This is a genomic window from Acinetobacter sp. Q186-3 (assembly GCF_013420655.1).
GTDB lineage: Bacteria > Pseudomonadota > Gammaproteobacteria > Pseudomonadales > Moraxellaceae > Acinetobacter > Acinetobacter indicus.
This window is the reverse complement of sequence record NZ_VOXS01000002.1, coordinates 173,014-288,356: the sequence shown is the minus strand read 5'-3', so window position 1 is coordinate 288,356 and position 115,343 is coordinate 173,014. Positions and strand designations below refer to the sequence as shown.

Sequence of the window (115,343 nt, the reverse complement as noted above, 5' to 3'; positions counted from 1 at the left end):
GTCAGCATTTTTTCAGTTTTTCACGATCAGGCTTCGACCCATTTACCATCCTGATATACCAGACTCCATTTGGTCTGTTTGCCTTCAGGGGTTTCAGAGCCAATATATTGCGCCTGATTTTTACGGCTGAATTTCACCAGAGTCGGGTTGCCTTCTGGGTCTACATCGGGTGCCTGCAAAATGAATTGATATTTTGGATCAAGCTGGTCAGCAACCGTACGCAGTTCCGCCACCTTCGGTGCACGGGTTTCACGCACTTTCGGGAACTTGCTGGCCGCCAGGAATAAACCGGCAGCGCCATCACGCAGGACAAAAAAGTCATCATGCTTGGTCGAGCGTAAATGTTCCATCTTGATTGGGTCGACACGCGGCGGCGCAGGCTGACCGTTTTTCAAGACTTTACGGGTATTGTCACAGCTGGTGCAGGCAAAATACGGACCAAAACGGCCAGTTTTCAGCTGCATTTCGCCATCACATTTATCGCATGGAATGGTCGGGCCATCATAGCCTTTAATCTTGAACTCGCCTTCTTCCAGCTCAAAACCGGCACAGTCCGGGTTATTACCGCAAATATGCAATTTACGGCCCCCATCAATCACGTAGCTATCCATGGCAGTTTCACAGATCGGGCAGCGTTTTTTCGACATCAGGTCGGCGGTTTCAGCACTGTCATCATCTGACAGGGCCGCCAGAGATTCAACTGGCGTTAAATTCAAAGTGCCTTTACAGCGTTCTTTTGGCGGCAGGTTATAACCGGAACAGCCCAGGAATACCCCGGTGGTACCGGTACGAATCTGCATTGGACGTTCGCATTCCGGACAATGCACGGCATCCACTTCCACCGGCAGATTACGGCGCATGCCCTGTTCGCCCTGTGCATTGGTCAAACGGGTTTTAAAATCACCATAGAAGCTGTCGAGCAGATCTTTCCAGTTGCGTTCACCATCGGCCACTTTATCCAGCTGACCTTCTAAGTCCGCGGTAAAGTCGTAGTTCATCAGGTTGTTAAAGCTTTCATCCAGACGGTCGGTGACAATTTCACCCATCTTTTCCGCAAACAGGCGGCGGTTTTCCAGCTTGACATAACCACGGTCCTGAATGGTAGAAATAATCGCCGCATAGGTCGATGGGCGGCCAATGCCACGTTTTTCCAGTTCTTTCACCAGCGAGGCTTCGGTAAAACGTGCAGGCGGCTTGGTAAAGTGTTGTGATGGGTCCAGCTTTTGCAGTTTCAGCACTTCGCCGACTTTCACTGCAGGCAGCAATACATCATCATCAGACTTGTTCTGACCACGTACTTTGGTAAAGCCATCAAAGACCAGGGTACGGCCTTTGGCTTTCAGTTCTACCCCATTGGCATTGACCAGAATGGTCGACGATAAATATTCGGCCGGAGTCATCTGACAGGCCACAAACTGACGCCAGATTAAATCGTATAAACGCTGGGCATCACGCTCGACACCGGCCAGGCTGTCGCCTTTCAGACCAACATTGGATGGACGAATCGCTTCGTGAGCCTCTTGCGCGCCGGCTTTGTTGCCGTAACGGTTTGGCTTGGCCGGTAAATATTTCTGGCCGTACTCGGATTCAATATGCGTACGCACCATATTCACGGCGTCATCACTCAGGAACGTCGAGTCGGTACGCATATAGGTAATAAAACCGGCTTCATACAGACGCTGTGCCAGCATCATGGTTTTCTTGACCGAGAAACCTAGACGGGTACTGGCCGCCTGTTGCAGCGTTGAGGTGATATACGGCGCACTCGGATTCACCTTGGTCGGCTTGTCTTCACGTGCAGCCACCGTATAGTCTGCATCTTTAATCAGGTTCAGCAAGGCATCGGTTTCAGCCTTGTTACGCAGCTTTAGGGTCTTGCCATTTTGCTTGACTGCTTCCAGACGAATATCATCTTGTGCAGATTTGGTATCGGCAAATACCTGCCAGTATTCTTCCGGAATGAAGGCACGAATTTCACGTTCACGCTCTACCACCAGTTTGACGGCTACTGACTGGACACGACCGGCTGACAGACCACGGGCAATTTTTTCCCACAGCAATGGCGAAATCATAAAGCCAACCACACGGTCCAGGAAACGGCGCGCCTGCTGCGCATTGACTTTATTGGTGTCTAGACGTGCCGGATGCTTAAAGGCTTCCTGAATGGCATTTTTGGTAATTTCGTTAAATACCACACGCTGATAACGCGCATCATCACCGCCAATGACTTCTTTTAAATGCCAGGCAATGGCTTCCCCTTCACGGTCCAAATCCGTTGCCAGATAGACTTCGTCGACCTGCGATGCCAGTTTTTTCAATTCAGCAACAACATTTTCCTTGCCCGGTAGCACTTCATACTGGGCTTTCCAGCCATGCTCCGGGTCTACCCCCATGCGGTTGACCAAGGCCTGCTGAGCTTTTTCTGCTTTTTGTGCTTCGGTCAGTTTGGCACGTGTGGTGGTTTTCTTTTCTGTACTTTTACTGGCGCCTGTAGGCAAATCACGCACGTGACCGACCGACGACTTTACAATGTAATTCGAACCGAGGTATTTGTTGATTGTTTTCGCTTTTGCAGGCGACTCCACAATCACCAAGGCACGCTTAGCGCCATCGGCAGATTTTGCTGTAGTGCTTTTCGATGTGGAGCGAGGAGCGTTCGCCATAGTTAACCGTAGTTCCTGTGAAAATGTTTTAAATTAAAGTTCAGCCAAAGAATGTAAATATGCCTTGATGTCATCCAGTTGGGTGGCTTTCAGATCAGCTTCTTCATCCCAATAGAGTCCTACACAGTTTGCCTGCATATCAATAGCATAAATGCCCTTTAATGCAACGGGTGTATGATTAAATTTTTCCTCACCATGCACCAGTTCAAGCTGCTGATCGACCACCCGGGCGCGCATTAAGGGCAAGCGGGCCTCTGGAATCAGTACGCTATAATAGGCCACCATACTGGCACGGCTTTCTGTGGCCATCGGAATTTTGGTCCAGTCCGGCGCAGCCACCAGACGCGGATGCAGGCCCATCTTGCGGGCTTTTTCACGCATCAGGCCGAGGGCTTTTTCTCTTGGACTGACACGCAAACCAAAAATCGAGCCCAGCACAAAAATGATGATGGCCAGTGCCACCCAAATTCCAGTATTTTCCATAGCTCAACCTTTATGTTCTTTTATTAGAGTTGCATAAGCGCCATATAAAACGCAAGTTTGCACGATAAAATTAATTCAGGAACATTTCGTGGCTATAGACCACTTCATGCCCGTTCCAGTAGATATAGCCTTTTTCCAGCAGTTCCTTGAGCAATAACCGCACGTCGGACTGGGGAAACATCTGTTCTAACAGGTCACGCAAGGCATAAATATCTTTGGGTTTATCGGCTTTCAGTTCGCGCAGTTTACGCGCCACTTCCAGCTGTACCGGATCAATCTGGTCAAAGTTTTTAAACAGCGGCTGCTGCGCACTTTGAATCGGCGCGGCGACAGAGTCCTGTTCAATAACAGGAGCAGCTCCGCTTTCTGTCGACTGTAACTGTTTTAAGGCCTGATCCAGACTGCTGGCCACCGGTGTTTTTTCAGCAGAGGCATTTAAATCCAGCTGAATCCACTGTTTCAGCACCTTCTTGCGAAAGGCAATTTGCTCATCATAACGCTTGATAATTTTCAGATTAATTAACAAACCGACCAGACGCTGGGCTTTTTCCGGCACCACCTGCAAAATATTGCTGAGAGAGTTTTTCAGCTTCTCGACCGTATTCGGTTTACCGCTCATTTTTGCCAGAGCATCACAGTATTTTTTGACCAGTTGCAAATACGGTTTTTGCTGGATGGTGGCAATACTCGGCAAGCTGTATTTTGGCGTATGAAGTGGCTGCGCCGCATCTTCTGGCTGAATCAGAATCAGATGGGCACTGATATTCGAGGCCTGTAGCATCTGCACCAGTATATCGCTGCTGTCCTGGGCCGAAATAATTTCGACATGACTATCTGGCTCAAGTAATGCCATTAACTGCCCGACCACCACGGCATATTCAAACTCTTTATGCGGTGCTTCTGGGGTGTCCAGTACCACCACCTGAGCGCTGTTCATCCAGCTGGCCAGTTCAGTCAGGTCATCCAGCGCGTACTCAAAGCGTCCGGCACAGTTAAACAGGTAGAGTGTCGAATAATGCTGCAGAATATCGCGCAGCAGTTGTGCCGTAGGCATATTCTGTTCAAGATCTAAAAGTACAACTTTCTGGGTCATGACAAAAAATAAAGGATCTGAGAGCCGAAAGTGGGCATTAGAGCCGGAAGTGAGATAAAGGTCAAATTTTTTTATTGTGGCGCTGTGATCGCTGCCTCAAAAGCGGCTGGAGCTAAACCGATCTACCAGTATCTTCATATGGATACCTTAAAATAAACCCGCATTCAGGCTGCGGGTGTATTCATAGATTGTGCGGAATGTTCTAGCAATTGACAGATTAATAATGCGGCGGAATATTGGTCAGCGGATCGAAGGGAGCAATGCCTTCAGACAGGTCAGCTGACTCAACCCGTTGATAAAGCAGCTGCATTTGTTTCTTGAGGTCGGCAATTTCCAGATTCTGTTTAGTCACCTGCTCATTCAGCTGTTCAACTAAATCATCTAAAAATGCAATTCGGACTTGCAAATCTTCAATGGGTGCGGAAAATGACGCCTGATCATTTAGATTTTGTTGTTTAGTCATTTTAAATCCTCATTTGAGATTTTTCAGGAAACACTATGGCCTATATTACCCTAAGGGATGTCCAACTCGCGTTTGGTGGACCCGCCCTGCTCGACGGCGCGAACTTTACTCTTGAACGTGGCGAACGAGTGTGTTTGATCGGCCGTAATGGTGAAGGTAAGTCTACCTTACTTAAACTGATTGAAGGAAGCTTACTGCCCGATGCCGGCGAAGTCTCGATTCAAAATGGCTTAACCGTGTCCATGCTCACTCAGGATGTCCCGATGGATTCGGGCAAGGTTGCCGATATTGTCGCTGATGGTGCCGGTGAAGCAGCAGAGGTCCTGCGTGCCTATCATGCCGCCAATGATGCCTGCGTGCTGGGCGATATGGCCGCCTGCGAGCGCATGGGTGAACTGCAACACAAACTGGATCAGCTTGATGGCTGGGCACTGGAAAACAAGGTCAACTCTATTTTAAGCAAAATGGGGCTGGACCCGAATGCCGATCTGGCCGATCTTTCCGGTGGCCGTAAACGCCGCGTGCTGCTGGCCCGTGCCCTGCTGACCCAACCGGACATCCTGTTACTGGATGAGCCGACTAACCATTTAGATGTTGAAAGTATCGAATGGCTGGAAAAATTCCTGCTCGATCAGAACAACCTGACCTTATTGTTTATTTCGCACGACCGGACCTTTGTTGACAGTCTGGCGACCCGTATTGTCGAGCTGGATCGCGGGATTCTGCGCAGTTATGAAGGCAACTATTCGCGCTATCTGGATCTCAAAGCCCAGCAGCTGGAAGCAGAAGAAAAACAGAATGCCCTGTTTGAGAAAAAACTGGCCGAAGAAGAAGCCTGGATCCGTCAGGGCATTAAAGCGCGTCGTACCCGCAACGAAGGTCGTGTTCGTGCCCTGAAAGCCTTACGCGAAGAATCCAAAGCGCGTCGCTTCCAGCAAGGCAAAGTCAACATGGGGGTACAGGAAGCTGCGCGTTCAGGCAAACTGGTCTTTGATATTGAGCATCTGGGCGTCAGCTATGATGGCAAGCCGCTAATCAAAGACTTCTCGGCCATTGTCATGCGTGGCGACCGGATTGGTCTGGTCGGAGATAACGGGGTCGGTAAAACCACCCTGATTAAAGCCATTTTGGATGAAGTGGAACACAGCGGTACCGTTAAAATCGGGACCCAGCTGGAAATTGCCTATTTTGATCAGCTGCGTAACCAGCTGGATTTGGAAAAATCAGTCAAGGACAACGTTTCTGAAGGTTCCGACTTTGTTGATGTCAATGGACAGCGCCGTCATATCTACAGCTATCTGCAAGACTTCCTGTTTAACCCGGAACGTGCGCGTACCCCGGTCAAAGCCTTATCCGGCGGTGAACGTAACCGCGTGCTACTGGCCAAACTCTTGCTGAAACCATCCAATTTAATTGTGATGGATGAGCCGACCAACGATCTGGATATGGTCACGCTGGAACTGCTGGAAGAAATGCTGGCTGAATACAAAGGCACCTTGCTGCTAATTTCGCATGACCGTGCCTTTATGGACAACGTGGTCACCTCGACCTGGGTGTTTGATGGCAAAGGTCATATTGAAGAATATGTCGGCGGCTATCAGGACTATTTACAGCAGCGTCCGGATCAGACCGTGGTTGACCAGAAAATGGCGGTGAAAAAAGCCCAGGCCAAGGCAGAAGCAGCAAAAACAGAAGCTGCTCCGGCGCCCGTGAAGAAGAAACTCAGCTATAAAGATCAGCGTGAGCTGGATCAGCTGCCGGCTGAAATTGAAGCGCTGGAAGCAGAACAGGCTGAACTGTCAGAGAAACTGGCTGATGGTTCCTGGTTTGTATCCGATGCCGAAGCTGCAACCCAGGCTTCGCAGCGTCTGGCAGAAATTGAAGAAATCCTGCTGGAAAAACTGGAACGCTGGGATGAGCTGGAAAATATGAGCAAAGGCGGTTAATTCAACCGTTCCGCAGCATCTGCCGGACAGCGGCAGATGCTTTTTATCGTCAAAATCGTTCATGCTACACTGCATTTAACCTTCATTTTAAAACGTCACTATGCCGCAACCGCAAGATTATCAACCTGGTGAATTTCAATGGTCCTTTCTGCTACCGAAATACTGGAGCATCTGGATCGGTATTATCTTCCTGATGATTTTGGCAATCTTGCCGTGGGCCATTCAGTACCGTTTAGGCCAGTGGCTGGGCCAGCTGGCGTTTCGCTATCTGCATTCACGCCGTAAAACCACTGTCCGCAATCTGGAGCTTTGCTTTCCGGAATGGTCTGCGCAAGAGGTGCAGGACAACGCGCGCCAGGTTTTTGTTGACCAGATGATTGGCGTATTTGAAACCCTAAATGCCTGGTATAGCCCGAAATGGTTCCAGGGCCGGGTCAGTATTGAAGGTCTGGAATATATTCAGCAGGCGCAAGCGGAAGGCAAAGGCGTCTTGTTGCTGGGCACCCACTCGACCCTGCTTGATGCCGGCGGCTATTTATGTGCCCAGTATTTTGAACCCGATGTGGTCTATCGTCCGCAGAACAATCCGCTGTTAGATATGCTGATTTACCGCTGCCGGGCCACCATTTATGCCCATCAGATTGACCATGATGATATGCGTGGTCTGGTACGTAACCTGAAAAATGGCCATGCCATCTGGTACAGTCCGGATCAGGATTTCGGCCTGAAACAAGGCGTAATGGCGCCATTCTTTGGCGTGCCGGCAGCCACCGTGACTGCGCATCGTCGTTTACTGAAAATGACCAAAGCCGCCGCAATTCCGCTGTATTTCTACCGCCATGGTGATCTTAAAAATCCGAAATATCATGTCTTGATTGAGCCACCGGTTGAGCGTTTACCAAGTGAGGATGAAGTCGATGATGCGACGCGTGTTAATTTGATTATTGAACGTCAGCTGCGCATCGCGCCGACTCAATATATGTGGTTTCATCGCCGTTTTAAGACCCGTCCACAAGGCTATGAGCAGCTGTACTAAGCAATACAGCTGTATTAAGCCAATCTTTCTGCGAGTCAAATACCATATGCTGATCAAAATACCAGGACACGACAGCCCATAAAGTTAAACCCGAGTTCTGCATCCTGCAAAACTCGGGCTTATGAGGTTGTGCTTTCAAAACTTTTTTGTTGTTATCTCTGGCTTTCCATTCCTGCATCATCTCCATGATGACAATACACCGGCTTCAACTTCCTTAACGGGACTCTCCTTTCCCAACTCCATCTGCCGATATGCTTAGAATACGCAGCTTGCTCGGTTTCAGCTATTGGCCATCGGCCTAAATCTGTGTAAGCCATTTCTTACACTTTTCCTCAAATTTCATGGCGTCTTGCTGCCCTGCTTATAATCCTGAGCCAAATCATCGGTCACGATTTTTTCTTCCCGCTCGGCTTTTTCAATACCCTCCTGAATCGCCTCCTGCGCTTCTTCTTCATCGGCTTCAGTCTGTTCCAGCTCTTCCTGAATGTGCTCAAACACCCGACCGGTCTGTAACACCACATAGACCGGAAAATGATCTGAGCCCATATGTGGCAAACGCTTCATCTCCACCAAGGCAAAATCGGTACTGTGAAACACATGGTCCAGCGACCAGCGCAATAAGGGATAATCTGCATGGAAAGTATTGACATAATGCCGGCCGACGCGCGGGTCCAGCAGGCCACTGATGCGCTGAAACAGACGTGTGGTGCGGGACCAGGCCACATCATTCAGGTCGCCCATCACAATACAGCTTTCATCCAGATCTTTAATCTGATCGCCGACAATTAATAGCTCGGCATCACGCAGGGTCGAATCTTTGGCTTCAGTCGGACTCGGCGGTTTCGGATGCAGACAATACAGCTGCACCGGCTGGCCTGAACGCAGGATCACTGTGGTATGAATTGACGGAATTTCATCACTAAGGATAAATTTCACTTCGGTTTCTTTTAAGGGCAGGCGGCTATAGAGATGCATGCCATATAAATTGTCCAGCGGCACCGGTACGCGATAAGGATAATCCGGCTCAATCACCGCCAGCTGCTGCTGCCAGACCGTATCGGTTTCCAGCGTCAGCACCAAATCGGGCTGGTATTTCCGGATTTCAGCAATGAGCAGATGATATTTCTGGTTGGTGGTCAATACATTGGAAACCATTAACGAAATTTGCTGATCGGGATTTAACTGCTCCGGCTTAACCTTTTTGACCTGCTTTTTCCAGATAAAGGTATAAGGCAGCACCATTTTCAGCTGGTATGCCAGGGCAGCAATCAGGCCGGTTAAAATCACATAGCGCGGCGTATCCCAGGCTGCATCCCACAGCAGCATCAGCACAAAGGCCACAATCCCCAGCATCAGAACCTGCAATCTGGGAAAATCGGCACCTCGAAACCACCATTCATCGCGCGGAATCAGCGACCAGAAGCTGATCCAGATGACGAAAATGGCCAGCATTTCCACCCAAATCATATGCACCTACTTAGAAAGTTCATTTTTCTCGTTTTTTTTAAATAGAAATCTAACGTTATCAATTTTGTATGTAACACAAACAAGTTATTTCACTCAATAATAATGATGTTTTGATTATGTAGAGCTTGCAGTTGTGTCCCCTTTTGATACACTCATACTCCTTTTTGTTTTTTTACGCACCGAGGCAAAGTGACATGAAAGTAGGTCTGGTCGGTTGGCGCGGGATGGTAGGTTCCGTCCTTATGCAACGTATGGTTGAAGAGAATGATTTTGCTCATTTTGAGCCATTTTATTTCTCTACCAGTAATGCCGGTGGTGAAGCACCAGCGTTTGGCGGTAAAACTGCCCCAGCACTTATGGATGCAACGGACATTAACAGTCTGAAGCAAATGGATGTCATTATTACCTGTCAAGGTGGCGACTATACCTCAGACGTGTTCCCGAAACTGAAAGCCGAAGGCTGGAACGGTTACTGGATTGATGCAGCATCTACCCTGCGTATGGATGATGAAGCGATTATCGTGCTTGATCCGGTGAACATGAACGTGATTAAAGACGGTCTGGTGAAAGGCACCAAAACATTTGTGGGCGGTAACTGTACGGTTTCACTCATGTTGATGGGCTTAGGCGGTCTGTTCCAGAACAATCTGGTGGAATGGGCAACCTCGATGACGTATCAGGCAGCTTCGGGTGCAGGCGCGCAAAACATGCGTGAACTGATCACCGGTATGGGCTACCTGTATAACAACACCAAAGAACTGCTGGATGACCCACGTTCTCCAATTCTGGACATCGACTCTAAAATTGCTGAACTGCAACGTGGCGAAGGTTTCCCGTCAGCCAACTTTGGTGTACCGCTTGCTGGCTCTTTAATTCCATATATCGACAAACAGCTGGAAAATGGCCAGTCGAAAGAAGAATGGAAAGGTCAGTCTGAAACCAACAAGATTTTAGGCAACCAGCAAATCGTACCAATTGATGGTCACTGTGTCCGTATTGGTGCCATGCGTTGTCACTCTCAGGCCCTTACCCTGAAACTGCGTAAAGATGTACCTCTGGATGAAATCGAAGATATCATCGCCAGCGCCAATGACTGGTCGAAAGTGGTACCAAATACCCGTGAAGCCTCTATGACAGATTTAACCCCTGTTGCAGTAACCGGTACCTTAACTGTTCCTGTGGGCCGTTTACGCAAGCTGAACATGGGTAAAGAATACCTGGGCGCGTTCACCGTCGGTGACCAGTTGCTTTGGGGTGCGGCAGAACCATTACGCCGTATGCTACGCATCTTAATTGACTATAAAAACGCGTAAGCCTTTTAAGCAAAAGTAAATTACAAAAAGCCGATCTGAAAAGATCGGCTTTTTATGTAACTAGCCTGTAAATATTTTACAATCGACTTACAACTCGCTAATCTATTCTTTTCGCTATGCGATAAATGACCGAGCTAACGATTAAGATGACCGTATATAACAAATTAAAGATCGCGATTTTAGCTATTCTTGCCTCACAACATATTCATGCGATTAATGTCGATCCTGTTCAGATTCAGTCAGCACCTGGGGAATTGCTGTATGCTGAAATGAACTTCCGTCAGTCCAATGTCAATGCGCCGATTGAAGTCAGTCTGGCCTCGGCAGAAGACTTGATGGCCATTGGTGCCAGCCATCGTCCACCGGGTCATTTAAACTTCTTTACCCGACGTGATGGTGCTGGCAACGGGGTCATTACCATTACCTCTTCTCGGCCACTGACCGATACCGAATTGAATATTGTGGTCAAAATTCGTGAAGGCTCGGCCACGCGTTTACAGCATATTAAAACCTCACTAAAACGTAGTACCCTGGCAGAACAACGCGCGCAGCTGCAACCGAAAGAGCAGCCGCTAACCCCGGTTATGGTCGTGAATGAACGGGACATTGCCTTAAACTTGCCGACCAGTACCGCCTATACCACAGCCACCACTGCATCTACCAGCACCACGCGCAGTGTAGAAGCACCCTTGGCGATTCAAGCCAGCCCGCCACCGGCTTTAAGTCCATCAACTACAGCAACTGTCAGCGCAGCAGCACAGCCGGCTGCAAGCCCTGTGTCAGCGGTTACGCCATCGACTTCGGCGACATCAGCTCAACCGGCCTCTACACATAACGCGGGCAACACAGCTGCCGTAAATACAGCTGCTCCGGTTTCAGCAGACCCACTGGTCAAGAAATATGCCGAGCAGTTAAAAGCGCAGCAACAGCAAGCACCGGCAAAGCCGGCACCAGTTACAGCACCCAAAGCACCTGCTCCATCTGCGCCAGCATCAACCACAGCACGGCATGTGGTGCAATCCAATGAATCGCTATGGGCGATTGCCTCACGTATTGCCACAGAGAACCAGCAGCCGGTCGGCGAAGTGATGCAACAGATTAAAGCCCATAATGAACATGCCTTTATTCAGGGCGATGCCAACCGTTTACGCCGCGGTGCCACCTTGAATTTACAGGCCGTCAGCAGCGGGCAAAAAGCCGCGAAAAAGACCGTGCCAATCCCAGCAACCCAGCCTTCACGCCAGTCTGGTAAGGCCAAATACCGGATCAGTCAGGCCGAAATGAGTCTGGTGGCAGAAAATCAGCAAGATTCTGCCCAAGGTTCTGCCAAAAAGAACACACAAAGCGCGCAAACCTCAGAAGAGTTGTCACTAAAAGTTATGACAGCGCGTGAGAAAACCGTTAAATTACAGAGAAACGTAACACAGTTAGAATTGGCATTAAGTCAGAAGGATCAAAGAATTCAATTACTCAATGCGCGTCTTGCTGAATTGCAACAACAGTTGAAAAAGCAACAAGCCGAAAATAAGCCAAAACTCTAACGTATTACTCAACATGATTTTTTCAGGAGAGATGGTTTATTCCTCTCTGCCTAAGGGGTAGCAACATGCTGATTTATGTGATTCCATTTATTTTGTTACTGGTCATCGCGCTGGTGTTAAAAAAGCGTGAAGCCAATAAAGAATCCGAACCAGCAGCAAAAAAACCGGCTGCAGCCAGTAAAACCAAGGCCAAGAAAAGCACCACTACGAAGAAAACTACGGTCAAAACTGCCGTAGTGGCCGAGCCTGTTGCCGAACCACAAGGAAGCACACCACTTCCGGCAGATTTACGCCAGACCATTGAGACCCAGATTCGTGACCGCAACTTTTTCTCGGCCGAAGCGCAGATTAATCAGGCGCTGAAACGTGACCCGTCGTTGCATGAACTGTATCTGCTGTTACTGGACGTGCATCTGACCCAAAAAGATGAATTTGCCACCCGCCAATTGCTGGATCATCTGAAGAATCTGGGATTGGAAGATATTCTGGCTCAGGCTGAAGCTAAAATCGAAGCACAGAAAGCTTCTCAAACCAAAGCAGAAACACCGGCCTCTGCAGCGCCAACTACTGCAGCATTTTCTGAAACACCAGTTAGCGCAAAAACACAAACCCCTGCGGATTTTGATGCACTGATTCAATCCAGCAGTTCAAGCACAGCCAGCACGTCATTTGACCAGTTACAACAGTCACTCAAAACCGAAACGCCAGTCGCAAAAACCGAAAGCGCTCCGGTAGCAGATCTGGAATTTACCCCAAGTACCTCGGCTGCGCCTGTTAACACCCCTGCGCCAGCAAAAGCAGAAGAAGTTCAACCTCTTGAATTTAATCTGTCTTTTGACTCGGCTGCCAGCACCCAAGTGGCTGCACCGGTAACACCGGTTGAGCCAGTGACTCCGGCTGCACAAGAACCTCAGGCACTGGATTTCTCGTTTGAGCTGGAAAAGACCGCAACTGAAGCCACACCTGCGACCACACCGGCCGTCACCACCCCACCTGCGGAAGAAAAATCAGACTTTAGTTTTGACTTCTCGATCAGTCCTACACCGGTGGCTGAACAGCTGGTAGAGCCTGCAGTTACCGCACCAGCAGACACTGCACCGCTATTCCAGTTTGACTTAGATAGCGCACCAACCATTGAAGCGACACCAGCAGCACCTGAAGCACCAATGGTTGAAGAGCCCGCTATTGCTGCGGTGGCGGCAACTGCAGTGGATCCGCATGATCCACTGATTCAGTCCTTCCCTGAACTGGCCGAAGTCAATGAAATCCAGCTGAATCTGGAGCTAGCTCAGCAATATATTGAGCTGGGTGCCTATGATGCGGCCCGTGCCCTGCTGGCAGAAAAAGAAGCAAACTATTCTGCAGCGCAGCAGCAACACGCCACGCAGTTACTCAATCAAATAGCTTCTTGAAGCAAATCTCACTAAGATAAAGCAGTCATCCTTGGCTGCTTTTTTTATGATGAAAAAAATTGCATTAATTTATATGGGCGGTACCTTTGGCTGTGTCGGCGAGCCACTCAGCCCCATGCCTGCAAAGCAGTTTCTTCCCCAGCTGCGTCATGTGCTACCGCTGCATCTATCGGTAGAATGTTTTGTGGCGCCGGTGATTCAGGACAGCAGCCGCTGTACCGCGACCGACTGGTTACGTCTGGTGCAGTTTATCCAGCAGCTGCAGTTACAACAGTTTCAGCATTTTGTCGTCATTCATGGCACCGATACTTTAAGCTATGCCAGTGCCGTGCTGGCACACTTTATCGCGCAGTCTGCACATGTAGTGCTGACTGGCAGCCAGTATCCACTGCTGACCATAGATGGACAGAACACCCGTGACTTCAGCGATGCGCTGGATAACCTGAATTTCGCCCTGGAATCGGTGCTGCAATTGCCGGTTGGCGTGTATCTGGCGTTTCATCATCAATGTTTCCATGGTCGCAGCGCCTTAAAATGCCACACCACTGAATTAGATGCTTTTCAGGGTCAGGCCGCCAGCAGTGCTTTACATCAAAAAGAACAAGCCGCCTACTTGGTACAGGCTGCAGATCTGGACAAAGCACAACACTTCAACTGCATGAGTGTGATGATGCAGCCGATTGGTTTAGAGCAGCAGCTCGCCAATTTGAAACTGATCGCCCAGCAGCCACCGCATTGCCTGATTTTACAAGGCTTTGGTACTGGTAATCTGGCTGTAAATGAAACACTCCTGACGTTGCTGCAGTCCATACAGGCGCAAGATTGTGCCGTGATTCTGACCACCCAAGTGCCATTTGGCCCATTGGATCAGCGTTATGCGATCAGCAGCTGGATCCAGAACAGTAAAATTTTAGTCAATGATGGCTTTGGACATGCAGATCTGTATGCAAAAGCATTAAAAATGTATTTACAATACCCGCGCAGAGAACAATGGCAACAGCATTGGTATGACTAAGGCCAATTTGAGGTGAATATGCAACGTTTTGCGGTCGGGATTGAATTTTGTGGTATTCGCTACCGGGGCTGGCAAACCCAGCAACCAGGCGTCCCGAGCGTGCAGGAAACGCTGGAAAAGGTCCTCTCCAAAATTGCCGATGAACCGATTATCCTGCATGGCGCTGGCCGTACCGATGCCGGCGTGCATGCCACCAATATGGTGGCACATTTCGACACGGCAGCCATTCGCCCTGAACGCGGCTGGCTGATGGGAGCCAATAGCCAGCTACCCAAAGACATTGCCATTCAGTGGATTAAGGCTATGGACATGGATTTTCATGCCCGCTTTAAGGCCTGTGCGCGCCGCTACCGTTATGTGGTCTATAACCATCCACAGCGCCCGGCCCTGCTGCATAAACAGGTCACCCATGCCTACTATGCGCTGGATGTCGACAAGATGATTGCTGCCGCGCAAAAGTTTGAAGGCACGCATAATTTTGAAAGTTTTCGTGCCGCAGCCTGTCAGTCCAATCAGCCGGTCCGTACCGTCAGCCATTGCCGCCTGATCCGTCATGGGCATTATTTGGTGCTCGATATTCAGGCCGATGGTTTCCTGCATCATATGGTGCGGAATATCATGGGCTGTCTGCTGGAAATTGGCCAAGGTATGTATGATATTGAGCATATTGATACAATTTTTGCCGCACAGGATCGTAAAGCGGCTGGCATTACCGCCCCACCCGATGGCCTGTACTTTATCCAGGCGCACTATCCAGAGCAGTTTGACTTGCCTCAAGTGTCTTTAGGTCCGCATTGGCTGAATATGCCGGAATAATTGTATTCCGCCCCCCTTTTACTCAGGGAGTGGTTTCATTCTTGCCACTCCAAGCTTTAAAAACAAAAGTCACCCTTGCATCAAGCGGCAACTCTAAAAAAATCCCCCTTTAATCAAGGGGGACTGCGGAGATGCTTAACGCTGTTTACGTTTCCGGTACTCGACCGGTGTTTCATTGGTCCAGCGTTTAAAAGCCCGGTAAAAGGTGCTCGGTTCAGAAAATCCGGTCAGATACACAATCCGCTCCACGCTTTCATTGGTATTGGCCAGCAGTTTTTTAGCCAGACGGCAACGATAATCCGAGAGAATCTGCTGGAAACTGGTATTGGCCTCACTCAGCTGGGTGCGTAAACGACGCGGCGTGATATTCAGCTGCGCTGCCACGGTTTCCAATGTGGTTTCCCCACTTTCTAGGGTCGACCCAATCGCCCGGCGTACTTCACCGACCAGATCATAACGCGCCAGTTCCTGCAGCTTCTCCAGCGCCAGCTGCTCATGTAACTGCAACAGCTCCGGCTCGGCCTGCCACAGCGGATATTCTAAAATAGAGGGATCGAAATACAGTCGTGTTTCATTCTGCCCCAGACTGACCGGGCACTCATAGACCCGGAAATATTCATCATCGGCAGCGCCCTGCTGGAAATTAAAGTCGATATACAGCGGCTGGAATTTGCCTTCGGTAATAAACTTGAAGAAACGCAAAATGCCCGACATGGCACATTCAGAAAAGTGACGATTGACAATATTGTCAGCCCACGGCTGTTGACCATTGGTTAAATAACAGCGGTCATCTTCAATCACCAGTTTGGCATCAAAGGCATCACTGATTAAACGCTGATAGGCCAATGCCCGTTTTAAACCTTCACCAAAATTTTCCGAAGAAATAAACAGATGCTCAATCACCTGACCACGATAGAGCGGCAAATATTCACCCAGATGCAAACCAATATCCGGGTCACGGCTGACTTCTTCCGCCGCCACCCAAAACGCATACTGCGCGCCCAAAGGCGTACGATCATTGGCCTCAACCTGATTAAGTGCGACACCTGCTTTTGTTAATATTTCTTCGGTTGGCAAACCGGCACGACGAATCGCTTGGTAGCCTAATCGCAATACAACCGATGCATCAGTTAGCTGACCCACGCAAAGACCTTCCTTGTATGTTCTTCATTTATACTTAAAAAGATTGATTTTAGATTAACTGTGATTGACCAAACTGACAACCATCCACCACGTTTTTTTGTAGAAAAAATTTAAATGTTTTGTTCGCTTATTTTACTGACAGATGATTCATCTGCGGCGGGTTTCACCTTGATTTTTTCAAAAAAATTGACTATAATTTGCGCCTTTCCAATTTGATCATCAGGTAGGCTATGGCCAATAAAGAGGAACTCATCGAGTTCGAAGGCGTTGTCACCGAAACGCTTCCTAATACTATGTTCCGTGTACGTTTAGAAAACGGTCACGAGGTGATTGCCCATATTTCAGGTAAAATGCGCAAGCACTATATTCGCATTTTAACTGGCGACAGCGTGAAAGTTGAAATGACGCCTTATGACTTAACGAAAGGTCGTATTACCTATCGTGCACGCTAAGTTTTAGCGCAAGCAAAAAGCCACCTTCAACAGTGGCTTTTTTATTGGCTGCTGATGCTGCGTAATAGCGAAAAATGGCGTCAAGATCTGCCGCTTATCGAATATACACATATTTTTAGGCTGTCCTTGCCTAGAATGAAGTTTTATTCAATGGAGATCGCGCATGTTTGTCTCTCGCTCCGTTGCTTTGGCGCTCCTCGCGTTCAGTCTCTCCGCTTGTGTAACCACGCCGTCCAGTACCCAAGCTGAACGTGATGCCTATCTGGCCCAATTTGTCGGCCAGTCCAGCCAGCAGATTCGCCAGCAGCTCGATTTAAGCCTGCTCGGTTACGAACAGGTCAGTTCACCACAAATCAGCCCACAGGCGCTCACCTACACCGTTATACGCCCAATCAGCATTCCGATTCCTGTAGCGAATGCCCCGGCCACCGGTCCAGCCCATATTCCAGCGCCCATTGGCCCAGCCAACAGCTATGATGTTAACCTGCACTGCCAGATTGTGTTCCGGCTGGAACAGAATATTGCCCACTCTGTAAACTATACCGGTCGCACCTGTTAAGCGCTGAATCTAGACCTAGCTATTCAATAGCCATAAAAAAACGCAGCCTGCAGCTGCGTTTTTTGATTTGCTGTCGAGACTTAGCCCAATGCCGCAACCACAGCGTGACCCATTTCCTGAGTACCCACTTTATTCATGCCTTCAGACATGATGTCAGCCGTACGTAAACCTTGATCAAGCACATTGCCCACTGCATCTTCAATCGCTTTCGCGGCAGCTTCTTCACGGAAGGTATAACGCAGCATCATTGCCACAGACAAGATGGTCGCCAACGGGTTGGCAATGTTCTGGCCAGCGATGTCTGGTGCTGAACCATGACATGGCTCATACATACCTTTGCCATTTTCATCTAGCGACGCTGATGGCAACATACCGATAGAACCGGTCAGCATTGCTGCTTCATCAGACAGGATGTCACCAAACAGGTTACCGGTTACCAGTACGTCAAACTGTTTTGGTGCACGTACCAATTGCATTGCCGCATTGTCGACATACATGTGTGACAGGTTGATTTCTGGATATTGTTCAGCATGTAGCTGGGTCACGGTCTGCTTCCACAGCTCAGTCACTTCCAGCACGTTGGCTTTGTCCACCGAGCAGACTTTACCACCACGCAGTTTGGCCATTTCAAAAGCCACTTTGGCAATACGCTTGATTTCTGATTCAGCATAGACGTCGGTGTTAAAGCCCTGTTTCTCGCCATTTTCCAGCTCGCGAATACCACGTGGCTGACCAAAGTAAATCCCACCCGTCAGTTCACGTACAATCAGGATATCCAGACCCGATACAATTTCCGGCTTTAAGCTAGACGCATCAGCCAGTTGCGGATACAGAATCGCTGGACGCAGGTTAGCAAACAGGTTTAATTCGCTACGTAATTTTAACAGGCCACGTTCCGGGCGGATCGAACGCTCAATCGTATCCCATTTTGGACCACCAACTGCACCGAGCAATAAAGCATCGGCTTTTTTCGCCTGTTCAGACGTCACATCCGGATAAGGTGAACCATGCGCATCAATCGCGGCACCACCTAACAATCCCTGTTCCCACGTCAAGCCCAGATTGAACTTTTCATTAACACGCGTAAGCACCTGCTCCGCTGCTGTGACGATTTCTGGGCCAATACCGTCACCGGCAAGAATCAAAATATGTTTTGACATGAGTTTTTCCATTTCCTGTAGCAGTCAACGACTGTGGAGACTAAATTTTCTGTTCCACAAATTCCCCCAGTCCATGTAAGACATTATAAGGTTTGCAGAAACGTCGAATAATTTTCTGGTTTTGTAAAAGATCCACACACAGCGGCTCTGGCGCCGAAACATTCAGCAGACTGCCTTTATGCTTGCTGCGGTCACGGTACATTTTAAAAGTGTACGTTTGACGCGGCTTAAACTGATGAATGACGTGCAGGGTTTCGGCCTGATCACGGGAAATCGGATAGAACCGGATCACCACTTCATGCTGTTTGGCCGGAACCGACAGATATAGCGGATTAGGCTGCCGTAGTGAATCTGCCTGCAAGCGCACCAGTCCCTGCTTGATGGCTTCACGACTCAGACGCTGACTTTCAGCATCCATAATCATGACCCGGTTCAAGCGTTCAAACTCGCAATGCTCGGTACCTGAACAATAAATACGTGCATTGGATTGGGATGCCTGTGTCTCTTTTACCTGTTTTAGACGTGCTGTATCCCAGGTTTGACATGCTGTTAACAGCGTAGCCACTCCCCCCAATACAGCAAGCCGACGAAAAACCTTCAACATAGCCCGAGCCCAACCTCATCAAAAAGCAGAATATTTAAATTATTATGCCTTGAATGTTAACAAGAGTTCGACGCCCGTGCTATGCCTATTTACGAAATAACTTAAGCTTGAATTTCCGCAAACACCCACGGACGCGCGGCTTTGGTTTTCTCCTCATACGCGCGAATATCATCGGCATCTTGCAAGGTCAAACCAATATCATCCAGACCGTTTAACAGGCAATGCTTGCGGAATGGATCAACTTCAAACTTGAATGCTTCACCGTTTGGCGTACGGACTTCCTGTGCTTCAAGGTCAATAGTTAACTGATAACCTTCATTGGCTGCACATTCCTTAAATAGCTGATCAACCTGCGCTTCGGTTAAAATCACCGGTAACATGCCGTTTTTAAAGCAGTTATTAAAGAAGATATCCGCAAAACTTGGGGCAATCACCGTACGCAAACCGTATTCGCTTAAAGCCCACGGCGCATGCTCACGGCTGGAACCGCAACCAAAGTTGGCACGTGAAATTAAAATGCTGGCGCCCTGATAACGCGGCTGGTTCAAGACAAAATCTGGGTTTTTAGGACGGATTGAATTGTCCTGACCCGGATAGCCTTCATCTAAATAACGCAATTCATCAAACAGGTTGTCACCGAAACCGGTACGTTTGATTGATTTCAAGAACTGTTTTGGAATAATTAAATCGGTATCGACATTGGCACGGTCTAAAGGTGCAACGATACCCTGTTCAACGGTATAAGCTTTCATATTTATGTTCCAATGAATCCGTAGTCTCTCTCACATCCGCTCCAGCAAGGAGCGGCCTGGGATGAGGGCTTAAACTTAGAATGAACGAACATCCACAAAGTGACCGGCAATTGCCGCTGCTGCTGCCATGGCCGGGCTGACCAGATGGGTACGACCACCATTGCCCTGACGACCTTCAAAGTTACGGTTTGAGGTCGATGCACAGTGCTCGCCTGGCTGTAACTTGTCGGCATTCATGGCCAGACACATCGAGCAGCCAGGTTCACGCCATTCAAAACCGGCTTCCAGGAAGACCTTGTCCAAACCTTCTGCTTCCGCCTGCTGTTTGACCAAACCAGAACCCGGTACCACCATCGCCTGTTTAATGCTTGGCGCCACTTTACGGCCTTTGATCACATCTGCCGCAGCACGGATATCTTCAATACGCGAGTTGGTGCATGAACCAATAAAAACACGATCCAGCTGGATATCTGCCAAAGCCTGACCAGCAGTTAAGCCCATATATTGATAAGCACGGGTCCAGTCATTGCGCTGTACCTCATCTTTGGCCTGTTCCAAAGTTGGTACTGCCTGAGAAACCGGAATGACCATTTCAGGTGAAGTACCCCAAGACACTTGCGGCTCAATCTCTTCACCCTGTAATACCACGACAGTATCAAAATGCGCATCGGCATCTGAATGCAAGGTATTCCAGTACGCCACAGCCTGATCCCATTGCTCGCCTTTTGGTGCATAAGGACGGTCTTTTACATATTCAATGGTTTTTTCATCAACCGCGACCATACCGACACGTGCACCGGCTTCAATTGCCATGTTACACACGGTCATACGGCCTTCAATCGACATATCACGGAACACCTGACCGCCAAATTCAATGGCATGGCCCGTACCACCTGCTGTACCAATTTTGGCAATAATCGCCAGCACCACGTCTTTCGGGGTCACGCCCTGACCCAACTGACCATCTACGCGCACCAGCATGTTTTTCATTTTCTTCTGAATTAAACATTGCGTGGCCAACACGTGCTCAACTTCTGAAGTTCCGATCCCGTGTGCCAGACAGCCAAAGGCACCATGGGTCGCGGTATGCGAGTCGCCACATACCACCGTCATTCCCGGCAAGGTTAAACCCTGCTCTGGTCCAACCACGTGAGCAATCCCCTGACGGATATCGTTAATATCAAATTCAACGATATTAAAAGTCTTACAGTTATCGTCTAAGGTTTGCACCTGAATACGCGAAGTATCATCTTCAATACCGGCTACGCCCTGCTCACGCTCTTTTTTCGAGGTCGGTACATTATGGTCCGGAGTCGCAATATTGGCACTTAAACGCCATGGCTGACGGCCAGCCAGTTGCAAACCTTCAAAGGCCTGTGGAGAGGTAACTTCATGCAACAAATGACGGTCGATGTACAATAAAGCCGAACCATCATTACGCTGTTTTACCAAGTGGTCATCCCACAATTTGTCATATAATGTTTTTGCTTTTTGGGTTTCGCCTGCCATGTCGATGTGCTCCACTGGACTGGGTAATTCTGTCATTAATTTCGATTATAACCACACAATTACATAAATCTAATTTATCATTTTTATCAGTTAAAAAACTTTATGGAATAAATATAATTGATTTTTGCTCAGATTAACATCTGATTAAAAATTCAATTTTCCGATTGAATTTTACAAAATATTCGTTTTTACAAATTAATTCGTACTGACTATGATGATGTTATCAGCACTGAATTGTAGATACGAGGAACATCATCATGGCGCATATTCAAAACTTTGTTGCAAACAACCAGCGAATGTTTAAAAAGACTTTTAGCTACTATGTGATGCACATTACGGTGGCCATGCTTGTCGGCTATTTCGTTACCGGCAGTCTGTGGATGGCCATTACCTTAAGCTTATTGGAACCAACAGTACAGGCGGTGGCCTATTTTATTCATGAACGCATGTGGGAAAAGAAAGCACAAGACGGCACAGAGGAAATCACCGCCTAGCCTATTTTTCGCCCGGTGTTCCTCCCAAAAGATCATCTTCAGGATGATCTTTTTTATTTTAATATAACTTAAAGTACTGTTTTTAAAATATTTATATTCAAGTTATGGTTGTTGAACTTCAATTTATAGAAAAATAATCTTTGATTAATTCTAAAAATTTCTAAATAATAATTTTAAGCATAAAAAATCTTTATAGGTGATTGCGATGAATCTTGCAGCATTTGAAGCTTTTGTAAAAGTCATGGAAACCGGTTCGATTTCTCTGGCCGCCGATCAGCTGTTTATTACCCAGCCCGCAGTCACCAAACGGATTCATAGCCTGGAAGAATATTTTGGGGTCAAGCTGTTTGAGTCGGCCGGCCGTGGCGTGCAGGCAACCCATGCTGCGCATTCGCTGTTACCCAAAGTCAAAAACTGGCTAAATGAACTGGGCGATATTCATCATACTTTAAGCCATGAACAGGGCCAGGTGCAGGGTCGCCTGAAAATTGGCACCAGCCATCATATTGGCCTGCATCATCTACCCAATCATTTACGTCGCTATGTCCAGGATTTCCCCGATGTCACCTTAGATGTGCATTTTGTCGATTCGGAACAGGCGCATGAACAGGTGCTGGCCGGTGATCTGGAACTGGCCTTTTTAACCCTGCCGCCGCAAGGTGATGACCGGCTGCAATATGTCACCATCTGGAATGATCCGCTGGTGTTTGTGGCTGCGCCTTTTCATCCGCTGGCCCAGCAGAAAAGACTGAAGCTGGAAGATTTAACCCAGTTCCCGAGCCTGCTACCAGCAGCACAAACCTATACCAGCCAGATTACCCTGGCCGAGTTTGAAAAACAGGGCGTGAAGCCAAAAATCACCATGAGCAATAACCCGCTGGAATCCATCCGTATGCTGGTGTCGATTGGACTGGGCTGGTCAGTATTACCGAAAACCCTGATTAATCAGGACTTGCAACAGCTGGATATTAATCTGGAAATGAACCGCCAGCTGGGCATGGTCTGGCATCCGGGACGCACACAGTCCAAAGCGGCGCAAGCACTGGTTAACTTTATGCAGCAGCCGGACTAGGTTCATCGACCGGCCGCATCCTTCTGTACAGTTACTGAACAAAACAGCACGCTGCTCCAAATTGGCGTAATTTGAAAAGACAAGGTGCCCGTACAAGACACCAGGATCTTTATAAAAAATGATGCAGGAGCAGAGCGATGAACCAGACCACTTCCCCGCTTGCCTATTCCCCTTCGTTCAGTTCAGCCCAGGCGCTCCAGCAGCGCCTAGCCGGCAGTGCACAGCCTTTACAGCCCAGTCCACGGCTGGATGTCACACAAGCCGATACGCTACGTGCCACCCTCAAGCAATATTTTCTGCAAACCTTTGACTGTTATGAATCACTGTTTAGCTGCCTCAACGGCGATGAGGCCTTTTATCGCAAACCGATTACGCTGCGCCAGCCGCTGATTTTTTACTATGGCCATACCGCGACATTTTTCATCAACAAACTGCTGCTCAGCAAACTGATTGAACAGCGTATCAATCCACATTTTGAATCCATCTTTGCGGTGGGTGTGGATGAGATGAGCTGGGATGACCTGGATGACAGCCGTTATGACTGGCCGACACCCGCGCAGGTCAAACACTACCGCGATCAGGTGCGTGCCACGGTGCTGGAAATTATTGAAAAGGCACCGCTGAGCACGCCAATTGACTGGCAGCATTCGTGGTGGTCAATTCTGATGGGCATTGAACACGAGCGGATTCATCTGGAAACCTCCTCCGTGCTGATTCGCCAGCATGCCCTTGACTATGTCCAGACACAGCCACCATGGCGGCCAAATATCCTGACTAACACCGCACCAGAGAATGCGTTGCTTCCAGTGGCAGCCGGCCGGGTACAGCTCGGTAAGGAGCGGCACGACCCGGTTTACGGCTGGGACAATGAATATGGCCAATATCAGGCAGAGGTAGCGGCGTTTGCGGCCAGCCGCTATCTGGTCAGCAATCAGGAATTTCTGGCCTTTGTTGAAGATGCCGGCTATCAGAACGCAAACTATTGGGAAGATGAAGGCTGGCAATGGCGCAGCTTTGCCCAGGCCAAATATCCGACCTTCTGGCGTAAACACGGGCCGGACTGGTCACTCCGGCTGCTGACCGAAGAAGTACCAATGCCGTGGGACTGGCCGGCGGAGGTGAATTATCATGAGGCCAAAGCCTTTTGCCACTGGAAAGCGAAGCAAACTGGTCAGCCAGTACGACTGCCCACCGAAGAGGAATGGTATCGGCTGGTACAGCTGGCTGGCGTAAATGAGCCGTCTGCACCTGCCAATCTGGCGCTGGCCTATGGTGCTTCCTCCTGTCCGGTCAATACCTTCCCGCATGGCGATTTTTATGACCTGCGCGGCAATGTCTGGCAATGGACCGAAACCCCGATTTATCCATTTCCGGGTTTTGTGGTGCATCCGATTTATGATGATTTCAGTACCCCGACCTTTGATGGCCGGCATAATCTGCTCAAAGGCGGTTCCTGGATTTCTGCCGGCAATGAAGCCGAACTGGCCTCACGCTATGCCTTTCGCCGGCATTTTTTCCAGCATGCCGGTTTCCGTTATGTGGTTTCTGATCAGGAGCCGCTGGCGATTCAATCACAATATGAAACCGACCGGCTGGTGTCTGAATATCTGGAATTTCAGTATGGCCGTGAATATTTTGGCGTGGCCAATTTTGCCCAGACACTGGTGCAACTGGCCCTGACCCAGCTGGCTGACAAACCACGACGTAAAGCACTGGATATTGGCTGTGCCACCGGACGCGCCAGCTTTGAACTGGCCCGTTATTTTGATGAAGTGGTCGGGATTGATTTTTCAGCGCGCTTTATCCAGAACGGCGTCAAACTGGCACAGGGCGAAACCCTGCATTACAGCATCTGCACCGAAGGTGAACTGGTGGATTATCATGCCTGTGACTTGGCTCAACTTGGACTGGCCGACGTGCGGGACAAAGTCCAGTTTTACCAGGGTGATGCCTGTAATCTTAAAGCGATTTTCAGAGGCTATGATTTTATTCTGGCGGCCAATTTAATTGACCGGCTGCATCATCCGGCGCAGTTTTTAAGCCAGATTCATACACGGCTGAATATGGGCGGTATTCTGATGCTCAGCTCGCCCTATACATGGATGGAAGAACATACCGTCCGCAGTGAATGGCTGGGTGGCTTTAAAAAAGATGGCGAAAACTGGAGCAGTTTGGATGGCTTAACAGCCTTGCTAGAGCCGCATTTCCGTTTAATAACTGAACCACAGGAAATCCCCTTCGTGATTCGGGAAACCCAGCGCAAGTTTCAGCATACCTATGCGCAGGTCAGCTTCTGGGAACGGATTGCGTAAACAGATAGAAAAGAAAGCGAAGGATCAGGCCAAATTCCGGATTTGGCCTGATGATCTGGAGGATTAAACGAACGATTTAACGGCGAGGCACAGAGTCTTCATGCAGCGCTTCATTCAGCTGGTCGACCGTAATGGCCCATTCCCCATCCGAGGCAATTTTTTCAGCTAAAAACTGACGTTGACCATCACTCCAGAATTCTGCATCCATAATATGAATTTCCGCCGCCAGTTGATGCTGGCCAATAAAATCTTGAATCGCCTGCTCGCTGGAGTCCAGGCCCAGTTGTTCAAACAGATTGGTCATTCTTGGTCGGGTTTGGCGCATGCGTGAATCTCCCTGTTGTTGTTCTTGTCTTCACCATAGCATATAAAACTGCAAATCCTAGTGTTGTTAAAAAAAATTCACCTTTTCATAAATTTGCAAGATAGATGACAACCAGCTCAGACAAAAAACAGGGCCAGTTATAGCGGCCCTGTCTGCTGATCTTGGTGTAGATGAACTGCGCTTTTATTCGGCAGCAATCGACCAGTCCTGAATCTCCCAGCCCTGCTCGACCGCCAAGGCTCGCAAACGATCATCCGGATTCACCGCAATAGCGTGGTCTGCATATTCCAGCAAGAAACGGTCATTAATTGAATCTGAATAGGCCCAGGATTCGGTCACCTCACGTCCGGCCAGCCACTGTTCCAGACGTACCAGTTTGCCCTGCTGATAACAGGCAGTATTGATGACCTTACCGGTATATTTGCCATCGACCACTTCAGCATTGGTGGCAATGATTTCGCTAATGCCAAATTCACGGAAAATTGGCGCAGTAATAAAATCCGAAGTCGCAGTAATACCGACCAGGGCATGTCCGGCCTCACGATGACGCTGAATCGCCTTAAAACCTTCCGGGCGCATTTGTGGACGAATCACTTTTTGCATAAACAACTCATGCAGTTCGGTCAGGTAGTCCGACTCGTGCTGGGTCAGAAATTCAAACACAAATTCGTTATAGGCAATCGGGTCAAGCTGGCCGGCTTTGTAATCTTCATAAAATTTGTCATTCATGGCGCGGTGATGAACCGGATCGACCAGACCTTCGTTGACTAAAAACTCACCCCAGGAATGATCCGAATCTGTATTTAACAAGGTGTGATCGAGATCAAATAGCGCCAATTTCATGAAAATACTCGTAAAAACTGAAATTTAAGAAAAAATTTGTAAATCTATCTCCGCTAGTCGATAGAAATTCGTTAAGATCATAGCAATTTTAACATTTTTAAACTTTGCTTTTTTTCGTGTTGGATACAGAAATAAAAATCCCCGGAAGCAAAGGCATAATTTACAGAATATTTAGGTAGCCAAATGATCGACTCAGAAGGTTTCCGACCCAATGTCGGGATCATTTTGGCAAACGACTTTGGACAGGTTTTATGGGCAAAACGCATTGGACACAATGCATGGCAATTTCCACAAGGAGGTATCCAGCATGGAGAAACCCCTGAGCAGGCACTTTATCGTGAGCTGAGAGAAGAAGTTGGCTTACTGCCCGAACACGTTCAAATTATCGCACAAACGAAAGGTTGGCTGCGTTACCGTTTGCCGCACCGTTACATCCGGCCCGATTCCGATCCGGTATGTATTGGTCAAAAACAGAAATGGTTTTTACTCAAACTCACGGCCTCGGCCCAGTTGATTCAGCTCAACCTGTCCGATCCGCCCGAGTTTGATCAATGGCAGTGGGTCAGTTACTGGTACCCGCTGGGTCAGGTCGTGAATTTTAAACGCGATGTGTACCGCAAGGCGATGGTGGAATTATGTCATCAATTGCCATCTAAAAAAGCCTGAAAAAAGCTGTATGATCATGCAGATTTTTTAAACGACTCTTGCTATAAAGAGAACAGAACTGGAACGCTGATTTGGAGCAGACTTTATGTCGAATATGCAACTGGATACCCTAAGACGCATTGTGCAGGAAATTAATGCGTCCACCAGTTTGCATGAATCGCTCGACATTATGGTCAATCAGGTTGCTGAAGCTATGCATGTCGATGTCTGCTCCATTTACCTGCTTGACGAGCGCAACCAGCGTTATCTGCTGATGGCCTCTAAGGGCTTGAATCCTGAAGCGGTCGGCCATGTGTCTCTACATACCGGTGAAGGTCTGGTGGGGCTGGTCGGCCAGCGTGAAGAAATCGTCAACCTGGACGATGCACCGAAACATGAACGCTTCCTGTATTTACCGGAAACCGGCGAAGAAATTTATAATTCCTTCCTCGGCGTGCCGGTCATGTACCGTCGTAAGGTCATGGGCGTACTGGTGGTGCAGAACAAGGAATGTCAGGACTTTAGCGAAGCGGCTGAATCCTTTCTGGTCACGCTCTGCGCCCAGCTCTCTGGCGTGATTGCGCATGCGCATGCCGTTGGCAATATTGATGTCTTTCGTAAACCCAGCAATCTGCCGGCCTACAAAACCTTCCAGGGCGTTTCCGGCTCGGGCGGGATTGCGCTTGGCCGCGCGGTCATTCTCTATCCACCAGCAGATTTGGCCGCGGTACCCGACCGTGAAGCCGATGACATCAGCGAAGAACTGAAACTGCTCGACACTGCGCTGGATGCCGTGCGTCAGGAAATTCAGGCGCTGGATGACAAAATGCAGGATGCGCTGATGGCCGAAGAACGCGCCCTGTTTAGCGTGTTCCTGCGTATGCTGGATGAAAATGCCCTGCCGGCGGAAATTAAAGAACTGATTCGGGATGGCAATTGGGCACAAGGTGCGGTGCGGATTGTCATTGACAGCCACATTGCCCAGTTTGCCCAGATGGAAGATGACTACCTGCGTGAACGGGTTTCCGACTTAAAAGATCTCGGCCGGCGTATTCTGGCCTATTTGCAGGAAGCCGATGCCAGCCACCGCGAACTGACCGATGAAAGTATTCTGATTGGTGAAGAAATCTCGACCGCGGCACTGGTGGAATTACCGGTCGATAAAATTGCCGCAATTGTCACCACCGAAGGCGCCATGAACTCACATATGGTGATTGTCGCGCGCGCACTGGGTATTCCAACCGTGGTCGGGGTGACTGAACTGCCGATCAACACCCTCGATGACGTAGAAATGATTGTCGATGCGCATCAGGGCCGGGTGTTTATTAATCCGCCACGGCGTTTACGCACCCGCTATAAAGAAATTCAAAAAGAAGAAGAGCTGATTGCCAAAGACCTGAAACAGTATGAAACCAAGGACGCCATTACCCCAGACGGCGTGACGGTCAAACTGTATGTCAATACCGGTCTGATGATTGATGTGGTACGCGGGGTACAACGCGGCGCCAAAGGGGTCGGCCTGTACCGCTCTGAAATTCCGTTTATGCTGCGGGACCGTTTCCCGGGCGAAGAAGAACAGCGCGCCATTTACCGCCAGCAGCTGAGCCACTTTGCCAATAAACCGGTGGTAATGCGTACCCTGGATATTGGCGCAGACAAAGACCTGCCGTATTTCTCGATTGAAGAAGAAAACTCGGCGCTGGGCTGGCGCGGGATTCGCTTCACCCTCGATCATCCGGAAATTTTTTCTTCGCAAATTCGCGCTATGCTCAAAGCCAGCATTGGGCTGAACAATCTGCACATCCTGCTGCCAATGGTGACCAGCGTCAATGAAGTCGAAGAAGCGCTGTATCTGCTAGATCGTGACTGGCATGCAGTACAGGAAGAAGAACAGGTCAAGATCAACAAGCCGCGTATCGGGATTATGGTAGAAGTGCCCAGTGTGCTGCTGCAGATTGATGAATTTGCCGAACTGGTCGATTTCTTCTCGGTCGGTTCCAATGACCTGACCCAGTATCTGCTGGCAGTGGACCGTAACAATCCACGCGTGGCCAACGTCTATTCACATTTCCACCCATCAGTACTGCGCGCGCTGACCCGTCTGGTCAAGGAATGTCACAAGTACGAGAAACCGGTCAGTATTTGTGGTGAAATGGCCGGTGATCCGCTATCTGCGGTGCTGTTGATGGCGATGGGCTTTAATACCCTGTCGATGAGTTCGAGTAACATTCTGCGCGTGCGTAAAGCGATTTGCCATGTGCCAATGAGCGAAGCACAGGAGCAGCTGGAACGGGTGCTGAAAATGAATAATTCGCTGATGGTGAAAAGCTGGATGGAATATTATTTTAAAACCCATGGTCTGGGCGATATGGTCAAGGCCTCTACCCGGATTGTTGGCGCTTAAGCTATATTTTGATTTAAACCAGACAGAATGAATAAGGGCGATAATCATCAGAATATCGCCCTTGTTTGTGTTTGCTATAGCCACGTTTGGCATTCTTTTTCCGGTCGACAAAAACCTGGCTCTTGTTGACCTCATGCATATATTTGGCCACGAAGTTATGCTGAATCACTTCTGGCTGTTTTTTCTTTGCCATCACTTTATCCTTCCGGTTCATGATTTGAATGCAGGTGTTCCTGCGCTGTATTGATGGGTACATTTGCGCAAAATTCAAGCGCATTTTAGCCTTAAAACTGCGTTTTGCTTCCCGTCGACATCCCTTTGGAATGGGGAGTCAATCATACATTTTTTTGGACAATTCAGCAGCAGTTTTGCGACAGTCATGTAACAATAAAAGAAACGGTATAGAAAAATTTTGCAGTGTTTTTCTGAACATTCTTCAGTCAAAAAATGAAAGTAGATTCAGCTGCTCTGCCCCTATAATTATACCACAAAATCTTATATTTTTTATTATTTTGCAAAGACTTAGCAGTTATATAGCACGCTAGAAAAACCTCCTGATGGGCTAAGATGAAGCTAGAAGATCAATTCAAACAGCCTCTTCCAAAACAGGAGTTCACAGCATGATTTATGAAGTTTCTGGAGATATTTTATTGAGCCAAGCCCGTGCCATTGCCCACGGTGTTGCCCCAAATGATAACTTTGCCACCGGACTGGCTTTAAGTCTGCGCGAACACTGGCCAGCGCTGTATAAAGACTTCCGTAACTATTGCCATATTTACCATCCTAAAGCGGGTGAGCAGTGGACCTGGGTCAATGCCGAAGGTCAGCGCATCATTAACCTGATGACTCAGGAAGCGGCCTATGACAACGGTTCTAAGCCGGGTAAAGCATCGACAGAATACGTCAACCGCACCCTGAAACAGCTGGTTGAAGCCGAGAATATTGAAAGTTTGGCGCTGCCACGTCTGGCTACCGGTGTCGGCGGTCTGGATTGGGAAGAAGTCCGCCCGCTGATTTACAAGCATTTAGAAGACCTGAATATTCCGGTTTATATTTACACCCTGTATCAGAAAGGGGTTAAAGCAGACGAACCGGCGCATTAAGCCAAGCTCGTTTGATCGTTAGCGTGAGACTGATGCCGGGATCACACAGCTACTCAACTGCAGACCACCGTGCATCCAGTCCGATTTCCCCGCTTGGCTGAAGTCAAGCGGGGAATTTTTCTATCAGGATACGCTCTATCACGCGTGATGTCTAAGCCGCCAGCGCACGCTCTAACAGCCGGGCAACATCGACCTGTGCCGGGTCTAACATGCCCACCACCTGACCATGCAGGGTCTGATAACGGCTCTGGATAAAGGCCTGTGCCACAAAATCAGGCGCATGCAGGTTTAAGATGACCGCCTGTGCCAGCAGCACCAAACGGCTTACCAGCGTACGTGCCATAAACTGCAAGGCTTGGGGGTCTGTCTGCTGGAACAGCTGCATCAGCGCCTGTAATTCCTGCTGTAACAGCGGCTGCTGTTGCACACCGTCGGCCAGCGACTGCAACAGGACCTGCATGGAGGCCGGATCACGCTGTATCGCGCGTAGCACATCCAGACACATGACATTGCCCGACCCTTCCCAGATACTATTCACCGGAGCTTCTTTAAAAATACGCGCCATGATGCCAGTGTCGACATAGCCATTGCCGCCAAAGACCTCCATCATTTCGCCGCTCAGCTCGACAGTACGCTTACACACCCAGAACTTGGCAGCCGGGGTCATAATCCGCTTCCAGGCCTGCGCCAGCGGCGTATCCAACTGGTAGCACTGCGCCAGATAAAAGCCCAGCTGCACCGCGGCTTCGGTTTCCAGTGCCAGATCGGCCAATACCGCCTGCATCAGCGGCTGTTCAGCCAGCAGCTTGCCAAAGGCTTTGCGTTGCCGGGTATAGGCAATACATTGCACCAGCGCCTGGCGCAACATGGCACTGCTGCCGACCACACAGGTCAGGCGGGTATAATTGGCCATTTCAATAATGGTGGGAATACCACGGCCAGCTTCGCCAATCATGATGCCCCAGGCCTCATGAAACTCGACTTCCGAGCTGGAATTGCTGCGGTTGCCGACCTTGTCTTTTAGACGCTGGATATGAATCGTGTTCTTGCGACCATCTTCCAGCCAGCGCGGCACAAAGAAGCAGGCCAAGCCATCCTGTTCAGTTTTCGCCACCACCAAATGCGCATCGCACATCGGCGCCGAGAAAAACCATTTATGCCCGGTCAGCAGATAGGGCTGGCCACGACCCGCGGTCCCCACCGGAGTGGCGATGGTTTCATTGGCGCGTACATCGGAGCCGCCCTGCTTTTCAGTCATGCCCATGCCCAGCCAGATTGATGTTTTCTGCGCCATTGGAATATCCCGCACATCATATTCATTCGACAGCAGTTTATCGCCGAACTGTTGCCACAGTTCAGGTTCACGCTGAATGAGCGGAATACTGCCCAGGGTCATGGAGGCAGGACACAGGTTGCCACATTCGACCTGACCACTCAGATAAAAGCGCGCCGCCCAATCGACCCAGGCAGATGCGGACTGAGGTTCAATAAAGGGATGGGCATGGGTCTGAAATTCCCGGTTCAGCGCCATCCAGTAATGCCAGGCTGGATGGAACTCGATCACATCCTGACGGCGGCCGCGAGCATCAAAGGCCTGTAACTGCGGGGTATGGCTATTGGCTAAATGGGCAGAATGATAAGCCTCTGCCGATCCGGCCTGCTGACCAAGGGCGCTAAGGCGTGCCTGATCCTGACTGCCATAGCGCTGCAAGATTTCCTGCAACACGCGGTCACTCGCAAACAGGTTATAATCCTGACGTTCATCAAACTGATTCTGAATAGAATGGGTCATCCATGCCTGCATCGTTCATCGTTCCTGATTGATTATGATGATAGGCTTTCAGTATAAAGAATATTCACCCACAGCATGTTCGGTTTTCAGTCATGACCTCCCCCTCTGTACAGCTGCGGCGTAAGCCTCGCCAGTCCCGGGCCAAACAGACCCAGCAGGCACTGCTGGACAGTGTTGTTCGGCTTTTGCAGCAGCAGACACCCGCACAACTGACCATCCGCGAGATTACCGAGCTGGCCGGCGTCGGTCTGGGCACCTTTTATGAATACTTTGCCCAGAAAGAAGATTTGCTGGCCTGGGTGATTCACCAGCAGATTATCCAGCATGCCGAGGCGCTACGCAGTTATACCCAGCCACCGCCACAGTTATCCACAACTGGTGATATTTGCAGCGATATACAGGCCCTGCTGTGCTTTCAGCTCGACCGTATCCGCAGCGAACAGCGGCTGTGGGCCAGTGTGTTTTTACTTGAACGCAGCCTGTCGAGCGAACAGGCCTATCAAAAGCATTATCAGCTGATGCTGGACAGCTGGCAGCAGATTTTAAGCCGCTATATACCTGAAACCCACGAACGCTTGCGCTGTGCCGAAAACCTGCATCGCATCAGTTATGGCTTTATTTCACAAACCCTGTTAATCCAGCCCACATTTCAGGACTGGCCGCAACTGCAGGCCGATATTGAACTGGCCATCCAGCCGTTTTTAGCCCGGCTCATCTCAACAAAATCCGACTAAAACACTCAGAAATCAAAACTTTAAGCTATCGATTATTCCTTTGACCACTAATCGTTTTATCCATTTGAAAAACTGCGGTACTCGGTCTACATTAAATGAGAACCAAGCTACATTTTTATGTTTTTATCCATCGCCATCCTGCCCAGTCAGTCGTTGCAAGGCAGATGTCCATGATGGGCTGGGTTGGTTTTTTAATGACTTTGATAACGGTTAATTTCATGGGATGTCACCTGCCTGGAGAATCCAGCCCGTGTCCAACGTCAGCACATGAATACAATAACGGAGAACGATAATGAGCCAAGACTTTAAAAAATGTCCGGTCACCCACCTCACCACCGATGCCGGTGCTCCGGTGGTCGATAACCAGAACAGTATGACCGCCGGTGCCCGTGGTCCATTGCTTACCCAGGATTTATGGCTCAATGAAAAACTGGCGAACTTTGTTCGTGAAGTGATTCCTGAGCGTCGTATGCACGCCAAAGGTTCAGGTGCATTCGGAACCTTTACCGTGACTCACGACATTACCCAATATACCCGCGCCAAAATTTTCTCTGAAGTCGGCAAGAAAACCGAAATGTTTGCCCGCTTCTCGACAGTGGCCGGTGAGCGCGGTGCAGCCGATGCCGAACGTGATATTCGCGGTTTTGCACTAAAATTCTATACCGAAGAAGGCAACTGGGATTTAGTCGGTAACAACACACCGGTGTTCTTCTTCCGTGACCCGCGCCAGTTCCCAGACCTGAACAAAGCGGTAAAACGTGACCCGAAAACCAACGTCCGTTCCGCCAACAACAACTGGGATTTCTGGACCCTGTTACCAGAAGCGCTGCATCAGGTGACCATTGTCATGTCAGACCGCGGTATTCCAGATGGTTATCGTCATATGCATGGTTTTGGCAGCCACACCTACAGCTTCATTAATGCCAACAATGAACGTTTCTGGGTCAAATTCCATTTCCGTACCCAGCAGGGCATTAAAAACCTGACCGATGCCGAAGCCGCAGCACTGATTGGCCAGGACCGTGAAAGCAGCCAAAATGACCTGTTTAATGCAATTGAACGTGGCGATTTCCCGAAATGGACCCTATTCGTGCAGATCATGCCGGAAACCGAAGCGGAAACCGTGCCTTATCATCCGTTTGACCTGACCAAAGTCTGGCCAAAAGGTGATTATCCATTAATTGAAGTCGGTGAGTTTGAACTGAACCGTAACCCAGAAAACTATTTCCAGGATGTGGAACAGGCCGCTTTTGCACCAAGTACTCTGGTGCCGGGGATCAGCTATTCACCAGACCGTATGCTGCAAGCGCGTTTAATTAACTATGCCGATGCCGCACGTTATCGCGTGGGGGTAAACCATTCCCAGATTCCGGTAAACGCAGCCCGTTGTCCGGTCCACTCTAACCGCCGTGATGGTCAGGGCCGTATGGATGGCAACTATGGCGGCTTGCCACACTATGAGCCAAACAGCTTCCAGCAATGGCAGGAACAGCCACAGTACCGTGAACCACCACTGAAAATCCGTGGCGATGCCGATTTCTGGGATTATCGTCAAGATGACAGCGATTACTTTAGCCAGCCGCGTGCCCTGTTCAACCTGATGAATCCTGAACAGAAACAGGCGCTGTTTGACAATACTGCGCGTGCCATGGGCGATGCCTATGACTTTATCAAGTACCGTCATATCCGTAACTGCTTTATGTGTGACCCGGCCTACGGCGAAGGTGTAGCCCAAGCCTTGGGGATGACCGTGGCAGATGCTCAGGCCGCTCGAGCCACCGACCCTGCGCTGGGTCAGCCAGGCGTGCTCTAAGCCTCTACACAGAGAGTTCAAGCCATAAAAAAACCACCTTCGGGTGGTTTTTTGTTGCAGGATTTAAACTTAAACAATCAGCTTCTTGCCTTCGCGAATGCAATAAAACGGATTCATCAGTTTTGAGGATTTACGCATGGCATTTTGCAAATCGACTTCCGGCTGTTCACGGCCTTCATCGGTGAGCTGGAAGGTACGGTAATGAATGGCCAGCGAACATTTGGAATGCAGGTCTTTATGCGCCTGAAAAGCATCTTCCGGATTCATGTGCATATAGCGCATCAGGTCCCGTGGCTCATAGGCACCAATCGGTAATAGTGCAATCCGCGGTGCGCCAATACGGGCATGGATTTCCTTAAAATGCGAGGAATAACCGGTATCTCCGGCAAAGAAGCAGTGATCTTCACCATGCAGAATCGAGAAGCCACCCCAGAGGGCACTGTTCTGGTCGCGCATACCACGGCCTGAACCATGCTGCGCCGGAATATAGACCAGTTTTAATTCATTAAATAGCGCCGATTGCCACCAGTCCATTTCCACCACATGAAAGTTTTTTGGCAAATACCAGCTGTTGCCCAGTCCGGTATAAATTGGCATGGCAAAACGGGCATGTAACCAGCGCAGGGTGGCCAGATCCATGTGGTCATAATGGTTATGGCTCAACAGCACCGCATGAATGGTCGGTAACTCTTCCAGGGCAATTCCAGCCGGGCAAATCCGTTTCGGACCTCTGCCCTGCTGCGGTCCGGCATATTCACACCAGACCGGATCGGTCAGGAAATTATAGGGGCCAATCTGAATCAGAACGGTAGCATGCCCTACAAACCAGATCTGCCAGTCATCCAGGCTGGCATTCGGACGTTCCTGCGGAATCGGACGCTTGCCTTCAGCGGGCTGCTCTGGTGTGTTTTCTGCGGTCCAGCTATTGCGTTTACGCTGTAACAGCCATTTCAGCAAATCACTGCGGCTACGCCCTTCGGGTGCCGGCACCGGATTGAAAAACTGGGCACCGTTATAATGCCGGGAAGGTAAAAACTGCAAAGCAGGCTGACGCCAGGCGTGTGACCAACATGTTTCGGTTGGTAGCTGAAAATGCTTAGGTTCCGCGTTTTGATTCATGTCAGTCCGATAAAAATTGAAGCACGTAGAGCAAATCCTGTGATTTATTAAGTCTTCATTACACAGGACAGCAAGTGCCGATGCAATATGCATAGTATCCAAAATTGTGGAATATTTTGTTTTATGTTTTTGTTGTTTTTAGCAAAAGCCAAAACAGCAGGAAGCGCATGGCTTCCTGTGCTGTCACCATTTAGAAAAATACTGACGCTGCCAGTCTTTCCAGAAATACATCACAATGCCCAGCATCACCACCGCAATCCCGGCCACCGCATGTGCACTGATATGCTCATGATTCAGGGTCGCTCCGAGTACCAGTGCAATAATCGGGGTCATCACATTGCTTAAAGAGACAGTGGACGCAGCCAGACGGCGAATCAGCCAGAAATAACACAGCATCGCCACAATCGAAGACATGATCATGGTAAACAAAAAGCCAATCATGGTTTGCATGCCCGGCCATTCGGTTGGCATATGTGACCAGATGAATGGCAACATCAGCATTGAACCCAGTGCCGAGACCAGCAAGGAACCGGTGGCCTGTGACATCGGACTCAGTGGTGCATTAATCTGCTTGACCCAGAAAATCGAGCTGATATACGACACCATGCTAATTAACATCAGCACAATCCCAATCGGGTTGATCTTGCTGTCTGCCGAGTCGGCAAAGACATAACTCAGCCCGGCCACTGCCACCGCCATGCCCAGCCATTGCAGGGCCACCAGTTTCTGGGTTTTTAAAATCACATGGCCAATTAAACCGGCAATAAGCGGGGAAAAACCAAAAATCAGCGCCATTAAACCCGAAGTCAGGTAATTGGCTGCCAGATAAATAAACAGCTGCGCACCAATCAGGTTCAGGCTGCCCGCCACATAACTTTTGAGTGAGGTTTCATCCAGCGGCAACGGATCACGCATCAGTTTCAGTAAAAACAGCGCAATCAGCGAAGCCCCGAAATAGCGGATAATCAGCACCCACATGGGATGGACTTCTTCCACACTCCACACAATCGCCAGCGGCGTGGTGGCCCAGATCAGCACCAGCAAGGCATAGATACTGGCGGTAACGATCATGGGAGATGAGTTTGAACTCATAGACAACTCAACTAAATTTGAAAACCATAAAATGAAAGCATCTTTATTCAAACCCATCTTGAAATAATGAGGATGACGACCTGAATGTCACCACGGAACGAAGAGACGCCCAAACAATGAAAAGAGTTTTGCCCTGCGAACTCAAAAATAAATTTTGAGGATTCTTATCAGCTTTAAAAAGTAAGACCTACCGACACAAAGTCATGTACAAATCACCATGCACATTGCGCTCATGTCTCAACAAGAAAATAAAACAGCCATAAAAAAGCAGACCAAAGTTACCCAAGGTCTGCCCTGCCGTATCGCCGGATTATTTTACCAGCTTACGAAGATCCTGACTCAGATCGAGATATTTGTCAGCCTCAAAAGCCGCCTGTTTGCTGATCAGCTTTTTCAGGTGACGCATGTCTTTGGCTGCATTCACGGTAATCCCGCCAACGATCACGCCATCGGTGACACCAAACAATACGAATGATGATTCAGCACGCAGTTCAGGTTTAATCTCGCCACGCACATGCCATTCAGCCGCTGCCATATCACCAACAAACTGATAGTTGATGTCCAGCTGATCGGTCCAGAACCAGGCAGGGTTTGCCGCTGGATGTTCAACGCCCATCACGTGACGCGCGAAGATACCGGCTTGCAGGTTGGCATTTTCCCAGGTTTCAACGCGGCGGTGGTTACCACAGTCACGCAGTTGCGTGGCCACGTCACCCGCTGCATAAATATCCGGATTTGAAGTCTGGCAATTTTCATTGACCTTAACCGCAAAGTCCGCATCCAGACCGGCTTCAACGGCCAGCTGTGCATTCGGGATAATCCCGATGCCATAGACCACAGCATCTGCACGCAGCTCTTCACCGCCTTCCAGTGTTACCACAATTTCTTCGCCATCCAGCTTGCATTCTGCAATCTGGGTCGACAGGCGTACATCAACACCGGCCAATTGTTGCTGCTGCAGCAGGAACTCGCTCAGGATGCGTGGTGATGAACGACCCATCACCATTGGACCCATTTCAATCACGGTCACTTCACATTCTTTAAAACGTGCGCTTGATGCAAGCTCCAGACCGATCACACCACCACCAATCAGGATGATACGGCGGCCCGGCTGTAATACCGGCACCAGCGCTTGTGAATCTTCCAGGTTACGCAGGGTGTACACGTGTTTACCCAGCGCATCGAAGTTGGGTAAACGACGCGCTGCACCACCGGTGGCCAGCAGTAACTTGTCATAAGCAACGACATCACCGTTTTGCAGTTCAACCGTTTTTGCCTCGGCATTGATTTTGGCCACACCGTTACCACGGATGGTTTCAACGCCCAGTTCCGCCAGTTTTTCTTCTGACAGAATTTCGATTTTGGTTTCGGCTGGTTTGAGAATCACATCTTTAGACAAAGGCGGACGCTCATACGGCAAATGGGTTTCATCCCCGATCAGGGTGATTTTGCCTTCGTATTTGTTGCCACGTAATTCCAGAATTGCGCTGGCACCGGCCTGACCTGCACCTACAATTACGATGGTTTCGATGTTGCTCATGTCTTTAACCTTTTAACTCTGCAGATACGATGCCGAAGCCCGCAATCCATTCACTGATTTCTTCATAACAGTGCGTTGTCATTTCGTACTCGCCCATTTCGCTTAAAGCAGCAAATGCCGCCATCCACGAACGGACTTCCTGACCACCACGGCCACCATCACGGCGGATTTCAGCTTCAGTCATGGCTTCTAGTGCAGCGAAGTCGGCATTCTTGAATTTTTCAAGCAATGCGATATCCCATTCAGCATTCAGAGGAACTGCAACAGAGGTATCGCCCGCTGCCAGTTTCTGGCCCACTGCAATAATTTTTGACTGACGCGCGTTACGTGCTTCAGGTGTCGGGTTACGACCTGCAATCAGGAACTCTTCCACTTCTGGTGGTACAGAACCCATTTGCGGAGTTGGTGGATCGTGTGACAGACCACCTGTACCTAGGACAAGTACACGCTCATTTTCAAGGTTCAGAGATTTGATGAACTGACCTACAGCACGGCCTAAAGCGATGGTACGCTTCGTAGTTGGCATCGGTGCTGCAGCGCCATTAATGAAAATTGGAATCGTTGGATAACGATCAAGTTTGCCGTCGCACAGGAAGTGCAATGGCTGAGTCACACCATGGTCAGCTTGCATACGGTAAGAATACGCAACGTCCACGCCCTCATCGAGTACACGACGCACTAAGCCCAGTGCTTTGTCTTCTGGTACATCAATGTGTGCATTGTCTTTACCATAGTCCCAGTCACCTGCAGCAGTCGCGCGAATGCCCACACAGAAGCTTGGCATCAGGTCATAGAAGAAACCATTGAAATGGTCAGGACCAAAGGTAATGATCAGGGTTGGGTCGTAAGCTTTTACTTCAGCAGACAGTTTTTCAAACGCTTCACGAACAGCCTGTTCTTTGCGTTTTTCCTGCGGTGAAGCAAATTCCATTAAAGGACTGTGCGATGCACAAATAAGTTTAACGGCCATGAGAGACTCCTTAAAAGGAAGGCAGCCAAGAACAGGCTGCCGAAAAGTCCATTTCAGACTAGATTTTTATTCGTCAAAGAAACCGGCACGTGGCTGACGTAAGCCGCGAATACCCAGACCGCATTCTGCATTGATCAGAACACCAGTCAAAGGACGGTTATTTTGACGAGATGCCAAGAGCACATATGAACCAGTCATATCTTCCGGCTCAGGTAAGAAATTCAATGGCATGCCACGGGCGATTTTCTCAGGATCACGTGCATCGAGCAGGCCAAGATTTTCCTGCCCCAAAGATGCAGCACCTTTGATATTCACATTCATACCTGATGGCGCAACGGCATTAACTCGGACTTTAGGCGCTAGTTCGTAAGCCAGTTCTTTCATAATGCCTACACCGGCATGTTTTGATGCTGTGTAAACTGGACCGCCACCTGCAGAATAAAGTGCAGAATTTGACAGTGTAAAAATGATCGAACCTTCAGATTTCACGAGCTCATCAAGTGCAGCTTTGGCGCCTAAGATCAGAGATTTGGTATTAATCCCCATAATCTCATCAAAGGCTTTTTCCAGCTGCTCACCTGAAGTATTGACGATATCTGCATAGTGATCCCAGATACCGGCATTACCCACGAAACAGTCGAGTTTACCGTAACGCTCTACAGTCGCTTTAACAGCGCGGACGTTGTCTTCATAGCTGGCCACATCACCTGCGATTGCCAGCACGCGGTCACCAAAATGTGCATTCAGTGCATCGACTTTAGACTGTGAACGTTGAAGAACGGCCACTTGTGCACCCTCTTCCAGGAAACGTTCTACCAGTGCCCAACCGAGACCTGAACCACCACCAGTGATCAGTGCAACTTCGCCTTGTAGCCAACCCATGATTACTCTCCTGCCATCTCTACGTATAACGCACCATCTTCAAGTACAACTGGGAATGTTTGAATTGGGTCAGTTGCTGGTAAGCAAAGTGCCTGACCTGTTTTCAAACAGAAGCGAGCTGCGTGAAGTGGACATTCCACTGTACCATCGTCTTCAAGGTAGCCTTCAGACATAGAAGCATTACCGTGTGAACAGCGGTCGTTCATTGCGAAGAATTCGCCACCGTTGTTGAATACTGCAAGCGCTTCGATACCGTTTACGCCACAATCCACTTTTAACGCTTCGCCTTCGTCTAATTCGTCAACTTGGCAAACAAAAATCTTATTCATTAGAAGAACACACTCAGGTTATGTGAGTTATAGGTAACTTGGTCAAGCGTGATCTTACGGTTGAAGATCTGGAAGCCCAGGCCGCCTTCAACTTTGCGGATCTTGTCATGACGCTTACCACAGTAAATCGTAACGTCTTTCTCTTTTTGGGTACGGTACAGTAAATAAGTCACGTACACATCGTATTCGCCTTCTACTTCAGACGCTTCAACAATCACGTTAGACACCATGTGAGTCGTACGTGATGGAGGCTCTTCTGCCCAGGCCATACCGGTTTCAAGACGGGCAACACGACGTTCCAACAGATCTTTCGTATCGTTGAACACCCAAGTCGTCGGTGGTTCAACCGAACGACGACGGTCACGGGTTTGTGCGTTTGGTGTGGTACGTAGCGTATAAGAAATATCTTCAGCTAGCGTGTCTAACCACTCGCGGAATTTCCAGTCATCAAGAAGCTTGGCTTCTTGATACAGGAACTGACTAATTTGGTGATGAAGTTCTAAACTGATTTGACTCATTTCATAAGCTCCTTCTCATATTCGTCAGCCGCAGCTTCAACGTCTTCCCATTTTTCATGAATCAATAAATCTGCCCAACGGCGGTACATACCACGTGCTGCAGTTTCAGAGAAAATATAGTTAGTGATACCCGGGATACCATCTTCACGTACTTTCTCGTTACCTTTACCCATTTCCATAATGAGTTTGTTTTGACGCGCTTTGTAACCACGTAAAACTTTTTGGATTTCGATCCAGTTTTCAGAGTCATCTTGCTCCAGGAAGCCTGCAGGACCGAAGGCACGAGTTGCAGAACGTTCAAATGCTGCTTGTACATCTTCTGGCGCGTCCGCATCACAGATACAGAATGCCCAAACTTCAGTTTTGTTTGGACCACGTGGGTGCCATACACGAAGAGTCGCAGTACCGTTCAACCAAGACAATGTAGGGAACATGGTGTTATGACCAGCTAGACGCAGTGCACGAGTTTCACCTAGGCGTTCTTTCACTTCTTCGTAAGTTTCACGGAAGTAGTTCGCTACTTCACCGTCAACCCATACGTTTGCGTCTGGTTTCTCTGTGAAGAAGAAGCCTGAACCGTGACCACGTGAACCGTATTGGATCGCGTCTTTCGCAGTTTCCCAAACTGGACGAGCAGTTTGTGCAGCACCTAATTTCTTAGAAGATTCGTCGTCTGGTTTTGCACCCAGCACCTGAATTGCAGATGCGTGAGAAAACAACGCGTGGTATTGGTCAGATGCGAACTGTTCGGCTGCAAATTTCCAGTTACACTCGATTTCCCATTTGTGTACACCACCCACGATCACAGTACCGCCTTCACGACGATCGACAACACCGTCCAGGTACCAAGCGATATCGCCCATGTATTCTTCTAGATCTGGAGTCGTTTCATCCCAGCAGCCGAATACCAAGCCTTTGTAAGACTTCACACGGTTTACTTCAACCAGACCCCATTGCTCTTTACATGCACCATGCGGGTAAGCACGATCTTCAAGCGGGATGTCTTTTAAAGAACCGTCAATACCGTAAGACCAGCCGTGGTATGGGCAAGTGAACGCACGGGTATTACCACAGTCTGCGAAGCTTACGCGCATAGAACGGTGACGGCATTGGTTTAAGAATGCTTTGATCGAGCCATCTTTTTGACGTGCCACAATGATCGGATCTTCACCCATATAGGTGTTGAAGAAGTCGCCCGCCTTAGGAATTTGGCTTTCATGGCAAAGGAATAACCAGGTACGACCAAATACACGTTCAAGTTCTAGCTCGTAGATATCTGGATCAGTATAGATAGATGGCGTAATACGTCCATTTTGTGCATCGACTAAAGCGTCGATTTCGCGCACATCAATTTTTCCACTCATTGAAAGCTCTCCTGTGACCGACACAACGGCACAAAATAAATAGACTCAACTTTGCATGGATAATGATTTTTTAGCGGGGTTTAGTGAAATATTTTTTTTGTTTTAATTAAGATATTTTATCAATTACTTATCGCTTATTTCTCTTTATTAAAGCATTAATAAAATTTGAAAGCCTATTTATTTCCTAAATGGCAGAATAATCTTCACCTAATAGTTGATTATAGATTATACTCTTAAGACATGATAGTTAGACATTTTTTGAATTAATATTTTGGAATGGGTTTATGGAATTACGTCACCTTCGCTATTTCATTACCGTGGCTGAAGAACTGAACTTCAGTAAGGCTGCCTTGAAGCTCTACACAGCCCAGCCTTCTTTAAGTCAACAGATTAAAGACCTCGAAGAAGACGTTGGCGTAAAACTGTTACACCGGACCAAACGTAAGGTCGAACTGACAGAAGAAGGCGCAGTGTTTCTGGAACAGGCGCGCTTGACCCTGGCGCAGGCCGACAAAGCCGTGGCTATGGCGCGTCAGGTGTCCCAGGCCAAACAGCAGATGCTGCGCATTGGCTTTGTACCGGTCGCGGAAATGAAGATTTTCCCGTATGTGTTGCCGAATCTGCGCGTACAGAACCCGGATCTGAAAATTGAATTGCTCAGTATGAACAACAATGATCAGATGAAAGCCATTAAAAAAGGTGAACTGGACATCACCTTTACCCGTCACAACTTTAATAATGATGAAATTGAAAGCCAGTTCGTGCTGCGTGAACCGCTGATTTTCATTTTGCCGAAAGACCATCCGCTGGCCAAATACGAACGTATTCCGGTCAAAGCCCTGAATGGCATTGATTTTATTATTCCGGCTGCAGAGCAATCTCTTACCCTTCACAACACCATTTTAGATTTTGCCAAAGCTAATAATATTGAATTTAATATCGTGCAAAAAGCCGATAACATCTTGTTTAACATCAACTCTATTGGTATTGGTCTAGGTTGTACGATCCTTCCAGGCTATATTACACCACTGACCATGAATAACACCATCATCCGTCCGCTGGATATCGAACTGCCTTATCTGGACCTGTATGTCAGTTACCGCAAAAATAGCAACTCGCCATCGGTCGACAAGTTTATGGAACTGCTGACTCGGGTGTTTTATCTGGATATTAATCGCGATTAAGCCGCGCTTTGGCTGACTGCCTGCCAGCATCATTATTTCGAGACTAAATAATGGTGCTTTTTTATAGCCAGTTTGCTGGCTTTTTAATCAGATTAGACTTAAGTCGCAGGCTTTTTTGCACCATTTTTTATCATTTTTGCACTTTTACGACTTTTTCTCTGCTAGCCGCACAGATTTATTTTCAGCCGCAAACTACAACTTAAGTCTAATAAGCTAGACTACAGTGAAGTGCCGCTATGTTCTGCCCCTGAAGCAGGATGCTAGGCATGCTTTTATCTGTCATGGGCCAGATCAAAGGAATAAGAATGATAAAAACACCGTTTAGCCATATTAAAACCGGGATGCAGTCTCATCCTTATTTTTTTATCAGTTTTCTGATCACCACGGTGCTGTACGGTATTTTTCAGTGCTTGAGCCCGTGGACCTGGTCGACCTGCCTGCTCATCAGCTGGAATATTGCCGTGTCCGGTTATCTGCTCTTTACCCTGCTGAATTTCTGGCATAGTGATCATCAGCATATTCTGCAACGCGCCCAGCAGCACGATGCCAGTAAATGGCTGATTCTGTTACTGCTGTTTCTAACCCTGGTGATGTGCTTTATTGCGATTATTGTCGAGATCAACTTATTTGCCCAAACCGACTTTGCACGCATGGGGCATTTTCTGCTGGCGATTACCACTATTTTATGTGCCTGGCTGTTTATGCATACCATTTTTGCGATTCACTATGCGCATGACTATTATCTGGCGCTGCAACAGCATCAGGCAGGTGGGCTGGAGTTTCCGAAAACCCCTTACCCGACCTATCCGGATTTTCTCTATTTTAGTTATGTGATTGGCACGTCGGCACAAACCGCCGATGTCAGCATCAGCTCACGCGCGATGCGTATCCTGAACATGCTGCATATTGTGCTGGCCTATATGTTTAACACCACTATTCTGGCGATTTGTATTAATCTGGTGGCCAGCTTTATTCAGCACTAAACCGGTTGAGCCAGAAATTCCGCCCATAAAAAAAGGATGGCCTGTCACCATCCTTTTTTCGTTTTTATCATCGGCTTATTTTACGCCGTGCGCCGCCAGGTAGTTTTTAATAACTGTGTTGAACTCATCGGCTTTTTCAACTTGTGACCAGTGACCACATTGGCTGAAGATATGCACATCTGCATTTGGCACCACATTCAGAATGTCCCAGGTACGGGATACTGGAATCACCACGTCTTGAGTACCATGAATCAGAAGTACAGGTACCGTGATGTCTTTCATTTTTTCGAAGTCTAATGGGAATTCGAAACGGTCACGGTCACGTGCGCCAACCACGTCCATTAAACGGTCAGATGCATAGTCATTTGCAGCCGAGTCAAAACGGACTTTCACCAGTTCATCTGTGATCAGGTCTTTGTTCACCACGAACATAGACAGTGTCTTACGGATACCTTCTTCAGTCAGTACTGGGTTCGCGTGCGCTTTCAGTGCAGCAGTTTGCTTGGCACCACCGGTACCCATAGACACGATACCCAGAACGCGCTCTGGATAATCCAGTGCCAATTGAAATGCCAACCAGCCACCTAAAGAGTTACCCACCAACCAGGTTTTCTCGATACCTAAAGCATCTAAGGTACGGATTGCGTGATCAACCCAGGCACGGATCCCGTATTGGGTACCCGGTGCAACAACGGTTTGACCATAACCAATGGTATCAATCGCGATACAACGTGCCTGTTCACCAATTTGTGGCAGGTTTAACCACCAGTTGGCCGCTGCAGATACACCCGTACCTGAACCGTGCAAGAACAGAATTGGCGTACCTTCACCAATTTCATGGTAATGGGTGAGTTCGCCTTCTGCGGTTTCAATCCATTTATCTTCTAAGCCAAAGAATGAATCTGTTGTATAGTCAGGGATTTGGACAGTGCTCATACTTACTCCTCATACAGTCTTTAGCTTGCGTTTCCCTCAATCTTGGAAGGTCTGGACGTCAAGTGACTCGTTGAACATGCGTTTTCTATAGGCTTATATTAACCGCTCCTGCGCTTTCAACTGATACAAAATTACGATTTTAAGCTACAAAAAAACGATTATTTAAGCCATTGTTTTTAAACATTTTAGTTAATTTTAAATCCTTATTTTTATTAGGACTTTCATCTATTTTTATATAAAAAAGAGCAGCTGGAGGTGCAGCTGCTCTTTGATCTTGACCAATTAGAATGTATAGGTATAGGTCGTCGCGATACGGTGTTCTTCTAGATCGTTACCACCTGAGATATTGTCATAGTTGGTATCAATAAACATGTAGTTGAAACCTAAACCTTTTAGCTTACCTTCTGGTACCACATAGTTCACAATCAGGTTGTTTTCATTTTCTTTGCCACGCGGTTCGCCTGCACCATTATCGACATCCCAACCACGGAAATGACGTGCAGTTGCGGTTAAACCTGGTACACCCACATCAGCAAAGTTATAGGTATAACCCAAGCTCCATGATTTTTCATCTTTACGGATAAAGCTTGCCACCGACCAGTTGTCTAGATAAGGCTGTGGTACCCAACCACCCAATGTCGGGAACATTGGCGCTTTGTTACCATGCTCTCCAAACATTTGCTGGTAGCCTAATTGTACTGTGTGCATACCATGGTTGATTTTTGCACCTGCAGACACGGCCTGGCTGTCAATCTTGCCATACAGCTGGTCACCCGATTCGCTGTTGTCAAAATAACGTACATGGGTGTCTAACTTGGTGTTTTCAGCCAAGGTCGTTTTATAGTTTACAGCGGCATAGTGTTGTTGGTAGATGTTGGTGACATCGGCATACCAGTAACTACCACCCACTTTTGGGGTGAATTGATGATCAATCCCGGCAATATACATACCGTCATCTGTACTGACTGCTGTCGCAAAGTTGTTTTGCGGAAATAAGCTCAGGTCATGATATTGATTTTCATAACGTGCATTAATGCCATCTAAATATGCCAAGGTCAGTTTAGTATCTTTAATGTCCTTAGACTCTAACCAGGCACCACTATAAGTAGTCAGTAATTGGCGAGATGGATCAAAGAATACCACTGGTGACATTGGTAATAGATCACCAACCTTCAACTCAGTTTCAGATACCTTAACTTTTAAGGTTGCACCAACTTTACCAAAATGATCTTTAGATTCTTTGCCATCGTGAGGTAACACCCAATCCGGATTTTGATCACGGCCGTTGAGTTTAACTGCATGTTGAACCAGTACATCTGCTCCAATTTGCACGCCACCACCAATATCATGATAACCAGACTTGGCATCCAAAGTTACCGCCTGTGACCATGAACCAAAGTTCAATTCTGGTTTATCTTGATACTGACGATCTAAATAGAAATTTTTAAATTTAAGTTGAACATTGCTGTCATCAATAAAATCTGCATATGTAGCAGAAGTTCCTAAAGTTGCTGTCGCAGCAAGCATTGCTATCCATAATTTTTGACGACGCATGGTAAGTTTTCCCATTCAGCAGATAAAAACAATGCCGTCATCATGCGTAAGCATAATCAAATAGAAAATCCGACCACAGTATTAAACATTTATCGGTTTGGGCATTTTTTTGATTTCACAGCGCTTTTTTTATTTTTTTAAGATATTTCACCAATCATTTCCCTGCTAAATACTCTCCACCCTGTAAATATAAACCCCTGTTATTCATATTATTTTTCACTGTATTTTTTATTTATTCTGAGTTTTTAGGCTTTATTTATTGGTTTTAACATTAACACTTTAACTAATAGCTTTTAACTATCAGTATTATTTATAAAAAATTTAATATTTAAAATAATTCAGCTTTTCCTCGAATTTAAATCCCTTAGCTTTCCATTCCCCCTTCTCCATCCTTTTAAAATAAATCTCGGCTGATCATTTAACAGATTTTTTATATAAAAATAAGATGCATCTTAAATGTATTGAGCTGTGCGCTTTTAAATCCGGATTTATTTTAAAGTGATCGTGAGTCAATCAATCACACCAATAAAAAAGCACCCCAAATATATTTGGAGTGCTTTGTTTAAGCCAGTTTTAAAATTAAAACTTAAGCTTGCATTTCACGTGCTTTAGACATGGTCAACGCCAAGTCTTCAATCATGTCTTCCTGACCACCGACTGTACCACGGCGACCCAGTTCCATCAGGATTTCACGCGCAGACACGCCATATTTCGCTTCAGCGCGTTTTGCAAACAACAGGAATGAAGAGTAAACACCCGCATAACCTAAAGTTGCCGCATCACGGTCTGCACGAATTGGGTTGTGCATCATTGGAATCACAAGGTCTTCAGCAACGTCTTGTACTTTGAACAGATCAACGCCTGTATCCATACCCATACGGTTCGCTACAGCAATGAACAATTCAAGTGGTGTGTTACCCGCACCCGCACCAAGACCTGCAGAGGCCAAGTCCACACGTACTGCACCTGCTTCAACCGCAGCAACCGTATTTGATACACCCATACCTAAGTTGTGGTGACCGTGGAAACCGAGTTCGATGCTTGGGTCAAGGTGTTGACGTAAGTGACCCACGCGGTCTTTCACGTCTTGAGGAAGCATGTAACCTGCTGAGTCTGTGACATAAATACAGTTCGCACCGTAAGACACCATCTTCTGTGCTTCTTCTAAAAGACGCTCAGGAGAAGCCATGTGAGCCAGCATTAAGAAGCCCACAGTGTCCATGTCGAGTTTACGAGCAGCAGTGATGTGCTGTTCAGAACAGTCCGCTTCTGTACAGTGTGTTGCAACACGAATCGTTGATACACCAATTTCATGCGCCATTTTCAAATGATCAACTGTACCGATACCAGGAAGAAGCAGTGCAGACACTTTCGCATTCTTCATACGTGGCACAACAGCAGACAGGTATTCTTCATCTGTTGCAGCAGCAAAACCGTAGTTCACTGATGAACCGCCCAGGCCGTCACCGTGGGTCACTTCAATTAAAGGTACGCCGGCATCATCTAGCGCTGTTGAAATGGCAATCATTTGCTCAACAGTGGTTTGATGGCGCTGCGGGTGCATACCATCACGTAAAGTCATATCATGAACAATAATCTTAGACATGAGGTTGCTCCTTAAGCTTCAGCAGTGTTGAAAACGTGTTCAGCAAACATTTCTGCAGTACGTGCAGCTGCTGCTGTCATGATGTCGAGGTTACCTGCATATTTCGGCAAGAAGTCACCTAAACCTTCGACTTCTAAGAAGATCGAAACACGGTTACCGTCAAAAATAGGACCGTTTACCAGTTTGTAACCTGGTACATATTTTTGCACTTCTTTAATCATCGCATGCACTGATTCAGTGATCGCAGCTTGATCTGGCTCACCTTCAACTAAACAATGTACTGTGTCACGCATCATCAGTGGTGGCTCAGCAGGGTTAATGATGATGATCGCTTTACCTTGTTTCGCACCACCAACTTTCTCAATTGCACCCGCAGTGGTACGGGTAAATTCATCAATGTTTTTACGTGTACCTGGACCTACAGACTTCGTAGATACAGTTGCAATGATTTCGCCATATTCAACAGGTTGAACGCGAGAAACTGCAGCAACCATTGGAATGGTTGCCTGACCGCCACAAGTCACCATGTTGACGTTTGGCACTTCGCCAGCTGCAAGCAATGCTTCAAGGTTGACAGGTGGTACACAGAATGGACCAATCGCCGCAGGTGTTAAATCAATCATTAACACGCCAAGTTCATTGAGCTTGCGGCTGTTTTCTGCGTGTACGTATGCAGACGTTGCATCGAATGCAATTTTGATGTCATCTTCGATTACGTGAGGAAGAAGACCATCTACACCTTCAGCCGTGGTTTTTAAACCCATTTTCGCCGCACGCGCTAGACCTTCAGATGTAGGATCAATACCCACCATCCATACTGGCTCTAACCATTCGCTACGTTGTAATTTGTAAAGCAAATCAGTACCGATGTTACCTGGACCGATCATTGCACATTTAATCTTTTTCATGAATGTACTCTCTTAAAATTCTGATCAGGTTGGGGCTTATTCAGCAGCGAATGCCGCTGTAACTGAACCAAAGCCTTCAATTTCAACTTTGAATTCATCGCCTGGTTGCGCCACAACCATTGGCCCTAACGCACCTGTTAAGATGATGTCGCCTTTTAACAATGGACGCCCACGACGTACCATTTCATCTGCCAGCCAGACTGCAGCATTCAATGGGTTGGCTAAACAGGCTTTACCCACACCTTGAGAAACCACTTCTTCACCGCGGGTCATGACCATCTTGCAATTCACAAGATCCAGGTTTTCCAGTTTTACCGGTTGAGAACCCAGTACAAACGCCGCTGAAGATGCGTTGTCTGCCACGGTGTCAATCAGGCTGATTTTCCAGTTTTCAATACGGCTATCCACCACTTCTACTGCTGGCAGTGCGTAGTCAGTTGCACTGATAATGTCAGCATAGGTGTGTTTTTCTTTGGTCAAATCTTCTTTAATGACCAGTGCAATTTCTGCTTCAACTTTCGGTTGAATCAGCAAACCTGCAGGAATGGCTTCACCATCACCATAGGCCATATCTGCAAACAACATACCGAAATCTGGCTGATCAACACCCAGTTGTGCCTGAACTACCTTCGAGGTCAAACCAATTTTGCGACCTACTAAACGGCGGCCTTCTTTCAACGCGCGTTCGGTATTTACTTCTTGAACTGCGTACGCGATATCTACATCAGCAGATTCACCGCCTAATTGTGGGCGAATCGGTGCAATCGCAGTTTGTGATAATTCAGCATCTCTTAACGCTTGAGCAACTGATGCAACAACAGCAGAATTCGACATCAATGTTTCCTTAAACTGCAAAAATTGGGCTTATGCTGTTGACTAGATTTTCCGGCATGCAGCTGAACATCGGCCGATATAGGGGGGACTGATCAGAGCGGCAACAGGCTGTTGCTGCCGATCTCTAGCAAACGCGCATAGATATAAACTGATTTAGAATCGGAAAAATGGACTTTTTATGCCAATACTTATTTTATTTTTTACAATAGCTAGAACCTATAACACAGCCACAACTCAACCGACACGAAGCCCCTGATAGCTATAGATTTCCGAGTATTTCTATCCACTTTTTAAGAAAATCTGGATGAGAAGTTTCAGCGCTTAAGGCTTCGGTATTAGACGATTTTATCAGCAGCTTTTAGAGGCAATAAGGCTGCACAGTGTTTATACAGCCTCTAGAACAGAAAAAGAAAGACGAAACTTTGCAATCACGCAACATGCCCAGGCAGAGATCAATATAAGAAGGAAGAAAATAAGCTCTTGAATAAAAGAAGAAGCGGCAAGAGGTTCACTTCTTCTGAAAAGATGCTCTCCCACCTAGATGGCCTGTTTCATTTGTACCTGCTGTAACAGGAACTGATGCAGGCTGCTGACATCCCCGGCAATTTTTAGCGGTTGAAACAGCTGTAACACTTCGACCGTATGTACCCCATAGCTGACACCCACACGCGGCATGGCAATAGCCTGCGCCATTTCCAGATCATAAGAGGTATCGCCGACCATAATTGCCTGCTCAGGGCGCACTCCGGTTTCTGCCAGAATTTCTTCTAACATTAAGGGATGCGGTTTAGAGCGGGTTTCACTGGCGGCACGGGTCGCAGCAAACAGATTCATACTTTGAGTCTGCTGCAATACACGATCTAGGCCTTTACGACTTTTACCGGTAGCCACCGCGAGTTTTACCCCGGCATTCTGTAAATCATCCAGCATCGCCGCCACACCATCAAACCAGACATCGGTTTTGGAGTTGGCTACATAGTGCTCGGAATAGCACTGTAAAATCTCGCTATGCAATTCCGGCACCATCGGGAACAAACGCTGCGCCACTTCAGGCAGACCCAAACCGATAATACTTTTGGCCGCGTCATCGGTTAAGGGTTGCTGGAACTGCTGTGCAGCGAACTGCAAACTCGCCACAATTTGACCGACTGAATCAAACAAGGTGCCATCCCAGTCGAAAATGATGAGTTCTACAGCTGTATTCATATATGGTTTCCTCGATTTGATTCGGTTTAAATCCACCCCGACCCTCCTTTAAAAAAGGAGGGAGAGCTTCATTAGAAAATAACTTTTATTGCAAGATCACAACAGATATTAATTACCCAACGGCGACATCCATGTCGCCTTTCGCACATTTCGGATGCAGATATCATTTACTATCGCAACGCTCCCTCTCCTGAACGAGTTTAAAGCACTGCTTTAAACGACGTGCAAGAAGGGGACTTGCGCAGCAGTGCTGCTCAGGGAGAGGATTTTTCCGAAATTTAATCTCCCCTTGCGGAACAATGTTCCTCATCTTTAATTTTAATAAAGAGGGAAGTTTCCCACTTAAATAAAGCAAGATGAACGAGAATTAAAAAGCCAAAGATTATTCGTCATCTTCCCCAAGTGTTACTACCTTATCTGCCTTTTGCGCACGGAGCTGTGCGACCAGACTCTGCATATCTTCAGGCAATGGTGCTTCAATGGTTGGATAACCCGGAATCTCCAGACGCATGGCGTGCAAGCATAAACGGCGTGGTTTAGGCCCGCGATATTCGGTTTCATGACCGTATTTTTCATCGCCCACCAGCGGATGGCCTATACTCAGACCATGCACACGAATCTGATGGGTACGTCCAGACAGCGGCGATGCATAGACCAGTGTGGCATGCATAAAGCGCTCTTGCACATTCCACTGGGTTTTCGATTCTTTACCTTCTTTAGACACACGCACGCGACGTTCGCCATTGGCCAGCTCATAACGATGTAAAGGTGCATCAATCAGCTGTTTGTCCAGCGTCACCTGTCCTTTCACCACCGCAGCATAGGTTTTACGGATTTTGTGTTCGCGCAGCATGTCCTGCAAGGTTTTTAATACGCTGCGTTTTTTCGAAATCATCACCAGACCCGAAGTATCGCGGTCAATGCGGTGAATCAGCTCCAGATATTTTTTCCCGGTGGCCGCGCGCAAGCCCTCAATCAAGCCATAGGCCACACCACTGCCCCCATGCACAGCAATGCCCGATGGCTTGTTCACCACCATCAGCCCTTCATCTTCATAGATGACCCGGTTCAGCAAGCCTTGAGCAACTTTATCTGACACCGGCGCCGGGGTATCATCTTTCTGTTCAAAACGGATTGGTGCAACCCGGATCTGATCGCCAATATTCAGCTTGGTTTCGGCTTTGACCCGTTTTTTATTGACCCGCACCTGACCTTCACGAATCAGACGGTAAATCCGGCTTTTGGGCACGCCTTTTAAACGGCTAAACAAAAAGTTGTCAATCCGTTGCCCCGCTTGATGCTCATCGACTTCAAACCAAGTGACACTTTGCCATTGTTGGGTAGAATTCATACAGTTACGACGACCTAAAAAAATACTAAAATTGATTAAAAACTGATCACTTAGGCTATGCTTTACACAAGAAACATAAGCTTAGCCCATAGGCAGATGATGCAAGGTTTGATATAGTCAGCGCACGGAAACCATCGTAAGTGGGTAAAAGTTGGGTCATTTCGGTTTTTACTGAAGTTGATTATTCAATCAAACACTCCACTAAACACGTAAAGGTCCCAAAAGAATTATGCCGACGCCGAAGGCTTATTATATCGGCAAAACTGCAAACTGTTGCGTTTAATTGTACTTAAGGTACATAAATCAGTTTGCCTGAAAAAATATGTCGCCAACCTCAAGTTGGTTTTTAAACGTAAACTGATACACATCAGACTAGTCGTTCCCTGATGTCGCATTCAGGCTACAGCGTTGATACATTGGATCTGCACAAATTGTAAAGATACGACGATAATTCCGTATCAAGACACTCGACTAAAAGAAGGGATGATCTTTGAGCAATGTGACAGTGAAAGTTACTCACATCCAATGTACCGCTCGTCCGCCAGTGAAACGACCAGGTGACTTTAATCGTTTAAAGATTGAAGCCGTATTGACATCATCAATACGTGAATCATCCACCGAAACCCGATTATCAGGCCGGTAGAGAAACGTTCAGACCGCTGTATTTGAGATCTGAACCATGATCCGTGATGTTTGATGCTCGCTACGTATAGAGCGATGTTTTGCTGTGTATCACTATAAGGTGTTACACCCATGAAACGTATGTTGATTAATGCAACACATGCTGAAGAAATTCGCGTTGCACTTGTCACTGGTCAGCGTCTTTACGATTTTGATTTAGAAAATCGTACCCGTGAACAAAAAAAATCAAATATCTATAAAGGTCATGTGACTCGCGTAGAGCCATCTTTAGAAGCTGTATTTGTTGAGTATGGTGCCGGTCGTCAAGGTTTCCTGTCGATGCGCGAAATTGCCAACTCTTACTACAAGGCCGATCCTCGTCAAACTTCAAATATTCGCGAACTGATTACTGAAGGCACCGAACTGCTAGTTCAGGTAGAAAAAGAAGAGCGCGGCAACAAAGGTGCTGCCCTGTCGACCTTTATTTCACTGGCGGGCCGTTACCTGGTCCTGATGCCAAACAACCCGAAAGGGGGTGGTATCAGCCGTCAGATTTCCGGTTCAGTGCGTGAAGAACTGAAAGAAATGCTGGCCTCTTTAAACGTGCCACGCGGGATGAGCGTGATTGTACGTACTGCCGGTATTGGTCGTTCTCAAGAAGAATTACAACTTGATTTACAGCATCTGCTAGATCTGTGGGCGCAAATTCAAAGCACCTCAAGTTCTGGTCCATCGCCAATGCTGGTGCATCAGGAAGCCGGTGTCGTCACGCGTGCCATTCGTGACTACCTGCGTGATGATGTGACTGAAATCCTGATTGACTCAGAACAGGCCTATAACGAAGCTTATAACTTCGTAAAAGCGGTGATGCCACGTCAGCTCGACAAGTTAAAAACCTATACCCTAAATGAACCACTGTTCGCGCATTTCGGTATCGAAAGCCAGATTCAAACCGCCTATGAACGCGAAGTCAAACTGCCTTCAGGTGGTTCAATCGTGATTGACCAAACCGAAGCATTGGTGTCAATCGACATTAACTCGGCAAAATCAACTCGTGGTCAGGACGTTGAAGATACCGCACTAAACACCAACCTGGAAGCTGCTGAAGAAATTGCACGCCAGTTACGTTTACGTGACATCGGTGGTCTGGTAGTAATCGACTTTATCGACATGACCAAAGACCGTAACCAGCGTATGGTGGAAGCCAAGCTGCGTGAAGCAACGCAAAGCGACCGCGCGCGTATCCAGTTTGGTCAATTGTCACGCTTTGGTTTAATGGAGATGAGCCGTCAGCGCTTACGTCCATCTTTAGAAGAAGCGACCGGTTATGTTTGCCCACGTTGTCATGGTACCGGCATGGTACGTGACTTACGTTCTCTCTCACTGTCGATTATGCGTAAAGTGGAAGAGATTGCGCTACGTGAGCGTCATGGTGAAGTTCAGGTTGAAGTACCGGTTGAAATTGCAGCCTTCTTATTGAATGAAAAGCGTCACAGCCTGGTTTACCTTGAACAAACCTCAAATGTACGTGTAACGGTATTGCCGCACCCGCATTTAGAAACCCCACATTACGAAATCTCTTACAATCCGGAAGGCTTTGCTCCAACCAGCTATGAACGCACAGCAGCCACCCGCTTAAGCGAACAGGAACTGGGTTATGAAGCCTCTGAATGGCATTTAGAAGAAGAACAGCACGCTCAGCATGCAGCTGCGCCTGCAGCACCGCAAAAGGAACAGAAGCGTCCAGCCAAAGCTCAAGCCGCTGCGCCTGCACAAGTGGCCCCTGCTGCCGCTGCACCAAGTGCTAGCCCATGTGCATGGTTAGAAAACCTGTTTGTGCAAAAACAGGCCAACACGGTTGATCAGTCACGTAGCGCCAACAATGCGGCTGCAGCGATTGAGCAAATGGTCAATAATGGCGCAGTTAGCCGTGGCCAGTTCGGTCAGATTGCAGCTGCGGCGCCTGTGGCTGCACCAGCAGCAGCAACCAGCAATGCTTATCTTGCCCCATCAACTGTGGCCAAGCATGAGCGTGATCACGCTGAAAAACCGGCTGAACGTGAAGAAAAATCATCACGTCACAACAACAAAAAGCGCAGCAAGCACAAAGAGCCGCGCGAGCAAAACAGCCAGAATGACAACAGCCCAGCACAGCATCAGGTACACGAAGAAGTGGTGCAGCTGTCACGTCAGGAGCAACGTCAGGAAGCGCGTGAAAACAAACGCAACTCCCGCCGTCAGCACAACAACAATGAACAGACGCAAAACGAAGCGCAACAGCAAGATGCTGTGCCACGTCGTGACCGTCGCAACCAGCAACGCCCAGAGCGTCCAAACCGCCACCGCGATGCCAGCGTGCTGAATGACACGGCTGCACCGGCAGCAGCTACAGCAGCACCAGCCACTGAAGCACAAAGCCTGAAAGTAGACCTGGTGGATGCACCACGTCAGGACGTGATGCCAACTGCTCTGGTGGTGAATGTTGATGCTGCACAAAGTGAAATTGTCGCGCTAAACCAGAACGCAGCCGCTGCACCTGCAGCAACTGCTGAACTTCCGGTTGCGACCAGCACTGAAGCAGTAGAAGAAGCACCAGTACCAAAAGAAGAAGTGGCACCTGCGGCAATTGTGGCTGAAGAGCACAAATCGCAACCGGTGAAACGTGCCAGCAACGATCCGCGTCAGCGTCGTCGCCAGCAGCGTGAAGGTCGTGCGCAACAAAACCAGCCGCCAAAGCTGTCACCGTCTCAGGTTCCAGCCTTGCAGCAGTACACGGTAGGCAGCCTGATCCGTCATGTGTATGGTGAAGATTGCTCGGTGCTGATTGAGCAGTTTGGTTTAATTCCAACCTTCAACCGCGCCCTGCAAAAGTTCACTGAACAATATGCAGCCAGCCTGGTCGCTCAAGCACCTGCGGCAGAAAGCCAAAAGCAGCCTGTGACCCGTGATGTTGAAGTCAGCAAAGCTGAGCCAGAAGCAGAACCTGCTCCTGTGCTGGACCTGACTCCACCAGCGCCAGTCAAACGTGTGGCCAATGATCCGCGTGAGCGTCGTCGTTTAGCCAAACTTGCTGCCGAACAGGCGCTGGAACAGGCCAAACAGGCCCATGCCGACGAAGCAGAAAAAGCACCCGCTAACGATGCACCAGCAGAAACTGCGGCGGACGCTCAAGCAGCTGAAGCAACAGAAGCCACTGCTGCAAGCAGCACAGCAGCACCTGTAGAAGCGACTGCCGAGCCAGCAGCAACTGAAGCAGCACCAGCGGCAGAAACCACTGCGACTGAAACTGAAGTGGCGACTGAAGAAAACGCTGCAGCCGAAGCACCGGCTAAAGAAACAGCGAAAGCTGAAGCAGCGCAACCGGTACAGGCTGAACTGCCAGTTGATGCAGCAGATGCCAGCGAAGCACCGGCAAATGCAGAAGCTGAAGCTCCAGAAGCCTCGGCAGACAAGGCCGAGAAAGAAAAACCGGCACGTCCGCGTCGTCCACGTGGCCGTCCACCAAAGAAAGCCAACACCTCAACTGAGTCATAATTTGCTTTTTTGCAGGTGAATAAAAAAATCCAGTCATTTCGGTGGCTGGATTTTTTTTGTTAATTTGTCAGATTAGGTTGATTACACTACAACGAAACGATTAAAACCTTAAAGTGCAATATTCATGCGCTAGAACTACAGATTGGATGTCGAGAATAAATAGGATTCATATGAGCCATACAACACAACATGATCTTATTGGTCTGGCCGATGTCGCCGCCAAAATTCCAAAGTTTATCGGCAAAGTCCCGAATCTTATTCAGGGTCTGAGTCAAGCCTATTTACGAACACCATCCACCCCTGCCGGTCTGGGCATTGCCTTTGAAAAAGCGGTCAAACGTAATCCGCATGGTCTGGCTTTAATGTTTGAAGAACAGCGCTTTAGCTACAAAGCCCTGAATGAATGGGCCAACCAGATTGCCCACTATTATCTGTCACAAGGCGCACGCAAAGGCGATGTGATTGCGGTAATGCTGGAAAACCGCCCGGAACTGATCGCGACTGTCATCGGTCTGGCCAAAATTGGCGTCACCATTGCACTGGTAAACACCTCACAGGTCGGTAAGGTACTGACCCATAGCATCAATCTGGTCAAACCGGTCGCGCTAATTGTTGGCGAAGAATGCCGTGCTGCGGTAGAGGAGATTCGTCAGGCGCTGGATTTGCCGGCAGATCGTCTGGACTGGTTTGCCGATCAGGAAACCCAGCGCGATGCGGGCAAAGCTCCGAAAGGCTTTAACAATCTGGCCGAAAAGATCGACCATTTTCCGAAATTCAATCCGCCGACCACGCATTCCGTCCAGGGCAAAGATGGCCTGTTTTATATCTATACCTCGGGAACCACCGGCCTGCCGAAAGCCGTGGTGTTCACCCATAGCCGCTGGACCCTGGCCTATGGCACCTACGGCCATGTACTGAATCTGAATCCAAAAGATGTCATGTATGTGACCCTGCCGCTGTATCATGCCACTGGTATTGTGGTGTGCTGGTGCGGCGTAATTGCCGGTAGCGCAACCCTGGCAATTCGACGTAAATATTCCACCTCCAGCTTCTGGAAAGATGTACAGAAATTTAATGCCTCTGCCATTGGTTATGTCGGCGAGCTGTGCCGCTACCTGATGGATGCACCACCATCCGCGCTGGATCAGGGCCATCGTGTTACCAAAATGATTGGGAACGGCATGCGCCCGAATATCTGGAACAAGTTTAAGCAACGCTTTGGCATTGAAGAAATTCTGGAGCTGTATGCCTCCAGTGAAGGCAATGTCGGCTTTAGCAACATCTTTAACTTTGACAATACCGTTGGTTTTTCTCCAACCCCTTATGCGATTGTGGCTTTCGATAAAGAAAAAAATGAACCGGTCCGGGATGCGCGCGGCTGGTGCCAGAAAGTCAAAAAAGGTGAAGTTGGTTTATTGATTGGCAAAATTACCCGCCGTTCGCCATTTGATGGCTATACTGATCCGGAAAAAAACAAGGCGGTGATTTTAAAAGGCGTTTTCCAGCGTGGCGATCAATACTTTAATACCGGTGATCTGGTACGAAATATCGGCTTCCGTCATGCCCAGTTTGTTGACCGCTTGGGTGATACCTTCCGCTGGAAAGGTGAGAATGTTTCCACCACCGAAGTGGAAAATATACTCTGTGATTATGACAAAATTGCCGAAGCGGTGGTCTACGGCGTAGAAATTCCAGACACCAATGGTCGTGCCGGAATGGCGGCCATTACCTTAAATGCCGATGCAACACTGGATGAACATGACCTAAAGCAGATGGTGAGCCAGTTTAAACAGGCCCTGCCCGGCTATGCGGTTCCGGTATTTTTACGAATTCAGGCGCAGGTTGAAACCACCGGCACTTTTAAATACCAGAAAAACAAGCTCAAAGAACAGGCATTTAATCCGGCTGCCACCACGGATCGTTTGCTGGTGTTGCTGCCCGGTGCAGCAGCCTATACCGATCTAACCCCGGAAATTTTCGAGCAGATTCAAACCTATCAATACCGCTTCTAAGCCCAAAGTTGTCTATTTTTTGATTCCCTAGCATGAATTTGTTTCATTTATAATCAAACATAGACAACTTTTTTATTTTTTACTTGCGCTCAAACGAGATCTTGCTACAATACGCTCCATCAAATGATATGGGTCGTTAGCTCAGTTGGTAGAGCAGCGGACTTTTAATCCGTTGGTCCCGCGTTCGAGTCGCGGACGACCCACCACTCATTTGAAAGCCTAAGATGGGTCGTTAGCTCAGTTGGTAGAGCAGCGGACTTTTAATCCGTTGGTCCCGCGTTCGAGTCGCGGACGACCCACCATATTTCCTTAGGAACTCTGCAAAAACTCCAGTTCTTGCATCTTAAAAAATAAGCAGCTTATTTTTTATTCCTCAGGGTCGTTAGCTCAGTTGGTAGAGCAGCGGACTTTTAATCCGTTGGTCCCGCGTTCGAGTCGCGGACGACCCACCATTTATCTTCCAGAATAAATATCCTCGCTTCCCTACTCTGCATTGCACATTTATATGCTGGGCTGCATTGCATCTGCGCTACAACCTCAATATTAATATGGATGAAAGAACGCTCGATCTGCTCTTTTAATCGGCCGACTTTTCCAGATAATAAGCATGTGCCGGTAAAGGATTACGGGAAAAATACTGCTGATTTACCGTCGATACTGTGGCAATTTTTTCTAAATCCATGCGTAGATTCTGCGTGCCATCAATATCATAAAAAATTTCCACCCCATTACTGCGATGCACAATAATCTGGTGTGCGGCTTCATCATACATCCAGTAATCCAGATGATAATTCATTTGTGCACCGGCCATGACCCGGCCCAGATAGACAATGGAACGATGTGCGGTGCCATCAGGCAATAAAGTCAAAATAAAATCAGCTGTCCCGGTCTCGCATTTGACATAGGCATCTTCACAGCTAATTTTTACCTGATACCGGCCGACATAGGCCAAGGCCGCTTCCGGCACCACGGCTTTATCGGCATCTTCTGCAGATGGAAATACCGGCTGGCCAGCCACTTCACTCAGGCGCTTACTTGGCACATCTTCTGTCACCTGCAGGTCTGCCACGGGTGTAAACGGCTGTGCCTCCTCTCCTTCTTGACTGTTAAACGTCGGGTCACAAGCGGCCAAAGACAGGCAACAGATTCCCCATAACCATTTCGAACAATGCACAGCCAATATGGTGTCTCCCGGGTATCAATAAAAATAGCCACCGTATGCCTTTGCATCAGGTTGATGGGCACACAGCGAAGCTATTGAAATTATATGAATTTTCACCAAAATCTACAGTTTTTGTAGACCTGTTTCAAGATTTTAAAGCGCAATATTTATACCGTGTCATTTTATTTACATAAATTAACGATTTATAGCGCATTGACCCTTTAAAAACGGAAATAGGTCGCCATTTTTATTTTATGAGTTGTTGATTGACTCACCATTGTATTTTTTAAGGAGACCTCAATGGCCAATGTTGGTTTATACCGCTCTAACCGCTCAAACATGATTGCAGGTGTAATGGGTGGTATTGCTGAACGTTTTGGTTGGAATGCAAATTTACTCCGCATTATTTTTGTGTTGGTATCCATTATGAGTGCCGCCTTCCCGGGTATTCTGGTGTACTTGGTACTGTGGCTGGTGATGCCGAAAAAGAAAGCTGAAATTGAACACGTGAATGGCTATCGCAATCCGGTACGTACCATTCATGAAGATCAGAACAGTTACCGTTAATCTTCATTTTTCTTGCACAGTTTAAAGCTACGGTGGACCCCTATTACCGTAGCTTCTTTTTTCTGGCTTTAACTTTCCGTAGTTTTGCTGCGTAGCCAGATCAGACGCTGGTTCATGGCGGCAATCATATCGGCGCGGCTAATAATCCCGACCAGCTGCTGCTGTTCCACCACTGGAATATAGTTAAACGAACGTTCCACAAAATACGGGACCAGATCGGCAATACTCTGATGTGGTTTTACCGTCACCACCTTGCGGTTCATAATGTGTTTGACCTGATGCTGCCATGACATCCGCACATCGGTAGCATGTTTAAACCATTCCACCACTTCATACAGTGCCAATGTGCCGACCAGTTGCTGCTCGGCATTTACCACCGGCAAGCTCATTAAATTGACCTGCTTGAACTTGTCTAGCGCGAGCTGGATATCATCATCCTGCTGCAAGGTAATCACATCATGGGTCATGATATCTTCACAGCGCCATTCCTGCACGTTTTCATCCTGCATACGCGCATTGGCCTGATATTGCGCTTCCAGAATAATTTTCTGCAAGTCATATTCACTAATGTCCAGCAGCTCGGTCTGATGCTCCAGCACATGATGAATATCTTGCGGCTGAATGGTGACTTTCTGGGTCGGGGTCGGGTCTTGCGAGCGCAGATTCAGCTGGGCCTTGTGTGGATATTGCTTGCCAGTCAGTCGGTTAAACATCATTGCCACCAACAGCAATAACAGCGAATTTAACAGCACCGGATAAAAGATAAATAAATAGCCCAGTTCACTGACCGCCTCACCGCCCAATACTGCGGTAATCGCCACAGCACCACTCGGTGGATGCAGCGAATCGGTCGACATCATTAAAATAATAGATAAGGCCACCGCCACACTAAAGGCTTCGGTCAGATTCGGAATATACAGCGCACAAGTCACACCAATAATGCCGGCAATAGTATTGCCAATCACCATATTCCACGGCTGTGCCAGCGGACTGGCCGGCACCGCAAACAGCAATACTGACGACGCACCCATCGGCGCGATATACCAGGCATTAATATCGCCCAGAATCCATAAGCTGATCAGCGAAGATAGACTCAAGCCCAGCAAAGCACCCAATCCGCACAACAGACGTTCTTTCAGCGGCAGTAATTTGAAATTGGGTTTTAAGATTTCTAACCATTCAGATTGCGGATGAAACACGGGAATCCTTTGTGATTTTGGCGACGGCCGCCATTATAAAATGAAGCAGCTTATAAGATGTATTCATTCTATATCTTATAATTATGAATTTTTCTGTTGAGATGTATATCAGTATAGGCACACTGAATCATCCTCTTTTTAGAAAAAATTGATAAGCCCTTCATTTTAAAAACATCGTTTTTGCGTATACACCGTTCAGCGCAGATGATTGCGCTGTATACACCAGATGAAACCAATCTTTGAGAAAAATGACTGAAATGACAATGCTGGGTTTTCCCCGAATCCTACAGATCAAAATCCGGTTTTTGTGGATAGACAGATCAACCGAATGTCGGTTTCTCTACTGATTTTTCATGGCGATTTTTCGGTTAGGCTTCGCTTTCTGATCAAAGCGCCAGCATTGTATGGATAACCTTTGCTACCTCCCGCCAAAATCCTTATAATTGAGCACAATTTTTCTCTAATTTTAAGTGGATGACCATGAGTCGCGCCATATCGCATATTGATACTTTCCAAGGCTTAATTCTTGCCTTACAAAATTACTGGGCGGAGCAAGGCTGCGTCGTGTTGCAGCCTTACGACATGGAAATGGGTGCAGGAACATTCCACACTGCAACTTTCCTACGTGCATTAGGGCCTGAAACCTGGAATGCCGCTTATGTGCAACCTTCACGTCGTCCAAAAGATGGCCGTTATGGTGAAAACCCGAACCGTTTGCAACACTACTACCAGTTCCAGGTGGTATTAAAGCCAAACCCGGACAACATCCAGCAGCTGTATCTGGATTCTTTAAAAGCCATCGGGATTGATCCTTTGGTTCACGACATCCGTTTTGTCGAAGATAACTGGGAATCACCAACACTCGGTGCTTGGGGCTTAGGTTGGGAAGTTTGGCTGAATGGTATGGAAGTCACGCAATTCACTTATTTCCAGCAAGTCGGTGGTGTTGAATGCTATCCGGTCACCGGTGAAATCACTTACGGTTTAGAACGTCTAGCGATGTACCTGCAAGGTGTAGACTCTGTGTATGACCTTGTTTGGACTAAAGGTCAGTTCGGTACGGTCACCTATGGCGATGTGTTCCATCAAAACGAAGTGGAACAATCGACTTACAACTTCGAATATGCGCCAGTCGACAAACTGTTTGAACTGTTCGACTTCTATGAAGCAGAAGCCTCTCGTTTAATGGAAGCGAAACTGCCACTTCCTGCTTATGAACAAGTGGTCAAAGCATCACACAGCTTTAACCTGCTTGATGCACGTGGTGCGATTTCTGTGACTGAGCGTCAGCGTTATATTTTACGTGTCCGTACACTGGCACGTGCCATTGCACAAAGCTACGTGACCGCACGTGCAGAGCTTGGTTTCCCAATGGCAGAACCGCATTTACGTGATGAAGTTCTGGCACAGTTAAAAGCACAGGTTGAGGCGGAAGCCGCGCAAGCAGAAAAATCAGCGGAGAACAAATAATGTCTAAACATACTGTTTTATTTGAACTTGGCTGTGAAGAACTCCCACCAAAAAGCCTGAAAAAATTACGTGATGCATTACAGGCAGAAACGGTTAAAGGCTTAAAAGATGCAGGTCTGGCTTTCGATTCAATCGAAGCCTATGCTGCACCACGTCGTTTGGCGCTTAAAATTGTCAATGTTGATGGCGCGCAAGCCGACACACAAAAACGTTTTGACGGCCCTGCTGTGCAAGCGGCGTATGATGCGGAAGGCAAACCAACCAAAGCTTTAGAAGGCTTTATGCGTGGTCAAGGCATTACGGTTGATCAAGTATCGACTTTCCAAGCAGGTAAAGTTGAAAAAGTGTGTTACTTAAAAGATGTCAAAGGTCAAAGCCTTGATGTACTTTTACCGCAAATTTTGCAATCAGCTTTAGACAACCTTCCAATTGCTAAACGCATGCGTTCTGCAGCCAGCCGTACTGAATTTGTACGTCCTGTAAAATGGGTTGTATTGTTAAAAGACAACGATGTTGTTGATGCAACCATTCAGGATCACAAAGCAGGTAACGTGACGTATGGTCACCGTTTCCATGCACCTGAAGCAATTACGCTTACACATGCAGACGAATACTTAGCGAAGTTAAAAGCGGCTTACGTTGTAGCGTCTTTTGAAGAGCGTCAAGCAATCATTGATGGTCAAGTGAAAGCACTTGCTGATGAAGTGAATGCGATTGCGATTGTGCCTGCGGATCTGCGTGATGAAGTAACTGCACTGGTTGAATGGCCTGTTGCATTACGTGCCAGCTTCGAAGAACGCTTCCTTGCTGTTCCTCAAGAAGCTCTTATCACCACCATGCAGGACAACCAAAAGTACTTCTGCTTGGTGAATAGCGATAATAAACTGCAACCGTACTTCATTACCGTGTCAAACATTGAGTCAAAAGACCCGACACAAATTATTGAAGGTAACGAGAAAGTGGTTCGTCCACGTTTATCAGATGCTGAATTCTTCTTCCTACAAGACCAAAAACAACCGCTTGCTTCTCGTAAAGAGAAATTAGCGAACATGGTCTTCCAGGCAGAATTGGGTACGCTTTGGAATAAGTCTGAACGTATTGCAAAACTCGCTGTAGCTTTAGCGCCAATTACAGGTGCAAATGCGGCTGATGCTGAAAAAGCGGCACTTCTTGCGAAATGCGACTTAACCTCTGAACTTGTGGGTGAATTCCCAGAACTTCAAGGCATCGCGGGTACTTACTACGCACGTCTTGAAGGCGAAAATGATGAAGTGGCTGAAGCACTTGGCGAGCAGTACTTGCCTAAATTCGCTGGTGATGTTTTACCGAAAACCAAAACTGGGACAACCATTGCGCTTGCAGACCGCTTAGATACGCTCACCGGTATTTTCGGTATTGGTCAAGCGCCTACAGGTTCGAAAGACCCGTTTGCCCTGCGTCGTTCTGCAATTGGTATTTTACGTCTAGTGACTGAAAACGAGCTTGATGTATCAATTGAAGACTTGATCAAACTTGCACTTGCTGCTTATGGCGATGTACTCAAAGATCACGATAAGACTTTAAACGATGCAGTTGCATTCTTAGAAGGTCGTTACCGTGCCAAATATGAAGACCAAGGTGTGGCTGTTGACGTGATTCAAGCCGTTCAAGCCTTGTCACCAAAATCACCACTTGATTTTGACAAACGTGTCAATGCGGTCAATCACTTCCGTGCATTGCCTGAAGCTGCTGCCCTTGCTGCTGCGAACAAACGTGTTGCCAATATTCTTGCCAAAGAAGCGGCACCAGCTGGCGAAGTGGTTGAAGCAAACTTGGTTGAAGATGCTGAAAAAGCATTGTTCGCTGAACTTGCGAAAATCACGCCTGTGGTTGAACCATTATTTGCTGCCAAAGACTACACTGCTGCATTGTCTGCACTTGCTGCACTGCGTGCGCCTGTAGATGCCTTCTTTGACGGTGTAATGGTGATGGCGGATGATGCTGACCTGAAAGCAAACCGTTTACGTCTGCTTGCTCAGCTGCGTGACTTGTTTACCAAAGTGGCGGATATTTCGGTGCTTCAACACTAAAGATGAGTATTTATAACGACTCACCTATCACCCTTGCAATCCTCAAGCTCTTTCAAGAGCTTGAGGATTGGATTTCAATGAATCATCAATATCTTCCTCATGGTGCCGTTAAGGCATTTATTTTTGGTGGCTGTGCGTTTCACATCCACACCAATGTTCGAGGTAGTAATGATATTGATGCTGAAATCCAATCGATCAGCCAATTAAAAAAAGAAGATATTTTCTTATTTCTAGAAAATAATGATATTGAATATCTGGATCATAATAATCTTGAAACAAATTTAGAATTTGACAGTGGATTTAATACCAGCCTTGCCTCCATCGATCCTGATTACAGGGAACGAGTTATCCCCTTAACCGCTGAAAGTATCGTAGAGGTCTATCTCGTATCTGGCGTAGATTTGGCTGTTTCTAAATTGGCACGCTTGTCTGACAGAGACATCGAAGATATTCAAGCATTATATGCAAGAAACAAGTTTTCGCTTGAGCAGTTCAAAGAAATAGCAAATAATGCTAAAGACTATTACGTTACACCTGAGCAATTAGATTCTAATATTCAATATATGATTTCGCTTCTTTCAGACCTGGGAGATTGACACAATGAATCAGCTGGAATTTGAGCATGCTTTAAAAGCACTATTAAAGCAGCCATTGAATTCTGCAACATTCGAGCAGGTTAAACCCGTTGCTGAAGCATTATTATATTCAGAACTACTACCTGCTGTGAGTTCCACTTTAAACCCCTTAGAAAAGCGCCGACTGTTTTTTCTATTAGAAAAATTCCGCAGATACTCATGCTCAAGTGTTTCTAGACGCCAACAACTTAAAGCGCTCTCCCAAGCCTTGAATGTCGTTCCATTGCCGAGCACTCATGATACAAGAAGATTAGTTGACCCTCTGGCAAAACGTGTAGGCCTCAATGAAGATTTAAATCATTTAAAACCTCAATTACTGACCTTACAAACACGCCACTACTCACTTTACAGTTAATTCTCTCCTCCTTCTCTTAAGTACCACTATTCTATAGGTCATACCTATAGGCTTTTCCTTCCATATTCCCTATACTCAAACTGAAAACACTCAACAAGAAAGAAGCTTATGAAACTTAAAACTTTAATTTTATCTGGTCTAACTTGCCTTTCTCTGGGTGCATGTACCTCTGCGCCAGTCATTCCACAACTACAAGCGGGGGTATTACAAGAAGTCCAAAATCTTGAGGTCTATCCAGACACCACGCATAACTCGGCCAAACTGACCAAGTTTATTGATAAATGCGTGATTGAATTTAGAGGGCAGCTCAAAGCCGGCCGCTCAATTGAACAATGGGCATTTAAAGGCAACACCCTCATTTCAGCCGGTTCAGCTACCTTTGCCCAAGATGGCACCAGCACCGCCCATAATTTTGACCTGCATGATGCCACGGTACAGAAAAACTTCCTGACCCTGCGCGATCATTTCCATAAAGATGCACTGGCGCAATGTAACTAAAAATTCAAGCATCATGCCTGCAAAAGGTATGGTGCTTTTCCACATTTTTCAGAAAAAATAAAAATAACCTGAAAAATAAATAGATTTTTCATCATTCAAATTATATCTGCTATACCAACTGGTATAAGACTTCGCAGCCAATCCCCGGTTTACAAAAATGCCTGAATTGTTAAGCAGTTGTAGCAAGATTGTGGATGTTTTTGCATAAAGCATATCGGCGCATATTTTTCTCCTTAAGATAGGCACCGCTCACAGCATTGCGTCTGTGGCACACATGCAAGGAAAATCCTATGAAGAAAACTCTCACAACAATATTCATGAGCAGCGCCCTACTCGCGACATCTTCACTGTATGCCGCGCCCGCACTTCAGGCCAATGTCAACGCATCGGCAGCTGTGCAGACGCCACAGGCTGGTGGACTTTTAAATAATGTAGTGCAAGGTACGCAGCAGACCTTACACAGCGCAGGCGAGCATGTCGGTCAAGGATTACATAGCGTAAAAACCACGACCCAGAACACCTGGCAAAACACCAAACAGTTCAGCAATGAAAAAGCCGAAGCCGGCAAAGAAAAAGCCGCAGATTTAAAACAGGCGGCCTATGAACGCTCAAGCGAACTGAAACAGTCTGCCGCCAAGAAAGCCGCAGCAGCCCGTGAACATGCCGCAGATCGTACGGAAAAAACCAAAAACAGCCTGAAACAGAAATCGGCACAGGTACAATTGCACAGCAATGCGCAGGTTGATGTCGATACGCCTGTGGCCAAAGCCAAAGTCAGCAGTAAAACCCATACCGCAGTGGGCGCAGCACAATAATCAAAATGAGAGAACCAAGCCTGCAACCCTGCGGGCTTTTTTAATTTTGTGCTTGAGTTTCAAGACAATTCAGCAGATGCTCAACACAGTAACAGGAATCTTCATGATTTCTTCATGCCTTCAGTTTAGGCTTAGGCTTTCCATTCTCTTTTAGCAGGGGTCATGATTATGCATAAAATGAAATCCGTATTGGCTGTTGGCCTTATGCTCATGGGCACTGCAGTCTGGGCACAAACTCCACCAGCAGAAGCGAATAGCAGCACCAAGCTCCAAGCCCCGATTCAGCCGTATGCCGATAATCCGAATTTACTGCATGTCTGGGCCTATAAAGCACAGCAAGGTGTTTTAAACGCGGCAGATCGGGTTGGTGAAGTGGCAGAAAAAGGTGTGCAAAAAGTACGGCCTTCGGTGCATCAGGCCTGGGAAAATACCAAAACCTTAACCAGCAACACCACGCAACAGGCTAACCAGAAAATTCAGGACACCAAAGAAGCCTTAGGCGGCGCACCGCAACAGCCGGTACCCATTGTACAAGGCAGCTTGAGTCAGCCAGATACTGCTCAACCTGCGGCACCCGTGCCTGCTGAAACCGGTTCGGGGGCCACCAGCTATGCCGTGACCGAACTTTAAGACGGGAGTGAGCGAGAGCCTCATCATCACTCGCCTTTTCATTCCACCCAAAAAATACGGACCCGAATGCGTCCGTATTTTTTATTGCTTGATATTTGCTTAATTAACCTGACGGATCGGTTGGCCCTGCTGAAACGCGATCACATTTTCTACCATTTGCTGCACAATCCGCTGCCGTGCATCTACACTGCCCCATGCACTATGCGGGGTTAAAATTAAATTGGGAATGGCTGGGTCTAACAGGATATTGCCCTGCTTGGGTGGCTCGACACTCAGCACATCCATCGCCGCACCGGCAATTTGTCCAGACAGTAAGGCTTCGGCCAGCGCCGCTTCATTGACAATACCGCCGCGGGCACAGTTAACTAAAAACGCGCTATGTTTCATGGCAGCAAACTCAGCCGGCCCGATTAAATCCCGGGTATCTTCGGTCAGTGGACAATGCAGGCTTAAAAAATCCACCTGCGGTAACAGCTCGGCAAAAGGCACCCGCGACGCAGATTGTGGCCGGTTGGCGAGAGCAGCAATTTTGACCTGCATGCCGAAGGCTTCGGCTAGCTTGGCCACTGCCTGCCCCAACTCACCATAACCGACAATGCCCAGCGTTTTTCCAGCCAGCTCAACAATTGGATAATCCAGCAGACAGAACTGGCTAGAACGCTGCCACTGGCCCTGTTGCACCGCCTGATGATAAGGCACAAAAGAAGTAGCCAGATTTAACATCAGCATTAAGGTATGTTGCGCCACTGCGGCCGTGCCATAACCCTGGCAGTTACACACCACCACGCCCTGGCGGCGTGCCTGTTCCAAATCGACATTATTGGTGCCGGTGGCTGAAATTAGGATCAGTTTAAGCTGCGGGCATTGCTGTAATGTCGCGGCATCCAGCAGCACTTTATTGCTGATAATCACCTCGGCAGATTGCACCCGTGGCAGCAGCTCTGCAGGCGAAGTCGCCCGATACAGTGTTAACTGCTGCTGAAAGACGGCGTTTAAGTCTTCTAGCTGTAAATCATCCTGATCCAGCGAGGCAAAATCCAGAAATACGGCGTTCATGTGGTGCATCCTCTCATCATGGCGTGAGGGAATTAAAGCACACTTGCAACGCTGCGCGTCAGTTCAAAAATGGGATGCCCACAAAAAACGCCCATGAGTTCATGGGCGCTTGCTGTGATAATTGCGTAAAGAAAAGCGGATTTGCCGAATGACATAAATGGTTAAAGCCAATACCAATAACAGGCCACTGCCGAACACCATATAGGCTGAATAATGCACCGTTTGTGCAGAAGCAACGGACGGAACAGCCCAACCCAGCAGGCTCAGTACCACAACAGACAGAGGTCGAATGGTCATAACACTACCCTACTTTTATCCACTGGTTGTTTTATATCCACCTTCATCTTAGCCTGAATATAAAATAAAACAAGGACTTCGGGGTCAGTGCAGTTTTAACTTACAAGACCACCTCAGGCTGGGTCACAAATTTGGCGCTTTCCGGGCTATCATCGACAAATTCATTACCGCCAAATTCATCACTGCTTAAATTCAGCTGTTTATAACTCAGCACATAATAATCGCTGTATTTTTTAATCACGATGGGGTGCATACCGGCGCTGAGCTCATCCTGTTCCTGAAACAGTTTCATGACCTGACGATCATTCATGGCCACAATATAACGCTGGTCATTCAGCCAGATTTGTACCAGTCCATTGCCCTTGGCATAAATCGGAATCAGGAATTTATGGTTTAAGGCCACAGCACTGGCAGCATAGCTTTCGATCTTCTGGCTAATGACATTAAATACCAGCCCATGGCCAAAACAGTCCATCAGCTGGCGGCGGCTTTCCTGCGGCAGGTTAAACTGAATCCCGAGTTTATGCAGGTCATGCTGATCGACCTGTTTATTGCTGAGCAGCGAGCGAATCAGGTTCTGCTTGAGCTTGGCATCAAAAAAGCCGCTGTCCAGTTGCAGTTCGTTATTTTTCAGGATTTGCCCCAGCGCATGTTTGTGCCGTGGCAACAGGTTTTCAATCAGCTTGCGATAGTAGAACTTGCTGTTCTTTTTGACCTGACGCATCTTCTGGTAAAAATGTGCCGGATCAAAAGGATGGCTAAGAAAATCATTGAGCAAATCGGAACTGGCCAGCACCGCAATCGCATCATGTCCGGTAAACGGTAAATGCAGGGTCTGCAGCGAAGGCAGTACCGCCTGCAGTTTTAAATACTGGGCGCGGTCTTCGGCATAGTGCGGATCATAAATCACGATATATTCGCGCTCAGCCGAAACATCTTGGGGCTGAATACGCATGTCAGCATTGTGCTGCGGATGGAAGAACATATTGTAGCGCGTGTCCAAAATATCTTCCGGATCAATCGAATATTGCGGCACCAGTGCCACCACACGTTGCAAATCAAGCAGGTTGGAATATTTGATGGCCGCATAACCACCCATCGAACCGCCATAGCCAATACGCTGCTGAAACGGCGCAATGGTGGCGGCAATTTCATTCAGCATCGCGCGCATCGACTGTTCGGGAAACCAGGATTTTTCCTTTGGCATGATGCCAACCACGTTATAGCCGTGTTTGCTCAATGACTTTTCAGCATTAATGGTCAGGCCTTTGGCGCGGGTAATTAAATCGCCAAAAGAAAAAATTAGCGCCTCTGAATGACCGGGCATCCAGATGACACGGATATGATCGTCTTCAAAAATTATGTGTTTATCCATTCCCACACCAGAGCTGCACAGCCCTCTATCAAGATTCAAAATAACAAATAGACCGTATGCCGACGACTAAAAAGCGAATATGTTATTTTATAGATGCCCGGCAGATAAAAAAGCGCAAAATATGACACAATTCCTCCATCCTGCAGCAGAACAAGGCTTTTCCACAGCCGCCAAACTTTATCAACAGGTCCGACCAAGTTATCCACAAGCGCTGGTTGCATGGTTAAAAAACCAGCTCAAATCTGATGCCGCACCGGTCTGTGTCGACCTAGGTGCCGGTACCGGTAAATTCCTGCCGATTCTGCAACAGCTTAGCCCGCATGTGATTGCTGTTGAGCCGGTGGCCGAAATGCTGGCACAACTACAGCAACACTATCCTGATGTGCAAAGCATTCAAGCCTATAGTCATGCCCTGCCGCTGCCTGATGCCAGTGTCGATGCCGTCTGCTGCGCGCAGTCCTTTCACTGGTTTGCCAATCTTGAAACCCTGAACGAAATTTACCGGGTGCTGAAACCGGGTGGCCAGCTGTTGCTGATCTGGAATCAGCGTGACACCAGCATCGACTGGGTCAAAGCACTGGTCGACCATATAGCACCGCTGGAAGGCGATACCCCGCGTTTTCATAGCGGCCAATGGCGACAGGTCTTTTCGGCTGCAACCGGCTTTAACGCTAACGCAGAAGCTACTTTTCAGCAATGGCAAAGCGGTACAGTTGAACAGGTGGTGTCAAAACGCCTGCTTTCTACCAGTTTTATTGCCACGCTGCCTGAACACCAGCAACAGCAGCTGAAACAGCAGTTCGAGCAGATGGTGCTGCAATATACAGGCAAACAGCCGCAGCAACAAATTGACTTTCCCTACCTGACCCATGTGTATAGCTTTACAAAAATTACAGAACAATAAGGATGAACCTGTCATGTCCAATCTGATCAAACCTTTATCTCTGGCCTGTCTGCTTGGCAGTGCACTGCTGCTGAGTGCCTGCGAGCGTAATCCGTCACCAGAACCGAAGCAGGAATTAAGCGCCGAAGATCAGGTGCTGCAGGAACTGAAAAGTGAGCCGGTACGCACTTTCCCGAAAACCGAGCAGGACTTGCATGACCTGCAGTTGTTAACCGACTATGAACAGCGCTTTGGCCAGATGAGTGAAGACATGGAAGTTGAACTGATGCAAATGCAGCAGCAAGGTACGCTGGATGATGGCTTTGCACGAAGCCGGCAAGGTGACAATATCCAGTCGGCTCTGAATATGCTGAAAGAACTGGATTTAAAGACCGAACAAGGCCGCTATATTCAGGGCCTGATGTATGAATATTGGGATCATCAGGCCCAGCTGCATGCCCAGCAACCAGCTTCAGCTGCATCGGAGAGTGCGCCAGACAGCGTTAAGGGTCTGGGGAAATTTATTCATGCCCAAGAGCAATTAGAACACTGGCGCGATCAGTATCCACAGCTCGAGCATTAAATGATATGCACAACCTCAGGGCCCTAAATAGCCCTGATCTTTACAGGGAGAATGCCGGTGAGTTTTACTGCCCTGTAGCGAGATAGGCATGTACACCTTCTCCAGCTGCCCGTCCGGTGGCAAAACAGGCCGTGAGCAAATAGCCGCCGGTGGGTGCATCCCAGTCCAGCATTTCACCGCAGCAAAATACCGCCGGATGATCCTTCAGCTGTAACTGCGGGCTGAAGGCACTGCGTTTGATTCCACCGGCACAGCTAATCGCTTCTTCAATCGGGCGAAAACCCGTTAATTCAATCCGCAGCTGTTTCACCTGTGCCGCCAGCGCCTCCGGCTGATGCCATAAGCTTTTATCGACCAGTTCACGCAGCAGACTGCTTTTGGCTGCATCTAAACCGGCTTTACGCCAGACATTGCTAAGTGACTGCTTTTTACTGGGGTGTAATTTTTTGGCCAGCTGCGCCTGGGACTGCTCGGGCAGTAAATCCAGAAACAGCACCATGCGCTGCTGCTGTTTCAGCTGTGCACGTAAGGCCCGGCCCTGCTTATAAATCAGGCCGCCTTCCAGTCCATAATGGGTCAGGACAATATCGCCGATACTGCGCGTATGCGGTTCTACCCAGGCCTCAACCCGTTTTAAAGGCTGACCAAACACTGGCTGCATAAAGCTGGACCACGGATATTCCACCCCGGCATTGCTGGCCTGAAATGGTTCAATCTGCTCTGGACGGAGCCAGTCCTGCCAGGCACCATCACTGCCTAATTGCGACCACGACAGCGCACCACAAGCCAGCACAATCGCATCAAATGCTTCACTGCGCAGTTGCCCATGTTTTAAGTCCAGAATCTGCAGCTGTTGCTGCTCAAGGCCTTTGACCTGCTGGCGGTAATGAAACTGCACCCCATTATCCGCCAGTCGTTTTAACCAGGCCCGTAATAACGGCGCAGCTTTCATCTCCACCGGAAATACCCGCCCGGATGAACCGACATAGGAGCGAATGCCCAAGCCTGCCATCCAGTCCTGAATCCAGCCAGCATCCCAGCGCTGAATCCACGGCGCCAGCCAGTCGGCCTGATCATAACGCTGAATAAACTGCGGCACTGCTTCGGCATGGGAAATATTTAACCCGGTTTTTCCGGCCATTAAAAACTTGCGTGCTGCCGAAGGCTTCTGCTCATAGACATGCAGGTTATAGCCATACTGGCTGAGCACCTCAGCCGCCATCAAGCCGGCCGGGCCTGCCCCGATAATGGCAATCCGCTTGGACATGCTTATTCTTCCACTGCCTGCGCTGGCGACTGGCCCTGAAGCGGCTGAAAATCGTCAAAACGGGTACGATAACCCTCCGGTTTGCGAATAATCAGTTGCTGGCACAATTCACCGCGCTGCAAATATTTAATTTCAAAATGGGTCCGGGCAGAATCGGCGGCAATCCGCTGTTTCTCAAACGGTAGTTTCCATAGCGCCAATAATTGCTGTTCAGCTTCGGCAATATATTCAGGGATATTACTGGCCAGGGTAATCTGTCCATTCGGTTGCAAACGTGACAGCAAAAACTCAAAAAATGGCATGTTCAGCCAGCGCTGGGCCGGATTATGCGGCTCCGGATTCGGATATAAAATAAAGTACTGCTCGACTTGCGCCGGATATAGCGCATGTACAATCCACGGTAAGGCATCAGCATGGACTGGCTGCAGATTGGCATGCAGTTCTAATCCATGCTGCTTTTGCATGGCCAGAAACTTTTCCCGGGTGCGCTCAATCGCATACAGGGTTTGCTCAGGATGTTGCCCACTGAACAACAGCGCGTGCTTGCCTTTGCCTGCACCAATTTCGATACAGACAGGAGTATTGGCAATGGCTTGAAAGTCACGCGGAGCATGCATACGCTGGGCTTGAAATTGACGAATGGGCATAATCAGATCAAACTTATAAAAAACCGCACAAGTCTATCAAGTGCAGCTGTTTTTGCCTAATCTAATCCGGGATTTTATCAGGAGACCCGCATGCCACGTACATTCCCTTGCCCACGTTGTGGTGAACCTTCTGTCTGGGAAGGCAATGAATTTCGCCCTTTCTGTTCCGAGCGTTGCAAGCTGATTGATTTGGGCGCCTGGGCCAGTGATGAATATCGCCTGCCGACTCAGGATGCACCCTCGGTAGATAACCCGGAAGACTAAAATGAGTTACGCGGTTTTACAAAAAGCCGCTTTTACTGGAAAGGTGTAATAAAAATCCTACACATTTAAAACTTCTTTGCGCAAACAGCGCACACATTTAAAAATTTTACTGCAAAACGTTACCCTATTCGCATTCGGTTCTTTTTTAAATGGCCTCGAGATTCTAATTATCGAGCCCTGTATGCCCACGCTCCTGAAAATTCTTTTTTTCGCCTTTCTGCTTGCCGCAATCTTAATGCTGGCGGTCGGTTTATATAGTCAGGATACGCTGCTGATTGGGGTGGCGGTATTATTTGCCTTAATGGCCTGGCTGGTGGGCATGGAAGCGAAAAAACAGCTGAATGACCCGTTTCGCAAATAAATGGCAATCAAAACGGCGCAATAAAAAAGTCAGCACTGTGCTGACTTTGGTTAGGGTGAAATTTGCAGATTAACCGGCCTGCCCCGCCACAAAAGGATTGTGCTGTTTTTCAAAACCAATGGTACTGATCGGACCATGCCCTGAAATAAACTGGGTTTCATCGGGCAGGCTAAAACATTCACGCTGGATTGAATCCAGTAATTGCTGATGATTCCCTCGCGGGAAATCTGTCCGGCCAATCGAGCCTTTAAACAGCACATCACCGGTCCAGAGCAAACCGTAATTGGCATTATAGAACATCACATGACCTGGGGTATGTCCCGGCGCAAAACGCACTTCAAACTGTTCATTGCCCAGCTGCAGCTGCTCACCACCTTCCAGCCACTGATCCACCTCGACCTTTTCAGGAATCGGGAAACCATAACGCGCCGATACTTCCTGAATCATATCCAGCCAGAATGCATCTTCCTTATGCGGGCCAATGACCGGCACATCCCAGCGTTTTTTTAAGGCACCGACAGCACCGGCATGATCCAGATGACCATGAGTTAACCATAAGGCTTTCACAGTTAAGCCCAGTGCTTCAACTTCTGCCTGCAGCTTGTCCGGTTCGCCGCCCGCATCAATCAAAATGGCCTCTTTGCTTTCTGCATCCCAGACGATGGAACAATTTTGGGCAAATGCCGTGACCGGCACAATTTTGACTTGTAACATGGGTTAAGCGTCCTGTTGAAAATGGGCAAAAGTCTGTTTCAGCGCATCCAGATTAGCCTGAAGCAAGGCATTCAGCAATTGTAAATGATCGTCCCGCTGGTTGAGCGCCGGAATATAGGCATAGTGTTCCCCGCCCGCCTGCTGAAAAATCTCGGCATTTTGTATCGCCAGTTCTTCCAGGGTTTCCAGACAGTCGGCAGAAAATGCCGGACTCATGATCTGAACCGATTTAACTCCCTGCTGGCCCCATTCTTCGAGCAGCACATCGGTATAGGGCTTGACCCATTCTTGCTTGCCAAAACGTGACTGGAAGCTGATCGCCCACTGATCCTCATTTAAACTCAGCGCCTGCGCCACCAGTTGAGCGGTTGTGCGACTGCGCTCGGCATACGGGTCGCCTTTATCGGCATACGGCTGTGGAATACCGTGAAATGACATCAGCAGTTTTTCCGCCGGACCATGCTCGGCCTGAAATTCGCGCACACTCTGCGCCAAAGCCTGAATATACAAAGGATGCTGATAATAATCGCGGATAATGCTCAGCCCCGGCAAATTGCGCTGCTGCGGAATCCATTTGGCTATAGCATCATATAGCGGCGCGGTGGAAGTTGCGGAATATTGAGGGAATAGCGGCAGGACAAGGAGATGATCTTGCGGCTGCTGGGCCAGCTTTGCCAGCAAAGCGTCGATGCCCGGGTTGCCATAGGTCATGGCTGGCACAATATTCAGCTCAAATTCCGGGTAGAGCGGAGTTAAGGTCTGTCTGATGGCATCAACCTGCGCCTGCAAAATTTCGCGCATAGGCGAATCCTGATTCCAGACCATGGCATAAGCATGTGCCACGCGTTTGGGGCGAAACGGTAAAATAAACAGCCTTAAAATGATTTGCCACAGCAGTTTGGGAATTTCAATCACCCGCTGATCAGACAGGAACTGTTTCAGAAAACGTCGTACCGCGGGCACAGTCGGTGCATCCGGTGTGCCCAAATTGGCCAGAATAATGGTGATTTTCGGTTTCGCAACAACAGACATTAGGCTCTCAGGAATCATCAGGGAACGCGTTTACTTTAACAGCTTTCCCGTCTGTTACTAAATGAATTAATACGTCGATTTATATTGAAAAACACGATCATTATCAAGCAGGTTACTGTCCAGCAACTTCTGCCCTTTGGCTGTAGTCTGCCATAGCATACGCTGGCGTTCATCCCGGCCGGCCTGCACAATCCAGTCATTCTGGCGCATCTGCATTTTAATGGTATGCAAGGCACGAATATTGATTTGCGCCCGTGCCACCGCATGCGCCCGCGGCATTTCACGCCGCGCATCAGTCAGGCCGGTATCATTTAAATATTCATTCATGCGTTTGGAAAAATATTCTTCCGGGGTCGGATGAATAAAGGTCGAGCCTAAAATACTGAACAGCTGCGCCCAGGTCAGCTGTTTTTGTACTTTCAGTTCTTTAAAATTACCATCTTGATAGGCATGCATCCGGTATTCAAACTGGAAAGCTTCATGCATGGATACTTTGGGCAGGCTTAAAAACGGATCGGCTTCGGTCTTGCCAAGTTCATTTTTTAACTGGGCCACTTTGGCCTGTAGCTGCTCGATTTCATCATGCAGGGCCTGGGTATTTTGCGGACGCACCCAGCCCACCACCGGATAACGCTCCAGCATTTGCGGCATATTGAAACGTACCGCCAGCTCCAGATCACGCAAGCTGCGATAGCAAAACACCTGATCAACTTCCTGCTGCAACAGGCGACGGAATTCTTTAAATTTTTCCCGCAGTTCAGGTTTGGCATCCTGCAAGCTGGCATCACGTGAATCCGGATCTTCGTGCATAAACACAATCATCGGTTTCTGCTTGGTGACCGCGTAAATATATTCCAGATGCATATAGCCCACACCCGATACCGACTGCTCGCCATACTGGCTGCCCAGTAACAGCACCACATAGTCGCAGTCATCAATCTGACGACGAGCAAATGCCGTACTCAATGGCGTACGCTGCTCCAAGCCCCAGGAAAAGAAGCCGATTCCCACCAAGGTCTGTGTCAATACCATGCGTTCCGGCTGCATCTCTGAACCGGACGTAGAGATAAATACCTGATAGCGTTTATCGAGCATTGGCTCTCCTTCCCTCAATAGCTGAAGCGCCCAATGGGCATCAGTATTGTTCCCCAATCAAAAAAATAAGTCATGCTGAAGCAATCATGTTGCTTTCTTTATGGAGCATGGCTTAGCGAGGCAGATTGGAAATTTTCCAGCGGATCTGCTCAGGCATCAGACGCCCGACAATCGGTTGTAAATGTTCAGCATTTTGACCGCTGACATAACAATGAATCTGCACCTGATCGGCTCGGCTCTGTTCAAATAATAACTCATTTTTCGTTAAAATGCGGGAAGTTTGACGCGCAACGGCAGTTCCTGAGTCAATTAATGTCAATTTCTGACCAAAAATAGACTGAATCGCAGTTTTTAAGAAGGGATAATGGGTACACCCCAGCACCAGATGATCTGCGCCAGCATCCACCACTGGCTGTAGCAGTTCACTTAAAGTAGTTAAACAGGCAGCACTCATTTGTGCTCCGCTTTCCACAAAAGGCACCAGCTCAAGCGAGGTTAAAGGAATCACCTTGACCTCGGCCGGCAAGGCAAAACGCTGAATCACGTCTTTAATTAGCTGGCCACGAAAGGTCGCCGGTGTCGCCAGCACGGCCACGGTTTTGGTTTTGCTCTGCAGTACCGCCGGTTTTAAGGCCGGGACCAGACCGACAATCGGGAAATCTTCCCCATAATGCGCACGCAGATAATCCAGACTAAAAGCCGAAGCAGTATTGCAAGCCACCACTGCAATTTTACAGCCCTGCCGATATAGCCACTCGATAGCCTGAGCAGTCAGTTCACGAATCTCCTGATCATCACGCGGGCCATAAGGCACATGCGCCGTGTCGGCATAATAAACAATCTGTTCATTGGGCAAATGCTGGGCAATTTCCAGTGCCACCGACAGGCCGCCAATGCCTGAATCAAAAATCCCGATTGGCGCATCCACCTGCGCTCTGGTCATAGGGTGCAACAAAGGAGCAAGGGGATGAATGGCGGTCATGGCAGCGGAATGAGCAGTTTGAAATAGGATGGCTCAAGCTTAAACCTCAGGTGCCTAATTGCAATAGCAAATCACCACTTTTCAGGCTTAAAATTGCATCGCCTTCGGCATTTTCCTGCAAGCTGCCCAGCTCGATCAGATGAAAAAAAGCCGCACGCTGGATCAGGGCATTCAGACCAAAACGCACATGTACATAGGGACGCAACTCCCCTTCATATTCACGCATAAAGATCGGATGCTGCTCATCGACAATCACCAGGTCCTGGGTGGTAGTGGTCAGTTGCAGATAGGTCTTGCCTTCAATATCAACTTGATCTACCTGATTGACAAATAAAGGCTCATCTTCCACCTCAATTTCAATCTGCTCGACCGGGGTTTTTAAATAGAACGTGTGACCTTCTTTCCAGAGTACGGTAGAAAACAGCTCAATTAATGACTGGCGCTTCACCAATTGACCTTCGTGCCACCATTCTCCATTGGCTTTTACCGTTAAATCCATTTTGCCACAATGCTTTGGATGCCAGTGCTCCAAAGGGGGAATTGACCTTTTGTGACCGGGCTGTGCATCTTTTAAGTATTGTGCAATGCCCATTAAATTTTTATCATCAGAAAATGCTACTTTTTTCGTCGGATTTGGTTCATTGTGCTCATTGTTCATCATTGAATACCCTGCTGACGGAAAAATAATATGATTCAGCCAATTGGCTAGACCAAGGTTTAAAACTATACTAGCCCACAATATAAAAGACACGATAGCAAATTTGTGTCTAGGAACTAAGAACACTCATGGCAGCACCGGATTCTGAGATGACGGTTGCCACCTTCTAGTATTATGAGGAGTCCTACATGGAACACATCGAACGTGAATCGATGGAGTTTGACGTAGTTATCGTAGGTGCTGGCCCTGCGGGTCTGTCTGCGGCGATTAAAATCCGTCAACTTGCAATTGAAAATAACCTGAATGATCTGTCCGTTTGTGTCGTAGAAAAAGGCTCCGAAGTCGGTGCGCACATCTTGTCAGGTGCGGTGCTGGAACCACGTGCCATCAATGAGCTGTTCCCGAACTGGAAAGAAGAAGGTGCACCTTTAAATGTACCGGTGACAGAAGATAAAACGTTCTTCCTGCTGTCTGAAACCACTTCGAAAGAAGCGCCACACTGGATGGTGCCAAAAACCATGCACAACGATGGCAACTATGTCATTTCGCTTGGTAACGTGGTGCGCTGGTTAGGCCAGAAAGCCGAAGAGCTGGAAGTGTCGATTTTCCCGGGCTTTGCGGCGTCTGAAATTCTGTACCATGAAGATGGCACAGTAAAAGGTATTCAAACCGGTGATATGGGCATTGGTAAAGATGGTGAACCGACCCACAACTTTGCCCCAGGTTATGAACTGCATGCCAAATACACCCTGTTTGCTGAAGGCTGTCGTGGTCACTTAGGCAAACGTCTGATTCAGAAATTCAATCTGGACAAAGATGCCGATCCACAACACTACGGTATCGGGATTAAAGAGCTGTGGGAAATTGATCCGGCCAAACATAAGCCAGGTCTGGTGATGCACGGTGCCGGCTGGCCATTGTCTGAAACCGGTTCTTCCGGCGGCTGGTGGCTCTACCACGCGGAAAATAACCAGGTCACGCTGGGGATGATCGTCGATCTGTCTTATGAAAACCCGCACATGTATCCATTTATGGAAATGCAGCGCTGGAAGACTCATCCTCTGATTAAACAGTATCTGGAAGGCGGTAAACGTATTTCTTATGGTGCGCGTGCCGTAACCAAAGGTGGCTTTAACTCGCTGCCGAAATTCACTTTCCCGGGTGGTTCGTTAATTGGTGATGATGCAGGCTTCCTGAACTTTGCCAAAATCAAAGGCTCTCATACCGCAATGAAATCCGGCATGCTGTGTGGTGAAGCAGTCTTTGAAGCGATTGCTGCCGGTGTCGAAAAAGGTGGTGATCTGGCCATTGCCCGCGTGACTGAAGGTGAAGATTTCTTTGCAAAAGAATTAACGTCTTATACCGAGAAGTTCAACAACAGCTGGCTGAAAGAAGAGCTTTACAACGCGCGTAACTTTGGCCCGGCGATGCACAAGTTTGGTCAATGGTTTGGTGGTGCGTTTAACTTTATCGACCAGAACATCTTTAAAGTACCATTTACTCTGCATGATTTAGTGCCTGACTTCAGCGCACTGAAAACCGTAGATGCGGTAAGCTTTAAGCCGAACTATCCAAAACCGGATGGCAAGCTGACCTTTGACCGTTTGTCTTCGGTGTTTGTATCCAATACCGTACACGAAGAAAACCAGCCAGCGCACCTGAAACTAACCAATGCCTCGATTCCGGTCGATGTGAACTTGCCTAAATGGGATGAGCCGGCACAGCGTTACTGCCCTGCGGGTGTGTATGAAATTATGGAAAATGATGATGGTTCCAAGCGCTTCCAGATTAACGCAGCCAACTGCGTACACTGCAAGACCTGTGACATTAAAGATCCATCACAGAACATCACCTGGGTAACACCGGAAGGTGGTGGTGGTCCAAACTATCCAAATATGTAATCTCGATTGAGATCAAAATAAACCCGCGTAAGCGGGTTTATTTTTTCTTTCTTAGATAAATCTAACTCAATACTTATAGCTATTTTTATTTTTGTTATTTTAGTAAAAATATATACTAAAGTTATAGTAAGCCGTTCATGACTGAGTTTATTCTTCCCCATCAAACTGCCAATACACATCCCCCCAATCACTTTCAAAATCAGGGAAAGTATCTCCGTGTTTAAAATATTGGCGTGAGTTTTCTTTGGCAAATGTATACCAGTAACCTGCGTGTGGGCAGGGTTCTCCAGCGAGTACAATATCTATTCTTTCTGGTTCTTGAGCTTCGACTTCCACTCGTTTTAATTCAGGCCATGTACTGTCTTTATCAAATCGAGCAATCCATTGTTTCGCACTTACTGCATCAAAACGTGGGTTTGGATCATCTGACCATGCATCTAAGGTCGTAAGTTTTAAGTTATCACAACGTATCGGTTTAATTAGCTCATTTGCCAACACCAATAGATCAGGGACACCTTCTTCAACTGGATAAAGTGAGAGCTCGCCCAAACGGATCCATAGACTATATAGATTAGGATTTTCTGAATCCTCTATTTTAGTTATTTCAATACGTGGATCATTCAGCTTTTCACGAATTTGTTCTTCACTCAGACCTAGTTTCTCTAGCCAATAGGGAGAAAGTAAAAAGCACCATGTTGGCGTACGAATACCACCACCTAACCCATCACGATCTTCCGCAATAAACATATTTTCATGAGAAAACTCCATACCAGGATGGTCAATATCAAGCCCGTAAAAATAATCCGTAAAAGTCCGCTCAACTGTTTCAAACTCTGGAGATACAAATGCAAATTGCCCTGTATTTCCTATTTCATAGCCACTATAGGCTTGAATTGGGTTAAGCTTTTCTAGACACTGCTTAACAAAATGATGCCACCTAACTGGATTAGATCTATACCATTTATCACCAAAGGTTAATTTAATACTAGAATAACGTTCATTTGAGTCTCTAATTTTAGCGCCTAAGGCCCAACGTGCACTTTGATTAGGAGATTCTGCAGATGTTGCACCAACATAGTAAATAAAATGTTTTTTATAAACCGTTGTCATTTCCTTTAACATTTCGTCACGACTTCTAATCCACTTATCAGCCTTTTTCCATACTTCAGTATCACTCCTAAACCTTAATTGAAAAGGCTTATCTATAATAGAATTTTCAAATTCGATATAAATAGCCACAACTTTATTTAATCTTTCTACACAATCTTTATTACAAATATAAAAAGTAACATAAGGACAAACACCAAATTCTTGGTTTTCCTCCCCATAAAGAATTGAAGTATCTTGAGGAATATCCCGAACTAACTCTTCTATTTCTTGGTCATTCAAAAATAAAGTTGATGTGCTCATCTACAAATCCTAATTAATAAGCTATTTAATTTCTTCCACGACAATTATTAGATGAATTACCTTGTGATTTATCATCGTTAGATTCTGGTGACTTGTCTTCAGGATAACGAAACAACGATAACTTAAATCCTTCACCAACCGTAATACCACTAACTCTTTTTGCTTGTTTAGATTGATTATTTAATTTGCCATATTCATCAAATTGTTTTTGTTGAATTCTGTCACCTTGAAATTTAATTTCCACCAAAGCAAAAATGTTCGTCAGCGAAAGTGGTTCAGCTCTGTATTCTGGAATTGCAAGGCTTTGTTGCACAAAGATTTGAAATGCAAAGCGCCCCTAATTGAGCCAAATTTAAGGCGTAACTTGGGTAAGTGGTCGACCTAATTCCGTAAATCTGTTGAGGACTGCTACACGTGCATGAATTTCATTCACCTGACTAGGAAAGCTTCTTGCCATTAATTTATCGCCTAATAATTTGATGCAATGCATCTTGGTTTCCACCAAATTGCGGCGATGATAGCCTGACCATTTTTTCTATACTGTCCTGCCTAAACGTTTAACTGTTCGAAGTAATTCATTTCGCGCTAGCGAGCTGATCTTTCTATCTTTCCATGGTTTCGCATTTTTTCTAGGTGGAATCACCGCATGTGCTTGCCGATCTGCAATGGCCTGACGGCATTGCTTGGTGTCATAAGCTCCATCGGTATAAACAGCGTCAATCTGCTCATCTTGTGGAATCTGATCGAGTAAATCACCAAGCACTTGTGAATCACTCACATTATTTGTAGTGAGTTGAATAGCGCGTATTTGCAGGGTTTTGGCATCTATACGGCTTTGTTGCATAAATATGTAAGCATCTGATTTAAATAAATTTAATTTTGGATCAAAAAATAATCAAAACCTTTAAAATCATATAGTTATGAAATCTTTGTGCAACAAAGCCTTTCCCATCTAAAAAACTCACACCTAAAATATACTCTTTATAAAATCCATCAGGTAAGCCATTTATTACCTTATCAATCTTTTTTAGATTTCCTTGTAAACTTAAAATATTGAGATCAAAATTAGAGTTTTTAATTTGATTAGAATATTCAATTTTTCCACAAGCAAAAGTAGATTTAATCACAGATAAAAAAAATAAAAAACTACATAAAATTAGCTTCATAATAACCGACACTCCATATACTTAAACAAAGAAACAAACCTACCAGCCAATATGTTAATCTTATTAGCTTAGTAATTTTTTGATAATTATTTTTTTTCTTAAAAACAATATCGCTCATTACTTTGTTAAAACTATTATTCTTTGAAAAAAAATTCCAGATATCAGTTGCCATTTTATTACTAATATAATACCTATATAAGAAATATATCATTAGAATAAAATTAGATACGAATAAAAAAACCGCAATCCATCTTAAATAAAATAGTATTTCCATATAATTAGAACCTTGGAAAATTAAATGGTTGAGCCGGAATTACTGGCATCTTTTCCGGTGGAATACTGTAGACTGGTTGTTCAGGTATATAATCTGATGTATTTTGCCATCCATCGGCTTTGTTGCATAAATATGTAAGCATCTGATTTAAATAAATTTAATTTTGGATCAAAAAATAATCAAAACCTTTAAAATCATATAGTTATAAAATCTTTGTGCAACAAAGCCTAATTGAGAAACCATATTCTTACCTTTTTATTTTTTTATCACTCTCATTTAATTCATCAATTAATTTCGATCTCACTTCTAATCCCATTTTTGTAGCATCAGGCATATTTCGCCCTTCAGTCAATGTGATTTCAACCGTATCATCTGGATAAAGGTGCACTGCTAAATAGCTTTTTCCTTTTAAGTCCTCTTTGGTCAGATAAGGAACATTTTTTGCAACGTGTTGTTTACGAATATTTGTTTGTCCCCATGTAACATATTGTGGTCCAGTAATAATCGCAGATCGTTTAGTGGCTGCCCCAAAGCCTCCTCCAACCTCCTCGCCATTCACTCGTACAATATATGGTCTATAACTGGGATCATAGCCAAATGATGTGGTCGTTAGAACATAGGTTTTACCGGAACCTGAACTACATCCCACCAAACCTAAAGCTAAACTTATTGGTAACATCACAATTTTTTTAAATATATTCATCACATCACCTGTCGCGACTCCAACTTCTTTTCGAACGGCTTCGAAAAGTTAATATTGATTTGATTTTCACCATATCTTATCCGTCTTACACCACCTGTAAGCTCATAATCTTGCACTGTGGCTATTCTTTTTTCGACTATATTTAGCTCACGATTAAATGAGGTTCCGACACCAGATACATAAATAGGATGACTAACTTGAATCCCCATCAGCACAGTCTTGTGTTTTTGTGGACCAAGATTATCTACATCTTGATTTGTATTCTTAACTTTTTATATTACTTATCATAGGACACCACTATTTATTATTTTTCTCTTTTCGTAGTTTATTTCTCCATTCCAGCCCTTTCTGTGTAGCATTAGGCATGCTTTCAGAATCTGTAAGTGTAATTTCAACACTATCATCCGGATAGAGATGCACTGCTAAATAACTTTTTCCTTTTAAATCCTCTTTGGTTAAATAAGGAATATTTTTTGCAACGTGTTGTTTACGAATATTTGTTTGCCCCCATGTAACATATTGTGGTCCTGTAATAACTGCCGATCTTTTCGTACCGCCACTACCAATTAACTCTTCATTTAACAAAACATCATATGTGCGATAACTTGGATCATAATTAAAGGAGGTTGTCGTAAGTATATAAGTTTTACTTGAGCCTGCACTGCAACCTACCAAACCTAAAGCCAAGCCTACTGGCAGCATCACAATTTTTTTAAATATATTCATCACATCACCTATAATTTTTAATTTACTTAAAGAATATTCCTAACTTCACGTTTCTTTGATGCCAAATTAATTGTGTTAGCATAAAGTTATGTTTTATGAGTTTATTCGTTTTCGTCAACTAAACTCTCTAAGTCTTCCATCGCCTGATCCATTGTCATCATCTTATTTTTCACTTTTAGCAGCACACTTTGAAGCAGCTCTTCTTGCTCGAAAGAGAGATGGATCCGGAAATTTGAACAACTCCTATAAGTGATATTCTGCTCCTCCAATGATGTTATAAACATCAATATATGGAGTATTTTATGGCACGTAGACCAAGAAGAAATCATTCAAATGACTTTAAGGCCAAGGTAGCACTTGCTGCGATCAAAGCAGAAAAAACACTTGCTGAATTGAGTTCTGAGTTTGATGTTCATCAAAACCAAATTATTGACTGGAAAAATCAATTGATCTCAGCTTCCTCGCAAGCTTTCGATCAATCAAAAGCTCCATCAGACTCCCCATTGATCTAAAAAAACTACATGCAAAAATCGGTGAGCAGGCATTAGAAATTGATTTTTTAGAAGGTGTGTTGAAGAAACTGGGCCGCTTCAACCACAAAAGTTAATCGATCACTCACTTCAGATTTCAGTATCTAAACAAGCTAAGTTACCGAAAGTCTCTCGTGGTTGTTATTATTATCGCCCAAAACCTGTTAGCTCATCAGATCTGAAGCTGATGCGATGTATTGATGAATTACATATGCAATATCCTTTTGCAGGCAGTCGTATGATGCGTGATTTGTTGAATCGTCAAGGGCATCATATAGGACGACGTCATACACGTACTTTAATGAAGAAAATGGGTATACAGGCGTTATATTGCAAACCAAATTGGCTTTGTTACATAAATATGTAAGCATCTGATTTAAATAAATTTAATTTTGGATCAAAAAATAATCAAAACTTTTAAAATCATATAGTTATGAAATCTTTGTGCAACAAAGCCCAGGAGTTCTATCAAATTACGTTTAGGAAGAAGCTTTATAGCTCATTGGAAGAATTACAAGTTGATCTAGACGATTGGCTGAAATTCTATAATACTGAACGGACTCATCAAGGAAAAATGTGCTGTGGTCGTACACCACTTGAAACTTTACTTGATGGAAAACGGATTTGAGCTGAGAAGAATTTAGCTCAAATTTAACCTGACAGGCACAATAAAAAATGGGTAACTGTCAGATCAGGTTTGAGCTAGTACAACCAATTTGTGTATCTCCCGAAGATCCTAAAGCATTTAAAGCTCCATCATAAACTTCCAAACGTTGGATTCGGCCTTCAATTTTTAACATGTCATACATCTAACCACTCGTCATGACTTTTTATTCTTCATTAATACAGCCAACTGTATATGCTGTAAGACCGAGATATTAAAGACCCTTCACAGAACATTATACGCGTTATACCTATACCTAATCTTACGGATGGTCCGAACAATCCAAACAGGTAATTTATTTGAGAATCAAAGAAATAAAAAACTCGCATTAATTTTCATTTATTTTATTAGTAACTTCTAAATACCAAATCGTCTCTCCCCAACTATTATTTTCAACCTCAGGGAATACCTCTCCCTGTTCAAAATAACGGGATTGCAATTGATTTGCAGGACTCCACCAATTACCTGTCCGTTGACAAGTCTGACCAGCAAAACCTTTTAAGTTTTCAACTTGAATTGTCTCAGATGAACCACCTTCATCTGCAATGCGTTCAACTAGTACCCAAGTACAATCGCCATAAAAAGTCTCAAATGTTTCAGGATCCATTCCAGTAGCTATAACACTTCCTACTCCTCTACCTTCCTCCTCACTTGCTGCCATAAACTCAATTCTGTTTCTATCTTCTTCACAAATATAGATACCTGTTTTCCCAACGTTCTCATTAGATTTAACTATTATTTCTGGATTTATCCTATAAATTGGATAAGAGTCAGGTAAAACTAGATTGATTTCATGAAATATATCAGCTTCAGGATAATCAATAACAAGCTCATCAATATTCCAATAGGTTGGATAAGTATTTGAAATAATCGAAGCATAACTTTTGGCAATTGAATAGTAATCCCAACATTTTTCTACTCTATCTTTAGGTAAATCATCCATCCAATGTGGAGAAAATTCACTTAAGCCTTTATCATTGGAACGAACATCACCCACACAATCCAAATATGTAAAATCTCCTGATTTTATTTTTACATAACACTCGTCTATATAGTCCATTGTATTTCTTAAATTAGGCAAAACAGTTTCTCCCCATTGAATATCTGCTTGCTCAGGATAGGGTAAACTTCGTAAACTATATGGTAAATTATGCATATAGATTTCAAATAATTCTTCTAAACTATCTAAAAAAAAACGATAGTTATTACGCATAGTCTCAAAAAATGCTAACGAGCTAAATTGTTCTAACAAATATGTAGCTTTAGGATTTACTTCGTAATTCATAATTTTCTCTATCTTGGTTTATGTTCTAGCTTGGCAGCCAAACTATAATCGCCCATATTAGTTTGTAAAGTTGGAACGCCAACCATTGAAAAGTTGCCAATCTCAGTGTCGGTGCCATAGCCCCAACCTGTCAATTTGCGCTTGCTTAATCCCGAAGGAATTAAATGATCAGGATGAAGCACAATTTGAATCCCACCACCTTCTAAATAGAATTCTTTAAGCTGTTGTGAGGCAGCAGGTCCTTCCCATGCATACAACTTCTGTCCTTTAGGAACTGTATATTCAAGATATTCACCATTAGCATTCCAGCTTGCCCAAACTGCAAATTTATCACGCCAATCTTCACGACTTTTTAGCTTTCCAAACTCAGACTTACGCATCCAACAAATACTGTTATCTAAACTACGTGGATCTAAAACACGATATAAAACTTCACCTTCCTCAATGGGATGAGCCTGCTCAGCGCTACTGCCCTGCTGGTGTATACGAAATAATGGAAAATGATGATGGTTCTAAGCGTTTCCAAATTAATGCTGCGAACTGTGTTCACTGTAAGACTTGTGATATTAAAGATCCGTCACAAAATATTACTTGGGTTGTACCTGAGGGTGCAGGTGATATGAGCTATTCGAATATGTAATGTCTTTTAAAACCCTCGCTAAAGTTTTTTTATTAAACTTCGATAAATACGAAAGTTTCCCCTTGAGCGATATAGTTTTATTCTTCACCATCATAATACCAATATACTTCACCCCAATCTTGTTCAGAAAGCGTTGGTAAAATCTCACCTTTACTAAAGTGCTGACGCTGATTTGGCTGGGCAGGAGTCGTCCAAAAACCTGTTTTCGTGGATTGCTCTCCACCTTTGATTTTAATTTTTTCTACTGAATCTTGTGTTTGTACTTTTTCTGATTGTGCTTTAGAAAAATCAACTAAATCTTTCGGATAAAATTGATGCTCTCGATAAATGGTGTCATCAATATCTAATAGCCATGTCACTGCTGCTGCTTCCCATGACCAATAACCAAAATAACTGATACCTGATCTAATATCAGGTTGTGGATGTTGATCATGATAAGGTTCACGACGACTGGCTTCATACCAATCTTCTAAGTACTGCAACATCATCGCTGGACGTTTTTCAGGTGCAGCATCAAAAACTTTAATGAGCTTACGATAAGGCAAATGACGACGTGCATCATTCGGTGGTATGCCTCGATCTGTTACAAATGGAGCAACCAATCGCTCGATTAAGCCATCTTTTTCTTGTCCTTCAGGTGTTGCTTCTGTGTAGTCGATAATCGTCATAATTCGACTCATTTGATCTGCATACCCTGTCAGTAAACCAAAGCATATCAATCGTAATGCAATATACCAATAATCTTCAGTTCCTAAAGAAATATGCCAGACATAACGTCCACCTGCATCTGGGCTTAAATTATAAAGATGACTCGTTTCAGCATACTCTTCTGTCCAATGAAGAATATATGGGTAAAGTTCCGTTAAAAAATTTAAATCTCCACCCGCGGAATATTGTAAAGATATTAAGTTTAAAGCATCTTGTAAGCGTTGATGACCAGCTGCGATATATCCGCCAAATTTAGAATCATTTTTATACTTATTGAAACCGTCTGTAACGGAATATATACCATTCACTAAAATGTCAAATCGTTTATGATACATTTTTGATTCAAGAAAGTTATCTCTATATTTTTTTGAATCTTTTACTTCTAAATTTAACCAACTGTGCCAATCTATATCTTTATCACTTACTTGTATCGACATTCTTTTATCTCTCCAACATCTCATTGGGTAAAACAAATTCTAATTTAATCCCATGCGCAGTCACTGTCCGTGTGCACTTGGGTTTATTTAAACCTTTACATTTTTCATGATGATCAAATTTTTCGCCTGTAATTATGACTAGGCTTTATCATAAAAAAATAAGCCACCCTATAAGGATGGCTAAATCTTGCGATATTCTAAGTTTATTTTTCACCATCAAAATACCAATATACTTCACCCCAGTCTTGTTCTGAAAGCATTGGTAAAATGTCACCTCTATCAAAATATTGACGTTCATTTGGTTGGGCTGGCGTCGTCCAATAACCTGTTTTTGGACATTTATCCCCACCTTTGATTTTAATTTTTTCTACTGAATCTTGTGTTTGTACTTTTTCTGATTGTGCTTTAGAAAAATCAACTAAATCTTTCGGATAAAATTGATGCTCTCGATAATTTGTATCATCAATATCTAACAACCATGTAACAGCTGCTGCTTCCCATGACCAATAACCAAAATAACTGATGCCTGATCTAATATCAGGTTGTGGATGTTGATCATGATAAGGTTCACGACGACTGGCTTCATACCAATCTTCTAAGTACTGCAACATCATCGCTGGACGTTTTTCAGGTGCAGCATCAAAAACTTTAATGAGCTTACGATAAGGCAAATGACGACGTGCATCATTCGGTGGTATGCCTCGATCTGTTACAAATGGAGCAACCAATCGCTCGATTAAGCCATCTTTTTCTTGTCCTTCAGGTGTTGCTTCTGTGTAGTCGATAATCGTCATAATTCGACTCATTTGATCTGCATACCCTGTCAGTAAACCAAAGCATATCAATCGTAAAGCAATATACCAATAATCTTCAGTTCCCAAGGAAATATGCCAGACATAACGTCCACCTGCATCAGGGCTTAAATTATAAAGATGACTCGTTTCAGCATATTCTTCTGCCCAATGAAGAAGATACGGGTAAAGTTCTTTTATAAAATTTAAATCTCCACCTGCTGAATACTGTAAGGACATCAAATCTAAAGTATCAATAATCCGTCTTCTTCCAGAAGCAATATATCCACCAAACTTAGAATCATTTTTATAATGACTAAATCCATCAACAACGGCATATAATCCGTTTAATAATTCATCAAAATTCTCATGGTAATCTTGTATTAATAAATATTCATCTCGAAAGCTAATTTCATTATCTATTTCTAAGCTTTCCCATTTTTGCCAATCTATAATTTGATCATTAACTTTTGTCAACATACTTCTATCGCTCCAACATATCATTCGGCAACACAAATTCTAATTTAATCCCATGTGCAGTCACAGTTCGTGTGCATTTTGGTTTATTTAATCCTTTGCATTTCTCATGATGATCAAATTTATCACCAGTAATAGTAACTAAACTACGATCATAAGGGCATCTTACAGCAACTGTTTGACCTCTTCTTTTTTCTATAGATGCTTTAAAATTAACCCTTTCCCAAGCTCTAATTTCTCGAATAAAGGCACTATGTGTGGTAACTATTTTAGCTGAAGCAATTTTCCGAGATATCCATAAATGTGACATTTGTACGCCATCACTCACCGTTGTTCCAACGGAGGGTTTCACTTTATCATCTTGGTCTGATGCCATATAAACATCGAGACCCATTTTCAATGCCATCATGGCTGCTTTAGGTATCATCAGTGTTCGCTGGCTCAGTGCATTTTGTCAGCTTATCTATATTTGATGCGATGTATCTTGGTTTCTACCAAACTGCGACGATGATAAACCAACCATTATTTTCATAGGTTTCTGCCTAAACCTAAACAGTGAATTATTCGAAGTAACTCATTACGTTCTAGGAACTCAGTTTTATCTTTCCAAGGTTTGCATTTTTTCTTAGCGGAACTACTGCAGTAATTTTGTGCACCATTGAGTCTGAAGATCGAAACAAATCGAAATATTTCCACGATTAATTAAAACTTTTTATTGTAATTAGGCCAGTTGGATGTCGAATAGATTTTAGGTGTGGGCTTACTCGTCTCACAATTATATTGCTAAATTAAACCTAACAAACAACTTTGTGAAACAAAGCCGACCAAATATCCTATCTCATATATTGCCAAACATCAGGGTCTACATAGCTGCCATCAATATGATAGCCTTCCAGTTTAATTTTTTGTTCCTTAAATTTACGATCTTTTTCATTTTCCCTCCTTTCATCTAAAAAGGCTTGTTTTAACTGTTCTGCTGTCATTTCATCTGAGTTAGAAATAGCATTAAAACCAGTATATCTAAAATGCTCAAAACTGTATCTCAGCATATACTGTTCTTTTTTATCATCTTTATATGTTTTAGAAAGAGATATCCCCAAATTAATATTACTATTATATAAATTAAAATACATATGGCCATTAGTCAGATCCATCATTTCTTGCCACTCTTTAAAACTTAAAATATAGCTAGGGTCAATAACCTCTCCCATGTTTTGACTCATATATTTTAAATTATCTTTTTTATCTATACGTTCCGAATAAGGTAAAAAATACTGCTTCCAGTTTTTCTCACTCATTTGCTTCATAAGTTTTACATAAGCCTGATATGCATCTTCTCTAGTCGTATATTCATTAGCATGTAAACTAGCGGTTACATCCATAATCAAAACACCATCATTGCCCATTCGTGCAATTTGCGTCCCCATTACACTAATAACATTATCAATTTCAAAGTTACTTTGTTCAGTTACAATTTTAACCTGTCCCAGTTTGGGCGGTCTCCAATCTAGTGACAAAAAATTCATCCCCGCAGGTTGGCGGTCTATTGGCGCATTACTATATTGAATAAAATCTTTTAATCCTTGCTGTCCAAAATGTAAAATAGCACTTTGTGGTGGCATGATTTCATTTCCTTTACTTTTCGTATTTGGGGTACAAGCCAATAATAGGCAACATATCGAAAATCCAAAAATTAAACTCAGATAATTTTTCATTTTGAAACTTTTGTTAAAAAAATCGTTATTTTTTCCCTTCATTACTACTTGGATGTATTCCAAAGAGAAAGTTTGCTTTGCTCTGACTCCACCCCGTTATTGTTTTTAATTCCTGATGTAAAAAGGCACGCCCTTTATCATCCAACATTAAACGGTGATATTTTTCAGCGGCTTTTTTAATCCAAATCATACGACTATCGTAATTCTCCGCCTTTGTATCACTAAAAGGTGAAATATAAACTTCTTCAGGCAGTTCGCTAGCTCGCTTAGCCTTATCACTACTAGAGAACCAGCCCTCTTTAACTTCATCCACATCATAATCACTTGATAAAACTAAGGTTGCATCTGGCATAGCCCAGCCCATATACCAGCTTCTTTGTTTCTCTGCTCCCCATTGCGCAGAAGCCTTATTCCAAACAACCGTTTGCAAGATATTAAATTGCTCTTGAACTGCAATAAACATTAAGTGATCAAATAAATATTTCTTAGCTGCATTGTATTTTCCCTTTTCTGTTCTTTCTCCCAAAAAGATTTTTTCTATTTGAGGTAACAAAGCAAAAGCATCTTTGATTTGTTCTGTACTTCCTAAGTATTTAATCTCTGGCAAACAACTTGACCATGGTAGATTCATAACTTCTTTTTTTATATGAGTAAATTTTGAAATATTTCTTTGGGTTCTACAACTATCAAATGTTTTTGATGAAGCACTCCAAGCATAATGCCAAGGGGCAATATCCATAAATAGCCACAAATTCCCTAATGCAAAAAGATCGATTGGTTCTTTTATAGTATTTACAATAATAGGAGCAGAATAACCAGTCTGACTTCCCCAATGATCAAAAACATTAGCAACTGTTTTAGATGCAAATGCACCCAAACCCATCCAGTAATAACGACCTTTTAAATTTACATTACCATTTATCTCTTTTTCTAAGAAAATTTTAGCGTATACTGCCGCTATTCTTCTTGCTCGTGCTTCATAACCTTCTTCAAGTCTATATAAGTTTTGTTTAGCATCTTTTAAATTTGAAAGACGCTGCATCGCTACTTGCTGATATACTTCCCAAAAAGTCAAACAATCACACTGTGCTATTTTGCAACTATTTTCAGTCGTATTGGTATTACTTTTCCAGTCTAGATCACCTCCCATTATTCCACATCTCCTTCGCTCTCAACTACCTCTAAAGTCATCCAGTTTAAATTCAATGTTAAACCTTCTTCGCCTTTGGTATTAATACGTTTAGATTTACCTTTATTATCCGCTTGTGCAATAAATTCTTGATCACTCGTAGAAACCTTATAGTCAATAAACTTCATAGGCTCACCCGACGGCAAAAGGATTTGGAATTTTTCATTATATATTTCATATGCAGGTAGTCCTTGCATATTAAATCCAACGTCTGCTCCCCCCACAAACAAATGCTGTCCTGCCTTAACCTCAAACTTACCGCCAGTCGTAGGAAATACCCCTGAAGCATTTATTTTTAGTTGCGAACCGCCTGCAGTCAGTACAATTTCTTTCGCACTGGTGATGTCGACATTTGCCTCCGTCGAAATAATCTGCACACCCTTTCTAGCAATCAGATCAGCACCATCTCCTTGAGCTTGAATCTCGATCTTGCCTTTGCCTGCATAGAGTCGTGCCCCTTCTTGCGCTGCAAATAAACTGATCTTTTTGCTGGCATGTCCGATGATGCTGTCTTGCGTGCTGGTGTTAATGCTTCCTTGTGCAATCTGGTTGATCTGCCCATCTGCACTGAGGTGGATGTCTTCGTTACTTTCTAGGGCAATTGAACTTGGTGAAGCCAAGAGCATGATCGCTTGTTTGAAAGCCGCGGCTTTGCTTTGGTCTTCACTCTCTAAGTTCTTGAGGTAGCCCTGTAGGTTTTCGAGTAAGCTCAGTGGATCAGTTTGTTGGTTTTTGGCCACTTCACTTAAGGTTTTGGCATTGTTTAAGCTACTTTCGAGTTGTTGTTTGGCTTCGCTTGCATCGAGATGGTTTGCTTTGGCTTGTTCTTGTTTGTAGGTGGAGATGAGTATGCCTTCTCCCGCTCGTACTGCACCCCACTGATCGGTTCTCAGTTCAAAACCTTCACCACGGCCATCACTTTCAGCGCTGGCTTTCGGATGGCTCAAGTTCCCCAGGTTCAGTTGGGTCGCACCATGGCTGCTTTGCAGCTGGGCAGAAATCTGCTTCGGAGTATCATCAAAACGCAGCTGGTTAAAGCCACTGCCTTCAATTTCCTGTGAGCGGATCCCGCTGAGTTTTTTGGTGTCGGGTAGTTGGCCTTGTTGGTCGAATTGGGTAGGAAAGCGCTCCGCTTCATGTAAACGCCCAACCACGAAGGGCCGGTCGATGTTACCGTCGAAGAAGTCGATCACCACAATTTCATTAATCCGTGGCAGGAAACGGGCACCATAGCCTTCTCCAGCCCAAGGGGTCAGTACATCGACCCAGGCGGAGTCGGTGTCATTGTCATTGCTGCCAGCACCGCCATCATGCTGATGGTCATCACTGCGGGTAAACAGAAAACGGACTTTAATCCGTCCCCATTCATCGACATGGATGCTTTCGCCAGCAGGACCGACTACCCGGGCGCGCTGTGGATGAGCCGCCGGTCGGTGCTGTAGTGGATGGTATTCCGGTACCGTATGGATGTTGCGACGTTGTAAGGTTAAGGTATTGCCTTGACGTTCATCCGGGTGTTGTTCGTGTTGAAAACTAAAATGGCTATGCCAGTGGCTTTGACTGAGTAGCTGGTTAATCTGCTGCTTGAGGTCTTTAGGTAAGTTGTTCTGGTTATAGAACTGTTTGCCGGTAATTAGAAATTCTTTGTCGGCTGCACTGTGCTGGTCAATTTCCGGGTGTTCATTCAGTTCAAACCAGTAGCCGACCTGGGCATCACGGACGGTGGAATGCGCGCTGAAGTATTTGGATTGCAGGTCGTGGTAGTGACTGAGGTTCTGGTTCAGTTTGTCCAGCTGGTTATTAGAGGATGCGGTGGCCTGGTCTTCACCATTTAAATCCTGCATCCAGGCCGGGCTGATCTGCCAGGCTTGTTCCAGGCTTAAGCTGGCATTGTCCTGATGATGACTGTGCTGGTGTTTGCTTTGTACGGAACCGGCACCTTCTTCCTGACTCAGGCTATCCGACTGCCAGCGCTGTAAATGTACGGCCGTCGGTTGCAGGCTGCGCTGGGCAATCAACTGGGTGATGCTGTCCAGTTGTTCGGTGGCACTGGAGCGATGAAAACGAATGCTGCGGCGGTTTAAGGCACTGTACTGGCTGTTGTCATCAATCAGGCGTAATTTCTGGGCCTGAAGCGGGCTGCTGGAATGTACGACCTGTAACTGGGCTTCATCAATCAGCCAGTTAATCCCTTCACTGCGCCAGAGCCGGGTCAAAAAGTCATAGTCGGTTTCATTGGACTGCATGATAAAAGGACGCACATCCAGTTCCTGGGTCAGTCCGGTTAAGTCCAGGGTCAGGCTGGCGGCAAAGAGCGGGCTTTTGTTTTGCCATTCTTTAAATAAAATTTCACTGACCTCACGCACGCTTTTATTCATAAACACACGGCTGTTACGGCGTTTATGCCAGAGTGCGGTTGGATCTTCTAGCGTAAGTTTATAGAGGGTGAGAGAGCCATCACTCTGGCCTTGCGCGGCTGCGGTGATAATACCGCTGCTGCGAAACAGCTGGCCCTGGTCAGTGACCTGATCGACGGCGACCTGCGCGCCGATAAACTGTTTTAACGGAATCTGGGCGTTGGTCGAAAGACAGATCAGTTCGGCATGTAAACCGTCATTGAGCTGGTGTTCACCGTCGATGCGCTGCAAGAAAACATCGGCATTTAAGGCAGGCTGAGAAAATTGAATATGGAGGGCACGTTTTTGTGGGCTGAGGCCTAATTTTTCTAGTGCTGCAAATATATTGCTTGGCATCATTGTTCTGTAATAAATAGCTAAAAAAAAGTGTGGCTATTTTATACAAAATAACCACATAAAACATCGCTTCAACCCGGCCGCTTGTTTATCAATATGTAACTATCCGATAAAAAGTATGGCCTTTAAAACCGCGGCATTGTGGAGGATGGCCTAGCCTTTTTTGACCAGATAATGAAATTCTTTATTACCGGCAGCATCCAGTACTTCTTCCTGTAACAGCAGCTCATGGCCCAAATGCATACAGAATTTTGGAATATCCCACGAAGTAGAATTGTCGGTGGCAAAAATCTCCACCACATCGCCCGATTTAGATTTACGAATAGCTTGATGCAACATCATCACTGGTTCAGGGCAACGCAGACCGCGCGTATTTAGCTGAATGGCAGGGGTAATGGATGAATCAGACATAATAAAACTCGGCGAGATACAATTTTTCTATTCTAACACAAAGCCAGCAAAACCACTGATGCTGCAAGCTGGCTTTATCCGCCTGATAAATCATCAAATTCATTGTTTCAGCGAAAGTCGATAAACAATAGACAACTGTATTTTCTGCGGTATGATTAAATCAAGTTTTTTAGATACAACGAGTCTTTAGGAAGGATCATGCACGAGGAATCAGGCCCATCGTGGGGTATGCGTGGCTTACGTAAATGGTTAGGTACTGCACCGGAAACCCGCGATGAATTGCTAAAATTAGTACAAGATTCACGTCGTTTTTTAGAACCCGATACTGTGGCAATGCTGGAAGGTGTGCTGGATTTGCCGGCCACCAAAATCCGTGAGGTTATGACCCCGCGCACTTCCATGATCAGCTTGCAGGAAGATGATGAGCTGCTGGATATTCTGCATGTACTGGTCGAGTCGGCCCATTCACGCTTTCCGGTCTTCTCTTCAGACCAGCCTGACAATGTAGTGGGGATTCTGCTGGCCAAAGACTTGTTACCCTTTCTGACCGAACCAACGCCGAAGGTCGATATCCGGGCACTGATGCGTCAGCCACTGTTTGTGCCAGAAAGTGCGCGTTCCGATCAGGTCCTGCGTATGCTGAAAAATACCCAGACCCATATTGCCATTGTAATTGATGAATATGGCAGCACTTCAGGACTGGTAACCCTAGAAGATATTCTGGAAGAAATTGTTGGTGAAATTGAAGATGAGCATGATCAGGCCGATGCCGAAGCACAATACATTGTGCCCGATCATGATCCGCAGACCGCCAACACCTGGCTGGTACAGGCACTTACACCAATTGAACACTTTAACAATGTTTTAGATGCTGATTTTTCTGACGATGAAGTAGAAACTGTCGGCGGTTTACTGCTTCAGGAAATTGGATTGGTGAGTGATCTGCAAGGTCAAATTATTGAAATTGGGGATTGGCAGTTTAAGATTCTTGAAGCAGATGCACGCACTATTCATCTGATTCGAGCTGTACGTCAATGAGGACTTATTTCACCAAGCTGTTAGATTCATCCCAACAACACAAACAGCTCCCGCTAGTTTATCCCCTGCTGATTGCCTTAATCGCAGGTGCCATTTTCAGTTTTGCCCTGGCACCGTATTATTACTGGTGGATTGCCCTGCTGTCTCCGGCCTTGCTTTATGCAGTTTTACGTCAGCGCTCTGCCAAACAGGCCTTTTTTATTGGCTGGGCCTACGGTATTGGCCTGTGGTTTGTCGGTGCCTTCTGGCTATATACCTCCATTCATGTCTATGGAGATACCCCGGCCATTTTAAGCGTGCTGATGATTGCGATTATGGCCTTGGCCATGGGGCTGTTTACCGCCATTCAAACCTGGCTGTATCGCCGCTTCTTCCCGGAAACGCCGCTAACTTTTGCGCCGCTGTGGGTGTTCTTTGAATGGGCCAAAACCTGGGTATTTACCGGTTTCCCGTGGCTATTTGTCGGCTATGCCTTTACCGAGCGTTTTCTGGACAGCTATGCGCCTTTATTCGGGGTGTTCGGGGTGTCGTTTGTGGCCATTATTCTGGCCTGTGCGCTGGTGGAAATTCTGAATAAACGCATCTTCTGGCTGGTGCCGTCATTGCTGCTCCTGGCCGGTGCTTGGGGTGCTTCCCAGCTCAGTTTTGTCAGCGAGAAAGATGAACCGCCGCTGTCCGTGTCCTTGATTCAGGGCAATATTCCACAAGACCTGAAATGGCTGACCGAATATCAACTGAAAACCCTGCTGATCTACAGTGAACTGACCCGCACCGAATGGGGCCGCGACCTGATTGTCTGGCCGGAATCTTCCATTCCAATGTTCCAGACCGATATCGAACCGTTTTTAGCGGCCATGAAAACCGAGGCGGAAAAATCGGGAAGTGCCTGGGTCACCGGTATTCCGTATTGGGACCTGCCTGAATCGCAGCAAAATGGCCAGCCGATGTACTACAACAGTATTATGGCCACCGGTACAGATTCAGAAGGCTTATACAAGAAACAGCGCCTGGTGCCATTTGGTGAATATATTCCTTTATCCGGCCTGTTAAGCTGGGTCTTGCCGGCCTTGCAGAATGATCCATCCATGAGTGGTTTTTCGCGCGGTGCCAAAGAGCAAAAACCGCTGATGATTCATAACTCACCGTTGGGTGCAGCCATCTGTTATGAAGTGGCCTATCCGAATCTGACCCGTCGTAATGCCAGCCAGAGTGATTTTCTGGTGACTGTGTCCAATGATGCCTGGTTTACCGGTACAGCCGGCCCGTGGCAGCATTTACAGATGGTGCAGATGCGTGCCAAAGAAAATGGCCGCTGGTTTATTCGGGCCACCAATACCGGTGTGACCGCCTTTATTGACCATCAGGGCCATATTGTGCAGCAGGCCCCGATTGATCAGGAAGCAGTGCTGCGCGGTGAGTTACCGGCAATGCAGGGCCAGACCTTGTATACCCGCCTTAGTGATTGGCCGGTGCTGATCTTCTCCTTCCTGTTGCTGATTTTGGGCTGGATCTATCGTCCACGTAAGGTCGATGTCAGCTTTAAGTCGAGAAGATAATTCGCCTATGAAGTCCCCCTTTATCAAAGGGGGGTTAAGGGGATTAACTTTATAAATCCCTCCCTTGCGAAGCAGTGCTTCTCACCCTTTGTAAAAGGGAGGCGTAATAAAAAAACCGAGGTGCATGCCTCGGTTTTTTTTATTTTGTCTATATTTAAAGCTGGGTCACCAGATAGGACAGCATCGCCGCCAGAGAGAGCATCGGCAAATAACGATAAACTTTTACCACTGCCTGCTCAAAGCAAGAGGCCTGTTCTGGTTCTAGTTTTAAAACAGTGGCTTGTAGCGCCGACCAGAAACTTAAGAGCAAGCACGAGCTCATCAGGCTCAGGGCGAAGAAACCGACCATAATCTGGCTGCTGCCTTCGGTGCTTTGCCAGAGATGCAAAAAGCCCTGACTCAAGGGAAGCAGGCTTAAAATCAGCAGAACAGACTTCAGCATCGTCCAGTGAAACTGGTTAATTTCATCCGACAAGATTAATGCTTTCATACCATCCTCCAGACAAATATGTGCCTTTTGACTTATTATGAACGGTTTTAATGAAATAAATAGATGATATTGCTCCACATTCCCGGGATTATTGTAATCAGTACTGTTGGGAATAATTCTTATTATGAATCTCAAATCTGGAAGATTATCTTAAATCTATATTTATCAAGATATTAGTATATTTTTTATAATTAAGAGCTATTATCACTTCACCTTTAATTGAATAGTCCAATCAGGTGAAGTGATATATTCCATCACGGCATTTATAATCAAGCCGGCTTAAGGCTGATAATAAATATCGGCATCGGTGCCTTCACCGCCCTGCTGACCATCTGCACCAAAAGAATACAGGTCAAAAGCGCGACCTTCAGAGCCTGGAATTACATATTGAATGTCATTGTCCCAGCTGTCTTTTGGATAACCGCCTTTGACATAACCACCTGGCAACCAGTTTTTAGCTGACGCGGGCTGATTGACCAGCGCATCTAAACCACCATCCTGCATGGACGGATAACGGCCATTGTCCAGCTTGTATTGATCCAGCGCACCAGCCACACCTTTTAAGGTAATTGCGGTGGTATCGACTTTGGCTTTTTCACCACGGCCCATCACGTTCGGGACAATCAGCGCCGCCAGCACGCCTAAAATGACAATCACCACCATTACTTCAATGAGGGTAAAACCGGCCTGTTTATTCGAATAGGATTTCCGTTGCATCAGGTTCTCTCTTGAATCTTTCATCATTTGTTATCTTCAATGGGTCTCGATTTAAATCATATTATTCATATTGACAATAGGCAGCATCACCGCAATCACAATCACCAGCACAATACTGGCCATCAGCACCAGCATTAAGGGCTCCAGTAGTGCCAGTAAGGTCGAAATGAGCGTGGTCACCTCCCGATCCTGCATGGTCGATGCGCGCTCCAGCATCCGGTCGAGTTCACCCGATGCTTCACCACTTTTAATCATTTGTACCATCATCGGCGGGAAATAACCACTGCGCTCCAGCTGGGTGCCCAAGTTCCCCCCTTCGGTGACTTTCTCGGCCGCCAGATTGACCGAATCACGGATCACCCAGTTACTGCTGACCGCAGCGCCAATTTTTAAGGCATCAACCAATGGCACACCGGACTGGGTCAGAATCGACAGGGTGCTGGCAAAACGTGCTGCGTTTATACCACGTGACAGTTTACCAAATAGTGGCAGTTTGAGGGTTAAACGATCAAATGCATAATGGCCGGCCGAGGTTTTTAAAAAGCGGACCAACAGGAAGATGCCCAGAATCGTCCCGACCAGCAAAAAGGGCCAGGCCAGACGAATAAAATCACTGGCTTGCATTAACGCCACGGTAATCCACGGCAAGGCGCCTTTGTCCTGATCAAAGGTTTTGACAATATCCGGCACCACATAGGTCATCAGCCCCATCACAATGGCAAAGGACATCAGCATTAAAATAATCGGATAAATCATCGCGCCCTGCACTTTTTTCTGCATGGCAAAACGGTTTTCGGTGTAGTCCGACAGCTGGTCCAGAATCAAATCCAGATGTCCGGAGCGTTCCCCGGCGGCAATGGTGGCAATATATAAATCCGGAAAATGCCCCGACTGCTGCAAGGCATTGGCCAGTGAATATCCTTCTAAAACCTTGGAGCGTACCGACAGCAATAAATTCTGCACATGGGCTTTTTCACTTTGCTTGGCCACGGCGCGCAAGGCTTCTTCCAGCGGGATGGCTGCGGCCACCAGTACCGATAGCTGCCGGGTCATTAAGGCCAGATCATAAGCGGTCATTTTTTTCTGGAACCAGCGCTGGGCCTGATGCTTCTGTTTTTGTTCTACCGGATCAACGCTAATCGGGATAAGGGCCTTGTCACGCAATTGCTGACGAATCTGCCGTGCAGAATCCCCTTCTAAAACCCCTTTTTGCTGCTTTCCTGATGCATCAAGGGCTGTAAACTGATATGCAGGCATTGTAATGCTCTAATTTTCCAAAAAATTATTCAACGCAGTTGCGTCTCACCACCAAAATCATTCATATTCTGAGATATAAATTATTTGCTCACTCTATCATAACTCCAGATCGAGCACGACGACATTTTCATCAGGAAGCAGACCCGCTGTTATGCCAAATTCGCCCGTCCATCCCGCCCCCATCTACCGTGTTCGTGTAGCTGTTCCGGTCTATCTGTATGACGGGTTTGACTATATGCTCAGTGCGGCTGAATATCAGCAGGCTGCCGTTGGCGCGCGGGTGCTGGTGTCCTTTGGCCGGCAGAATCTGGTGGGCATCATTATTGAAAAACTCCCGCCCGATCATCCGCTTGACCCCAAGATTAAACTGAAAGCCATTAGCGAGCTGCTCGACCAGCAGCCGATTCTAGATCAGAAAGTTTTAACTTTGTTGACATGGTCGGCGCAGTATTATCAGTTTCCGATTGGCGAAGTGATGCATAGCGCCCTGCCCAGCCTGTTACGTCAGGGACGCCCCTATAATTTACTGGCACGAATGTGGAAACTGCTGGATGATCAGGCCGAAGCCAAACTGAAGCGCTCCGAGAAGCAGCAGGAGGCTTATAAAGTCCTGAAGCTGCATCCGAGCGGGACCTCAGAAAATATCCTGAATCTGGCCGGTATTGAAACTGCAACTTTAAAAGCGCTGGAAAAAAAGCAGATTTGCTACTGCGATCTGGAGCAGCAGGATTTTAGCCCAGTGCCAATGACGCTGGCGCAAATGCCGTTAACCCCGAACAGCGACCAGAAACAGGCCATTGAAACCGTACTGAAAGCACAGCATCGTTATCAGGCCTTTTTACTCGATGGTCTGACCGGCAGTGGTAAAACCGAAGTCTATCTGCAGATCATGCAGGAAGTGCTAAAACAGGGAAAACAGGTATTGGTGCTGGTGCCGGAAATTGGCCTGACCCCTCAAACCATTAGCCGCTTCCAGTCTCGTTTTCACTGTCATATTGCGCTGCTGCATTCCGGTTTAAATGACAGCAAACGTCTGCAGGCCTGGCAGGCCGCCCAGACTGGCAAGGCTTCGATTATTCTTGGTACACGCTCGGCAATTTATACCCCGCTGCCCAATCTGGGGCTGATTATTCTGGATGAAGAACACGACCTGTCATTTAAACAGCAGGAAGGCTTTCGTTACCATGCCCGCGATGTGGCCTTATACCGTGCTCATTTAGAACACTGCCCGGTGATTCTCGGTTCAGCCACGCCCAGCATTGACAGCTATGCCTTAACGGAACAGGGTAAAATGATCCGTCTGGAACTGAACCAGCGTGCCGGCCCGGCACTGATGCCCAAAATTCACATCATTGATTTAAAAGTTGCGCAAAAGCAGCAAGGTCTAAGCCTGCTGCTGATTCAGGAAATCAAAAAACGCCTGCAGAAAAAAGAACAGGTGCTAATTTTCTTAAACCGCCGTGGTTATGCACCGGTGCTGGTCTGTGACAGCTGCGGCTGGCAGGCACAATGCCCGCATTGTGATGCCAACTTTACCCTGCATCATAGTCCATATACCCATCTGCACTGCCATCATTGTGGCACCATTCACCGCAAGCCGGAGCAATGCCCGCAGTGCCAGCATAGCGAACTGAAAACCCTGGGCATGGGCACGGCCAAGGTTGAAGAAAACCTGCAACATCTGTTCCCGGACTATGAGGTGGTGCGGGTAGACCGCGATTCCACCAGCCGCGTCGGCAGCTGGCAAAAAATTTATGACCGCATTCAAACCAGCCAGCCACTGATTCTGCTTGGCACCCAAATGCTGGCCAAAGGGCATCATTTTCCTTATGTCACCTTAGTAGCGATTTTAGATATTGATGCCGGCCTGTTAAGTGTTGATATCCGGGCGCCAGAGCGGACTGCGCAGCTGATTGTGCAGGTGGCCGGTCGTGCCGGTCGCGGTGAGCATAAAGGCGATGTCTATTTACAGACCCTGCGTCCTGATCATCCGCTGCTGAGCACGCTGGTCGAGCAGGATTATCGTGCCTTTGCCCGGCAAACCTTAAAAGAACGTCAGGCCGCCCTGCTGCCCCCATTTCGCTATACCGCCCTGATTCGCTGCGAATCCAAAAGTCAGGAGCAGAATCAGCAGTTTTTACAGCAACATGCCCAGTGGCTGCGAGAAAATTCTGAACAGTTAATTGATATCTGGGGCCCGATTCCAGCGCCAATGGAACGCAAAGCCGGCCGCTATCAGGCGCATCTGGTGCTGTTGTCGCAAGATCGCGCCCGTTTACATTTTTATCTACGTGCATGGTGGCAAAATATGTTGCATCACAAGCCATCAAATATGAAACTTAGCTTAGATATAGACCCTCAGGAATTCAGTTAACCACTGACTTTGGCTGCAGCCTGAGGGCACCATAACTCCTAGGATTGTCGATGTCGTTACTGCTGCAAATCACCCTGTTTCTGGGTGCTTCTTTATTACTGGTTCCGCTGCTCAAGCGTTTTGGGATTGCCACCGTACTCGGCTATCTGTTTACCGGTATTTTATTGGGCCCGAGTGTGTTCAATATCGCCAGCGACCCGGAAGCCATTCAGGAACTGGCTGAATTTGGCGTCATTTTACTGATGTTTATTATCGGTCTGGAACTCAGACCCCAGCGACTCTGGCAAATGCGCCAGTCCATTTTTGTCATGGGCAGCGCGCAGGTGGCTGTCACCGGCCTGTTACTGGCGATTCTGGTGTTTTTCAGTTTGCACCAGCAAATTGCTGCCAGCCTGATTATTGGTTTTGCCCTGGCCCTGTCCTCAACCGCCTTTGTACTGCAACTTTTAAATGAAAAACAGCAGCTGAACAGCAGTTATGGCCAGCAGTCTTTTTCAATTCTGCTGTTTCAGGATATCGCCGCCATTCCATTAATTGCGATTATTCCCTTGCTGGCCGGTACCGAATCGACTCATCATGGGCTGGCCTATTTCGCCGCGATTCTGGCCACCTTTAGCGGACTGTTTTTATTTAGCCGTTATCTCATGCGCCCGTTTTTCCGTTTTGTTGCCAAAACCGGCGCGCATGAGCTGATTACCGCGGTCGGCCTGTTTATTGTGCTGGCCGTGGTCTGCCTGATGGATGTCTTGGGGATTAGCACCACGCTTGGCGCCTTCCTGACCGGGGTGCTACTGGCCGATTCCGAATTCCGACATGAACTGGAAGCCAGTATTGCACCGTTTAAAGGACTATTGCTCGGCCTGTTTTTCATGACCGTGGGGATGACCACTCAGATGTCCCTGCTGATCGACAGTCCACTGTTCATTCTCGGCGGCGCCTTAGTGCTGCTGTTGGTAAAATTTATTTCCCTGACCGCAATTGCCCGGTATTTTAAATATTCCTGGCAAAACAGTTTGCTACTGGCCACCTGTCTGGCGCAAGGCGGTGAATTTGCCTTTGTGGTGTTACAGGTTGCCTTAACAGAAAAAGTGGTGGCACAGACCATTTTAGAGCCGATTACCCTGATGGTGACCCTGTCGATGGTGCTAACCCCGGTGCTGTACTGGTTCATGACCAGTCAAGTGATTCCGCGTCTGAATCAGGACAAGACGCCGGAATATGACCAGATTCCCGATGCGCATCCAGCGCTGATTATTGCCGGTTTTGGCCGGGTTGGGCAGATTATTGCGCGGGTGGCCTATTTGCAGCACCTACCCTATACCGCCATTGACAGCAATCTGGATAAAGTCGATTTTGTGCGCAATTATGGCGGTAAAGTCTATTATGGCGATGCCACCCAGCCCGATATTTTACGTGCCGCCGGGATTGAACATGCCAAGACCTTTATTCTGGCCATTGATGATATTGAAGACTCGATGAATGTGGCCCGGCATATCCGCCTGAATTATCCGCAGCTCAAACTGCTGGTGCGTGCCCGTGACCGCCATCATGTGCATTTATTGCGGGATTTAGGCGTTGAACACATCTGGCGCGAAACCTATTTATCTTCTTTAGGCATGGCCTATTGCGCACTGCGCGACCAGGGTATTGCTGAAGAAGATGCTTACAAGAGTATCGAATTGTTTCGCAGTTATGATGAAAAATTACTGGCCCAGCAGCAGAATATTTATACCGATGAGCAAAAAATCTATGAAACTCATCGCAATGCACTGGCCGAGCTGGAGCACCTGTTCGAGAATGATGCTCAGGTCCGGGAAAGCCCGACCGGTGTAGATTTAAAGCGTTCACTACAAAACCATCATATTGATGTAACACGTAATGAATCAAACTGACTTGTGATTTACAATATCATCACCATTAATGCAGGGTTATGGAGAATTTTATGTCTGATTTACGCCAACGCTTTTTTATTGAAGATAGCCCTGTCCGCGGTGAGATTGTTCATCTTGAAGAAGCCCTGCAAACCATTTTGGCCCAACGTGACTATGCGCCTGCCATCCAGGTCCTTTTGGGAGAAATGCTCAGTGCCACCGCTTTGCTGGCCAGTACCTTAAAAATTAAAGGTCGGATTAGCCTGCAAATTCAGGCCAGCGGCACCTTTAAATGGGCAATGGCCGAATGTAATCATCTGGGTGAAATTCGTGCTTTGGCAGATTATGAACCAGATCCACATTTCCAGCAGGCTGAAGACAGCAGCACGGTACTCAAAACCCTGGTCAATCCGGTGCTGTTTATTAATATTGAACCGGAATTTGGTGAGCGTTATCAGGGTATTGTGCCTTTAGACAAGCCAAACCTGGCCGGCTGCCTGATGCAATACTATGATTTATCTGCACAAATTCCCACCCGTATTGTACTGGCCAGCAACGACCAGCGTTCTGGCGGCTTGCTGATTCAGCTGTTACCGCGAAATAGCGAAGAAGAACAGCAACGTGTAGATGAAGATTTATGGCCACGTCTGACCATGCTGACCGAAACCCTGAAAACCAGCGAACTGACCGATCTGGAAGTTCAGGAAGTATTGTACCGTCTGTACAACGAAGAAGAAGTACGTCTGCCAGAAGTTGAACATCTTAAATTTGGCTGTACCTGTTCCAAAGAACGCTGTGCTACGGCACTGACCCAGATTGGGGCCAATGCAGTACGCGAAACCTTGGAACATCAAAACCCGATTGTGATGGATTGCCAGTTCTGTAATGCACGTTATCAGTTTACTGCAGAAGAAGCACTCGGCCTGTTTGGTGAACACCTAAGCTAAGCCGTACAATTTAAAATGTCCGAGAGATCAAATTGGAGAACAGTTTGGTCTCTTTTTTATGTTCAGTTTTATGCGTTTATTCAATCTTTATGACCCTGCAGATATAGGTTCAAATAGCGCACGCTTTTTGCTGAACTCAGCATCAATCTCGCTCAAGCTGTTACTCATCTTTTTTAAGCGACTGGGTTACACAAACCGTACCAATTTATTCATCTAGCGTACGCACACATTCTCTGTATAACCTGACTGATGAACTCAAGCGCGCGTAATAGCTGCAACCACTTAGCGGTTTACTGCCTTATTGTGATCGTTTTCACTTATTATTTCATTGATTTAACAGTATTTTCTTCTATAGAATTAGGCACTTTACTCTAATTTTAATAACGCGCATGGCGTTGGGGGATAATAATCATGAAAAAGGGGTTTACAGGGATTGTTGCTGGATTGCTTTTGGCAACAGTTTCAGGCGTATCTTTCGCAGAGAATGATCCATTGGTGGGGAAATGGAAAACAATTGATGACCGTACCAGTTATTCCCGTGCCGATGTCGAAATCCGTAAAAAGCCAGATGGCACCTATGAAGGTATTATTGTTGAAACCCGCAACATTCCGGGCGCAGAAAAAATGAATATTTGCCACCAATGTCCGGGCCAGCTTAAAAACAAACCGTTTATCGGCTTGCCATTTATCTGGGGCTTTAGGCAGGATCCAAAAAACCCGTTACAGTTTGTGCAAGGCAGTGTACTCGACCCGATTGGCGGCAAAGTCTATAAAGGCAAGGCACGCCTAAGTGCCAACGGTAAACGTCTGACCTTACGCGGCTATGTCGGTGTTTCCGTGATTGGTCGTAGCGTGACCTGGATTAAATACTGATTCTTCAACAGGTTTACAAGAGGCTTCTACGGAAGCCTTCATTTTATCTTAATGATATGGACATAATTTGAAACAATATAGTTGCTCTACCCTCTGTCCGTCGCTCTCGAAAGCCTGAATAATGAATAAAATTTAAACAGTTTATTTAAACTGGAGATTAGACAAAAGTAGGCCTGCTGAGCGTCCTTGGTGCCAGCAAAATGGCGAAAAAGCAAGCAAGGCTACGTTTCAAGCACAAAGGAATACCAAACAAAACAGCCAAATGCTGAAATATGGTTTTAAATAAAATTAATCCTTCAGATAAAACAACAAGAGCGCAGCGCATAGACCCGAAATTACGTTAGAACAACCCATGCATCTGCTCTTCCTTGTTTTAACAAGTTCAAGCTAAAAGGAGTAAGCCATGACCACGATCCAATATCGCGAAAACTCCCAGTCTGGTCGCCCACAAGCTGAAATTATAGATGAGCGCGTATCTTTTGATTTAGAGCATTTTGCTGAAGCTTGTGGTCAAAGCCCGGAATGGGTATTACAGCTTTTAGAATATGACATTCTCCCTTCACGTCCGGAAGAACGGATTCACCAGTTTTTTGGGGAAGATGTCTCTCGTGCCCGCCAGGCCTATCGCCTGCAACGCGATTTTAATGCCAGCTTTTCTGCCGTCGCCATGATGCTCGATCTGATTGATGAGCTGCAAAATTTGCGCAAAGAAGTCAAACATCTGCATTTAAGACAAAGCTAGCCACCACGCCATTTACTCTCTACAGGGAAATCTGCGTATTTCCCTCTCTTTATTTTTGGGAAAATAGACGGTCGCAATGAAAACAAAAGAATGCAACAAAAAGGTCAAACTCATGTTCCCGGAGTTTCGGGAATTAATGCAACAACTGCGCGAAGACAATCCGCATTTTGCGCGCCTGTTTGAAGATCATGAACATCTGGACCGGAAAATCAGCCAGCTCGAGCTTGATCCGGTTCATCAGATTAATGATGATATCGAGGCGCTGAAACGCAAAAAATTAAAACTGAAAGATCAGATTTATCAGCTTTTGCAGCAGGCCCAGCAAAATCCTTCATCTTCACCTTAACCGGTTTTTATTGCAGTGCGATGAAATCTGCACGCTGCCCGAAAGAAAGCAGATGCTTTCTTTCGGGCAGGCAAATTAAGGACTGCGTTATTTTGGTTTAAGCTGAGAATCTCGAAGAGCGTTCTGACCTTCCGGTGGTAACGGCTTGCCGGGCACATAATCCAGAAACCAGAACAGGTCAATCCGGGTCCGATCCGGCCGCTGCGAAAGCATGTCCGGTACGCTTTTTTCACCGCGTCCCACCATATGTCGCCGATAAAAATAATACAGCAGCAACAAAGTGGTAATAAGCATGGTGCCAAGCATCACCCAGAAGGCATAGGGTGAGTCCAGCCCCGGAATCACCACGAAATTCATGCCATAAATTCCGGTTAACAGGGTTAAGGGTGCAAACACCGCGGTAATAATCGCCAGAATCCGCATATTTTCATTGGTCTGGTTGGCAATGGCAGAAAAATGCAGGTCAATGGCCGCCTGAATGGCACTTCTTAAACGCAAGGTATGTTTCTGGACGCGGGCCACATGGCTGCTTAAGTCATCTACCCGCACCAGCATGATTTCCTGTTTTTCACTGCGTTTCTTGCCTTTTAAATGCAGATAGTTTTCGACAATTTCATCGCGCAGTTCCTGCAAGGTATCAATCTGTTCTTCACACAGATTTTCCACATGCTGAAATGCCATATTTTCCTGTAGCAACTGATGCCACTGGTTAAAACGGCGATGGCCCTGCAACAGCTCACGCTGCCAAAACTCGACCCGGCGGGTTAAAGGATGACGCAGGTTTAAATAGTCATCGACCATACTGTTCAGTAAACGTAAGGCCAAATCTAGAGGCGAGGTCGCCAGTTTTTTTGGTTTATTCTGCTCTTCAGCCGGCCGGCTTAAAATGGTATCTAAACGGGCAATATAATTTTCGATGGCTTTATTGCCCTGCTCACTCACCGTAATAAGCACCTGCGGGGTCAGAATAAAACTGACCGGTGTGGTGCTTAAGCCAAACACATGCTCATGCGCTTCGTCATTAAAGTTATGAATCTGGTCATCCGGAGTAATCAGTTTGCGGAAAATCAGCAGGTCATAATCTTCCAGACTGTCGAAATTACAGGGATGTTCCAGATTTAAAATATCGCGCAGATGATATTCATTCAGCCACAGCTGGGTGTGCTGCAGTACCTGTTGCTGCCACTGTTCCGGATGCTGGCGTACATCTTCCCGGGTATAGTCCAGCCAGATAAATTCTGCCTCGGCGGCCGGCTCCCGATGCAGAAATAACTGTTGTGTGGTGTCATGAAGGGAAAAATAATACTGTTGCATCCGCGTGCATCCACATTCCTGTCATTTTATTTTGCGATCATGCCATAAAAAAGCCCGCTTCATGAAGCGGGCTTTTTCAATTCATCAGGGCTTGAAATTAAGCCTGATCAATATCTTTCATGGTTAACTTGATACGGCCACGGTTGTCGACATCTGCAACCTGAACTTTCACTTCCTGACCTTCTTTCAGTACGTCAGTCACGTTGGCTACACGCTCATTTGAAATTTGAGAAATGTGTAGCAGACCATCTGTACCCGGCATGATGTTTACGAAGGCACCGAATTCAACAATACGGATTACTTTACCGGCGTAGATTTTGCCTGGTTCAACTTCAGCAGTTAAAGCCTGAATCTTGGCAATAGCCGCTTGTGCAGCTGCTTTGGTTTCACCAAATACGCGAACGGTACCGTTGTCTTCAATATCAATTGCCGCTTTGGTTTCTTCAGTGATTTGACGAATGGTCGCGCCGCCTTTACCAATCACGTCACGGATTTTGTCCGGGTTGATGGTAATGACCTGGAAGGTAGGCGCATGCATTGAAATTTCTGGACGTGCACGTGAAATCACTTTGTTCATTTCGTTCAGGATGTGCATACGACCGGTATAAGCCTGGTTCAATGCCACTTCCATGATCTCTTCAGTGATCCCTTCGATCTTGATGTCCATTTGCAGCGCAGTAATACCGTTGGCAGAACCCGCAACTTTAAAGTCCATGTCGCCCAGGTGGTCTTCGTCACCCAGGATGTCAGAAAGCACTGCGAAACGCTCGCCTTCTTTGACCAGACCCATCGCGATACCCGCAACTGGTGCTTTTAGTGGAACACCGGCATCCATCAGTGACAGAGATGCACCACATACAGACGCCATAGAAGATGAACCGTTCGATTCAGTAATGTCCGATACAATACGGATTACGTACGGGAAGCGGTCAGCAGCTGGAAGAACCGCTTGTACACCACGACGTGCCAGACGACCGTGACCGATTTCACGACGTTTAGGACCAGACTCACGACCCGTTTCACCAACCGAGTAAGCCGGGAAGTTGTAGTGCAACATGAAGTTGTCAGTTTTGGTTCCAGCCAGGGTATCAACCATTAATGCATCACGGGTGTTACCAAGAGTCGTTGTTACCAACGCTTGTGTTTCACCACGGGTGAACAGCGCAGAACCGTGAGCACGATCAAGAACGCCTACCTGTACATCTAATGCACGTACAGTTTTGGTGTCACGACCATCAATACGTGGCTTACCAGACAGGATGTTGTCACGTACAGTGCGGTATTTCAGATCTTCAAACAGTTCATTCAGGTCATCTGCGATGCCATCTACATCTTCTTCAGGCACGAACTGCGCAACCGCTTCTGCTTGCAGTGCATCCAAAGCAGCATAACGGTCTTGTTTGATTGCAATGGTATAGGCTTCAGAGATTTTCGCTTCAAACGCTTCTTTTAATTTCGCGCGAAGGTCTTCATTTTTCTCTGGTGCAGTCCAGGTTGACTCAGTTGCGCCAGCCGCTGCTGCAAATTCATTAATCGCCTGAATCGCAATTTGCATTTCGTCATGACCGAATAATACTGCGCCCAGCATCTGGTCTTCGGACAGTTCTTTCGCTTCAGATTCAACCATCAGCACTGCAGCTTCTGTACCTGCAACCACAAGGTCAAGGTCAGACTGTGCCAGCTGTTCATGGTTCGGGTTCAGGATGTATTCACCGTTGATTAAACCCACACGTGCTGCACCAATTGGGCCACGGAACGGTGTACCCGCAATTGCCAGTGCTGCTGAAGTACCTAACATGGCAGCAATATCCGCTTCCATGGTTTTGTCAGAAGAGACAACTGTTGCTGTTACCTGGATTTCGTTGTAATAACCTTCCGGGAACAATGGACGAATTGGACGGTCAATAAGACGTGAAATTAAAGTTTCTGCCTCAGACGCACGGCCTTCACGTTTGCCATAACCACCCGGAATACGGCCAGCAGCGTATTGCTTTTCTTGATAGTTTACGGTTAGTGGGAAAAAGTCCTGACCGGCTTTTGCTGTTGGCTGTGCAACTACCGCCACCAGTACCGATACACCACCCATGGTGATTAAAACCGAGTTGGCCTGACGTGCAACACGACCGGTTTCCAGTACCACGTTGTACTGACCATATTGGAATTCTTTACGAATAATATTAAACATTGACATGTATTTTTGTTTCCTGATTTTATTCTAGTGGAGACCCCTAAGGTTTGGCATTCACGACTCAGGTTCAAGTAAATGACAAAGCTTAGAAGCCGACCTCACTAGAAATATAGGTTTTTTAAACACAAAGAAGGAGCGAAACAATCGCCCCTTCTTAATTACCCGGTCAACGCCGGGTACACTTTAGTTTTCAGACATACAGCGCAACGCATGCAATAACCCGAAAATAAAAGTCTAAATCGAATTAACGACGTAAACCTAAAGCACCGATCAACGCAACATAACGACCGTGATCTTTACCGTTTAAGTAGTCTAATAATTTACGACGTTGGTTAACCATACGGATCAGACCGCGACGGCTATGGTGGTCGTGTTTGTGCTCTTTGAAGTGACCTTGTAAGTCATTGATTTGAGCAGTTAAAAGAGCTACTTGAACTTCTGGTGAACCAGTGTCGTTTTCAGCACGAGCAAATTTAGCGATGATCTCTGCGCGATCTGCGTTTGTTAAAGCCATTCGATTTCTCCGAGATGCTTATAAAATACTTTGATAAAAATCAAACCGATGTCAAGCATCTGTCTGACTGCCGTGCATCACTACAGCAAGTGCATTATTTTAAGACAAAACCGCTTAAATTGCAAAACACAACGCGAAAAAGCCATGAATTATCCGATGCGATGTCACATGAATGATGCAACGTCTGCCCGGAGGATTGATTCTATTCATAAAACACCAAAGAGAAATCCGGGATGATGAAACGTAAATAAGCTGAAGTGGAATAAAAATAGCCCGGGAATAAATTCCCGGGCTATTTTTTGCGCTGTAGTTTCTTCTTTTTTCGTTGTTCTAATTTTATTTATTGTGATGTATAGCGAGGCTTTGGCCTTCTTCTAATCAACATTCCCTGTTTTAATTGGCTTTCCTTATGTGATAGATTTTGCCACAAGCCCTTGGGGAAAGAAGCAGATAATTACCTCTCTCCTTGTACGTTTTCGCTTACGTCGATGAATGACGCTTCATTTTTTTGATTTTGAACTGCCAATAAAAAAGCCCTGTAGTCTCTCCCAAAACTACAAGGCTTAGCGGCTGTAAGTTTCCTCTTTTTTTCACCTACTTCAATGTAAGCTCGCTGTCTCTCGACTTTCTTATTCTGGTTTTGCGATTTTCCTCAACTTTCCGTGTTGAGCTTTTGTGTGAAGTCATCTTCTCAAAAACTCAGGCAAAGCTCTATGCGCAAATTTCTCGAATCGTTGTAAGCATTTTCTTACAACGGCCGGGTTTATTTATGCCAACTTTATAATGACAAATGTTCATTTACTTTTTCTAACACACCACTGTTACGGCTGGTTTTCACGGTTAAGGCCTGTACCAGCGCCTGCCGGTCGGCCAGTAAACTCACCACCGATTTGGCCCGGGTAATGGCGGTATAGATCAGTTCCTTGCTCAGCAGATTCTGCGCGGCCTGATCCAGCACCACCGCCACATGCTGAAACTCCGAACCTTGAGATTTATGAATGGTCAGAGCAAATGCGGTTTCAATATTTTTTGGCAAGCGTGTGGCTGGCACCCATTTATCCAGACTCGGGAAATACACTTCAAACTGCCGGTTGCCCTCACGCAGACGTTGCAGACACAGGCCAATATCACCGTTGGACAGGCCGAGCTGATAGTCGTTATAGGTCATCATTACCGGCCGGCCGACATACCAGTCGCCCTGCTTGGCCACGTCCA

103 protein-coding genes, 3 tRNA genes and 7 pseudogenes (1 of these 113 running past the window's edge) are annotated in these 115,343 nt (G+C 46.5%); 49 read left to right on the top strand and 64 right to left on the bottom strand.

Going from position 1 to position 115,343, the window contains the following annotated elements; translation table 11 throughout:
- Window positions 1-26 precede the first annotated feature (26 nt).
- The 4 genes from topA to FTT64_RS03075 all read right to left on the bottom strand — a co-directional run bounded on the left by topA (window position 27) and on the right by FTT64_RS03075 (window position 4,702).
- Window positions 27-2,663, bottom strand: a complete 2,637-nt coding sequence (gene topA, locus FTT64_RS03090) for a type I DNA topoisomerase (protein WP_005182090.1) — start codon at window positions 2,661-2,663, stop codon at window positions 27-29.
- A gap of 33 nt (window positions 2,664-2,696) precedes the next feature.
- Window positions 2,697-3,146: an ammonium transporter gene (locus FTT64_RS03085; protein WP_005182089.1), complete on the bottom strand. Its 450-nt coding sequence runs from the start codon at window positions 3,144-3,146 to the stop codon at window positions 2,697-2,699.
- Window positions 3,147-3,216: 70 nt separating this feature from the next.
- Window positions 3,217-4,239, bottom strand: a complete 1,023-nt coding sequence (locus FTT64_RS03080) for a hypothetical protein (RefSeq protein WP_005182088.1) — start codon at window positions 4,237-4,239, stop codon at window positions 3,217-3,219.
- A 217-nt stretch (window positions 4,240-4,456) separates the two neighbouring features.
- Window positions 4,457-4,702: a SlyX family protein gene (locus tag FTT64_RS03075; protein ID WP_005182087.1), complete on the bottom strand. Its 246-nt coding sequence runs from the start codon at window positions 4,700-4,702 to the stop codon at window positions 4,457-4,459.
- Window positions 4,703-4,737: 35 nt separating this feature from the next.
- Here FTT64_RS03075 and FTT64_RS03070 point away from each other — a divergent pair, with 35 nt between their 5' ends.
- Window positions 4,738-6,648: an ATP-binding cassette domain-containing protein gene (locus FTT64_RS03070; RefSeq protein WP_168396775.1), complete on the top strand. Its 1,911-nt coding sequence runs from the start codon at window positions 4,738-4,740 to the stop codon at window positions 6,646-6,648.
- A gap of 100 nt (window positions 6,649-6,748) precedes the next feature.
- Window positions 6,749-7,684 carry an LpxL/LpxP family Kdo(2)-lipid IV(A) lauroyl/palmitoleoyl acyltransferase gene (gene lpxL, locus FTT64_RS03065; protein ID WP_016659582.1) on the top strand — a complete coding sequence of 312 codons (936 nt, stop codon included), beginning with the start codon at window positions 6,749-6,751 and terminating at the stop codon, window positions 7,682-7,684.
- Window positions 7,685-8,023: 339 nt separating this feature from the next.
- Here lpxL and FTT64_RS03060 read toward each other — a convergent pair whose 3' ends face one another.
- On the bottom strand, window positions 8,024-9,151 hold the full coding sequence (locus FTT64_RS03060) for an endonuclease/exonuclease/phosphatase family protein (protein WP_168396774.1): 1,128 nt from the start codon (window positions 9,149-9,151) through the stop codon (window positions 8,024-8,026).
- Window positions 9,152-9,345: 194 nt separating this feature from the next.
- Between FTT64_RS03060 and asd the strand changes: the two genes are divergently transcribed.
- The 5 genes from asd to truA all read left to right on the top strand — a co-directional run bounded on the left by asd (window position 9,346) and on the right by truA (window position 15,248).
- On the top strand, window positions 9,346-10,464 hold the full coding sequence (gene asd, locus FTT64_RS03055) for an aspartate-semialdehyde dehydrogenase (RefSeq protein WP_005182074.1): 1,119 nt from the start codon (window positions 9,346-9,348) through the stop codon (window positions 10,462-10,464).
- 125 nt (window positions 10,465-10,589) lie between these two features.
- Complete coding sequence (locus tag FTT64_RS03050) at window positions 10,590-12,005, top strand: hypothetical protein (RefSeq protein WP_127799027.1); 1,416 nt, start codon at window positions 10,590-10,592, stop codon at window positions 12,003-12,005.
- A 65-nt stretch (window positions 12,006-12,070) separates the two neighbouring features.
- Complete coding sequence (locus FTT64_RS03045) at window positions 12,071-13,417, top strand: fimbrial protein FimV (protein WP_168396773.1); 1,347 nt, start codon at window positions 12,071-12,073, stop codon at window positions 13,415-13,417.
- 46 nt (window positions 13,418-13,463) lie between these two features.
- Window positions 13,464-14,432, top strand: coding sequence for an asparaginase domain-containing protein (locus tag FTT64_RS03040; RefSeq protein WP_152342199.1), 969 nt, complete (start codon window positions 13,464-13,466; stop codon window positions 14,430-14,432).
- An 18-nt stretch (window positions 14,433-14,450) separates the two neighbouring features.
- Window positions 14,451-15,248, top strand: coding sequence for a tRNA pseudouridine(38-40) synthase TruA (truA, locus tag FTT64_RS03035; protein WP_168396772.1), 798 nt, complete (start codon window positions 14,451-14,453; stop codon window positions 15,246-15,248).
- A gap of 135 nt (window positions 15,249-15,383) precedes the next feature.
- On the opposite strand, the gene FTT64_RS03030 is transcribed toward truA, so the two are convergent.
- Window positions 15,384-16,391, bottom strand: coding sequence for an AraC family transcriptional regulator (locus FTT64_RS03030; RefSeq protein WP_152342197.1), 1,008 nt, complete (start codon window positions 16,389-16,391; stop codon window positions 15,384-15,386).
- Window positions 16,392-16,621: 230 nt separating this feature from the next.
- Here FTT64_RS03030 and infA point away from each other — a divergent pair, with 230 nt between their 5' ends.
- Both infA and FTT64_RS03020 read left to right on the top strand, forming a co-directional pair.
- On the top strand, window positions 16,622-16,843 hold the full coding sequence (gene infA, locus FTT64_RS03025) for a translation initiation factor IF-1 (RefSeq protein WP_001284370.1): 222 nt from the start codon (window positions 16,622-16,624) through the stop codon (window positions 16,841-16,843).
- A gap of 163 nt (window positions 16,844-17,006) precedes the next feature.
- Complete coding sequence (locus tag FTT64_RS03020) at window positions 17,007-17,402, top strand: hypothetical protein (protein WP_168396771.1); 396 nt, start codon at window positions 17,007-17,009, stop codon at window positions 17,400-17,402.
- An 80-nt stretch (window positions 17,403-17,482) separates the two neighbouring features.
- Here FTT64_RS03020 and leuB read toward each other — a convergent pair whose 3' ends face one another.
- From leuB to leuC, 4 genes are all read right to left on the bottom strand, one after another.
- Entirely contained in the window at window positions 17,483-18,562 is a 1,080-nt protein-coding gene (leuB, locus tag FTT64_RS03015) for a 3-isopropylmalate dehydrogenase (RefSeq protein ID WP_168396770.1), read from the bottom strand.
- Window positions 18,563-18,602: 40 nt separating this feature from the next.
- The gene (locus FTT64_RS03010; protein ID WP_016659592.1) at window positions 18,603-19,166 is read right to left on the bottom strand and encodes a hypothetical protein; all 564 of its coding nucleotides are present in this window, start codon (window positions 19,164-19,166) and stop codon (window positions 18,603-18,605) included.
- A gap of 101 nt (window positions 19,167-19,267) precedes the next feature.
- Window positions 19,268-19,918, bottom strand: coding sequence for a 3-isopropylmalate dehydratase small subunit (leuD, locus tag FTT64_RS03005; protein ID WP_045795487.1), 651 nt, complete (start codon window positions 19,916-19,918; stop codon window positions 19,268-19,270).
- A gap of 75 nt (window positions 19,919-19,993) precedes the next feature.
- Window positions 19,994-21,427 (bottom strand): 3-isopropylmalate dehydratase large subunit, encoded by a 1,434-nt coding sequence (leuC, locus tag FTT64_RS03000; RefSeq protein ID WP_180181992.1) that lies wholly within the window; start codon window positions 21,425-21,427, stop codon window positions 19,994-19,996.
- Between the two features lie 257 nt (window positions 21,428-21,684).
- Here leuC and FTT64_RS02995 point away from each other — a divergent pair, with 257 nt between their 5' ends.
- The 3 genes from FTT64_RS02995 to ovoA all read left to right on the top strand — a co-directional run bounded on the left by FTT64_RS02995 (window position 21,685) and on the right by ovoA (window position 25,305).
- Window positions 21,685-21,921 carry a DUF2061 domain-containing protein gene (locus FTT64_RS02995; RefSeq protein WP_005182043.1) on the top strand — a complete coding sequence of 79 codons (237 nt, stop codon included), beginning with the start codon at window positions 21,685-21,687 and terminating at the stop codon, window positions 21,919-21,921.
- Between the two features lie 205 nt (window positions 21,922-22,126).
- Window positions 22,127-22,993, top strand: coding sequence for a LysR family transcriptional regulator (locus tag FTT64_RS02990; protein WP_168381739.1), 867 nt, complete (start codon window positions 22,127-22,129; stop codon window positions 22,991-22,993).
- Between the two features lie 137 nt (window positions 22,994-23,130).
- Entirely contained in the window at window positions 23,131-25,305 is a 2,175-nt protein-coding gene (gene ovoA, locus FTT64_RS02985) for a 5-histidylcysteine sulfoxide synthase (protein WP_168396768.1), read from the top strand.
- Between the two features lie 76 nt (window positions 25,306-25,381).
- On the opposite strand, the gene FTT64_RS02980 is transcribed toward ovoA, so the two are convergent.
- Together FTT64_RS02980 and FTT64_RS02975 are read right to left on the bottom strand one after the other, a co-directional pair.
- Window positions 25,382-25,630 carry a DUF2789 family protein gene (locus FTT64_RS02980; protein ID WP_005182035.1) on the bottom strand — a complete coding sequence of 83 codons (249 nt, stop codon included), beginning with the start codon at window positions 25,628-25,630 and terminating at the stop codon, window positions 25,382-25,384.
- A gap of 183 nt (window positions 25,631-25,813) precedes the next feature.
- Window positions 25,814-26,473 carry an HAD family phosphatase gene (locus FTT64_RS02975; protein ID WP_168383659.1) on the bottom strand — a complete coding sequence of 220 codons (660 nt, stop codon included), beginning with the start codon at window positions 26,471-26,473 and terminating at the stop codon, window positions 25,814-25,816.
- Between the two features lie 183 nt (window positions 26,474-26,656).
- Between FTT64_RS02975 and FTT64_RS02970 the strand changes: the two genes are divergently transcribed.
- Both FTT64_RS02970 and ptsP read left to right on the top strand, forming a co-directional pair.
- Window positions 26,657-27,139 (top strand): RNA pyrophosphohydrolase, encoded by a 483-nt coding sequence (locus tag FTT64_RS02970; RefSeq protein WP_005182032.1) that lies wholly within the window; start codon window positions 26,657-26,659, stop codon window positions 27,137-27,139.
- 85 nt (window positions 27,140-27,224) lie between these two features.
- Window positions 27,225-29,522 (top strand): phosphoenolpyruvate--protein phosphotransferase, encoded by a 2,298-nt coding sequence (ptsP, locus tag FTT64_RS02965; protein ID WP_168396767.1) that lies wholly within the window; start codon window positions 27,225-27,227, stop codon window positions 29,520-29,522.
- A 13-nt stretch (window positions 29,523-29,535) separates the two neighbouring features.
- Here ptsP and FTT64_RS02960 read toward each other — a convergent pair whose 3' ends face one another.
- Window positions 29,536-29,715, bottom strand: a complete 180-nt coding sequence (locus FTT64_RS02960) for a hypothetical protein (RefSeq protein ID WP_104472119.1) — start codon at window positions 29,713-29,715, stop codon at window positions 29,536-29,538.
- Between the two features lie 427 nt (window positions 29,716-30,142).
- On the opposite strand from FTT64_RS02960, the gene FTT64_RS02955 reads away from it, so the two are divergent.
- On the top strand, window positions 30,143-30,625 hold the full coding sequence (locus tag FTT64_RS02955; protein WP_168396766.1) for a macro domain-containing protein: 483 nt from the start codon (window positions 30,143-30,145) through the stop codon (window positions 30,623-30,625).
- 151 nt (window positions 30,626-30,776) lie between these two features.
- On the opposite strand, the gene FTT64_RS02950 is transcribed toward FTT64_RS02955, so the two are convergent.
- A complete protein-coding gene (locus FTT64_RS02950; RefSeq protein WP_168396765.1) occupies window positions 30,777-32,429 on the bottom strand; it encodes an acyl-CoA dehydrogenase family protein in 1,653 nt (550 codons plus the stop codon).
- A gap of 80 nt (window positions 32,430-32,509) precedes the next feature.
- Here FTT64_RS02950 and FTT64_RS02945 point away from each other — a divergent pair, with 80 nt between their 5' ends.
- Both FTT64_RS02945 and FTT64_RS02940 read left to right on the top strand, forming a co-directional pair.
- Window positions 32,510-33,151 (top strand): TetR/AcrR family transcriptional regulator, encoded by a 642-nt coding sequence (locus FTT64_RS02945; protein ID WP_168396764.1) that lies wholly within the window; start codon window positions 32,510-32,512, stop codon window positions 33,149-33,151.
- A gap of 292 nt (window positions 33,152-33,443) precedes the next feature.
- Window positions 33,444-34,964, top strand: a complete 1,521-nt coding sequence (locus FTT64_RS02940; protein WP_005182013.1) for a catalase — start codon at window positions 33,444-33,446, stop codon at window positions 34,962-34,964.
- A 69-nt stretch (window positions 34,965-35,033) separates the two neighbouring features.
- Here FTT64_RS02940 and FTT64_RS02935 read toward each other — a convergent pair whose 3' ends face one another.
- The 8 genes from FTT64_RS02935 to hcaE all read right to left on the bottom strand — a co-directional run bounded on the left by FTT64_RS02935 (window position 35,034) and on the right by hcaE (window position 42,778).
- Entirely contained in the window at window positions 35,034-36,083 is a 1,050-nt protein-coding gene (locus FTT64_RS02935) for an MBL fold metallo-hydrolase (protein ID WP_005182011.1), read from the bottom strand.
- Between the two features lie 183 nt (window positions 36,084-36,266).
- Window positions 36,267-37,175: a DMT family transporter gene (locus FTT64_RS02930; protein ID WP_016659599.1), complete on the bottom strand. Its 909-nt coding sequence runs from the start codon at window positions 37,173-37,175 to the stop codon at window positions 36,267-36,269.
- Between the two features lie 310 nt (window positions 37,176-37,485).
- The gene (gene hcaD, locus FTT64_RS02925; protein WP_168396763.1) at window positions 37,486-38,715 is read right to left on the bottom strand and encodes a 3-phenylpropionate/cinnamic acid dioxygenase ferredoxin--NAD(+) reductase subunit; all 1,230 of its coding nucleotides are present in this window, start codon (window positions 38,713-38,715) and stop codon (window positions 37,486-37,488) included.
- 4 nt (window positions 38,716-38,719) lie between these two features.
- Window positions 38,720-39,685, bottom strand: coding sequence for a 3-carboxyethylcatechol 2,3-dioxygenase (locus FTT64_RS02920; protein WP_004781819.1), 966 nt, complete (start codon window positions 39,683-39,685; stop codon window positions 38,720-38,722).
- A 66-nt stretch (window positions 39,686-39,751) separates the two neighbouring features.
- Window positions 39,752-40,567 carry a 3-phenylpropionate-dihydrodiol/cinnamic acid-dihydrodiol dehydrogenase gene (gene hcaB / locus FTT64_RS02915; protein ID WP_004781818.1) on the bottom strand — a complete coding sequence of 272 codons (816 nt, stop codon included), beginning with the start codon at window positions 40,565-40,567 and terminating at the stop codon, window positions 39,752-39,754.
- 2 nt (window positions 40,568-40,569) lie between these two features.
- Window positions 40,570-40,896, bottom strand: a complete 327-nt coding sequence (gene hcaC, locus FTT64_RS02910) for a 3-phenylpropionate/cinnamic acid dioxygenase ferredoxin subunit (protein ID WP_004781817.1) — start codon at window positions 40,894-40,896, stop codon at window positions 40,570-40,572.
- Complete coding sequence (gene hcaF, locus FTT64_RS02905; protein WP_005181997.1) at window positions 40,896-41,414, bottom strand: 3-phenylpropionate/cinnamic acid dioxygenase subunit beta; 519 nt, start codon at window positions 41,412-41,414, stop codon at window positions 40,896-40,898. The genes hcaC and hcaF overlap by 1 nt, the downstream gene beginning before the upstream one ends.
- Entirely contained in the window at window positions 41,411-42,778 is a 1,368-nt protein-coding gene (hcaE, locus tag FTT64_RS02900; protein WP_163142924.1) for a 3-phenylpropionate/cinnamic acid dioxygenase subunit alpha, read from the bottom strand. Before hcaE ends, hcaF begins: the two co-directional genes overlap by 4 nt.
- 284 nt (window positions 42,779-43,062) lie before the next feature.
- Between hcaE and hcaR the strand changes: the two genes are divergently transcribed.
- Complete coding sequence (hcaR, locus tag FTT64_RS02895) at window positions 43,063-43,962, top strand: DNA-binding transcriptional regulator HcaR (protein WP_168396762.1); 900 nt, start codon at window positions 43,063-43,065, stop codon at window positions 43,960-43,962.
- Between the two features lie 305 nt (window positions 43,963-44,267).
- Window positions 44,268-44,945 (top strand): DUF1345 domain-containing protein, encoded by a 678-nt coding sequence (locus FTT64_RS02890; protein WP_168396761.1) that lies wholly within the window; start codon window positions 44,268-44,270, stop codon window positions 44,943-44,945.
- A 75-nt stretch (window positions 44,946-45,020) separates the two neighbouring features.
- Here the strand turns inward: FTT64_RS02890 and FTT64_RS02885 are convergent, their stop codons facing one another.
- From FTT64_RS02885 to FTT64_RS02855, 7 genes are all read right to left on the bottom strand, one after another.
- Window positions 45,021-45,881 (bottom strand): alpha/beta fold hydrolase, encoded by an 861-nt coding sequence (locus FTT64_RS02885; RefSeq protein ID WP_168396760.1) that lies wholly within the window; start codon window positions 45,879-45,881, stop codon window positions 45,021-45,023.
- Between the two features lie 282 nt (window positions 45,882-46,163).
- Window positions 46,164-47,435 (bottom strand): OprD family outer membrane porin, encoded by a 1,272-nt coding sequence (locus FTT64_RS02880; RefSeq protein WP_005181973.1) that lies wholly within the window; start codon window positions 47,433-47,435, stop codon window positions 46,164-46,166.
- Between the two features lie 586 nt (window positions 47,436-48,021).
- Window positions 48,022-49,041 (bottom strand): 4-hydroxy-2-oxovalerate aldolase, encoded by a 1,020-nt coding sequence (gene dmpG, locus FTT64_RS02875; protein ID WP_005181971.1) that lies wholly within the window; start codon window positions 49,039-49,041, stop codon window positions 48,022-48,024.
- An 11-nt stretch (window positions 49,042-49,052) separates the two neighbouring features.
- Entirely contained in the window at window positions 49,053-49,949 is an 897-nt protein-coding gene (locus tag FTT64_RS02870; protein WP_005181969.1) for an acetaldehyde dehydrogenase (acetylating), read from the bottom strand.
- A gap of 36 nt (window positions 49,950-49,985) precedes the next feature.
- Window positions 49,986-50,783 carry a 2-keto-4-pentenoate hydratase gene (locus FTT64_RS02865; protein ID WP_005181967.1) on the bottom strand — a complete coding sequence of 266 codons (798 nt, stop codon included), beginning with the start codon at window positions 50,781-50,783 and terminating at the stop codon, window positions 49,986-49,988.
- Window positions 50,784-51,320: 537 nt separating this feature from the next.
- Complete coding sequence (locus FTT64_RS02860) at window positions 51,321-51,989, bottom strand: HAD-IA family hydrolase (protein WP_168396759.1); 669 nt, start codon at window positions 51,987-51,989, stop codon at window positions 51,321-51,323.
- A gap of 382 nt (window positions 51,990-52,371) precedes the next feature.
- The gene (locus tag FTT64_RS02855; RefSeq protein ID WP_005181964.1) at window positions 52,372-53,340 is read right to left on the bottom strand and encodes an RluA family pseudouridine synthase; all 969 of its coding nucleotides are present in this window, start codon (window positions 53,338-53,340) and stop codon (window positions 52,372-52,374) included.
- 753 nt (window positions 53,341-54,093) lie between these two features.
- Here FTT64_RS02855 and FTT64_RS02850 point away from each other — a divergent pair.
- The 5 genes from FTT64_RS02850 to FTT64_RS02830 all read left to right on the top strand — a co-directional run bounded on the left by FTT64_RS02850 (window position 54,094) and on the right by FTT64_RS02830 (window position 59,959).
- Window positions 54,094-57,495, top strand: a complete 3,402-nt coding sequence (locus tag FTT64_RS02850) for an Rne/Rng family ribonuclease (protein ID WP_168381725.1) — start codon at window positions 54,094-54,096, stop codon at window positions 57,493-57,495.
- A 170-nt stretch (window positions 57,496-57,665) separates the two neighbouring features.
- Window positions 57,666-59,507 (top strand): long-chain-acyl-CoA synthetase, encoded by a 1,842-nt coding sequence (locus tag FTT64_RS02845; RefSeq protein WP_168396758.1) that lies wholly within the window; start codon window positions 57,666-57,668, stop codon window positions 59,505-59,507.
- Between the two features lie 130 nt (window positions 59,508-59,637).
- Window positions 59,638-59,713: transfer RNA gene (locus FTT64_RS02840), tRNA-Lys, on the top strand.
- 20 nt (window positions 59,714-59,733) lie between these two features.
- Window positions 59,734-59,809 (top strand) — tRNA-Lys (locus FTT64_RS02835).
- Between the two features lie 74 nt (window positions 59,810-59,883).
- Window positions 59,884-59,959 (top strand) — tRNA-Lys (locus tag FTT64_RS02830).
- Between the two features lie 125 nt (window positions 59,960-60,084).
- On the opposite strand, the gene FTT64_RS02825 is transcribed toward FTT64_RS02830, so the two are convergent.
- Entirely contained in the window at window positions 60,085-60,681 is a 597-nt protein-coding gene (locus tag FTT64_RS02825) for a hypothetical protein (protein WP_227554624.1), read from the bottom strand.
- Window positions 60,682-60,969: 288 nt separating this feature from the next.
- Between FTT64_RS02825 and FTT64_RS02820 the strand changes: the two genes are divergently transcribed.
- The gene (locus FTT64_RS02820) at window positions 60,970-61,236 is read left to right on the top strand and encodes a PspC domain-containing protein (RefSeq protein ID WP_005181954.1); all 267 of its coding nucleotides are present in this window, start codon (window positions 60,970-60,972) and stop codon (window positions 61,234-61,236) included.
- 68 nt (window positions 61,237-61,304) lie between these two features.
- Here FTT64_RS02820 and FTT64_RS02815 read toward each other — a convergent pair whose 3' ends face one another.
- Entirely contained in the window at window positions 61,305-62,435 is a 1,131-nt protein-coding gene (locus FTT64_RS02815; RefSeq protein WP_005181952.1) for an HPP family protein, read from the bottom strand.
- Between the two features lie 480 nt (window positions 62,436-62,915).
- Here FTT64_RS02815 and glyQ point away from each other — a divergent pair, with 480 nt between their 5' ends.
- From glyQ to FTT64_RS02780, 7 genes are all read left to right on the top strand, one after another.
- The gene (glyQ, locus tag FTT64_RS02810; protein ID WP_168383651.1) at window positions 62,916-63,905 is read left to right on the top strand and encodes a glycine--tRNA ligase subunit alpha; all 990 of its coding nucleotides are present in this window, start codon (window positions 62,916-62,918) and stop codon (window positions 63,903-63,905) included.
- Window positions 63,905-65,974, top strand: a complete 2,070-nt coding sequence (glyS, locus tag FTT64_RS02805; protein WP_168396757.1) for a glycine--tRNA ligase subunit beta — start codon at window positions 63,905-63,907, stop codon at window positions 65,972-65,974. Before glyQ ends, glyS begins: the two co-directional genes overlap by 1 nt.
- A 2-nt stretch (window positions 65,975-65,976) precedes the next feature.
- Window positions 65,977-66,570: a DUF6036 family nucleotidyltransferase gene (locus tag FTT64_RS02800; RefSeq protein WP_168396756.1), complete on the top strand. Its 594-nt coding sequence runs from the start codon at window positions 65,977-65,979 to the stop codon at window positions 66,568-66,570.
- A gap of 4 nt (window positions 66,571-66,574) precedes the next feature.
- On the top strand, window positions 66,575-66,964 hold the full coding sequence (locus FTT64_RS02795; RefSeq protein WP_168396755.1) for a hypothetical protein: 390 nt from the start codon (window positions 66,575-66,577) through the stop codon (window positions 66,962-66,964).
- A gap of 108 nt (window positions 66,965-67,072) precedes the next feature.
- Window positions 67,073-67,462, top strand: coding sequence for a hypothetical protein (locus FTT64_RS02790; protein ID WP_005181941.1), 390 nt, complete (start codon window positions 67,073-67,075; stop codon window positions 67,460-67,462).
- A 290-nt stretch (window positions 67,463-67,752) separates the two neighbouring features.
- Window positions 67,753-68,277, top strand: coding sequence for a hypothetical protein (locus FTT64_RS02785; RefSeq protein ID WP_005181937.1), 525 nt, complete (start codon window positions 67,753-67,755; stop codon window positions 68,275-68,277).
- Window positions 68,278-68,481: 204 nt separating this feature from the next.
- On the top strand, window positions 68,482-68,907 hold the full coding sequence (locus FTT64_RS02780) for a hypothetical protein (protein WP_087662613.1): 426 nt from the start codon (window positions 68,482-68,484) through the stop codon (window positions 68,905-68,907).
- Window positions 68,908-69,006: 99 nt separating this feature from the next.
- On the opposite strand, the gene FTT64_RS02775 is transcribed toward FTT64_RS02780, so the two are convergent.
- The 3 genes from FTT64_RS02775 to FTT64_RS02765 form a co-directional block, all read right to left on the bottom strand.
- Complete coding sequence (locus FTT64_RS02775; protein WP_168397035.1) at window positions 69,007-69,963, bottom strand: 2-hydroxyacid dehydrogenase; 957 nt, start codon at window positions 69,961-69,963, stop codon at window positions 69,007-69,009.
- A gap of 99 nt (window positions 69,964-70,062) precedes the next feature.
- Complete coding sequence (locus FTT64_RS02770; protein ID WP_005181929.1) at window positions 70,063-70,260, bottom strand: hypothetical protein; 198 nt, start codon at window positions 70,258-70,260, stop codon at window positions 70,063-70,065.
- 100 nt (window positions 70,261-70,360) lie between these two features.
- A complete protein-coding gene (locus tag FTT64_RS02765) occupies window positions 70,361-71,635 on the bottom strand; it encodes a hypothetical protein (RefSeq protein ID WP_016659613.1) in 1,275 nt (424 codons plus the stop codon).
- Window positions 71,636-71,756: 121 nt separating this feature from the next.
- On the opposite strand from FTT64_RS02765, the gene FTT64_RS02760 reads away from it, so the two are divergent.
- Window positions 71,757-72,539 carry a class I SAM-dependent methyltransferase gene (locus tag FTT64_RS02760; RefSeq protein ID WP_171527142.1) on the top strand — a complete coding sequence of 261 codons (783 nt, stop codon included), beginning with the start codon at window positions 71,757-71,759 and terminating at the stop codon, window positions 72,537-72,539.
- Window positions 72,540-72,552: 13 nt separating this feature from the next.
- Window positions 72,553-73,101 carry a hypothetical protein gene (locus tag FTT64_RS02755; RefSeq protein WP_127800311.1) on the top strand — a complete coding sequence of 183 codons (549 nt, stop codon included), beginning with the start codon at window positions 72,553-72,555 and terminating at the stop codon, window positions 73,099-73,101.
- 64 nt (window positions 73,102-73,165) lie between these two features.
- On the opposite strand, the gene FTT64_RS02750 is transcribed toward FTT64_RS02755, so the two are convergent.
- Together FTT64_RS02750 and FTT64_RS02745 are read right to left on the bottom strand one after the other, a co-directional pair.
- On the bottom strand, window positions 73,166-74,368 hold the full coding sequence (locus tag FTT64_RS02750; protein WP_168397033.1) for a TIGR03862 family flavoprotein: 1,203 nt from the start codon (window positions 74,366-74,368) through the stop codon (window positions 73,166-73,168).
- 2 nt (window positions 74,369-74,370) lie between these two features.
- Window positions 74,371-75,021: an SAM-dependent methyltransferase gene (locus FTT64_RS02745; protein ID WP_171527143.1), complete on the bottom strand. Its 651-nt coding sequence runs from the start codon at window positions 75,019-75,021 to the stop codon at window positions 74,371-74,373.
- An 84-nt stretch (window positions 75,022-75,105) separates the two neighbouring features.
- On the opposite strand from FTT64_RS02745, the gene FTT64_RS02740 reads away from it, so the two are divergent.
- On the top strand, window positions 75,106-75,279 hold the full coding sequence (locus tag FTT64_RS02740) for a DNA gyrase inhibitor YacG (protein ID WP_005181919.1): 174 nt from the start codon (window positions 75,106-75,108) through the stop codon (window positions 75,277-75,279).
- A gap of 181 nt (window positions 75,280-75,460) precedes the next feature.
- A complete protein-coding gene (locus tag FTT64_RS02735) occupies window positions 75,461-75,640 on the top strand; it encodes a hypothetical protein (protein WP_005181916.1) in 180 nt (59 codons plus the stop codon).
- Window positions 75,641-75,709: 69 nt separating this feature from the next.
- Here FTT64_RS02735 and FTT64_RS02730 read toward each other — a convergent pair whose 3' ends face one another.
- From FTT64_RS02730 to FTT64_RS02710, 5 genes are all read right to left on the bottom strand, one after another.
- Entirely contained in the window at window positions 75,710-76,354 is a 645-nt protein-coding gene (locus FTT64_RS02730; RefSeq protein WP_127800305.1) for an MBL fold metallo-hydrolase, read from the bottom strand.
- Window positions 76,355-76,357: 3 nt separating this feature from the next.
- Window positions 76,358-77,386 carry a ferrochelatase gene (gene hemH, locus FTT64_RS02725; RefSeq protein ID WP_168381716.1) on the bottom strand — a complete coding sequence of 343 codons (1,029 nt, stop codon included), beginning with the start codon at window positions 77,384-77,386 and terminating at the stop codon, window positions 76,358-76,360.
- 66 nt (window positions 77,387-77,452) lie between these two features.
- Window positions 77,453-78,481 carry a DUF4062 domain-containing protein gene (locus tag FTT64_RS02720; protein ID WP_180181993.1) on the bottom strand — a complete coding sequence of 343 codons (1,029 nt, stop codon included), beginning with the start codon at window positions 78,479-78,481 and terminating at the stop codon, window positions 77,453-77,455.
- A 112-nt stretch (window positions 78,482-78,593) separates the two neighbouring features.
- Window positions 78,594-79,463, bottom strand: coding sequence for a glutamate racemase (gene murI, locus FTT64_RS02715; RefSeq protein ID WP_168397031.1), 870 nt, complete (start codon window positions 79,461-79,463; stop codon window positions 78,594-78,596).
- A gap of 46 nt (window positions 79,464-79,509) precedes the next feature.
- Entirely contained in the window at window positions 79,510-80,121 is a 612-nt protein-coding gene (locus FTT64_RS02710; protein WP_035363548.1) for a DUF1285 domain-containing protein, read from the bottom strand.
- A gap of 188 nt (window positions 80,122-80,309) precedes the next feature.
- Here FTT64_RS02710 and FTT64_RS02705 point away from each other — a divergent pair, with 188 nt between their 5' ends.
- Complete coding sequence (locus FTT64_RS02705; RefSeq protein ID WP_045796688.1) at window positions 80,310-82,022, top strand: electron transfer flavoprotein-ubiquinone oxidoreductase; 1,713 nt, start codon at window positions 80,310-80,312, stop codon at window positions 82,020-82,022.
- A gap of 147 nt (window positions 82,023-82,169) precedes the next feature.
- Here the strand turns inward: FTT64_RS02705 and FTT64_RS02700 are convergent, their stop codons facing one another.
- From FTT64_RS02700 to FTT64_RS02675, 6 genes and pseudogenes are all read right to left on the bottom strand, one after another.
- On the bottom strand, window positions 82,170-83,432 hold the full coding sequence (locus FTT64_RS02700) for a type VI immunity family protein (RefSeq protein ID WP_168397030.1): 1,263 nt from the start codon (window positions 83,430-83,432) through the stop codon (window positions 82,170-82,172).
- Between the two features lie 25 nt (window positions 83,433-83,457).
- On the bottom strand, window positions 83,458-83,745 hold the full coding sequence (locus FTT64_RS02695; protein ID WP_168397027.1) for a hypothetical protein: 288 nt from the start codon (window positions 83,743-83,745) through the stop codon (window positions 83,458-83,460).
- A 39-nt stretch (window positions 83,746-83,784) separates the two neighbouring features.
- Window positions 83,785-84,261 (bottom strand): annotated as a pseudogene (locus tag FTT64_RS02690) (IS5 family transposase); the annotation flags it as partial.
- A 55-nt stretch (window positions 84,262-84,316) separates the two neighbouring features.
- A complete protein-coding gene (locus FTT64_RS02685) occupies window positions 84,317-84,598 on the bottom strand; it encodes a hypothetical protein (protein ID WP_227554595.1) in 282 nt (93 codons plus the stop codon).
- Window positions 84,599-85,119: 521 nt separating this feature from the next.
- Window positions 85,120-85,575, bottom strand: a complete 456-nt coding sequence (locus FTT64_RS02680; RefSeq protein ID WP_168383889.1) for a hypothetical protein — start codon at window positions 85,573-85,575, stop codon at window positions 85,120-85,122.
- A gap of 297 nt (window positions 85,576-85,872) precedes the next feature.
- Window positions 85,873-86,301, bottom strand: coding sequence for a hypothetical protein (locus FTT64_RS02675; protein WP_075167225.1), 429 nt, complete (start codon window positions 86,299-86,301; stop codon window positions 85,873-85,875).
- 290 nt (window positions 86,302-86,591) lie between these two features.
- On the opposite strand from FTT64_RS02675, the pseudogene FTT64_RS02670 reads away from it, so the two are divergent.
- From FTT64_RS02670 to FTT64_RS14570, 3 pseudogenes are all read left to right on the top strand, one after another.
- Window positions 86,592-87,174, top strand: a pseudogene (locus FTT64_RS02670) (IS3 family transposase); the annotation flags it as partial.
- A gap of 117 nt (window positions 87,175-87,291) precedes the next feature.
- Window positions 87,292-87,459: pseudogene (locus tag FTT64_RS02665) on the top strand (IS481 family transposase); the annotation flags it as partial.
- A 205-nt stretch (window positions 87,460-87,664) separates the two neighbouring features.
- A pseudogene (locus FTT64_RS14570) lies at window positions 87,665-87,789 on the top strand (4Fe-4S dicluster domain-containing protein); the annotation flags it as partial.
- Between the two features lie 34 nt (window positions 87,790-87,823).
- On the opposite strand, the gene FTT64_RS02660 reads toward FTT64_RS14570, so the two are convergent.
- Both FTT64_RS02660 and FTT64_RS02655 read right to left on the bottom strand, forming a co-directional pair.
- Complete coding sequence (locus FTT64_RS02660) at window positions 87,824-88,780, bottom strand: hypothetical protein (RefSeq protein WP_168397029.1); 957 nt, start codon at window positions 88,778-88,780, stop codon at window positions 87,824-87,826.
- A gap of 8 nt (window positions 88,781-88,788) precedes the next feature.
- On the bottom strand, window positions 88,789-89,160 hold the full coding sequence (locus tag FTT64_RS02655) for a hypothetical protein (RefSeq protein ID WP_163146175.1): 372 nt from the start codon (window positions 89,158-89,160) through the stop codon (window positions 88,789-88,791).
- Between FTT64_RS02655 and FTT64_RS02650 the strand changes: the two are divergent.
- Window positions 89,154-89,420 (top strand): annotated as a pseudogene (locus FTT64_RS02650) (4Fe-4S dicluster domain-containing protein); the annotation flags it as partial. The gene FTT64_RS02655 and the pseudogene FTT64_RS02650 sit on opposite strands and share 7 nt — an antisense overlap.
- Before the next feature lie 77 nt (window positions 89,421-89,497).
- Here the strand turns inward: FTT64_RS02650 and FTT64_RS02645 are convergent.
- The 8 genes and pseudogenes from FTT64_RS02645 to tusA form a co-directional block, all read right to left on the bottom strand.
- Window positions 89,498-90,565: a PoNe immunity protein domain-containing protein gene (locus FTT64_RS02645; protein WP_163146176.1), complete on the bottom strand. Its 1,068-nt coding sequence runs from the start codon at window positions 90,563-90,565 to the stop codon at window positions 89,498-89,500.
- A gap of 4 nt (window positions 90,566-90,569) precedes the next feature.
- Window positions 90,570-90,710, bottom strand: a pseudogene (locus FTT64_RS14390) (hypothetical protein); the annotation flags it as partial.
- Window positions 90,711-90,768: 58 nt separating this feature from the next.
- Complete coding sequence (locus FTT64_RS02640; RefSeq protein ID WP_163146177.1) at window positions 90,769-91,836, bottom strand: PoNe immunity protein domain-containing protein; 1,068 nt, start codon at window positions 91,834-91,836, stop codon at window positions 90,769-90,771.
- Window positions 91,837-91,840: 4 nt separating this feature from the next.
- A pseudogene (locus FTT64_RS02635) lies at window positions 91,841-92,284 on the bottom strand (hypothetical protein); the annotation flags it as partial.
- Between the two features lie 382 nt (window positions 92,285-92,666).
- Window positions 92,667-93,455, bottom strand: a complete 789-nt coding sequence (locus FTT64_RS02630; protein ID WP_227554596.1) for a hypothetical protein — start codon at window positions 93,453-93,455, stop codon at window positions 92,667-92,669.
- Between the two features lie 118 nt (window positions 93,456-93,573).
- Window positions 93,574-94,698 carry a DUF2515 family protein gene (locus FTT64_RS02625; RefSeq protein ID WP_163146179.1) on the bottom strand — a complete coding sequence of 375 codons (1,125 nt, stop codon included), beginning with the start codon at window positions 94,696-94,698 and terminating at the stop codon, window positions 93,574-93,576.
- On the bottom strand, window positions 94,698-97,493 hold the full coding sequence (locus FTT64_RS02620; protein WP_373685921.1) for a type VI secretion system Vgr family protein: 2,796 nt from the start codon (window positions 97,491-97,493) through the stop codon (window positions 94,698-94,700). The genes FTT64_RS02625 and FTT64_RS02620 overlap by 1 nt, the downstream gene beginning before the upstream one ends.
- A gap of 150 nt (window positions 97,494-97,643) precedes the next feature.
- Window positions 97,644-97,901, bottom strand: coding sequence for a sulfurtransferase TusA (gene tusA / locus FTT64_RS02615; protein WP_005181880.1), 258 nt, complete (start codon window positions 97,899-97,901; stop codon window positions 97,644-97,646).
- A 198-nt stretch (window positions 97,902-98,099) separates the two neighbouring features.
- On the opposite strand from tusA, the gene FTT64_RS02610 reads away from it, so the two are divergent.
- Window positions 98,100-98,939 (top strand): HlyC/CorC family transporter, encoded by an 840-nt coding sequence (locus FTT64_RS02610; RefSeq protein WP_005181878.1) that lies wholly within the window; start codon window positions 98,100-98,102, stop codon window positions 98,937-98,939.
- Window positions 98,936-100,495 carry an apolipoprotein N-acyltransferase gene (gene lnt / locus FTT64_RS02605; protein ID WP_005181876.1) on the top strand — a complete coding sequence of 520 codons (1,560 nt, stop codon included), beginning with the start codon at window positions 98,936-98,938 and terminating at the stop codon, window positions 100,493-100,495. Before FTT64_RS02610 ends, lnt begins: the two co-directional genes overlap by 4 nt.
- A 154-nt stretch (window positions 100,496-100,649) precedes the next feature.
- On the opposite strand, the gene FTT64_RS02600 is transcribed toward lnt, so the two are convergent.
- The 3 genes from FTT64_RS02600 to gspF form a co-directional block, all read right to left on the bottom strand.
- Window positions 100,650-100,985: a hypothetical protein gene (locus tag FTT64_RS02600; RefSeq protein ID WP_045795389.1), complete on the bottom strand. Its 336-nt coding sequence runs from the start codon at window positions 100,983-100,985 to the stop codon at window positions 100,650-100,652.
- Between the two features lie 279 nt (window positions 100,986-101,264).
- Window positions 101,265-101,702 carry a type II secretion system major pseudopilin GspG gene (gene gspG, locus FTT64_RS02595; protein ID WP_005181871.1) on the bottom strand — a complete coding sequence of 146 codons (438 nt, stop codon included), beginning with the start codon at window positions 101,700-101,702 and terminating at the stop codon, window positions 101,265-101,267.
- Window positions 101,703-101,753: 51 nt separating this feature from the next.
- Window positions 101,754-102,959, bottom strand: coding sequence for a type II secretion system inner membrane protein GspF (gene gspF / locus FTT64_RS02590; protein ID WP_045795388.1), 1,206 nt, complete (start codon window positions 102,957-102,959; stop codon window positions 101,754-101,756).
- 151 nt (window positions 102,960-103,110) lie between these two features.
- Between gspF and FTT64_RS02585 the strand changes: the two genes are divergently transcribed.
- The 6 genes from FTT64_RS02585 (at window position 103,111) to FTT64_RS02560 (ending at window position 110,112) form a co-directional block, all read left to right on the top strand.
- Window positions 103,111-105,333 carry a primosomal protein N' gene (locus FTT64_RS02585; protein WP_163146182.1) on the top strand — a complete coding sequence of 741 codons (2,223 nt, stop codon included), beginning with the start codon at window positions 103,111-103,113 and terminating at the stop codon, window positions 105,331-105,333.
- A 50-nt stretch (window positions 105,334-105,383) separates the two neighbouring features.
- Window positions 105,384-107,225 (top strand): monovalent cation:proton antiporter-2 (CPA2) family protein, encoded by a 1,842-nt coding sequence (locus tag FTT64_RS02580; protein ID WP_168396677.1) that lies wholly within the window; start codon window positions 105,384-105,386, stop codon window positions 107,223-107,225.
- A gap of 50 nt (window positions 107,226-107,275) precedes the next feature.
- Complete coding sequence (locus tag FTT64_RS02575; protein WP_005181862.1) at window positions 107,276-108,151, top strand: Hsp33 family molecular chaperone HslO; 876 nt, start codon at window positions 107,276-107,278, stop codon at window positions 108,149-108,151.
- A 411-nt stretch (window positions 108,152-108,562) separates the two neighbouring features.
- Complete coding sequence (locus tag FTT64_RS02570) at window positions 108,563-109,024, top strand: DUF2147 domain-containing protein (RefSeq protein WP_127800189.1); 462 nt, start codon at window positions 108,563-108,565, stop codon at window positions 109,022-109,024.
- A 403-nt stretch (window positions 109,025-109,427) separates the two neighbouring features.
- Window positions 109,428-109,766 (top strand): chaperone modulator CbpM, encoded by a 339-nt coding sequence (locus FTT64_RS02565; RefSeq protein ID WP_005181858.1) that lies wholly within the window; start codon window positions 109,428-109,430, stop codon window positions 109,764-109,766.
- A gap of 76 nt (window positions 109,767-109,842) precedes the next feature.
- Entirely contained in the window at window positions 109,843-110,112 is a 270-nt protein-coding gene (locus tag FTT64_RS02560; protein WP_034598128.1) for a YdcH family protein, read from the top strand.
- 87 nt (window positions 110,113-110,199) lie between these two features.
- On the opposite strand, the gene FTT64_RS02555 is transcribed toward FTT64_RS02560, so the two are convergent.
- The 4 genes from FTT64_RS02555 to recD all read right to left on the bottom strand — a co-directional run.
- Window positions 110,200-111,426, bottom strand: a complete 1,227-nt coding sequence (locus FTT64_RS02555; RefSeq protein WP_168396676.1) for a magnesium transporter CorA family protein — start codon at window positions 111,424-111,426, stop codon at window positions 110,200-110,202.
- A gap of 97 nt (window positions 111,427-111,523) precedes the next feature.
- The gene (gene pnp, locus FTT64_RS02550; protein WP_171065134.1) at window positions 111,524-113,611 is read right to left on the bottom strand and encodes a polyribonucleotide nucleotidyltransferase; all 2,088 of its coding nucleotides are present in this window, start codon (window positions 113,609-113,611) and stop codon (window positions 111,524-111,526) included.
- 247 nt (window positions 113,612-113,858) lie between these two features.
- Window positions 113,859-114,128: a 30S ribosomal protein S15 gene (gene rpsO, locus FTT64_RS02545; RefSeq protein WP_004637724.1), complete on the bottom strand. Its 270-nt coding sequence runs from the start codon at window positions 114,126-114,128 to the stop codon at window positions 113,859-113,861.
- 778 nt (window positions 114,129-114,906) lie between these two features.
- Window positions 114,907-115,343: the 3' end of an exodeoxyribonuclease V subunit alpha gene (gene recD / locus FTT64_RS02540; RefSeq protein ID WP_160241668.1), read on the bottom strand. It continues 1,339 nt past the right edge of the window; only the last 437 of its 1,776 coding nucleotides appear in the window; its start codon lies off the right edge, out of view; it ends in the stop codon at window positions 114,907-114,909.

What these genes read in the sequence shown, in the direction of transcription:
- FTT64_RS02640 (WP_163146177.1), bottom strand. Translation starts at nt 91,836, where the DNA reads ATGTTGACAAAAGTTAATGATCAAATTATAGATTGGCAAAAATGGGAA.
- FTT64_RS02770 (WP_005181929.1), bottom strand. Translation starts at nt 70,260, where the DNA reads ATGACCATTCGACCTCTGTCTGTTGTGGTACTGAGCCTGCTGGGTTGG.
- FTT64_RS03020 (WP_168396771.1), top strand. Translation starts at nt 17,007, where the DNA reads ATGTTTGTCTCTCGCTCCGTTGCTTTGGCGCTCCTCGCGTTCAGTCTC.
- hcaE (WP_163142924.1), bottom strand. Translation starts at nt 42,778, where the DNA reads ATGAGTGGAAAAATTGATGTGCGCGAAATCGACGCTTTAGTCGATGCA.
- tusA (WP_005181880.1), bottom strand. Translation starts at nt 97,901, where the DNA reads ATGTCTGATTCATCCATTACCCCTGCCATTCAGCTAAATACGCGCGGT.
- FTT64_RS02675 (WP_075167225.1), bottom strand. Translation starts at nt 86,301, where the DNA reads ATGAATATATTTAAAAAAATTGTGATGCTGCCAGTAGGCTTGGCTTTA.
- FTT64_RS02620 (WP_373685921.1), bottom strand. Translation starts at nt 97,493, where the DNA reads ATGATGCCAAGCAATATATTTGCAGCACTAGAAAAATTAGGCCTCAGC.
- FTT64_RS02750 (WP_168397033.1), bottom strand. Translation starts at nt 74,368, where the DNA reads ATGTCCAAGCGGATTGCCATTATCGGGGCAGGCCCGGCCGGCTTGATG.
- FTT64_RS02960 (WP_104472119.1), bottom strand. Translation starts at nt 29,715, where the DNA reads ATGGCAAAGAAAAAACAGCCAGAAGTGATTCAGCATAACTTCGTGGCC.
- FTT64_RS02680 (WP_168383889.1), bottom strand. Translation starts at nt 85,575, where the DNA reads ATGAATATATTTAAAAAAATTGTGATGTTACCAATAAGTTTAGCTTTA.
- murI (WP_168397031.1), bottom strand. Translation starts at nt 79,463, where the DNA reads ATGACCGCCATTCATCCCCTTGCTCCTTTGTTGCACCCTATGACCAGA.
- FTT64_RS03085 (WP_005182089.1), bottom strand. Translation starts at nt 3,146, where the DNA reads ATGGAAAATACTGGAATTTGGGTGGCACTGGCCATCATCATTTTTGTG.
- FTT64_RS02555 (WP_168396676.1), bottom strand. Translation starts at nt 111,426, where the DNA reads ATGCAACAGTATTATTTTTCCCTTCATGACACCACACAACAGTTATTT.
- FTT64_RS03050 (WP_127799027.1), top strand. Translation starts at nt 10,590, where the DNA reads ATGACCGAGCTAACGATTAAGATGACCGTATATAACAAATTAAAGATC.
- hcaC (WP_004781817.1), bottom strand. Translation starts at nt 40,896, where the DNA reads ATGAATAAGATTTTTGTTTGCCAAGTTGACGAATTAGACGAAGGCGAA.
- FTT64_RS02990 (WP_168381739.1), top strand. Translation starts at nt 22,127, where the DNA reads ATGAATCTTGCAGCATTTGAAGCTTTTGTAAAAGTCATGGAAACCGGT.
- FTT64_RS02570 (WP_127800189.1), top strand. Translation starts at nt 108,563, where the DNA reads ATGAAAAAGGGGTTTACAGGGATTGTTGCTGGATTGCTTTTGGCAACA.
- FTT64_RS02630 (WP_227554596.1), bottom strand. Translation starts at nt 93,455, where the DNA reads ATGCCACCACAAAGTGCTATTTTACATTTTGGACAGCAAGGATTAAAA.
- FTT64_RS02865 (WP_005181967.1), bottom strand. Translation starts at nt 50,783, where the DNA reads ATGTCGAATTCTGCTGTTGTTGCATCAGTTGCTCAAGCGTTAAGAGAT.
- leuB (WP_168396770.1), bottom strand. Translation starts at nt 18,562, where the DNA reads ATGTCAAAACATATTTTGATTCTTGCCGGTGACGGTATTGGCCCAGAA.
- FTT64_RS02780 (WP_087662613.1), top strand. Translation starts at nt 68,482, where the DNA reads ATGCTCATGGGCACTGCAGTCTGGGCACAAACTCCACCAGCAGAAGCG.
- FTT64_RS02580 (WP_168396677.1), top strand. Translation starts at nt 105,384, where the DNA reads ATGTCGTTACTGCTGCAAATCACCCTGTTTCTGGGTGCTTCTTTATTA.
- pnp (WP_171065134.1), bottom strand. Translation starts at nt 113,611, where the DNA reads ATGTTTAATATTATTCGTAAAGAATTCCAATATGGTCAGTACAACGTG.
- FTT64_RS02950 (WP_168396765.1), bottom strand. Translation starts at nt 32,429, where the DNA reads ATGCAGGCATGGATGACCCATTCTATTCAGAATCAGTTTGATGAACGT.
- gspG (WP_005181871.1), bottom strand. Translation starts at nt 101,702, where the DNA reads ATGCAACGGAAATCCTATTCGAATAAACAGGCCGGTTTTACCCTCATT.
- FTT64_RS03070 (WP_168396775.1), top strand. Translation starts at nt 4,738, where the DNA reads ATGGCCTATATTACCCTAAGGGATGTCCAACTCGCGTTTGGTGGACCC.
- hcaF (WP_005181997.1), bottom strand. Translation starts at nt 41,414, where the DNA reads ATGAGTCAAATCAGTTTAGAACTTCATCACCAAATTAGTCAGTTCCTG.
- leuC (WP_180181992.1), bottom strand. Translation starts at nt 21,427, where the DNA reads ATGGCAGGCGAAACCCAAAAAGCAAAAACATTATATGACAAATTGTGG.
- hcaB (WP_004781818.1), bottom strand. Translation starts at nt 40,567, where the DNA reads ATGGGTTGGCTACAAGGCGAAGTTGCACTGATCACTGGTGGTGGTTCA.
- FTT64_RS02795 (WP_168396755.1), top strand. Translation starts at nt 66,575, where the DNA reads ATGAATCAGCTGGAATTTGAGCATGCTTTAAAAGCACTATTAAAGCAG.
- lpxL (WP_016659582.1), top strand. Translation starts at nt 6,749, where the DNA reads ATGCCGCAACCGCAAGATTATCAACCTGGTGAATTTCAATGGTCCTTT.
- FTT64_RS02755 (WP_127800311.1), top strand. Translation starts at nt 72,553, where the DNA reads ATGTCCAATCTGATCAAACCTTTATCTCTGGCCTGTCTGCTTGGCAGT.
- FTT64_RS02705 (WP_045796688.1), top strand. Translation starts at nt 80,310, where the DNA reads ATGGAACACATCGAACGTGAATCGATGGAGTTTGACGTAGTTATCGTA.
- FTT64_RS02940 (WP_005182013.1), top strand. Translation starts at nt 33,444, where the DNA reads ATGAGCCAAGACTTTAAAAAATGTCCGGTCACCCACCTCACCACCGAT.
- topA (WP_005182090.1), bottom strand. Translation starts at nt 2,663, where the DNA reads ATGGCGAACGCTCCTCGCTCCACATCGAAAAGCACTACAGCAAAATCT.
- truA (WP_168396772.1), top strand. Translation starts at nt 14,451, where the DNA reads ATGCAACGTTTTGCGGTCGGGATTGAATTTTGTGGTATTCGCTACCGG.
- FTT64_RS02800 (WP_168396756.1), top strand. Translation starts at nt 65,977, where the DNA reads ATGAGTATTTATAACGACTCACCTATCACCCTTGCAATCCTCAAGCTC.
- gspF (WP_045795388.1), bottom strand. Translation starts at nt 102,959, where the DNA reads ATGCCTGCATATCAGTTTACAGCCCTTGATGCATCAGGAAAGCAGCAA.
- FTT64_RS03040 (WP_152342199.1), top strand. Translation starts at nt 13,464, where the DNA reads ATGATGAAAAAAATTGCATTAATTTATATGGGCGGTACCTTTGGCTGT.
- FTT64_RS02600 (WP_045795389.1), bottom strand. Translation starts at nt 100,985, where the DNA reads ATGAAAGCATTAATCTTGTCGGATGAAATTAACCAGTTTCACTGGACG.
- FTT64_RS03010 (WP_016659592.1), bottom strand. Translation starts at nt 19,166, where the DNA reads ATGTTGAAGGTTTTTCGTCGGCTTGCTGTATTGGGGGGAGTGGCTACG.
- FTT64_RS02660 (WP_168397029.1), bottom strand. Translation starts at nt 88,780, where the DNA reads ATGAATTACGAAGTAAATCCTAAAGCTACATATTTGTTAGAACAATTT.
- FTT64_RS02935 (WP_005182011.1), bottom strand. Translation starts at nt 36,083, where the DNA reads ATGAATCAAAACGCGGAACCTAAGCATTTTCAGCTACCAACCGAAACA.
- FTT64_RS02970 (WP_005182032.1), top strand. Translation starts at nt 26,657, where the DNA reads ATGATCGACTCAGAAGGTTTCCGACCCAATGTCGGGATCATTTTGGCA.
- FTT64_RS03080 (WP_005182088.1), bottom strand. Translation starts at nt 4,239, where the DNA reads ATGACCCAGAAAGTTGTACTTTTAGATCTTGAACAGAATATGCCTACG.
- FTT64_RS02560 (WP_034598128.1), top strand. Translation starts at nt 109,843, where the DNA reads ATGAAAACAAAAGAATGCAACAAAAAGGTCAAACTCATGTTCCCGGAG.
- hcaR (WP_168396762.1), top strand. Translation starts at nt 43,063, where the DNA reads ATGGAATTACGTCACCTTCGCTATTTCATTACCGTGGCTGAAGAACTG.
- FTT64_RS02740 (WP_005181919.1), top strand. Translation starts at nt 75,106, where the DNA reads ATGCCACGTACATTCCCTTGCCCACGTTGTGGTGAACCTTCTGTCTGG.
- leuD (WP_045795487.1), bottom strand. Translation starts at nt 19,918, where the DNA reads ATGAAAGCTTATACCGTTGAACAGGGTATCGTTGCACCTTTAGACCGT.
- FTT64_RS02775 (WP_168397035.1), bottom strand. Translation starts at nt 69,963, where the DNA reads ATGAACGCCGTATTTCTGGATTTTGCCTCGCTGGATCAGGATGATTTA.
- FTT64_RS02720 (WP_180181993.1), bottom strand. Translation starts at nt 78,481, where the DNA reads ATGCTCGATAAACGCTATCAGGTATTTATCTCTACGTCCGGTTCAGAG.
- FTT64_RS02820 (WP_005181954.1), top strand. Translation starts at nt 60,970, where the DNA reads ATGGCCAATGTTGGTTTATACCGCTCTAACCGCTCAAACATGATTGCA.
- rpsO (WP_004637724.1), bottom strand. Translation starts at nt 114,128, where the DNA reads ATGGCTTTAACAAACGCAGATCGCGCAGAGATCATCGCTAAATTTGCT.
- FTT64_RS02585 (WP_163146182.1), top strand. Translation starts at nt 103,111, where the DNA reads ATGCCAAATTCGCCCGTCCATCCCGCCCCCATCTACCGTGTTCGTGTA.
- hcaD (WP_168396763.1), bottom strand. Translation starts at nt 38,715, where the DNA reads ATGAGCAACATCGAAACCATCGTAATTGTAGGTGCAGGTCAGGCCGGT.
- FTT64_RS02885 (WP_168396760.1), bottom strand. Translation starts at nt 45,881, where the DNA reads ATGAGCACTGTCCAAATCCCTGACTATACAACAGATTCATTCTTTGGC.
- FTT64_RS03060 (WP_168396774.1), bottom strand. Translation starts at nt 9,151, where the DNA reads ATGATTTGGGTGGAAATGCTGGCCATTTTCGTCATCTGGATCAGCTTC.
- FTT64_RS02855 (WP_005181964.1), bottom strand. Translation starts at nt 53,340, where the DNA reads ATGAATTCTACCCAACAATGGCAAAGTGTCACTTGGTTTGAAGTCGAT.
- FTT64_RS02730 (WP_127800305.1), bottom strand. Translation starts at nt 76,354, where the DNA reads ATGTTACAAGTCAAAATTGTGCCGGTCACGGCATTTGCCCAAAATTGT.
- FTT64_RS02980 (WP_005182035.1), bottom strand. Translation starts at nt 25,630, where the DNA reads ATGCGCCAAACCCGACCAAGAATGACCAATCTGTTTGAACAACTGGGC.
- FTT64_RS03075 (WP_005182087.1), bottom strand. Translation starts at nt 4,702, where the DNA reads ATGACTAAACAACAAAATCTAAATGATCAGGCGTCATTTTCCGCACCC.
- FTT64_RS02685 (WP_227554595.1), bottom strand. Translation starts at nt 84,598, where the DNA reads ATGAAGCTAATTTTATGTAGTTTTTTATTTTTTTTATCTGTGATTAAA.
- FTT64_RS02760 (WP_171527142.1), top strand. Translation starts at nt 71,757, where the DNA reads ATGACACAATTCCTCCATCCTGCAGCAGAACAAGGCTTTTCCACAGCC.
- FTT64_RS02655 (WP_163146175.1), bottom strand. Translation starts at nt 89,160, where the DNA reads ATGCGTAAGTCTGAGTTTGGAAAGCTAAAAAGTCGTGAAGATTGGCGT.
- FTT64_RS02880 (WP_005181973.1), bottom strand. Translation starts at nt 47,435, where the DNA reads ATGCGTCGTCAAAAATTATGGATAGCAATGCTTGCTGCGACAGCAACT.
- ptsP (WP_168396767.1), top strand. Translation starts at nt 27,225, where the DNA reads ATGTCGAATATGCAACTGGATACCCTAAGACGCATTGTGCAGGAAATT.
- FTT64_RS02955 (WP_168396766.1), top strand. Translation starts at nt 30,143, where the DNA reads ATGATTTATGAAGTTTCTGGAGATATTTTATTGAGCCAAGCCCGTGCC.
- FTT64_RS02735 (WP_005181916.1), top strand. Translation starts at nt 75,461, where the DNA reads ATGCCCACGCTCCTGAAAATTCTTTTTTTCGCCTTTCTGCTTGCCGCA.
- FTT64_RS02700 (WP_168397030.1), bottom strand. Translation starts at nt 83,432, where the DNA reads ATGAGCACATCAACTTTATTTTTGAATGACCAAGAAATAGAAGAGTTA.
- FTT64_RS02845 (WP_168396758.1), top strand. Translation starts at nt 57,666, where the DNA reads ATGAGCCATACAACACAACATGATCTTATTGGTCTGGCCGATGTCGCC.
- FTT64_RS02850 (WP_168381725.1), top strand. Translation starts at nt 54,094, where the DNA reads ATGAAACGTATGTTGATTAATGCAACACATGCTGAAGAAATTCGCGTT.
- glyQ (WP_168383651.1), top strand. Translation starts at nt 62,916, where the DNA reads ATGAGTCGCGCCATATCGCATATTGATACTTTCCAAGGCTTAATTCTT.
- glyS (WP_168396757.1), top strand. Translation starts at nt 63,905, where the DNA reads ATGTCTAAACATACTGTTTTATTTGAACTTGGCTGTGAAGAACTCCCA.
- FTT64_RS02975 (WP_168383659.1), bottom strand. Translation starts at nt 26,473, where the DNA reads ATGAAATTGGCGCTATTTGATCTCGATCACACCTTGTTAAATACAGAT.
- FTT64_RS02575 (WP_005181862.1), top strand. Translation starts at nt 107,276, where the DNA reads ATGTCTGATTTACGCCAACGCTTTTTTATTGAAGATAGCCCTGTCCGC.
- FTT64_RS02870 (WP_005181969.1), bottom strand. Translation starts at nt 49,949, where the DNA reads ATGAAAAAGATTAAATGTGCAATGATCGGTCCAGGTAACATCGGTACT.
- asd (WP_005182074.1), top strand. Translation starts at nt 9,346, where the DNA reads ATGAAAGTAGGTCTGGTCGGTTGGCGCGGGATGGTAGGTTCCGTCCTT.
- FTT64_RS02785 (WP_005181937.1), top strand. Translation starts at nt 67,753, where the DNA reads ATGAAGAAAACTCTCACAACAATATTCATGAGCAGCGCCCTACTCGCG.
- FTT64_RS03045 (WP_168396773.1), top strand. Translation starts at nt 12,071, where the DNA reads ATGCTGATTTATGTGATTCCATTTATTTTGTTACTGGTCATCGCGCTG.
- FTT64_RS02625 (WP_163146179.1), bottom strand. Translation starts at nt 94,698, where the DNA reads ATGGGAGGTGATCTAGACTGGAAAAGTAATACCAATACGACTGAAAAT.
- FTT64_RS02890 (WP_168396761.1), top strand. Translation starts at nt 44,268, where the DNA reads ATGATAAAAACACCGTTTAGCCATATTAAAACCGGGATGCAGTCTCAT.
- FTT64_RS02610 (WP_005181878.1), top strand. Translation starts at nt 98,100, where the DNA reads ATGCACGAGGAATCAGGCCCATCGTGGGGTATGCGTGGCTTACGTAAA.
- dmpG (WP_005181971.1), bottom strand. Translation starts at nt 49,041, where the DNA reads ATGTCTAAGATTATTGTTCATGATATGACTTTACGTGATGGTATGCAC.
- FTT64_RS02920 (WP_004781819.1), bottom strand. Translation starts at nt 39,685, where the DNA reads ATGGCCGTTAAACTTATTTGTGCATCGCACAGTCCTTTAATGGAATTT.
- FTT64_RS02945 (WP_168396764.1), top strand. Translation starts at nt 32,510, where the DNA reads ATGACCTCCCCCTCTGTACAGCTGCGGCGTAAGCCTCGCCAGTCCCGG.
- FTT64_RS02765 (WP_016659613.1), bottom strand. Translation starts at nt 71,635, where the DNA reads ATGGATAAACACATAATTTTTGAAGACGATCATATCCGTGTCATCTGG.
- FTT64_RS02565 (WP_005181858.1), top strand. Translation starts at nt 109,428, where the DNA reads ATGACCACGATCCAATATCGCGAAAACTCCCAGTCTGGTCGCCCACAA.
- ovoA (WP_168396768.1), top strand. Translation starts at nt 23,131, where the DNA reads ATGAACCAGACCACTTCCCCGCTTGCCTATTCCCCTTCGTTCAGTTCA.
- FTT64_RS02790 (WP_005181941.1), top strand. Translation starts at nt 67,073, where the DNA reads ATGAAACTTAAAACTTTAATTTTATCTGGTCTAACTTGCCTTTCTCTG.
- hemH (WP_168381716.1), bottom strand. Translation starts at nt 77,386, where the DNA reads ATGTCTGTTGTTGCGAAACCGAAAATCACCATTATTCTGGCCAATTTG.
- lnt (WP_005181876.1), top strand. Translation starts at nt 98,936, where the DNA reads ATGAGGACTTATTTCACCAAGCTGTTAGATTCATCCCAACAACACAAA.
- FTT64_RS02645 (WP_163146176.1), bottom strand. Translation starts at nt 90,565, where the DNA reads ATGTCGATACAAGTAAGTGATAAAGATATAGATTGGCACAGTTGGTTA.
- FTT64_RS02995 (WP_005182043.1), top strand. Translation starts at nt 21,685, where the DNA reads ATGGCGCATATTCAAAACTTTGTTGCAAACAACCAGCGAATGTTTAAA.
- FTT64_RS02710 (WP_035363548.1), bottom strand. Translation starts at nt 80,121, where the DNA reads ATGAACAATGAGCACAATGAACCAAATCCGACGAAAAAAGTAGCATTT.
- FTT64_RS02930 (WP_016659599.1), bottom strand. Translation starts at nt 37,175, where the DNA reads ATGAGTTCAAACTCATCTCCCATGATCGTTACCGCCAGTATCTATGCC.
- FTT64_RS02860 (WP_168396759.1), bottom strand. Translation starts at nt 51,989, where the DNA reads ATGAATACAGCTGTAGAACTCATCATTTTCGACTGGGATGGCACCTTG.
- infA (WP_001284370.1), top strand. Translation starts at nt 16,622, where the DNA reads ATGGCCAATAAAGAGGAACTCATCGAGTTCGAAGGCGTTGTCACCGAA.